Source organism: Brachyspira pilosicoli (assembly GCF_036997485.1).
GTDB lineage: Bacteria > Spirochaetota > Brachyspiria > Brachyspirales > Brachyspiraceae > Brachyspira > Brachyspira pilosicoli_C.
On record NZ_JAWLPU010000001.1, the window covers coordinates 749,730 to 865,072 of the forward strand.

Annotated in this window: 116 protein-coding genes and 2 tRNA genes (2 of these 118 cut by a window edge); 35 read left to right on the plus strand and 83 right to left on the minus strand. The window is 27.1% G+C overall.

Going from position 1 to position 115,343, the window contains the following annotated elements; all coding sequences use genetic code 11:
* From R4I97_RS03310 to R4I97_RS03420, 23 genes are all read right to left on the minus strand, one after another.
* A protein-coding gene (locus tag R4I97_RS03310) for a PTS sugar transporter subunit IIC (protein ID WP_335783675.1) crosses the window boundary here: on the minus strand, positions 1–393 show its 5' portion. It extends 387 nt beyond the left edge of the window; only the first 393 of its 780 coding nucleotides appear in the window; it begins with the start codon at positions 391–393; the stop codon falls past the left edge of the window.
* Between the two features lie 20 nt (positions 394–413).
* Entirely contained in the window at positions 414–1,145 is a 732-nt protein-coding gene (locus R4I97_RS03315; RefSeq protein ID WP_335783676.1) for a BtpA/SgcQ family protein, read from the minus strand.
* Between the two features lie 9 nt (positions 1,146–1,154).
* On the minus strand, positions 1,155–1,622 hold the full coding sequence (locus R4I97_RS03320) for a PTS sugar transporter subunit IIB (protein WP_335783677.1): 468 nt from the start codon (positions 1,620–1,622) through the stop codon (positions 1,155–1,157).
* Between the two features lie 8 nt (positions 1,623–1,630).
* Entirely contained in the window at positions 1,631–2,050 is a 420-nt protein-coding gene (locus tag R4I97_RS03325; RefSeq protein ID WP_335783678.1) for a hypothetical protein, read from the minus strand.
* 170 nt (positions 2,051–2,220) lie between these two features.
* Positions 2,221–3,597, minus strand: a complete 1,377-nt coding sequence (locus R4I97_RS03330; protein ID WP_335783679.1) for a phage tail protein — start codon at positions 3,595–3,597, stop codon at positions 2,221–2,223.
* A 33-nt stretch (positions 3,598–3,630) separates the two neighbouring features.
* Entirely contained in the window at positions 3,631–3,900 is a 270-nt protein-coding gene (locus R4I97_RS03335) for a hypothetical protein (protein ID WP_335783680.1), read from the minus strand.
* Complete coding sequence (locus R4I97_RS03340; RefSeq protein WP_014934138.1) at positions 3,878–4,441, minus strand: hypothetical protein; 564 nt, start codon at positions 4,439–4,441, stop codon at positions 3,878–3,880. The genes R4I97_RS03335 and R4I97_RS03340 overlap by 23 nt, the downstream gene beginning before the upstream one ends.
* Positions 4,442–4,502: 61 nt before the next feature.
* On the minus strand, positions 4,503–4,880 hold the full coding sequence (locus tag R4I97_RS03345; RefSeq protein ID WP_335783681.1) for a hypothetical protein: 378 nt from the start codon (positions 4,878–4,880) through the stop codon (positions 4,503–4,505).
* A gap of 296 nt (positions 4,881–5,176) precedes the next feature.
* Positions 5,177–5,476: a hypothetical protein gene (locus tag R4I97_RS03350; RefSeq protein ID WP_335783682.1), complete on the minus strand. Its 300-nt coding sequence runs from the start codon at positions 5,474–5,476 to the stop codon at positions 5,177–5,179.
* A gap of 84 nt (positions 5,477–5,560) precedes the next feature.
* The gene (locus R4I97_RS03355; RefSeq protein ID WP_335783683.1) at positions 5,561–6,610 is read right to left on the minus strand and encodes a phage capsid protein; all 1,050 of its coding nucleotides are present in this window, start codon (positions 6,608–6,610) and stop codon (positions 5,561–5,563) included.
* 22 nt (positions 6,611–6,632) lie between these two features.
* Positions 6,633–6,995: a phage capsid protein gene (locus R4I97_RS03360; protein ID WP_335783684.1), complete on the minus strand. Its 363-nt coding sequence runs from the start codon at positions 6,993–6,995 to the stop codon at positions 6,633–6,635.
* 263 nt (positions 6,996–7,258) lie between these two features.
* Complete coding sequence (locus R4I97_RS03365) at positions 7,259–8,149, minus strand: phage capsid protein (protein WP_335783685.1); 891 nt, start codon at positions 8,147–8,149, stop codon at positions 7,259–7,261.
* 171 nt (positions 8,150–8,320) lie between these two features.
* Positions 8,321–9,532 carry a phage capsid protein gene (locus R4I97_RS03370; RefSeq protein WP_335783686.1) on the minus strand — a complete coding sequence of 404 codons (1,212 nt, stop codon included), beginning with the start codon at positions 9,530–9,532 and terminating at the stop codon, positions 8,321–8,323.
* Positions 9,533–9,953: 421 nt separating this feature from the next.
* The gene (locus tag R4I97_RS03375; RefSeq protein ID WP_335783687.1) at positions 9,954–10,133 is read right to left on the minus strand and encodes a hypothetical protein; all 180 of its coding nucleotides are present in this window, start codon (positions 10,131–10,133) and stop codon (positions 9,954–9,956) included.
* A gap of 37 nt (positions 10,134–10,170) precedes the next feature.
* On the minus strand, positions 10,171–10,404 hold the full coding sequence (locus R4I97_RS03380) for a hypothetical protein (protein ID WP_335783688.1): 234 nt from the start codon (positions 10,402–10,404) through the stop codon (positions 10,171–10,173).
* Between the two features lie 64 nt (positions 10,405–10,468).
* Positions 10,469–10,747 carry a hypothetical protein gene (locus R4I97_RS03385; protein WP_335783689.1) on the minus strand — a complete coding sequence of 93 codons (279 nt, stop codon included), beginning with the start codon at positions 10,745–10,747 and terminating at the stop codon, positions 10,469–10,471.
* Between the two features lie 5 nt (positions 10,748–10,752).
* Complete coding sequence (locus tag R4I97_RS03390) at positions 10,753–11,217, minus strand: hypothetical protein (RefSeq protein ID WP_335783690.1); 465 nt, start codon at positions 11,215–11,217, stop codon at positions 10,753–10,755.
* A gap of 20 nt (positions 11,218–11,237) precedes the next feature.
* The gene (locus tag R4I97_RS03395) at positions 11,238–11,816 is read right to left on the minus strand and encodes a glycoside hydrolase family 19 protein (RefSeq protein ID WP_335783691.1); all 579 of its coding nucleotides are present in this window, start codon (positions 11,814–11,816) and stop codon (positions 11,238–11,240) included.
* A gap of 11 nt (positions 11,817–11,827) precedes the next feature.
* The gene (locus R4I97_RS03400; RefSeq protein ID WP_335783692.1) at positions 11,828–12,424 is read right to left on the minus strand and encodes a phage tail protein; all 597 of its coding nucleotides are present in this window, start codon (positions 12,422–12,424) and stop codon (positions 11,828–11,830) included.
* A 1-nt stretch (position 12,425) separates the two neighbouring features.
* The gene (locus tag R4I97_RS03405; protein WP_335783693.1) at positions 12,426–14,777 is read right to left on the minus strand and encodes a phage tail protein; all 2,352 of its coding nucleotides are present in this window, start codon (positions 14,775–14,777) and stop codon (positions 12,426–12,428) included.
* Positions 14,778–15,127: 350 nt separating this feature from the next.
* Entirely contained in the window at positions 15,128–16,006 is an 879-nt protein-coding gene (locus tag R4I97_RS03410; RefSeq protein ID WP_335783694.1) for a phage tail protein, read from the minus strand.
* A gap of 187 nt (positions 16,007–16,193) precedes the next feature.
* Positions 16,194–17,795 carry a hypothetical protein gene (locus R4I97_RS03415; protein WP_335783695.1) on the minus strand — a complete coding sequence of 534 codons (1,602 nt, stop codon included), beginning with the start codon at positions 17,793–17,795 and terminating at the stop codon, positions 16,194–16,196.
* Positions 17,792–18,592 carry a hypothetical protein gene (locus R4I97_RS03420; protein ID WP_335783696.1) on the minus strand — a complete coding sequence of 267 codons (801 nt, stop codon included), beginning with the start codon at positions 18,590–18,592 and terminating at the stop codon, positions 17,792–17,794. Before R4I97_RS03420 ends, R4I97_RS03415 begins: the two co-directional genes overlap by 4 nt.
* 545 nt (positions 18,593–19,137) lie before the next feature.
* Between R4I97_RS03420 and R4I97_RS03425 the strand changes: the two genes are divergently transcribed.
* Together R4I97_RS03425 and R4I97_RS03430 are read left to right on the plus strand one after the other, a co-directional pair.
* A complete protein-coding gene (locus R4I97_RS03425) occupies positions 19,138–19,884 on the plus strand; it encodes a histidine kinase (RefSeq protein WP_335783697.1) in 747 nt (248 codons plus the stop codon).
* Positions 19,881–20,849 carry a helix-turn-helix domain-containing protein gene (locus R4I97_RS03430; RefSeq protein WP_335783698.1) on the plus strand — a complete coding sequence of 323 codons (969 nt, stop codon included), beginning with the start codon at positions 19,881–19,883 and terminating at the stop codon, positions 20,847–20,849. The genes R4I97_RS03425 and R4I97_RS03430 overlap by 4 nt, the downstream gene beginning before the upstream one ends.
* Before the next feature lie 68 nt (positions 20,850–20,917).
* On the opposite strand, the gene R4I97_RS03435 is transcribed toward R4I97_RS03430, so the two are convergent.
* Both R4I97_RS03435 and rsmI read right to left on the minus strand, forming a co-directional pair.
* On the minus strand, positions 20,918–21,214 hold the full coding sequence (locus R4I97_RS03435; protein WP_335783699.1) for a flagellar biosynthesis anti-sigma factor FlgM: 297 nt from the start codon (positions 21,212–21,214) through the stop codon (positions 20,918–20,920).
* Positions 21,204–21,983 carry a 16S rRNA (cytidine(1402)-2'-O)-methyltransferase gene (gene rsmI, locus R4I97_RS03440; protein WP_335783700.1) on the minus strand — a complete coding sequence of 260 codons (780 nt, stop codon included), beginning with the start codon at positions 21,981–21,983 and terminating at the stop codon, positions 21,204–21,206. Before rsmI ends, R4I97_RS03435 begins: the two co-directional genes overlap by 11 nt.
* Before the next feature lie 238 nt (positions 21,984–22,221).
* On the opposite strand from rsmI, the gene R4I97_RS03445 reads away from it, so the two are divergent.
* Positions 22,222–22,548, plus strand: coding sequence for a cupin domain-containing protein (locus R4I97_RS03445; protein ID WP_335783701.1), 327 nt, complete (start codon positions 22,222–22,224; stop codon positions 22,546–22,548).
* On the opposite strand, the gene R4I97_RS03450 is transcribed toward R4I97_RS03445, so the two are convergent.
* The 3 genes from R4I97_RS03450 to R4I97_RS03460 all read right to left on the minus strand — a co-directional run bounded on the left by R4I97_RS03450 (position 22,545) and on the right by R4I97_RS03460 (position 24,948).
* Positions 22,545–23,348 (minus strand): PD-(D/E)XK nuclease family protein, encoded by an 804-nt coding sequence (locus R4I97_RS03450; protein ID WP_335783702.1) that lies wholly within the window; start codon positions 23,346–23,348, stop codon positions 22,545–22,547. The two genes, R4I97_RS03445 and R4I97_RS03450, sit on opposite strands and share 4 nt — an antisense overlap.
* Before the next feature lie 3 nt (positions 23,349–23,351).
* Positions 23,352–24,179, minus strand: coding sequence for an ankyrin repeat domain-containing protein (locus R4I97_RS03455; protein WP_335783703.1), 828 nt, complete (start codon positions 24,177–24,179; stop codon positions 23,352–23,354).
* Between the two features lie 172 nt (positions 24,180–24,351).
* Positions 24,352–24,948 carry a regulatory protein RecX gene (locus tag R4I97_RS03460; RefSeq protein WP_335784057.1) on the minus strand — a complete coding sequence of 199 codons (597 nt, stop codon included), beginning with the start codon at positions 24,946–24,948 and terminating at the stop codon, positions 24,352–24,354.
* Positions 24,949–25,525: 577 nt separating this feature from the next.
* On the opposite strand from R4I97_RS03460, the gene R4I97_RS03465 reads away from it, so the two are divergent.
* Positions 25,526–26,917, plus strand: a complete 1,392-nt coding sequence (locus tag R4I97_RS03465; RefSeq protein ID WP_335783704.1) for an L-cystine transporter — start codon at positions 25,526–25,528, stop codon at positions 26,915–26,917.
* An 88-nt stretch (positions 26,918–27,005) separates the two neighbouring features.
* Here the strand turns inward: R4I97_RS03465 and R4I97_RS03470 are convergent, their stop codons facing one another.
* Positions 27,006–27,611, minus strand: a complete 606-nt coding sequence (locus tag R4I97_RS03470) for a metal-sensing transcriptional repressor (protein WP_335783705.1) — start codon at positions 27,609–27,611, stop codon at positions 27,006–27,008.
* Between the two features lie 252 nt (positions 27,612–27,863).
* Here R4I97_RS03470 and alaS point away from each other — a divergent pair, with 252 nt between their 5' ends.
* From alaS to R4I97_RS03495, 5 genes are read left to right on the plus strand one after another with little or no spacing between them, the layout of a single operon-like run.
* A complete protein-coding gene (alaS, locus tag R4I97_RS03475; protein ID WP_335783706.1) occupies positions 27,864–30,458 on the plus strand; it encodes an alanine--tRNA ligase in 2,595 nt (864 codons plus the stop codon).
* Complete coding sequence (locus R4I97_RS03480) at positions 30,459–31,076, plus strand: HEAT repeat domain-containing protein (protein WP_335783707.1); 618 nt, start codon at positions 30,459–30,461, stop codon at positions 31,074–31,076.
* A gap of 9 nt (positions 31,077–31,085) precedes the next feature.
* Positions 31,086–31,883 (plus strand): hypothetical protein, encoded by a 798-nt coding sequence (locus R4I97_RS03485; RefSeq protein ID WP_335783708.1) that lies wholly within the window; start codon positions 31,086–31,088, stop codon positions 31,881–31,883.
* Positions 31,883–32,173, plus strand: a complete 291-nt coding sequence (locus tag R4I97_RS03490) for a hypothetical protein (protein WP_335763276.1) — start codon at positions 31,883–31,885, stop codon at positions 32,171–32,173. Before R4I97_RS03485 ends, R4I97_RS03490 begins: the two co-directional genes overlap by 1 nt.
* A 58-nt stretch (positions 32,174–32,231) precedes the next feature.
* A complete protein-coding gene (locus R4I97_RS03495) occupies positions 32,232–33,200 on the plus strand; it encodes a D-alanine--D-alanine ligase (protein ID WP_335783709.1) in 969 nt (322 codons plus the stop codon).
* Between the two features lie 75 nt (positions 33,201–33,275).
* Here R4I97_RS03495 and R4I97_RS03500 read toward each other — a convergent pair whose 3' ends face one another.
* The 5 genes from R4I97_RS03500 to R4I97_RS03520 all read right to left on the minus strand — a co-directional run bounded on the left by R4I97_RS03500 (position 33,276) and on the right by R4I97_RS03520 (position 39,261).
* A complete protein-coding gene (locus R4I97_RS03500; protein ID WP_335783710.1) occupies positions 33,276–34,265 on the minus strand; it encodes an ABC transporter permease in 990 nt (329 codons plus the stop codon).
* Positions 34,266–34,269: 4 nt separating this feature from the next.
* The gene (locus R4I97_RS03505; RefSeq protein ID WP_335783711.1) at positions 34,270–35,811 is read right to left on the minus strand and encodes a sugar ABC transporter ATP-binding protein; all 1,542 of its coding nucleotides are present in this window, start codon (positions 35,809–35,811) and stop codon (positions 34,270–34,272) included.
* Positions 35,808–37,070 carry an S-methyl-5-thioribose kinase gene (mtnK, locus tag R4I97_RS03510; RefSeq protein WP_335783712.1) on the minus strand — a complete coding sequence of 421 codons (1,263 nt, stop codon included), beginning with the start codon at positions 37,068–37,070 and terminating at the stop codon, positions 35,808–35,810. The genes R4I97_RS03505 and mtnK overlap by 4 nt, the downstream gene beginning before the upstream one ends.
* Positions 37,071–37,092: 22 nt before the next feature.
* Positions 37,093–38,139, minus strand: coding sequence for an S-methyl-5-thioribose-1-phosphate isomerase (gene mtnA, locus R4I97_RS03515; protein WP_335783713.1), 1,047 nt, complete (start codon positions 38,137–38,139; stop codon positions 37,093–37,095).
* A 75-nt stretch (positions 38,140–38,214) separates the two neighbouring features.
* On the minus strand, positions 38,215–39,261 hold the full coding sequence (locus R4I97_RS03520; RefSeq protein ID WP_335783714.1) for a sugar ABC transporter substrate-binding protein: 1,047 nt from the start codon (positions 39,259–39,261) through the stop codon (positions 38,215–38,217).
* Positions 39,262–39,497: 236 nt separating this feature from the next.
* Here R4I97_RS03520 and R4I97_RS03525 point away from each other — a divergent pair, with 236 nt between their 5' ends.
* The 3 genes from R4I97_RS03525 (at position 39,498) to R4I97_RS03535 (ending at position 42,171) form a co-directional block, all read left to right on the plus strand.
* Positions 39,498–40,523 carry a LacI family DNA-binding transcriptional regulator gene (locus R4I97_RS03525; RefSeq protein ID WP_335783715.1) on the plus strand — a complete coding sequence of 342 codons (1,026 nt, stop codon included), beginning with the start codon at positions 39,498–39,500 and terminating at the stop codon, positions 40,521–40,523.
* A gap of 188 nt (positions 40,524–40,711) precedes the next feature.
* The gene (locus tag R4I97_RS03530) at positions 40,712–41,098 is read left to right on the plus strand and encodes a transcriptional repressor (protein ID WP_335783716.1); all 387 of its coding nucleotides are present in this window, start codon (positions 40,712–40,714) and stop codon (positions 41,096–41,098) included.
* A gap of 227 nt (positions 41,099–41,325) precedes the next feature.
* Positions 41,326–42,171 carry a bifunctional 5,10-methylenetetrahydrofolate dehydrogenase/5,10-methenyltetrahydrofolate cyclohydrolase gene (locus R4I97_RS03535; protein WP_335783717.1) on the plus strand — a complete coding sequence of 282 codons (846 nt, stop codon included), beginning with the start codon at positions 41,326–41,328 and terminating at the stop codon, positions 42,169–42,171.
* Between the two features lie 280 nt (positions 42,172–42,451).
* On the opposite strand, the gene R4I97_RS03540 is transcribed toward R4I97_RS03535, so the two are convergent.
* The 5 genes from R4I97_RS03540 to R4I97_RS03560 form a co-directional block, all read right to left on the minus strand.
* Positions 42,452–43,159, minus strand: a complete 708-nt coding sequence (locus R4I97_RS03540) for an LrgB family protein (RefSeq protein WP_335783718.1) — start codon at positions 43,157–43,159, stop codon at positions 42,452–42,454.
* Positions 43,156–43,521: a CidA/LrgA family protein gene (locus R4I97_RS03545; RefSeq protein ID WP_335783719.1), complete on the minus strand. Its 366-nt coding sequence runs from the start codon at positions 43,519–43,521 to the stop codon at positions 43,156–43,158. The genes R4I97_RS03540 and R4I97_RS03545 overlap by 4 nt, the downstream gene beginning before the upstream one ends.
* Before the next feature lie 320 nt (positions 43,522–43,841).
* A complete protein-coding gene (locus R4I97_RS03550) occupies positions 43,842–44,933 on the minus strand; it encodes a DUF3810 domain-containing protein (RefSeq protein ID WP_335783720.1) in 1,092 nt (363 codons plus the stop codon).
* A 49-nt stretch (positions 44,934–44,982) separates the two neighbouring features.
* Positions 44,983–45,519 carry a 16S rRNA (guanine(966)-N(2))-methyltransferase RsmD gene (gene rsmD / locus R4I97_RS03555; RefSeq protein ID WP_335783721.1) on the minus strand — a complete coding sequence of 179 codons (537 nt, stop codon included), beginning with the start codon at positions 45,517–45,519 and terminating at the stop codon, positions 44,983–44,985.
* A gap of 21 nt (positions 45,520–45,540) precedes the next feature.
* On the minus strand, positions 45,541–46,215 hold the full coding sequence (locus tag R4I97_RS03560) for a hypothetical protein (protein WP_335783722.1): 675 nt from the start codon (positions 46,213–46,215) through the stop codon (positions 45,541–45,543).
* Between the two features lie 205 nt (positions 46,216–46,420).
* Here R4I97_RS03560 and R4I97_RS03565 point away from each other — a divergent pair, with 205 nt between their 5' ends.
* A complete protein-coding gene (locus tag R4I97_RS03565) occupies positions 46,421–47,611 on the plus strand; it encodes an MFS transporter (protein WP_335783723.1) in 1,191 nt (396 codons plus the stop codon).
* Here R4I97_RS03565 and R4I97_RS03570 read toward each other — a convergent pair.
* From R4I97_RS03570 to R4I97_RS03615, 10 genes are all read right to left on the minus strand, one after another.
* Positions 47,608–47,850 carry a (2Fe-2S)-binding protein gene (locus tag R4I97_RS03570; RefSeq protein WP_295295600.1) on the minus strand — a complete coding sequence of 81 codons (243 nt, stop codon included), beginning with the start codon at positions 47,848–47,850 and terminating at the stop codon, positions 47,608–47,610. The two genes, R4I97_RS03565 and R4I97_RS03570, sit on opposite strands and share 4 nt — an antisense overlap.
* 70 nt (positions 47,851–47,920) lie before the next feature.
* Entirely contained in the window at positions 47,921–48,859 is a 939-nt protein-coding gene (locus tag R4I97_RS03575; RefSeq protein ID WP_335783724.1) for a UDP-glucuronic acid decarboxylase family protein, read from the minus strand.
* A gap of 160 nt (positions 48,860–49,019) precedes the next feature.
* A complete protein-coding gene (locus tag R4I97_RS03580) occupies positions 49,020–50,960 on the minus strand; it encodes an ankyrin repeat domain-containing protein (protein WP_335783725.1) in 1,941 nt (646 codons plus the stop codon).
* An 83-nt stretch (positions 50,961–51,043) separates the two neighbouring features.
* Positions 51,044–51,256, minus strand: coding sequence for a hypothetical protein (locus tag R4I97_RS03585; protein WP_335783726.1), 213 nt, complete (start codon positions 51,254–51,256; stop codon positions 51,044–51,046).
* 47 nt (positions 51,257–51,303) lie between these two features.
* Positions 51,304–51,585, minus strand: coding sequence for a hypothetical protein (locus R4I97_RS03590; protein WP_335783727.1), 282 nt, complete (start codon positions 51,583–51,585; stop codon positions 51,304–51,306).
* Between the two features lie 20 nt (positions 51,586–51,605).
* Entirely contained in the window at positions 51,606–51,785 is a 180-nt protein-coding gene (locus tag R4I97_RS03595; RefSeq protein WP_219710458.1) for a hypothetical protein, read from the minus strand.
* Positions 51,786–51,953: 168 nt separating this feature from the next.
* Complete coding sequence (locus R4I97_RS03600) at positions 51,954–52,808, minus strand: DMT family transporter (RefSeq protein WP_335783728.1); 855 nt, start codon at positions 52,806–52,808, stop codon at positions 51,954–51,956.
* An 87-nt stretch (positions 52,809–52,895) separates the two neighbouring features.
* Positions 52,896–54,056 (minus strand): hypothetical protein, encoded by a 1,161-nt coding sequence (locus R4I97_RS03605; protein WP_335783729.1) that lies wholly within the window; start codon positions 54,054–54,056, stop codon positions 52,896–52,898.
* Positions 54,057–54,069: 13 nt separating this feature from the next.
* Complete coding sequence (locus R4I97_RS03610; protein WP_335783730.1) at positions 54,070–54,765, minus strand: phosphatase PAP2 family protein; 696 nt, start codon at positions 54,763–54,765, stop codon at positions 54,070–54,072.
* A 13-nt stretch (positions 54,766–54,778) separates the two neighbouring features.
* Positions 54,779–55,426: a redox-sensing transcriptional repressor Rex gene (locus R4I97_RS03615; protein WP_335783731.1), complete on the minus strand. Its 648-nt coding sequence runs from the start codon at positions 55,424–55,426 to the stop codon at positions 54,779–54,781.
* A gap of 274 nt (positions 55,427–55,700) precedes the next feature.
* On the opposite strand from R4I97_RS03615, the gene R4I97_RS03620 reads away from it, so the two are divergent.
* Positions 55,701–56,432 carry an NAD-dependent deacylase gene (locus R4I97_RS03620; RefSeq protein ID WP_335783732.1) on the plus strand — a complete coding sequence of 244 codons (732 nt, stop codon included), beginning with the start codon at positions 55,701–55,703 and terminating at the stop codon, positions 56,430–56,432.
* 419 nt (positions 56,433–56,851) lie between these two features.
* On the opposite strand, the gene R4I97_RS03625 is transcribed toward R4I97_RS03620, so the two are convergent.
* Positions 56,852–57,742 carry a nicotinamidase gene (locus R4I97_RS03625; RefSeq protein WP_335783733.1) on the minus strand — a complete coding sequence of 297 codons (891 nt, stop codon included), beginning with the start codon at positions 57,740–57,742 and terminating at the stop codon, positions 56,852–56,854.
* A gap of 512 nt (positions 57,743–58,254) precedes the next feature.
* On the opposite strand from R4I97_RS03625, the gene R4I97_RS03630 reads away from it, so the two are divergent.
* Positions 58,255–59,415, plus strand: a complete 1,161-nt coding sequence (locus R4I97_RS03630) for a peptidase M30, hyicolysin (protein WP_335783734.1) — start codon at positions 58,255–58,257, stop codon at positions 59,413–59,415.
* Between the two features lie 296 nt (positions 59,416–59,711).
* Here the strand turns inward: R4I97_RS03630 and R4I97_RS03635 are convergent, their stop codons facing one another.
* Entirely contained in the window at positions 59,712–61,382 is a 1,671-nt protein-coding gene (locus R4I97_RS03635; protein ID WP_335783735.1) for an SWIM zinc finger family protein, read from the minus strand.
* A gap of 101 nt (positions 61,383–61,483) precedes the next feature.
* Here R4I97_RS03635 and R4I97_RS03640 point away from each other — a divergent pair, with 101 nt between their 5' ends.
* Entirely contained in the window at positions 61,484–62,074 is a 591-nt protein-coding gene (locus R4I97_RS03640; RefSeq protein ID WP_335783736.1) for an MjaI family restriction endonuclease, read from the plus strand.
* Here R4I97_RS03640 and R4I97_RS03645 read toward each other — a convergent pair.
* Positions 62,071–63,339 (minus strand): DNA methyltransferase, encoded by a 1,269-nt coding sequence (locus tag R4I97_RS03645; RefSeq protein WP_335783737.1) that lies wholly within the window; start codon positions 63,337–63,339, stop codon positions 62,071–62,073. The two genes, R4I97_RS03640 and R4I97_RS03645, sit on opposite strands and share 4 nt — an antisense overlap.
* A 236-nt stretch (positions 63,340–63,575) precedes the next feature.
* Here R4I97_RS03645 and R4I97_RS03650 point away from each other — a divergent pair, with 236 nt between their 5' ends.
* From R4I97_RS03650 to flgN, 3 genes are all read left to right on the plus strand, one after another.
* Positions 63,576–64,808, plus strand: coding sequence for a peptidase U32 family protein (locus R4I97_RS03650; RefSeq protein WP_335783738.1), 1,233 nt, complete (start codon positions 63,576–63,578; stop codon positions 64,806–64,808).
* A gap of 35 nt (positions 64,809–64,843) precedes the next feature.
* Positions 64,844–65,254, plus strand: a complete 411-nt coding sequence (gene ruvX, locus R4I97_RS03655) for a Holliday junction resolvase RuvX (protein WP_335784058.1) — start codon at positions 64,844–64,846, stop codon at positions 65,252–65,254.
* A 152-nt stretch (positions 65,255–65,406) separates the two neighbouring features.
* The gene (gene flgN / locus R4I97_RS03660; protein ID WP_335783739.1) at positions 65,407–65,916 is read left to right on the plus strand and encodes a flagellar export chaperone FlgN; all 510 of its coding nucleotides are present in this window, start codon (positions 65,407–65,409) and stop codon (positions 65,914–65,916) included.
* Between the two features lie 82 nt (positions 65,917–65,998).
* On the opposite strand, the gene R4I97_RS03665 is transcribed toward flgN, so the two are convergent.
* From R4I97_RS03665 to xth, 5 genes are all read right to left on the minus strand, one after another.
* On the minus strand, positions 65,999–66,205 hold the full coding sequence (locus tag R4I97_RS03665) for a DUF1858 domain-containing protein (RefSeq protein WP_335783740.1): 207 nt from the start codon (positions 66,203–66,205) through the stop codon (positions 65,999–66,001).
* Positions 66,206–66,283: 78 nt separating this feature from the next.
* Positions 66,284–68,410 (minus strand): hypothetical protein, encoded by a 2,127-nt coding sequence (locus tag R4I97_RS03670; protein WP_335783741.1) that lies wholly within the window; start codon positions 68,408–68,410, stop codon positions 66,284–66,286.
* A 32-nt stretch (positions 68,411–68,442) separates the two neighbouring features.
* Positions 68,443–68,763, minus strand: coding sequence for a YggT family protein (locus tag R4I97_RS03675; protein WP_335783742.1), 321 nt, complete (start codon positions 68,761–68,763; stop codon positions 68,443–68,445).
* Positions 68,764–68,775: 12 nt separating this feature from the next.
* Entirely contained in the window at positions 68,776–69,108 is a 333-nt protein-coding gene (locus R4I97_RS03680; RefSeq protein ID WP_335783743.1) for an STAS domain-containing protein, read from the minus strand.
* Between the two features lie 85 nt (positions 69,109–69,193).
* Positions 69,194–69,976, minus strand: coding sequence for an exodeoxyribonuclease III (xth, locus tag R4I97_RS03685; RefSeq protein ID WP_335783744.1), 783 nt, complete (start codon positions 69,974–69,976; stop codon positions 69,194–69,196).
* A 328-nt stretch (positions 69,977–70,304) separates the two neighbouring features.
* Between xth and R4I97_RS03690 the strand changes: the two genes are divergently transcribed.
* The gene (locus tag R4I97_RS03690; RefSeq protein ID WP_278775509.1) at positions 70,305–71,141 is read left to right on the plus strand and encodes a flagellin; all 837 of its coding nucleotides are present in this window, start codon (positions 70,305–70,307) and stop codon (positions 71,139–71,141) included.
* 145 nt (positions 71,142–71,286) lie between these two features.
* Complete coding sequence (locus tag R4I97_RS03695; RefSeq protein ID WP_335783745.1) at positions 71,287–71,616, plus strand: hypothetical protein; 330 nt, start codon at positions 71,287–71,289, stop codon at positions 71,614–71,616.
* A gap of 8 nt (positions 71,617–71,624) precedes the next feature.
* Here R4I97_RS03695 and R4I97_RS03700 read toward each other — a convergent pair whose 3' ends face one another.
* A complete protein-coding gene (locus R4I97_RS03700; RefSeq protein WP_335783746.1) occupies positions 71,625–72,077 on the minus strand; it encodes a VOC family protein in 453 nt (150 codons plus the stop codon).
* 181 nt (positions 72,078–72,258) lie between these two features.
* Between R4I97_RS03700 and R4I97_RS03705 the strand changes: the two genes are divergently transcribed.
* Together R4I97_RS03705 and ruvC are read left to right on the plus strand one after the other, a co-directional pair.
* A complete protein-coding gene (locus R4I97_RS03705; RefSeq protein ID WP_335783747.1) occupies positions 72,259–73,005 on the plus strand; it encodes a YebC/PmpR family DNA-binding transcriptional regulator in 747 nt (248 codons plus the stop codon).
* A 9-nt stretch (positions 73,006–73,014) separates the two neighbouring features.
* Positions 73,015–73,488 (plus strand): crossover junction endodeoxyribonuclease RuvC, encoded by a 474-nt coding sequence (ruvC, locus tag R4I97_RS03710; protein ID WP_335783748.1) that lies wholly within the window; start codon positions 73,015–73,017, stop codon positions 73,486–73,488.
* A 24-nt stretch (positions 73,489–73,512) separates the two neighbouring features.
* Here ruvC and R4I97_RS03715 read toward each other — a convergent pair whose 3' ends face one another.
* The 5 genes from R4I97_RS03715 to R4I97_RS03735 all read right to left on the minus strand — a co-directional run bounded on the left by R4I97_RS03715 (position 73,513) and on the right by R4I97_RS03735 (position 78,644).
* Positions 73,513–74,373: an Rpn family recombination-promoting nuclease/putative transposase gene (locus tag R4I97_RS03715; protein WP_335783749.1), complete on the minus strand. Its 861-nt coding sequence runs from the start codon at positions 74,371–74,373 to the stop codon at positions 73,513–73,515.
* A 64-nt stretch (positions 74,374–74,437) separates the two neighbouring features.
* Positions 74,438–75,577 (minus strand): HD-GYP domain-containing protein, encoded by a 1,140-nt coding sequence (locus tag R4I97_RS03720; protein WP_335783750.1) that lies wholly within the window; start codon positions 75,575–75,577, stop codon positions 74,438–74,440.
* A gap of 59 nt (positions 75,578–75,636) precedes the next feature.
* A complete protein-coding gene (locus R4I97_RS03725; RefSeq protein WP_335783751.1) occupies positions 75,637–76,311 on the minus strand; it encodes an SAM-dependent methyltransferase in 675 nt (224 codons plus the stop codon).
* Positions 76,312–76,315: 4 nt separating this feature from the next.
* Complete coding sequence (locus R4I97_RS03730) at positions 76,316–77,359, minus strand: N-acetylmuramoyl-L-alanine amidase (protein WP_335783752.1); 1,044 nt, start codon at positions 77,357–77,359, stop codon at positions 76,316–76,318.
* Positions 77,352–78,644, minus strand: a complete 1,293-nt coding sequence (locus tag R4I97_RS03735) for a CHAT domain-containing protein (RefSeq protein ID WP_335783753.1) — start codon at positions 78,642–78,644, stop codon at positions 77,352–77,354. The genes R4I97_RS03730 and R4I97_RS03735 overlap by 8 nt, the downstream gene beginning before the upstream one ends.
* Before the next feature lie 654 nt (positions 78,645–79,298).
* On the opposite strand from R4I97_RS03735, the gene R4I97_RS03740 reads away from it, so the two are divergent.
* From R4I97_RS03740 to R4I97_RS03755, 4 genes are all read left to right on the plus strand, one after another.
* Positions 79,299–80,102 (plus strand): M55 family metallopeptidase, encoded by an 804-nt coding sequence (locus R4I97_RS03740; protein ID WP_335783754.1) that lies wholly within the window; start codon positions 79,299–79,301, stop codon positions 80,100–80,102.
* A gap of 113 nt (positions 80,103–80,215) precedes the next feature.
* Positions 80,216–81,316, plus strand: coding sequence for an aspartate-semialdehyde dehydrogenase (locus R4I97_RS03745; RefSeq protein ID WP_335783755.1), 1,101 nt, complete (start codon positions 80,216–80,218; stop codon positions 81,314–81,316).
* A gap of 412 nt (positions 81,317–81,728) precedes the next feature.
* Positions 81,729–82,688: a M28 family peptidase gene (locus R4I97_RS03750; RefSeq protein ID WP_335783756.1), complete on the plus strand. Its 960-nt coding sequence runs from the start codon at positions 81,729–81,731 to the stop codon at positions 82,686–82,688.
* Between the two features lie 119 nt (positions 82,689–82,807).
* Positions 82,808–83,065, plus strand: coding sequence for a hypothetical protein (locus R4I97_RS03755; RefSeq protein ID WP_335783757.1), 258 nt, complete (start codon positions 82,808–82,810; stop codon positions 83,063–83,065).
* A 15-nt stretch (positions 83,066–83,080) separates the two neighbouring features.
* Here the strand turns inward: R4I97_RS03755 and R4I97_RS03760 are convergent.
* Positions 83,081–83,161: transfer RNA gene (locus tag R4I97_RS03760), tRNA-Leu, on the minus strand.
* Positions 83,162–83,212: 51 nt separating this feature from the next.
* Here R4I97_RS03760 and R4I97_RS03765 point away from each other — a divergent pair.
* The gene (locus tag R4I97_RS03765; protein ID WP_335783758.1) at positions 83,213–84,832 is read left to right on the plus strand and encodes a YhjD/YihY/BrkB family envelope integrity protein; all 1,620 of its coding nucleotides are present in this window, start codon (positions 83,213–83,215) and stop codon (positions 84,830–84,832) included.
* Positions 84,833–85,103: 271 nt separating this feature from the next.
* Positions 85,104–86,429: an NfeD family protein gene (locus R4I97_RS03770; RefSeq protein WP_335783759.1), complete on the plus strand. Its 1,326-nt coding sequence runs from the start codon at positions 85,104–85,106 to the stop codon at positions 86,427–86,429.
* A gap of 43 nt (positions 86,430–86,472) precedes the next feature.
* Here the strand turns inward: R4I97_RS03770 and R4I97_RS03775 are convergent, their stop codons facing one another.
* A complete protein-coding gene (locus R4I97_RS03775) occupies positions 86,473–86,703 on the minus strand; it encodes a hypothetical protein (RefSeq protein ID WP_219709744.1) in 231 nt (76 codons plus the stop codon).
* A 286-nt stretch (positions 86,704–86,989) separates the two neighbouring features.
* On the opposite strand from R4I97_RS03775, the gene R4I97_RS03780 reads away from it, so the two are divergent.
* Positions 86,990–88,573 carry a peptide ABC transporter substrate-binding protein gene (locus R4I97_RS03780; protein ID WP_335783760.1) on the plus strand — a complete coding sequence of 528 codons (1,584 nt, stop codon included), beginning with the start codon at positions 86,990–86,992 and terminating at the stop codon, positions 88,571–88,573.
* 472 nt (positions 88,574–89,045) lie between these two features.
* Positions 89,046–89,741, plus strand: coding sequence for a tetratricopeptide repeat protein (locus R4I97_RS03785; RefSeq protein ID WP_335783761.1), 696 nt, complete (start codon positions 89,046–89,048; stop codon positions 89,739–89,741).
* Between the two features lie 71 nt (positions 89,742–89,812).
* On the opposite strand, the gene R4I97_RS03790 is transcribed toward R4I97_RS03785, so the two are convergent.
* The 10 genes from R4I97_RS03790 to R4I97_RS03835 form a co-directional block, all read right to left on the minus strand.
* The gene (locus R4I97_RS03790) at positions 89,813–90,334 is read right to left on the minus strand and encodes a shikimate kinase (protein WP_335783762.1); all 522 of its coding nucleotides are present in this window, start codon (positions 90,332–90,334) and stop codon (positions 89,813–89,815) included.
* Positions 90,327–91,442 carry a chorismate mutase gene (locus R4I97_RS03795; protein ID WP_335783763.1) on the minus strand — a complete coding sequence of 372 codons (1,116 nt, stop codon included), beginning with the start codon at positions 91,440–91,442 and terminating at the stop codon, positions 90,327–90,329. Before R4I97_RS03795 ends, R4I97_RS03790 begins: the two co-directional genes overlap by 8 nt.
* Before the next feature lie 242 nt (positions 91,443–91,684).
* Positions 91,685–92,044, minus strand: coding sequence for a hypothetical protein (locus R4I97_RS03800; RefSeq protein WP_335783764.1), 360 nt, complete (start codon positions 92,042–92,044; stop codon positions 91,685–91,687).
* A 41-nt stretch (positions 92,045–92,085) separates the two neighbouring features.
* Complete coding sequence (locus R4I97_RS03805) at positions 92,086–92,835, minus strand: zinc ribbon domain-containing protein (RefSeq protein ID WP_335783765.1); 750 nt, start codon at positions 92,833–92,835, stop codon at positions 92,086–92,088.
* 132 nt (positions 92,836–92,967) lie between these two features.
* The gene (locus R4I97_RS03810; protein ID WP_335783766.1) at positions 92,968–93,342 is read right to left on the minus strand and encodes a hypothetical protein; all 375 of its coding nucleotides are present in this window, start codon (positions 93,340–93,342) and stop codon (positions 92,968–92,970) included.
* 18 nt (positions 93,343–93,360) lie between these two features.
* Positions 93,361–94,455 (minus strand): zinc ribbon domain-containing protein, encoded by a 1,095-nt coding sequence (locus tag R4I97_RS03815; RefSeq protein WP_335783767.1) that lies wholly within the window; start codon positions 94,453–94,455, stop codon positions 93,361–93,363.
* 45 nt (positions 94,456–94,500) lie between these two features.
* Entirely contained in the window at positions 94,501–95,310 is an 810-nt protein-coding gene (locus R4I97_RS03820; RefSeq protein ID WP_335783768.1) for a PH domain-containing protein, read from the minus strand.
* Positions 95,311–95,332: 22 nt separating this feature from the next.
* The gene (locus tag R4I97_RS03825) at positions 95,333–96,046 is read right to left on the minus strand and encodes a DUF4234 domain-containing protein (protein ID WP_335783769.1); all 714 of its coding nucleotides are present in this window, start codon (positions 96,044–96,046) and stop codon (positions 95,333–95,335) included.
* 34 nt (positions 96,047–96,080) lie between these two features.
* Complete coding sequence (locus R4I97_RS03830) at positions 96,081–96,614, minus strand: hypothetical protein (protein ID WP_335783770.1); 534 nt, start codon at positions 96,612–96,614, stop codon at positions 96,081–96,083.
* Positions 96,615–97,002: 388 nt separating this feature from the next.
* On the minus strand, positions 97,003–98,607 hold the full coding sequence (locus R4I97_RS03835; RefSeq protein WP_335783771.1) for a peptide ABC transporter substrate-binding protein: 1,605 nt from the start codon (positions 98,605–98,607) through the stop codon (positions 97,003–97,005).
* Positions 98,608–98,754: 147 nt separating this feature from the next.
* On the opposite strand from R4I97_RS03835, the gene R4I97_RS03840 reads away from it, so the two are divergent.
* Complete coding sequence (locus tag R4I97_RS03840; protein WP_335783772.1) at positions 98,755–100,791, plus strand: DUF262 domain-containing HNH endonuclease family protein; 2,037 nt, start codon at positions 98,755–98,757, stop codon at positions 100,789–100,791.
* A gap of 21 nt (positions 100,792–100,812) precedes the next feature.
* Complete coding sequence (locus R4I97_RS03845) at positions 100,813–100,977, plus strand: zinc ribbon domain-containing protein (protein ID WP_335783773.1); 165 nt, start codon at positions 100,813–100,815, stop codon at positions 100,975–100,977.
* A gap of 172 nt (positions 100,978–101,149) precedes the next feature.
* Here the strand turns inward: R4I97_RS03845 and R4I97_RS03850 are convergent, their stop codons facing one another.
* Entirely contained in the window at positions 101,150–102,388 is a 1,239-nt protein-coding gene (locus R4I97_RS03850) for an ABC transporter substrate-binding protein (RefSeq protein WP_335783774.1), read from the minus strand.
* A gap of 418 nt (positions 102,389–102,806) precedes the next feature.
* Between R4I97_RS03850 and R4I97_RS03855 the strand changes: the two genes are divergently transcribed.
* Entirely contained in the window at positions 102,807–104,966 is a 2,160-nt protein-coding gene (locus R4I97_RS03855) for a U32 family peptidase (RefSeq protein WP_335783775.1), read from the plus strand.
* Positions 104,967–105,012: 46 nt separating this feature from the next.
* Here R4I97_RS03855 and celB read toward each other — a convergent pair whose 3' ends face one another.
* The 4 genes from celB to R4I97_RS03875 form a co-directional block, all read right to left on the minus strand.
* A complete protein-coding gene (gene celB / locus R4I97_RS03860; protein WP_335783776.1) occupies positions 105,013–106,356 on the minus strand; it encodes a PTS cellobiose transporter subunit IIC in 1,344 nt (447 codons plus the stop codon).
* A gap of 281 nt (positions 106,357–106,637) precedes the next feature.
* Positions 106,638–107,219, minus strand: a complete 582-nt coding sequence (gene clpP / locus R4I97_RS03865; protein ID WP_420535688.1) for an ATP-dependent Clp endopeptidase proteolytic subunit ClpP — start codon at positions 107,217–107,219, stop codon at positions 106,638–106,640.
* A gap of 82 nt (positions 107,220–107,301) precedes the next feature.
* Complete coding sequence (locus R4I97_RS03870; RefSeq protein WP_335783777.1) at positions 107,302–108,612, minus strand: trigger factor; 1,311 nt, start codon at positions 108,610–108,612, stop codon at positions 107,302–107,304.
* Between the two features lie 71 nt (positions 108,613–108,683).
* Positions 108,684–108,756, minus strand: a tRNA-Gly gene (locus R4I97_RS03875).
* Between the two features lie 190 nt (positions 108,757–108,946).
* Between R4I97_RS03875 and R4I97_RS03880 the strand changes: the two genes are divergently transcribed.
* Positions 108,947–109,717 carry a 4Fe-4S binding protein gene (locus tag R4I97_RS03880; RefSeq protein WP_335783778.1) on the plus strand — a complete coding sequence of 257 codons (771 nt, stop codon included), beginning with the start codon at positions 108,947–108,949 and terminating at the stop codon, positions 109,715–109,717.
* Positions 109,718–109,944: 227 nt separating this feature from the next.
* Here the strand turns inward: R4I97_RS03880 and R4I97_RS03885 are convergent, their stop codons facing one another.
* The 3 genes in view from R4I97_RS03885 to R4I97_RS03895 are tightly spaced (at most 38 nt apart) and all read right to left on the minus strand, a layout consistent with a single transcriptional unit that may run on beyond the window.
* On the minus strand, positions 109,945–113,085 hold the full coding sequence (locus tag R4I97_RS03885) for an efflux RND transporter permease subunit (protein ID WP_335783779.1): 3,141 nt from the start codon (positions 113,083–113,085) through the stop codon (positions 109,945–109,947).
* Between the two features lie 38 nt (positions 113,086–113,123).
* A complete protein-coding gene (locus R4I97_RS03890; RefSeq protein WP_335783780.1) occupies positions 113,124–114,455 on the minus strand; it encodes an efflux RND transporter periplasmic adaptor subunit in 1,332 nt (443 codons plus the stop codon).
* Positions 114,456–114,468: 13 nt separating this feature from the next.
* On the minus strand, positions 114,469–115,343 hold the 3' portion of the coding sequence (locus tag R4I97_RS03895; protein WP_335783781.1) for a TolC family protein. Its footprint extends 484 nt past the window's final position; the window shows 875 of its 1,359 coding nt (coding positions 485–1,359); its start codon lies beyond the right edge, outside the window — the gene reads right to left on this strand; it ends in the stop codon at positions 114,469–114,471.

Below are 115,343 nucleotides of genomic sequence, written 5' to 3' on the forward strand. Positions count from 1 at the left end.
CTCAGCATATTTATCTGCTAAATGTGCTGCATAAGTTAAAACGAACATCATCATTAAATTATCTAATAATAAAACTATTGTAGCAACTGGAATAGCTAATGCAACAGAAGCTCCTATTTCACTTCCTGTCAATATAACAAAAGAAGTACCAATTATAGCTCCAGAAGTTATATCCGGAGGATTACTTGCACCTATAGGAACTGCACCTAAAAATATTAACTCTAATAAAGCACCAGTTTTTATTCCTGTCTCCAAATCACCCAAAACAAGTCCTACAAGCGGAGCCATAATTATAGGTCTATTTATCATTGTAGAACCCATAAAAGAGTGCATATAACCTATAAAAGCAACTATGGTTATTAAAATAGCCTGCATAAGTAAATTATCATTCATATAACAACACCTTTATAATATTATCTTAACGTTGAAACAATATTTAATAATTGTTTTACATGTTCAATATCAACATCGCCGGAATCTTTATAAGTATCTTTAAAATAAGAACCAACTATTGCTGCATCAGCTATGCTAAGCTGTTCAACACAATTTTTATCTGTTAATCCTGCCCCAACTATAAGAGGGAAATCTTTTAATATATCTCTAAATTCTTTTATTTTATCAATAGAAGTTTCTTGACCTGTTGCATCTCCAGTAACAACTATGGCATCACAACGTTTTTGTGCTATTTCTAAATCTTCTTTCAAAGTTCTTTCAGAAAGATATGGCTGATATTTAAATCTTACGCCGCCAAATATAAAAGCATCACATTCCTTTCTATACATATCTATAAAAGCCTCATACGTATAATCATCTCTTGGAGTCAAATGCCCTGCTACAGAATCAAACTGTATAAAAGAGGCTTTATATTTATTTGCAAGATGAAAACCCATAGCATCGTTATTTAAACAGTTCACACCATATATAATATTAAATTTTGATAAAAGCAAATATTCAAGAACTTGTTCCATTTGATAGTAGTTGCCGTAATAATTTTCTACTGTCACAGCATCTATACCAGCTTGTAAATATATATCTATTTCTTTTTTAGCCCTATCTAATACATCTTTGTCATTTTCGCCTTTAAGATGAAGCATACCAATAATAGGTTTTTTATTCTTAAATAAATCTAAAACATTCTTTTTCATAAACAAAACTTATCCTTTATATAATACTTTACTATCTGTAGGAACTTGTCTTATTTCAACTTCAACCGAATCATTATTAATAAGATCTTTTAATAAATCTTCTTCCTGAGGTAATAAATTAACTGCTTTAGAAATATTTCTAGTACCTTCTCTTGTTTTAGTTCCGCCTAAATTAATACTTTTTATATAAGGAACATTTTTTACTATTTTATATGCATCTTCAACTGATTCTACAATAATCATTAACTTATACTTATCTGTAACATCTGAATTTAATGCTGCTATAGAATCGTCTATGTTTTTAATTACTAATTTTACACCTTGAGGTTTGGCCAACTTAATAGAAGTTTTTTTTAATTCATCAGAAGAAACTAAATCATTAGCAACCAATATACAATCTGAATTTAAATTGTTTACCCAAGTAAAAGCAACTTGACCATGGATTAATCTATGATCCACTCTTAATAAAAGAAACATATTACCTCCTAAAATTCATCATCTGATAATGTCTTATTAAACTCTTCATTACAATATTTAAAAGAATCTTTGCTATCATTAATAGAGTCAGTAATCAAACTTTTTATGTTAGAATAATTATCTTTTTCTAATAATAAAGCAAGCATCAAAGATAGATTCAATCCTGATATTAAATGCAAATTTGGATATTGATGAAGCTTTTCTAAAAAAGCATTATTTACGCTTCCGCCGTAAATATCTGTTATAACAATAACATCATCTTCTTTATATTTTGTTAATAATTCATCGATAGATTTATGAATATCAAAATTTTTATCCACATAGCAACAAAAAGATTCTAAACAATCAAAATTACCAGATATCATGTTGATTGATTCTTTTATACCAGAAGCAAAATTTCCATGACTAGCCATTATAAATCTAAACATATAAATACACCACAGTTTTTACATTAGTATAGATTAAATATATTTAATTGTCAACATATTATTTAAAATAAATTATAATAGTATTTATGTATATTATAGTTCTTATTTTTTATAATATTATGCATGAATATAGTTTTGAAAATTACGTATTTATATAGCTCTAAATCCATTTAAAATAAGTCTTCTCTGTCTGTGAAGGCTATCAAATAATTATTCTTCATTTCAATAGAATCTTCTGAAGCTTTAAAATTATTTAATGAAACAGAAATATCTTTAGCTTCAATAGTAGGAAAAGAAGGACTTCCATAAACATCTGCACTCACAAATATAAATGGATAATCCTTGCCTCTAAATTTTGTTTTGCTATATATTACAAATGACTGCCTATTGCCATTTAAAACACGATTATAAAAAAGCTCTTTTGATTGAGTATTAAAAACTGCATTACCTGAAAATGTTAAAGTAAATTTATTGTTTGGGAAATTATATCTCTTTGCTGATACATTAAATTTCTCTTCTTTAGTCCATTCAAAAGCAACAGCAATATCAGAAACAGAAGTAGCTTCTGTGCCGTTAATAAAAAGCTTTGTTGGATATTTTGAAGTTTGAGCCATTACAACATCTCTCTCTTCCGCTCTCTCTTCTTTAAGAATACTGTCTTTGTCTAAAGTATATTCATCAGATGCCCACAGTGAAGAAGTTATTTGCGTTAATGCTTTATTGGCAAAATTAAAACTTATAGATTTACTTTCACAGCCTATATACTGAATTCCTTCAATATTTTTTGATGAGTCAAATAATGCTAAATTATAATACTGCGTCTCTCCGAATCTTGGAGAAATTATATTTACAAATCTTGGATATAGTTTTTTTGCATCTTCGCTAAATACTCCGCTCTCTATAAATCCAACTCTCTTAAAGCTAATTAAATAATTATTTTCTTCCTCTTCGAACTCTCCTAAAAAGTTTGTAAAATCTACTTGGTCATTTTTATCGCCTGTAATTAGAAATGCTTTTATATTTTTTATGTTGTTTATAGCATCAATTAATTTCTGCTGAGTCATAGAGTCATATATGTCAATAAAATCACTATAAAAACCATTTTCATCTTCTCTAATAATCTCAAGCATAGTAATAGTGTTTTCATTTTTATGCATCTTAATAGAAAAATCGCTAAAACAATTAATGCAGATAATATTTCCTGTGTTTTCTTTTGTATGCACATTAGCCCATATCAAACTCATATAATAAGCATTAGAGTTTACAAAAGCACCAAAAGAAATATCCCCCGCATAAGTTGTAGCTCCTAAATAGGATTCTGATGAAGGAGAGCCTACATAATCTTTTGTTAAGCTCTCTGTAGCAGGAGTAAGTCCAACAGAAGAAGGATAAATTAAATATTTTCCTTTAACATCATCGCTTGTAAAATCTACTCTTTCATCTCTGTTGTTTGTTTTAGCAATTCTCACTTTATATGAAGAGCCGTTTATAATATTTAAACCCTCTTCATCTTTCATTAAATTTCCTTTTATATCAAATATACTCATATAATGAACCTTTAATAGTTTTAAAAAAAATTTTTATGCAGTTGCCTCAAGCACAACACTTTCTAAAATATCTCTGTCTTCAACTGTTATAGTGCCTTGCTTTGTGTTATATCCTTCTAAACTCACATCATATTGAAGAGTGTCGCCTGTTTTGTATGCATCAAAATATTTATCTTCTCCGTCTATTTTTATAACAGCATTTGAAGGAGCAGAAATAATCTTCACTTTATAAACATTGCCTCTTAAACTTAAATAATCTTTTACCTTTTGATTAACTCTTTCAATATTTCTGAAAAACTTCATCTTCATAACTCCCAGTCATTATTTTAAAATTTATATAAAGAGAAAAACTCACTCCCCTAATAGATGAGAAATCATTAAACTGTCTCTTACTGTTTTCCACATCAAAAGTAGGAGAGTCCCATTTAATAACAGGAGATAATGCAATTCTCTCACCTTCGTCATTAAGCTTTGACACCCAATAACGTGAAGCCTGATTCAAAGCAATAGGTATCATTGTATATGCCAAAAAAGATTCTCCAGCCTTAAGCTCCTTATAAACTTCTGCCTTTAAACATATATCATCAGTAAAACCTGCACTATCTCCTATATATGAGTTTCCTCCTTTGCTCTCACCCTCAGATATAGTAGCCCATAAAAAAGATTTGCTCATAGACTTAATATTGCCCAAACTAAAACAGTCAATTTTTAATTTGTCATCTAAAAGTTTATTAAGCTCCCCATCACCTTTAACTTTATTTCCAGCAAAATCTATATAATCATCTGCCATAAAGTTCATAAAATTATCTAAAACATATAAAATGCTATTTTTGAAATGTATCATATATATAAAACCCTATTTAAAAAATATTTAAATTTAAAAAATTTTTAAAAATAAAAAATAATTAAGGCTTTCTTATGTCCCCATCAAGCCTCACACTCTCATAAGATAAATCGCCAGAAATAAATACTGATAAATCTTTTATAGCAAGTTCTTTTAGCCTCAAGCTCTCATTTCTTATAAAGTTTATTAAATCGCTGTTTGATACAAAATTAACAGTGAGAAGCCTTGCCACCTCATAGCATATATAATTTTTTATAGCTATATATGGAAGTTTGTTTTCTTCTGTAGGTTCTGTATAGTTCATATTAAGAATTGTTTTTCTAAATTGTAGAGTATAATTTTTTAATTGGCTTTCAATAAAATCTAAATCCATATTATCATAGTCAAACATTGTAAATATGCTTTTAAAATAATTTAAATCTGGTTCATATATATACATTTATATTTCTTCCTTTTGTTATTATTTATATACTGAAAATTTTGCATTTTATTAAAAATTATTTTTTACTTTAATTGTTTGCGGGGACTAGCCCCCGCACCCCCAGTTCTTTTGTTGGCACAAAGAACCAAAAAGACTGCATTTTTAGCTAAAATAAAAATATTTGCATTTTTTGCAACTTTGACGAAGTCCACACAGCAACCGAAGGAAGTGCCTGTGGGTGCGAAGGCGGGAAAAAGTTGATAACACTTTTATAAAATATAAAAATTGACAAAACACAATCTTTTCAATATATACTAAGCCTCAAGCGACTTTATCTTTTCCTTTAAGTTTCTATTTTCTTCTTTCAAATAATTTATCACATCATTAGGCTTCATCTTCTCGCGTACAAGCTCCTCTGACTCTTCTTTGCTTATTATTACAAAAGAATCTGTAAGAGAAATATTTAAATCACTCTCTATTAAAACTTTGCACCTTCTCTCATGAACATCTCTAAAAAAATACCCAACCTTAGCAACAACATAATCATTAGCCTTAATATCTTTATGAACTATACTATCGTCTACAAAATGAAGTAAAGACTTTTTATTATTCATCATCTCTCCCAAAAAACATATATATAAAAAAACAAGAGAAGAAAAATAATTTTCCTCTCTTGAATAAAAAAATATTAAATATAATTAAGCATCTGCTAATTTTAAATCTATCTTACAGAAGCCGTAAGGGTTAGAAGCTACTGTGCATCTCTTTGTTCTGCTTCTCCACAAATTGTTGCCCAATATATCAACTTCTCTTATATCATGATTTAAATACACAACCTCTTTTATAGAAGCCATATCCAAAATATTAGATGAAGTTGTAAACATATAAATAGAAGAACCTGTCCATATATCAGTAAGGTTTTCTAATTGATACTTCTGTTCAATTTCATGGTCATCAGCAACTCTAAAAGCAGTACCTACAACTGTTATACCGCTTGTTACGGCATTAAATATATCTGGCTTAAATGCTTTATATTTGCCGTCATTAGAATTGCCTATCATAGACACATAATTAGAAAATAATCTAAATAATCCCTGAAGCTTCACATAAACATCTATAGGTATCACTATATAAAGTTTCTGCCCATTATTTTGCACTTCCATCTGGTCATTAAACAAATTGCCGCCTACAGCATAATTTAAATATTTTGCCAAATCTATAAAAGAACTAAAGAAATTATCAATATCAGTTTCTGTCCAAGAACTTATTGCTTTAGCAGTTAAATCAACTGTATTAGAACTCCCATACAAAGAAGCATCTGTAACTTTTGCAGCTAAATTTCTTTCTCTCAAAAGTCCAAGCCTAGACACTAACTTCTGTGCTATGTAATTTAATATCTCTTCTCCTGCTTTTTTCTCATCTTTAGAATAAAGTTCATTAATCTCCTCTATTCTGTTTATGTCTATGCCAATATAATATTCTTCAGGCTCCATCTTAAAAACTCTTGACTCATGTCTTGGATAATCATTAAATATATTAAGACCGCCCAAAGAAGTTCCGCCGTACATGTTTTTGAGATTAAAAGCAGTATTGTCTAAATCTCCGCCTATAGCACCTTGAGAGACTCCTACAAAAATCTCTGGTATATATTTACTTACAAAGTTTGTCTGCCCCATATATTTTGGAAGCTCTTGATTGATTATAGGAAAAAGTTTATTTTGTATACTTTGAAAATTTGGTACGCTCATTATTACTCCTTATAATAAATTATTAAATAGTTTTTAAAAGCACTTCTATATGAGAATTGGCATTGCCTCCGCGAATAACTATGCCAACCCCATTGCCGTCTAATGACTTTTTAAATCCATCAACAGAAGGCACAACTATATCGCCTGCAACTAAATTCTCTGCCGCAACACAATTAACATTCCCACTATAGCACACAGATATGCAATTAGACTTAAGTCCGAAATCCACATAACTATATGCATCTTCTAAGGCAACCCCAACAAAGGTAAACCCTTCTTCATATAAGGCATAAACTCCTTTTCCATCTTTATTTTTAATGGATACAGGAAAGCCTCTCTTTGGTAATTTATCTTCATCATTACCTATGCCAGATTTTATTATCATAGCGACTCCTAATATTATTTTATTTGTTTATATACACATAAATAACTATATTGTGTAATATAAGTTCTTTTATTCAACTTTTTCCCGCCGCAAAAAGTTGCAAAAAGTGCAAGTTCTTTAGCTTTATATATTTGGAATATGTATAAAATCTAAGGTAATACCTATTTTTGAGCTTGAAATGCAGCCTTTTTGATTTTTTGCTACAGGTAGTATGTACTCTCTTCTGTCATAAAAAGAAGTGGTGGCGTGGCAGCTAGACCATTTTATTTAAACATCCTTGAAATCTCTTCATACTTATTCTTACCCATAGCTGATAAACTAACTCTCTCATAACCTCCTACTCCTATAGGAACTAAATCATCTCTCACTATAGACATTATTTCTTCTTTGCTTAAACCAGCCTTAAAAAGTTTTTTAGCCTTCACATAAGTATCGCTCTCAGATTTTGAAGAGCATCTTACTGCATTCTGACTTTCTGCATATTCATTACACCAATCACCATAAGTAATGGCAGATAAATTTGATTTTTCTAAACTCTTTTCTGAAATCTTAAACTTCTCTAAAAGTAAATCTATTATCATATTTTGAAATACTTCATCATTTCTAAATATATTCAAAAACTCTTCTTTTGCTTTTTCTTTTGTTGCCTCATCATTAAGTTTATTTAAAATATTTTTTATGTTATTTATATACTCTTCATTAACTTCAATAACTCCGCTTGCACATAATAAATCAACACTTTTACTAGCAGGATATTCAACAGCAGCAATAGCCTTAATCTCACAATTCTCCCAATAAATAAACTCATCATCTTCTTTAACTTTTTTTCCAACCATCTCTATAGAAGGATAAAATGATTTTTTCTCTGTGATGCTTTCATCAAACCATTCTATAGTGGCATATATTCCAACAGCTTCATTATCTTTTTCTAACTTCAATACCTTACCAATAGCAGCTCTCTCTTCATCCTCTTTATGACCCATATAAACAAACACTTCAACATTTTTTTTCTCAAATGAAGATATAATCTCTTCTACATTCTTCTCAGTAATCTTATTAGTTTTAGTTTCTGAGAAAGTATTTTTGGAAACAGCTATATATTGTTTAAAACTATCTCCAAGAATTTTATATTTTTTTACTTTGTTTTCTTGCATATGGAATTCTCCTTTTTTATGTTTTATAATTTTGTAGTTTTGATAATTGTTATAGTTCTTATAATTTTTATAATTTTGATTCAAATTTATTTTTATAGAAAATAAAAAAGAGATTAAGCAAAAAACCTAATCTCTTTAATATATTTATAAAATATAGAGGATTATAAATTATCAATCTTTATCTATTGAATGCCTAATCCTAAAATAATCGCATTCTCCTAATAGCCTTAAACTCTTAAAATTCAAATCAAAGTATCTCTTCATAAAACTGTCATTTATATTATTGATGATGCCTTCAACAATATCACTTGCCATAAGTAAGGCGTTTGCTTGAGTGAGGTCAGCTAAATTTTTTGTTGCTCCTTTGTTCAACCCTAATGCTTTAATATCCACTCCCTTGTTTTTAAAAAGTGTTGAAAGCATGCTATCTCTAAAGCTATACCATTCATTAGCATCTATACTCTCAATTTTCTCTATCTTTCCGTATTTTGAAATAAATATTCCGCCGCCATTATTAACAAAATTTCTTATCTCCCTCTCAACCTCTTTTCTCTTACTGTCATTAAGCTCGCAATTTGACACAAAATTAAAACTATGCTCACCTATATTTTTTAAGTTCCTATTAAAACTATTGTCCATAGATTCCAGCACCTGCCAAAGCGAATAAGCACTATACAAAAAAGGCTTTCCTATTACATCGCCTGTAATATCTCCATAATTAGAATAACCTGCTATTGCCAAATCAAAATTTATATTTGTAATAGTAGAATTATTTTTATTTATTATGCTAATAGATTCAATCTCATCAATATCTTCTTTTGAAAAATTAAAGCTATTTATAGAAGAAACATCATAAAACTTAAAACCTCTTAAACCGTCAAGCTTACCCTTAAATCCATAATTCTTTGCAGACAAAACTTCTAATTTCGGAGTAAAAAAACAAAAGCCATAAACCAAAGAATTATAAGCAGCATTAACTATTAAACTCTTAAGCCCTCCAGCTCTTTTAAATTGTTTGTCTATAAAGTTGTAAGCATTTCTTACCTTTACACTCTCAAAATATTCATCTGTCTTTTCTAATTCATAATTAAAAGAATTAAAAATACCCCTATAAAATTGAAGTATTGGCTCTAAATAAATAGAGTTCTCCATTCTTTTACAAGTTAAAGCCCATTTGCTTGGAAAAGAAAAATCATCGCCAAAATCTCCTCTATTAGAATGCAAATCGGGCACTCCATTATAATAATTGTTTGTAGATATTTTATTTAACTCTTCATTTAGTTTTTCTATCTCTAAAGTCTTATCTTTTAATTTTGCATCATAGCTCTCTATTATTTTCTCTATTACGGTTTGATTGTTTTGAGTTTCATTATTCTCAAGCATTTTTATTCTCCGTTTTTTAATACTTTATAATATATATAAAAAATATAAGTGATTATAAGTAAATATTCACCGCACGTTAAACAAAATAAAAAATATTAATAAAACGAAAATTATAATTTTTATTATAAATATAAGTTTATTAACCGTGCGGAAAATGTATGCAAAGCAAATAAAAGCTTGGGTGGGTATTAACATTTCTAAACTAATACAAAGATAATTTAAACTACAATTTTAAAAATACACTATAAAAATAAAGGGCGGGGTATGTAAATAAAGTTTTAAAATTTAATTACACTTGCCCACCCTATATACTTTTTATACTATCTGTAACTTCTACAATATTTTTCTTTTTAGTTTTATACTGATATTTTTACTACCCACCCAAATTTTATATTAAATTTAGTCTTCATCTGCCGCCCAATTAGTTTGAATTGCTATAATAAAAATAATTGCTTCCCACTTGTACATTATACCAATTCTGCCAATGAGAAATTTTTATAGTGGCATCTTTATAGTTTTTTAATAAATCCTTTTTTGTTTTAACATCTCTTATAATATATATTGAAGGAGGAGGCGTTAAATCACAAACATTATTACTCACACTGCTGCAAGATAAAAAAAATAAATTAATCAATAAACTAATTAAAAGAACTATAAAAATCTTTCTTAATTGTATCAACAATATATTTAGTTTCATTATCCAAAACCTCATTAGTCATTTTATTAATAAGCATTGTACTGTTTGAAAAACTTTTTATTACATCAATTTGTTTTTCTTTAAATATTAAATCTTTATATAAAAAAGAATTACTGTTATTAAGATAATCTATTTCTATTTTTAAGTCATCTATCTTTTTATTTTTACTTTGCAAACTTAAATTTAAAAATAAAATATAAGAGCAAACAATTAATACAAATAAAATTATATAAGTATTTTTATTTGTGAGAATCTTTATTATTGCTATCACCTTTAATATTCCTTATTATCAAACTCAAATCAACCCCATACATCACAGAAGAACATCCAAGCATAAATATTATTATAGATATACTTGCTTCTTTGCTTGGTATTGTCTTATTAAAATAAACAACATAACAATATATTATTATACCGATTGTAAAAGTAATAAATTTTGTAATAAGGCTTAATTTTTTTCCTATGCCTTTTGAAGAAAATATTTCATCTATTTTTTTATTTAAACTTTTATTATTCATTACTATCACCCTAACTTATTTGCAAAAAACACTATGCTACCTATAATTGTGCTAAGTGCAACTATTACAGCACCAAGTCCTATGATTATATTTTTTATTTTTACTATGCTCTTTGTTGTAATACTATCTTGTAATGCAGATTTTATTTCTTTAATGTCAATTTTAGTTGAAGAGATTTCTTTTTCTATAAAACTTCTTGTATTTTGATGCTCTTTTAATATGTATTCTAATTCTCCTAATTTAAATTTTATATTATTAACATCTTTATGTATGTCTTTTAAGTTTTCTTTATTTTCACTCATGTCTTTGTTAAAACATTCAAGCATATTAATAATACCATTTCCATTTGGAGTACCATTATTATTTATACCCACTATTGTCTCTATTTGAGTTAATCTGTTTTCAAAATTATTTTTTTTATTATAGCTTTTATTATAATTAAATATTTTTTTGTCCAAATTATTAATCATAAAATACCTTAAATATCTTTTTATAGATTTTCTATTTTTTTATATCTTTTAATTCTATCTTCCAAACCATTGTATCCGCCGTTAATCTTTTTAGTTACCTTTCTTATATCATCAACACCTAAAAGACCTCTATTTATCCAATAACAGCAGGCAACATTAACAGCAATATTTCTCTCTAAAAGCCAATCAGGATTATTAACCAAATCAATATTAAGAAGTTTTCCATAATGTATATAATTGCTTTTTCCTGTAAGCTGTATTATTCCTCTTCCTCTATATTTATATCCCTCATCAAAATTATTGCCAAGCCTTCCTCCATATACTCTATTTGCAAGAGCTTCATCTCCTCTATATAAAATATTCTTTGCCTCTTCAAGAGTATTAAAATATTTTGGAAAGACTTTTATTAAAACTTCTGGTCTATATTTAAAACTCTCCTCAAGTCTTTTATAATTTAAACTCTCATGACTAGTTTGAGCCAAAAACATTTTTATATCTTTTTCTTTAGTAATGTTATAGGCAAGTAAATATTTTTTTAATATACTCTCCCAAGATAAATCTATATTAAGTGCAACTAAATATTTTTTTATGTCAATCATATATTAATACCTCATAATATTTTTTTGTACTGAGTTTTTATTTTAGCTCTAGTATCTTGTAAACTATTTAATACACTAATTTGACTTTCATTTAGCAAGCCTTTTTCTGCTAAACTATTAAGCACATCGTCTAAAAGCTCCGCTCTCATACCATCTATATTATTAATATATTGACTTTGCCTCTGATTGACTATATAAGCGTTATACTCTTCTTTAGTGATCAAACTATCGTTGTATTTCTCTTCAATAGACTTTTCTGTAATATACTTTTTATAGTTCTTTTCTACTATCTTTTTATTTTTATCTAACTCTTCTAAACCCTTCTCAATTAAAATAATATAATCATCTTCATAATTTTTATTTAATTCTCTTATAATTCCATTATCAATTATTTCATTATCTTTAAGAACAATAATTTTTTCTTTTAATTGCTGCTCTAAACTCTTTACTGTACCATCTTTATTATAAGCTCTTATATCCGTCTGACTTAAATCATTACTATTATGCTCTTTTATAGCTTCATTAGGCTTTAACTTAAAATCATCAATACTCTGTCCTTCAACAAAATAACATCTATAAGTATCTTTATTATATATAGCAAATATCATTTTAAACTCCTTCTATTATATCGCTCACTTTTTGACCGTTAATAGATAATAGTTTATATATTCTTTTTTGGTAGTTGTCTACTACTAAGTCGTTTGTATATTCTTTTATTTGTTTATTTGTGTTCATATTTATATAGAAATATCCTCCACCAGTTAAACTTCGACCATCAATATAATATTCATAGTTTTCTTGAAGTGAAAATACACCTGAAGCGCCAATAAAGGCTGCCACAGGTGAATATGGATTTTTAGAGGAAATAGCTCCTGATAAATTAGGCATACCATAAGGCTGTAATCCATTAATACGAGCAACACCTGACTTTGAACCTTCTGTCCTAAAAAATGCGCTTTTATCATTAAATATTATTTGCCAAGTAGTAGCAACGTTGTACATCTTCTTAAACCAAACAGATGGCTCTTCGTTATTGTTAAAATTACCATTTACATCTGGGTATTGTACATAATACGGAGCTATCATATATCTTAAAGCTAAGCTCTCTCCAAGTTCCTGAACATTTTCTACTGGTTTTAAAGCTTTATTTAAAATAAAATTTTTATCTGGAGTTAAATTAAAAGTTATTTTTTCACCTGCGCTTATAATATCATCATCTTCATATTGTAAAAATAATAAATATACATCCATATCATCTTTATTTGCTTTGCTTATAGTATATTTTATTAATTTGCCACTACTTGAAATTATACCTGTAGTATCTGAAAATTCAGTTTTTATGTTAAAATAATTTTCTACAATAGGATTATAAAAAATTATCTGAGCACCAGCACCTTCTTTTAAAGTATATGACCCTGATAATTTAACAGTATTATTATCTTGTACAAACTCTAAAATATAATTATCTATTATTGTTTGGCTTCCCATAAATGCTTCACTTAATCCAAATAAATATTTATCTTGATTTCTTAATTCTCTATTCTTTAATCTCAAAAAAATGTTAGACTCTAAAGGTACATTAATTATTTGAAGCAATATATTTGAAGAATTAAATACAAATTTGATTTTAGTATTTATATTTATTTCAATCTCTTCTAAATCATATAATTCATTAAAATTAAAAAACTGGTTTATAATAGAATAGTTTTTATAAATATTACTATCGCCATCTATAGATTTTATTATTAAATTAATATCGTTTTTATTTGTGTTTTCAATATTGCAGCTTAAAATATAACTTCCATCTTCTTGCTTTGTAATAGCTGCTATATAATTATTTGTACCGTCGTTAAGTAATAACTCAATATTTTCTGGTATATTATATTTAAATCTTGGAAAATCATATTCTTCTGTTTTATAAACTAAATTGGTTTTAGAATTATCATACAAAATATTGTTCGCTAAATTTGAACTTCCAGTTGGAATTTTATTTTCTATATCTTTTTTTAATTTTTCTATGGCAAGCTGAAGATTATTTGTATTATCTCCGAAAGAAGTGTTACTATCATCATAAAATATATTAGAAGCTTTTGACAATATTTCTATTTTTTTATCTCTTAGTAAATTATTCCATACAGGATTCTCTGCATAGTCCAAAACCAAATAAAAAATTCCATTCTTTATTATTATTTGATTTTTGTAAATACGTTTAATACCATCAAACCAATTTATTATTTCAATTAGAGGCTTAACAAAATCGTAAATATCATTTTCTTCTCTATAAACAAAATTTTCACTCACTGCAAAAAACTTATTTTTATATTCTAAAATATCCCCTGCATTATAATTAATCCCAATTTCTAAACTCTTGAAAGGTGTAAGTATAGAGCAATTAGATTCTAAATAATAATCAGAATCATCACTTAAAAAATCTTTATTTACCTTATACAAATAGCCATTGTGTTTTATAATATCATTTATTTTATAATTAGTTTTATTATAATAATTTTTTATAGGATAATCTGTATCAAGACTATTAATCTTTTTTGCTATATAATCAAACATCCAAGAGCTTAATGTTGTATTATAGGCTGTAATAGAATATTCAAATTTTTTATTTAAATGATTTATTGATAAAAAAATTATACTCTTAAAGTTAATATCATTTTTTATTAGGTATATTTTATTTTCTTCTACCTCTTCCAATTCTCTGATACAATTAATTTCATCTAATAAAACAGGATAAACTCTAACACCATCTAAAATAAACTCCATTTCCTCTAAAGCACCATTTATACCGTATCCTATATCAACACAAAATAATTTCTCACCTTCAAAAACTTTTATCTGACTGTTATCCTTACTTAGTTGCAATGAATTATTTATTTTTTCTAAATTAAAACTATTCTCGCTTATCTTGTATTGAAAAGGAGCTTGTAAATTATTTTCATTAAGAAACATATATATTTACTCCAAATTTTTTATTATGATTGTTTATTATTTACAGATTTGTTTCAAAACATATTGAAAAGAATTAATATAAAAAGCTAGTTCTTTGTGAATCATAGCCAAAATGCAAATATGACAACATATAATTGTTAAGTTGTATATTGAAAATTTTTAAGTTTGTAAAAATCAAATTTTTAATTTTAATTATTTGCAGGGCTTCGCCCCACACCCCAGTTCTTTTGCAGCCGCAAAGAACCAAAAAGGCTACATTTTTTATCTTCATGTTTTTTTAATATTAATCTATAACATTTGAACTTTTCATGAATCCTATACTACAAGGTTATAAACTTTTATAGAAACCTTTATTTGCTGCGTACCAAAAAATATAATGTAGCTCTTATACTATTATTGCCGTTATTTTTTAAAGCCAACACTGGTTTCTTATCTTCCAAAATAGGAAAGCTCATTAAATTTGGAAGCCCGCTAAAATTGCCTATTATGTTTTTTTGAAACTCGCCTCCAAAATATTTATAGCTTGCATAACTTCCAAAATAGCCTATCAAAGGGGCACTATCAGAAATATCACTAAAAAGTCCAAATGAAGATAAGCTTATAAGGGCATTAGTATCACCTTCTATTACTCCGCATACTTGTAAATACTCTAAATCTTCCCTCCAATTCAATACCCAATTTTGATTGCCTTCTCCTGTTTTTGTTATAACTTCTTTTAATACAAAAGTAGAATTATTTTTAATGCTTTCTATTTTGTTGTTTATATCTTCAATATATGAAGGCACTCCAATAGTTCTTTCAAACATATCATTAAGAACGGAACTTGTTATTGAAGTTGTTATATATCTTCCGCTTGCTATTCTAAATTTTTTGCCTGCATAGATTGAACTTAAAAAATAAGTACCTCTTAAACCTTCTTTGTTAAACCAAAAAACTTCATTTTCTTTGGGCATATATTTGTCATTTCCTATGTCTCCAATTATAGGATTTAAATCTGTTATTTTTTTATTTGTGCTTGGGTCTATTACTTGAAGTATGGAATCATTCAAAAAAGAAAGTGAAGTAGTTAAAAGGCCTGTGCTTACTGCAACATAATCAGCATTTTTAAATGGGCTTAAAAGAGGTATATCGAAATCTAAATTATGAACCTCTTGTAATGCATTCTCATCTGTAAATGGATTATAGGTGTTTGCAAGCCCGAAATAATTTAATATAGTTCCTGATGACATAAAATTTCCTTAAGATAAATTTTTTAAAATAATAGAATAATAGATATATTATTTATATACTTGCACTTTTTGGTTCTTTGACGAAGTCCGCACCGCGAAGGCGGGAAAAAGAACAACAAAAAAATTGACAAACTTAAAATTTTTACTATATATTGAGATTAAATTTGGTATTTTTATAGTTTATGAATTAGCTCTCAGAATAGGTTAAAAGAGTCTCCAACTTCTTCCTTCGCTCTTCTTGGTCATATAAATAATTAGTGCGTTTTACATTCATCTTTGATAATTCCGCATCAACTGTTAAATGATTATTTTCAAACTTATAATTAATGCTCCTCACATTCATCTCTACAGTCTTAGAACCACAGTCAAAAAAACATATAAACTTCTCATAAAGTATATTGCTTCTCTCTGATGTTATTATAATATTTCTTTTGTCATATCCAGAAACATCAAATAAAGCAAAACCATTTTTGCAATACTTTCTTTGCGTATGCTCTCCGTCTTCAACCTGAAACAATGCACTAACATTACTTTCTTTATCTTCTAAACCATCAGAAAAAAATATAGCTATCTTCGTAATATTATAAACATGATTACATACATCTTTATAATATTTATCTATATCAGAAAGTTTCACACTATTTTGTTGTTTGTAGTTTGGATATTTTCTTGTTTCTATTGCACTATCAATATCTATTATATCGCTTGAATAAACTTCATTTAAATGGCTTTCTATAATTGTAAATTCATTGAAATCTATTATTTTATAAAAATTGTTTGTGGGCTTTAATATGCACTCTACGCATTCATTTATATTAATATCTGTTAGGTTGTAATTTATGTTTTTTAGCTGAACGCTCTCTTTTTTCTCCTGATTAGTTAAAAACTGATAAGCATATTTATATGCAAGGTCATAATTTTCAAGCTTATAATTAAGTTCAAAAATATCTGTTTTTATGCCTATCTCTTTTTCTAATGGTATTGCAGGATATAGTTTATCTGCACCAACTATCTTTGGAAGAGCTCTATAAACTTCTTTAATTTCCCCATTTTCATCTGTAATGCTGTCTTTCATTTTTATTATATATCTGCTTACCAAATCTGAAGAATCCTCTGTATATTCACTCTCTGAAAAATGATTATTATGCCAATTAATTTTTTTAGTTGGAATGTTAGAAAACTCTTTAAAATAAAATGTATTATTAATATCAACACCCCAAGAGTAGCTTTTTGATATATTCTCTTCTACTTCATCGAGTATATCAGAAACATTCTTACCGCTAAAAGACATTGTTATTTGTTTATCGTTATTTAAATCAATGTTCTTCTCATCAAAAATTATTCCCATCTCTTCTATTTTTTCTCTAAGAGATAAAACTGTATCAAGAACACCTTTAGTAGATTCTAAAATTAAATCTCCTTGTATGTACTGATGAAGAAGCCTTCCCCATATAGGAATAACTGTAACATTTAAGCCAGAATTATCTATGCTTTCAATATAGCCTACAAATTTTTTATTGCCATTTAAAAAATATTCTACTTTATCGTTTATATTTATATTGTCTAATGTAATATTAAAACTTATTTTGCCAGAGCTTCCGCCTCTTTTATTTAAATTAAACTCATAGGTTTTGTAAAAGTTTTCTGTATATATTGTTTCTCTTTCTGTATAATATTTATTATTATAGTAGGGAATTATTTTTATATAGCTTCCTGTCTCTTCAAATTTTTTATATTCACTTGGAGGAAGTTTATATATACCGCTTAAAAAATGATAAGGCATAATCATATTAAAACACCCCTTCTATATCTTATATAGGCATTTGTGCAAGTTTGATTGGTGCCTAAATAAAATATATTATCTCCAACATTAAGCTCTGGTCTTATGCCTTTATAATCATATATAACGCCATTTATTTTTAAAGTTTCTCCATCAAAATTAACTATGCATCTTTCAGTGTTTATGTCATTTATGTTTGCCTCTATTCCAAAGTTTTGCTTGTTTGCAAATAAGAAATAAAGCTCATTTCCTATTATATTATCAAACTCTAAACTAAATGATACTGCAGTAGGAACTAAACTCAAAGATTTATAATATATATCTTGCTTACTTTCATTTGTAATGTTTAATTTATAAGTGTCTTCTTTTTGCCTTAAAAAAGTTTTATCTAAAGATTCAAGAGAAATATTTATAACGCCTAAATTGTTTATATATTTTACAGTATATCCCCCAACAGAAGTCATTATATATTCTGCCTCATAAATCTCATTTTCAAACTCTATTCTTATAAAATATCTATTTGAGTTATTTGAAAGAATCATAGTGGTGTATTTTGTATATTGAGATTCTATTTTTACCCATTTTCCTAAATTATTTTTATATTCGAAAATAGGTATTGCAAAATCAAGTTTTCTTCCTGATGATATGATTCCTATACCAGATTTTATTGATGTATATTTATTACCTTCTATTGTTTTTAAATCTACTTTTATATCTGATAATTTTATCTGAGAACTCAAATCTATTAAATCCAAAATCTCTTCATTATGCCCATTTCTAACAATTAACTTAAAATTATATGACATATTCTCTCCAGATATGTTATTTTTTATATAATCTATGTAAAAAATATAAGTGATTATAAGAAATGTTAATAAACTGTTAATAAGTGCATAATAATTATCAACTTGCTAACTAAATTTTAAAATAAATTTTTTATAAATTTTATTTTTGAATTTATGAAATTCATATAATTTGAGGTTTGTTTATATAAAATAACTTATCAACATCTTATAAAATAATTTTTTTATTTTCTTCTTATATATAAAAGTTATCAACATATTAACGTTATAATAATAACAATAAATTTTTAAAATTTAAAAATATATTATATTAATATATACAAGAGAATATAATAGTTTAAAAATTGAATTCAAATATAATAAATTATCTAATGAATTCAATAATTAAATATGTTGATAAGTTGTTTATAATGTTGATAAGTTTAAATAAATATTATGAATTTTTAAGTAAAATTTATATAGTAAATTTATAATATAAATTCATATTATAAATTCATTTTTTGAATTCAAAATTAGATTTTTTAAAATTTGTATGTTATAATAAAAACATGGGAAAAACTCTTTATACAAATAAAAAAATAAAGTTATTAATATCTAACATTATCTATGATATACAAAACTATAATTTCACAATATCCAAATATGTAGAAAACATAGATAAAACTGATGAAATAAATGAAGATAAAGATTCAATTATAAGACAATCTTTTCTCATAAATATAACAATGAAAGCACTTAATGATTTTAATGATATAACTTTGGGTAATTTATCATTAAATAAAAATATAGACAATATAAATATTCTTATGAATAATGTAATAGATAATTGCTATAATTTATTTATTTCAAAAAGGGTAAAAATAAAATTAGGAGAAGAAATAAACAATAATTTTAATGTATTGATAGATAAGAATAAGATATCTAATTCTATATATTACGTATTTTTATTTATTTATAATTCAATAAAATCTAATGGTTTTATCGATGTATCATATAATTTTGTTAATTATGATGATGAAAGATTTTTATTTTTTAATGAAAATAATAATCTATTAAATTTTAGTAAGGATAATATTCTTATAAGTATTAGTTTTGATTCTAATAATATACCTGAAGATATAAAAAGAAAACTTTTCAAAACACCATTAATAAGTTATAATGGCAGATACTTTAATAATATATTTTTATATACAGCTTACTATATGATTAATAAGCATTCTGGAAATATTTGGTTTGATAGTATAGGAAGTAAAAGAAGGATAAATATTATATTTCCTATAAAAAGTGGTTTATGAATTACGTATTTAATTATTTGCTTTTAATATTTTACTTATTATCTTTTGTAATAGGTTTTTCTACTATATTTTATTCTATTATTTATTATGTAATAGAGAGAGTTTTATGGCTTAAATATTATATAATATTTTTATTTACATTCAGCATATTAATTTTTATAAGGACTATAAGACTAATAACACTTTTAACTCTACCATCTTTTACTTCTAACAATATTTTTAATATGCTTTATTTCTTTATATTAACTTTGGCTATGGCATTAATGCTTTATTTTATACCTGCATTTTTATACAGGTTTTTAAAAATAAAATGGAGTTTGAAAACTAATATATCATATTTAATTTTATCTGTGTTTTATTTTGTATTAAGTATTGTAGGAATACTCACATCATTTAATATATATATTTTATCAAGTATGATATTTTATATATCTATATTTTACTTACTTATAAAAGGTTTTTTAAATTATAAAAATATAGAAGATAAAACAATTAAATTTATAGTGAAAGTTTTAGGTATAATAACTATACTAATTTATCCAGTTCTTATATATCAGCTAATTATTTATAGAAAAGATTTTATGAATACAAATTCTATAGATGTAACTTTAATGTTATTTTATACATGGTGGAATTTAGTGATGTTAGGATATTTATTATGGTATTTTATAAGTATGATAAAATCTAATAATATGAGGATATCTAATAGTTTATACAATAATAATAATGATGGGGAAAAAGATAATAATATTAAGTTGGAAGAAAAATCTGATTATAATGATTTTAATTTAACTAAAAGAGAGAAGCAAATATTGTCTTATTTATTATCTGGTAAAACGAATAAAGAAATATCCTTAATTTTTGATATATCATTAAATACTGTTAATAATCATGTAGCAAATATATATTATAAATCTGGTGTAAAAAATAGAGTTGAACTTGTAAATAAATTTTCTAAGTATTAATTAATTTTTAATAAAAAATAGCAAGTATTGTATAATACTTGCTATTTATAATTTTTAATTAATTAATTTTATTCATCTATAGGCATAGCATCTATAATAGAATTAGCCAAAGAATTTAATACTTCTTTTCTTAGAGCACCATCTTTCATGTACATTTCTAATCTTTTTTTAGCCTCAGCAACTTTTTCTTCTCTAATATCTGGAGATTGTTTAACTATGTCTATTAATTTTTTATTTTGCAAAGCTATTTTAGATTCATTAGATATTTCAATTTTATCTGAACCTAATTGAGATGGACCATCTGAATATTTTACTTTAGAATTAAATTGTATATTTTGTGTGCCGCCTATTTTATCAATTGTCATAATCTGACTCCTTACATAGTATATTTTCGGCATTAGCTTTGCATACTTTAGATTTTCTATTATCAATAATGATGCAAAATTCTCCTTTATCAAGTATACTATTATTGCTAAAAAAAGCAAGCATATTAGAAGCTTTGTCTCTTATGATTTGTTCAAATTTTTTAGTAAGCTCTCTTCCGATAACAATGTAAGTATTTTCTCCAAATATGTTAACAATATCTTCTATGCATGCTTTTATTCTATGCACAGATTCATATAATACTATGATATTTTTTTCGTTTATATATAATTCTTTTAATTGATTTTTTCTTTTACCAGATTTATTAGAGAGAAAACCTACAAATAAAGTATTGCCGGAGACACCAGAAGCAGATAGCAAAGTAGTAAAAGCAGATATACCTCCAACGGGAATAATTTTAATATTATTTTCTATAGCCTTAGTAATTATGCTCACACCTGGGTCGCTTATACAGGGAGTGCCTGCATCGCTTACAATAGCAACAGAATTTCCATTTAAAATATTGTTTATATATTCATTAATTTTTTTTTCTGTTGAGTGGCTATGATATGAGTATATAGGTTTTTTAATGTTGTATGCATTTAGAAGTTTAAGAGTTACTCTTGTATCTTCTGCGAGAATGAAGTCAACATTATTTAATATTTTCAAAGCTCTTATAGTAATATCTTCTATATTTCCTATAGGTGTAGCCACCACATATATAGCGGATTGTTCTATGTTTATGTTATCGTTTAAGTTAATATTTTCCATATTTTTATTTTAATTTATAAAATATAATTTGCAATAGTTTAAATGTTTCACATGAAACATTTTCAATATATTTGTAAAAAAGCTATTTAAATATATAAACAAACTATTACTAAAAAAATAAAAATTCTAATAAATTAAACATAAAAGCAAAAACAAAATGTTTCATGTGAAACATTTAAATTCAGCTGCTAATTTTTAAAATGTTTTAACCGAAATTTATGCATGCGAGGATGATAATATGACAGAGCAGAAATTTTATTATAAATCTAATACTTTAAAAGAATTTAATTGCCAAAATGATGATGAAAAACTAATAGATATATTAAGCAGTAAAGGTTATAATATCTACTCAATTAAACAGAAAACTAATCAGCTTATACCATATCATGAACACCCTTCCGAAGAAATGGTAATAGTTTTAAGCGGTAAAATTAGGTATGTTGTAGAGGAAGAAATAGTAGACCTTGAAGAAGGTGATGTTATTAAAGTGAAACCTCATTCTATACATTCTATGATTAGTATAGCAGAAGAAATTTATTCTAACCTATTATTAATATTTCTTTAATTATTAATTAATAGTTCATCTGTATTGTCTGCTATATTTTCTGTATAATCTCCATTGCAGATCTTATTAAAATCACAAAACTCGCAGTGTGTGCCTATCCTTTTATCAAATGCCCTATCATATCTTATATCGTTTATTATCTCGTCAAACCATTCGCCTATATATTTTATTGATTCCTTTGTAAAATCTATTGTATCAAATTTGTCTTCATCAAAATGGTAATATGAACCATTTGTTACATTGAAATTTAATGAGTCTAATATAAAAGCATAAAGTTTAAGCTGAAGAGTTTTTCTTTCTCTCTCTGTATTATCTTCGCCTAAATCATAATACTTATTTGTTTTATAATCCACTATCTGTAAGGAACCATCAGCAGATAAATCTATCCTATCTATACGTCCAAATAATATATAATCTCTTATCTTTGTTTCTTTATAGCTTTCTATTTGATAAGGTACTTTTTGTCCAAAAGAATTAAAGAAATTTGAAAGCATATATAACCCTTTCTCCCCAAGCTCCTTTTCTTCTTCTCTGCTATTAAAAAAAGACCTTATGCCGCTTCTCTTCCAAACCTCTCTAAATATATTGTGCAAACTCTCTAAATTTCTCTCTTCTGCACGTAGTTGATAAAATTCTTTGCAAGCTAAATGTATAGCATTACCAAAAATAAAATATACATTTACGCCTCTTTTATATTTTTTAAAAGGCTTCTCTATATAAGTGTATCTATACTTTCTCGGACAAAGTAAATATGTGGACATACTATACTCGCTAAATCTTTGAAGTTTTTTTGATTCCATATTTTATTTATTATTATTTGTATATTTATTTAATAGTTCAACTATATCAGTATCAGAGGTTAAATCAATAGCCTTATCATCATTTACATTTTCTAAATTTGCATTAGCATCATTTTTTAATAATATCTCTACTGCCTTATAGCTTTGTGAAGCAGCAGCAAAATGCAAAGCAGTCCATCCATCATAATCTTGTGCATTAATATTAGCACCATATTTTAATAAAGTATTTATTGCAGATATTTGATTATTCATAGATGCCCACATTAAAGGTGTTGTTCCTGTATCATCTTCTATATCTACAAGATTATTTATTTTCTTTGCAGAATAAGATTGCATTATTATATCTATTATATCTGAATATCCTTTCGATGCTGCTATATGTATTGCCATAGCAGAATCTATACTGTCTCTTGCCTCAAGATTAGCACCATAATTTAAAAGCGTTTCAACGATTTCACCGTATCCATAATAACAAGCAAGAAGAAGAGGAGTATCTCCATCTGCATACCATTTTTCATTATCATTAGTTATTATAGTATCTTTTGGAAGTTTAACTTCTATATCTATTTTTTTATTTTCTAATAATTCCTTTACTACTATTATGTTGTTATATTCAACAGCTCTATGTAACAAGCTCCAACCATACTCGTCCTTTATATTAACATCAGCTCCAAGTTTTATTATATTTACAGCAATATCTGTTTTACCGTCTTTTAAGGCATTAAATAATCCTTGGTTATTAGAATCATATTTTAGATTATTATTTTGAGCATAAATATTAGAAATTAATAAAATTTTAAATAATAATATAATTAATGCTATTTTTCTCATCAAGCCAGCCCCAAAGTTATGTTAATTATATTATAATACATTTTAACACAATTATCAATATATCACATAAAATATATCTTGAAATAATTTTACTATTTTTATAAAGCAGTTATATTTATAATATATAAGACTATGATTAGACTAAAACGATATAGTATAAATTTACAGTATATTAATTTTTATACGGCTTGTATTTATCTAATAACTTTTTTATAGAATCGTATTTAAAACCTTTTCTCATTAAGGTCCTTATAATATAATCATTTCTTTTATCTTTATTTTCATAGATTTTATAATATTTTCTAATAGCATTTTTTAATGATCTTACTTCATTTTTTTCTGTTATTAAATGAGAAACTCTCTCTATTGTTTTGTTTTTTAATTTAGCTTTTTTAAGAGCATCAAGAATATATCTTTTGCTTTTGCCTTTTAATTTTAGGCTATTAACAGTGATTTTAGCAAATCTTTTATCGTCTATAAGTTCATATTCTTTGCAATAAGCTATAGCATAATTAATAAATCTTTTTTTATGACCTTTTTTAAGCAGCTTATCTCTAAGCATACCCTCACTTAAAAAACCTCTTCTTAAAGCATTAACAGCAGATTTTTTAGCAGCAGCCTCATAAGCTCTCATTCTTATATGCGGTATTTCATCATATTCTAATTCCATACCTTCATAAATATCAAGTTCATAAGTTCCGTTTTTTGGTATTGTAAAATATTCGCCGCCGGATACTTTTATGTAGATTTTATCATTTTTTAATTTCATTTTAAGAATAGTCATAAATATAATATATATCAAAAATATCAGTTTTTCAATATTATAGTTTATATAACCGCACGGTAAACTAAACAAAAAATTAAAATAATCTTAGATTGCAGTTTTAATTATATTGTCAAATTTGTTTAACGTGCGTGAAATAAACAAAAAATTTAATAAAAGCTTGGGAGGGAGCTAACATTTCTAATTAAGCAAAAAAATAAATAAAGATTAATTTTTAAAATACAAACATCAAATTTAAAAGGGCGGGGAATTTAAGTAAATTTTAAAATTTAAATTACATACCCCACCCTTTAAATCTCTTTATTTCATCTCTTATTTTTGTTTAATTTTTCTTTTTTGTTTTTAAAAGTAATTCTTGCCCCCACCCTGGGATTTTTTAAATTTTTTGATTATACACCGCACGGTAAACTAAATAAAAAATATAAAATAATTTTTAATTACAGTTTTTATCATTTTTCTAAATCTATACACCGTGCGTTAAAAATTAATCTTAATTTTGACAAACTTAAAAATTTAAGTATAATCTACGCATTAATATAAAAATCATAAGGAGTCAATTTATATGTGGGTTTATACACTCATAAATATAATAGTTTTATTGTTAATAATATTTCTATTATATTTTATGGAAAAGAAACATTTAAATTTTACAGTTAGAGTATTAAGTGCATTGATATTAGGTTTACTATTAGGTTTTGTATTAAGAAATATATATGCACAAAATACAGATGTTATAACTAACACAATGATTTGGTATAATGTTGTTGGAAGCGGTTATGTAAGATTATTACAAATGTTAGTCATGCCTTTAATATTTATTTCTATCACTATGGCATTATTAAATATAAAAGGTGATTCTAATATAGCAAAGATGACTATGATAATAATAGCAATTTTAATGATAACAACAGCTATATCTGCTTTAGTTGGAATACTAATTTCTAAAGGATTTGGTTTAGATGCTTCAAAGATACAAGCTATAGTAGGGGATTATTCTCAAGGGGCGTTAAATTATGAAAACCGATTAGAGGCATTTAATTCTAAACCTGTACCTCAGCAATTACTTGAGATTATACCTACAAACCCATTTAGTGCTTTGGCAGGCGGCGGGGGCTCACCTACTTTATCTGTTGTATTTTTCTCTGCTTTTGTTGGAATGGCTGCTTTGGGTATTAAAAAGAAAAAACCTGAAATTTTTGATTTCTTTAGAAAGATAATGTTTTCTTTACATGAAATAGTAATGAGAATAGTTAGCATGGTAATGAAATTGACTCCTTATGGTGTATTAGCTTTAATGGCTAAGTTTATGGCTACTAGTGATTTAAAAGCCTTTGCACAATTAGGTCAATTCTTATTAGCTTCATATATAGCAATATTTATTATGCTTATAGTTCATAGTATTATACTTATGATATTTGGATATAACCCTGTTAAATACTATTCCAAAGCATTGCCTACATTAGCTTTTGCTTTTTCATCAAGAACTAGTGCTGGTACTTTGCCTATGACAGTAGATACTTTAAAAAACAAGATGGGTATATCTGAAGGAGTTTCTAACCTATCTGCTTCACTTGCTGTTACCATAGGACAAAATGGATGTGCTGGAATATATCCTGCTATGGTTGTTGCTATGATAGCACCTACTTTAGGAATAAATGTTTTTGAGCCTGTATTTTTAATAAAGGTTGTAATAATAATAGCTATAGGAAGTTTTGGAATAGCTGGAGTTGGAGGCGGTGCTACTAATGCTGCCCTTATTACACTTTCTGCTTTAAATTTCCCTGTTGAATTAGTTGCTATACTTTTAGGAATAGAACCATTAATTGATATGGGCAGAACTTTACTTAATGTTAATGACGGAATGATTACAGCTGCTGCTACTGGTAAGATTTGTAAAGAAGTGGATATGAGTAAGTTTAATTCAAGTATTGCAGCCAATACTGAAAATTCTTAAAGCGTAAAAAGTACAAAATAATATTAAAAAGCCCTCCTGATAAAAATGTCAGAAGGGTTTTTTATAATAAAAAAATTTATTTAAAAATTTACTTTATTAATTTTTTCATATATCTAAAGAAGTCTTCTTTTTCTTTTGGTGAAATCATACAAGTATTTAAAAACACTTCCATAATTTCTTGATTAACACTAGCCATAGCTGCCTTAACAGCCAAAGCTTGATTAAGTATATCTCCGCAATATTCTCCTTTAATGAGCATTTTTTTCATGCCGTTTATCTGACCTTCTATTCTATTTAATCTAATTATAAGTTTTTTTCTTTTTTCTACAATTTCTTCTCTGCTAAACTTAGAAACTTTAGTATCATCGCCGCAATACTTATTCCAAGCCTTAAGCCCGCCTTCAAGCACATACAAATTATTAAATCCTACGGTTTTCATATATGAAGCAGCATCAATTCCCAATTTCCCAACAGAACAATAAATTAAATAATTAATATTTTTATCAAGTTTTTCTATTTCTCTTTTAAATACCCTCGGTCTTAAAAAATCTACTAATAAAGAATTTTCTATCATTCCTTCATAATTATGCTCTAATTCAGTTCTCACATCCAAAATTATAAAATTATCTAATTCTTCCATTTTTTTTTCAAATTCTGAAGGTGTTAATACGGTAACTCCATTATCTAATGTCATATAAAATCCTTGAAGTTTTAAATAATATTTATCTATATTATATAACAAAAATAAGTTTTTACAAAATATTTTAAATTATTTTTATTTAAATAATGAACTGATTATTTAATTTATAAAATATCAAAATTATATTATTATATTTATTATTCATAGAAATTTATTTTATTGCTTGCAAAACGATGGATTTAATTATATTATTAAGCGATAATATTTTAAATTTTTTTATTAGGTTATGATATATTAGGAGATATTATGACGCATTTAGAGTTGAGAGAAAAGTTCAAAGAGTTTTTTAAAAGTAAAAAACATGCTATAGAAAAATCATCATCATTAATACCAATAGATGACCCAAGTTTATTATTTACAACAGCAGGTATGCTTCAATTTAAGCCTTACTATGCTGGAATAAAAAAAGCACCATATTCAAGAGTTGCAACTATACAGAAATGTTTTAGATTATCAGATTTAGAGAATATTGGTAAAACAGCAAGACACCATACATTTTTTGAGATGTTTGGTAATTTTTGTTTTATGGGGGATTATTTTAAAAAAGAGGCTATTGAGTTTGCTTGGGAGTTTTCTACACAGGTGATAAAGCTTCCTGTTGAGAGAATATATGTATCTATTTATGAGAAAGATGATGATGCATTTAAGATTTGGAATGAGCATATAGGAATACCAAAAGAGAAAATTGTGAGGCTTGGAAAGAAGGATAACTTTTGGGGACCTGCGGGAGATTCTGGAGCTTGCGGACCTTGCAGTGAACTTTATATTGACATGGGTGAGGAGAAAGGATGCGGTAAGCCTGACTGTTTTGTGGGTTGTGATTGTGAGAGGTATTTAGAGTTTTGGAATTTAGTATTTAATGAGTTTTTCCAGGACGTTGATGGCAATTTGACACCGCTTAAAAATGTTGGTATAGATACAGGAATGGGGCTTGAGAGACTTTGCTATATTATGCAGGGAGTTGAGAGCAATTATCAGACTGATGTAATGAAGCCTATAGTTGATGCTATTTTGAATAAGCTTAATGTTAAATATGAAGGAAATATTAAAACAAAGATAAATTTATTGGCTGACCATTTAAGGGCTTTGGTGTTTGTTTTGGCTGAAGGATGTAAACCGTCTAATGAGGGAAGAGGATATGTATTAAGAAGGCTTTTAAGAAGAGCTTTAAAAACTGCTAATGATTTAGGTCATAAAGGAGCTTTTTTAAACGAGCTTACTTCTGCTGTAATTAATGTTTATAAAGATATATATGATTATCTTCCAAAAGAAGAAGAGAATATTAAAAAGATATTGAAAGATGAAGAAAATAAATTCTTAAGTACAATATCTGCCGGCATGAATAAGCTTTACAGTGTAATGGAAGAAAACAAAGAAAGCAAAGTAATATCTGGTAAAGATGCTTTTATGCTTTTTGACACTTATGGACTTCCTTTTGACATTACAGAAGAAGAAGCCTCTGACCATGGTTTTACAGTTGATAAGAAAGGCTTTGAAGATGCAATGGAAGAACAGAAAAAGAGAAGCAGGGGAACAGGAGAAGATAAAAAATCTAAATTTGGTTTTGTTGATAATTATGAAACAAAATATGTTGGAGAAGATAGAGATAGTTTAATTAATGGAGTAAAATCAAAGATAGTAGCTCTATATGAGAATGGAGAGAAAAAAGAAAGTACATCATCTTCTAATGTAGCTGTAATTACAGAGTCATCACCTTTTTATGGAGAGATGGGAGGACAAGTTGGAGATAATGGTTTTATAGAAATTTCAAGCGGAGAAAAGTTAAAAGTATTAGATACGCAAAAAAAAGAAAACACAATTATACATATAGTTGATTGTGCTAACAAGACTTTAAAAGTTGGAGAAGAGATAAAACTTTTAGTTAATTTCGATAGAAGAAGTGCTATAAGAAAAAACCATACAGCCACACATATACTTCAAAAGGTTTTAGAGCTAACACTTGGTAATCATATTAATCAGGCAGGAAGTTTTGTTTGTGAAGATTATTTGAGATTTGACTTTACTCACCCAGATTCTATTAATGAAGAAACTCTAATAAACATAGAAAATCAAGTTAATGAAATAGTATTTAAATCAATGCCTGCAGTAATAAAATATATGCCGAAAGAAGAGGCTATAGCTTCCGGAGCTAAGGCATTGTTTGGAGAGAAATATCCAGATACTGTAAGAATACTTGATATTGGCGAAGGATTTTCTGTTGAGCTTTGCGGCGGTAGTCATTTGACAAATACATCTGAAGTTGGTTATTTTCATATAGTAAGTGAAGGTTCTGTTGCAAGCGGTGTGAGAAGAATAGAAGCTATTACAGGGCTCAATGCTGCTAAAGAAGCTACAAATTTATTTAATAAAGTAAAAAGTTTAAGCCATATACTTAATGCAAACAAAATAGACGAGCTTACAATTAGAGCAGAAAATTTACAAACAGAAATAAAAAAATTACAAAAAGAAAATAAACAATTAAAGAGTTCCGGCTCATCTTCTAAAGCGTTTATTGATAATTGTGAAGATTTAAATGGAATTAAGTTTTATAATTTGGAGTTTGATGAAGATATAAAAGATATAAGGCTTTATGCTGATACTATAAAAGAGAGAGTTAAAGATTCTATAGCCTTTATGATAAGTAAAACAAATAATTCTATAATAGTTCAAGTTACAGGAAAAGCTTTAAAAGAAAAAAACATATTGGCTAATTCTTTAATTAAAGATATAATAGCAGCTGCAGGCGGCAGAGGCGGAGGAAAAGATAGTTTTGCTCAAGGCTCTATAGAAAATATCGAAAAAGCAAAAGAGGCTATTAATAAAATAAAGAGTAGTTTATAAATGAAAAAAGTTTTAAGTATTATCATTATAATATTATTTTCTGTATCTTGTTCTCAGAAAGATTTAACTTTAAGAAGGCTCGATGATGTTAATAGAGCATCAAAGAAATTGCAAAATAATAAAGATGATGAGAAAGTTTTATTAGAAGTGCTTAATGCTGCACAAAATGGCGGAAGGGAAGTGAGAGCTGAAGCTATATGGGTGCTTGGAAATATTGAGGCTGAAATAGCTTATAGTGATTTTTTGAAGTCTAGTGTTGAGGACCCTGATTTTAATGTTCGCTGTTTATCCATACATGGACTTGGAAAATTAGACGCTAAAACTCCTGAGGCGATAGATAGTATAAAAAGAGCTATATCTGATACTGATTTGCAGGTACAAATAGAGGCTTTGAAAGTTGCCGGTAATTTAAAAGCTCCTGAACTTTTAAACTCTATACTTGGAAGTTTATCAAGTAAAAATAAATGGGTTAGAATGGCTGCTATTGAAGCTTTGAAAGATTATGAAGATAAAAGAGTTGACCGTTCTCTTAATTTGTTATCTTCTACAGATAATGATTATGCTGTGAAATCTACTATAGAACAGGTTTTAAAATATAGAAATGAAAAAGGAATGTAAAAATAATATATGTTTGTTAATAAAAAAATAATTTATTCATTAATAACTTTCTCTTTTATAAGTATTTTTATTTTCTCATGCAGAAGTATGGGAAATTCTGTTGTAGTAGTAGATGATATAATATCAACAAATAGAATAGTTGCAATTGCTTCTTTTACTTTCCCAAAAAGTATGACTAATGTAAATATAGATAGATTAAAGTATTTAAATACAGAGATATATACAGATGTTGTATTAAAAAGCTTTATAAGTAATTTTAATTCTCAAAGCGAGTTAATAAAACTTGTAACTTTAGAAGAGGCCTTAGGTACTTTGGCTTTTTCTAAACTTCCAAATCATTATATATTAGGTTCTGATTATGTGGCTGCTACTGGAACTATAGCTACAAATAAATTAGATGATGATACTATATCTTTACTTAGAGATAAAAATATATCAGGAGTGATGTATGCTGATTCTGAAATGTCTTTTTGGGCACAGAGTATTGATATAAACTTTAATATGTATGACTTAAATGGCAATAATTTATGGCTTGATACTTTAGAGGGATATTCTTATTATATCATAGGAGATACTGGTTCTCCTACTAAGCAGATGAACTATCAAATAGTAATAGCGGATGTTGTAAAGTTGCAGCAGAAGCATGCTGATGAATTATATATTATAATAGATGAAGCAGTATCTAATGGAGTATACACTTTAAAAAATAAAGTGCCGTATGCTTTTAGCACTAATGATATTTTGTTTACTCAAAAGACATTTAGTTTAACTAATGAAGAATATGCAAAAAAGGCAGGTATTAAATAATGGCAGAGAGACAAAAAATAGAATTAAGTTTTAGTGATATTGATGAGTTTAGATTTAAAAGACCTTTAAAAGGTTATATTACAAAACTTGATAATGATAGATATGTTATTAGTAATGATGATTTAGCTATTAGGGGTACTGGTAAAACTCCTAAAGAGGCTGCCGAGATGATTAAAGAACAGTTTATTAATTTGGCAAATGATGTTATGTATAAATCTAAATATGCTCCTTTAAGCGAGAGAGAGAGAAAAAAAGTAAGTATTATACAATCTATATGTGATATTATTTAATATTATATATAGATTTTTTATTATCAAAAAACTTCTATTAACTTTTTAGGAATTAAATATGCTATTAACTAATGAATTAAAAAATAAAACATTAAAAGAATTTGAAGGAAAAAAAATAGCTGTGCTTCATGGAGGCATAAGCGATGAGAGGGAAGTTTCTCTTAGAAGCGGGAAGAATGTTTTTGAAGCTTTAACTTCTTACAAGGAATTAAAAGATAATACAATATTGATAGATGTAAAAGACCATTATGAATTAGTAGAAACTTTAAAAAAAGAAAAAGTTGAATATTGTTATAATATATTGCATGGTACTTTTGGAGAAGACGGTACTATTCAAGGTCTTTTGGATTGTCTTAATATTAAATACACTGGAGAAAACACTTTGGTTAGCTCTCTTTGTATGAATAAGGTTTATACAAAGAGAATATGGCTTTCTTCTAATGTTTCTACTGTTGATTTTCAGCTTCTTGAAGATGCTATAAAAAACAATAATATGTCTTTTAATTTCCCTATAATATTGAAACCTATTTCAAGCGGTTCGAGTGTAGGGGTTTCTTTAATTAAAACTAAAGAAGAATTTGATAATATTGTTAAAGATATAAAAGATACTCATAATTATTTTTTAGAGCCTTACATTAAAGGCAAAGAAGTAACAGTTGGTCTTGTACGCGATAATGATGATATATATGTGTTTCCTATACTTGGCATTAATCCAAAAAATGAAATATATGATTATGATGCTAAATATACTCCTGGAAAAACAGAGATGGAGATACCTGCAAAATTAGATAAACAAATAGAAAAAAAATTAATAGAAAATTGTAAAAAGGCTTATGATGTTTTAGGCTGTGAGGGTCTTTGCAGAATAGATGCTATAATTTCTGATGATGGTTTTATTAATTTGATGGAAGTAAATACTCAAGGCGGAATGACAAATACTTCTGATATACCAGCTATGGCAAGAAATGTTAATATGCCTTTTGAAGATGTTGTTTTATATATTTTATCTTTGATTTTAAAAAATTAGTATATCTGCTATGTTATATAGTGCTGTTTCAATAACATAGCAGATATATTGTTAGTTTTCTATTATTAAAGTTCTTTATGCTTTTCTTTTTGATAGTCCGAATGTAAATGCTAAAGCAACTACAAGTACGCATCCTTTTATAAAGTCTTGAGTATAATAAGGAACGTTAAGCATTGTAAGACCATTTATAAGCATTCCTATAAATATAGCACCTACTATTGTTCCAAAAGGATTTGGTTTTTGTGCTCCTAATACAGCATATCCTATAAGAGCAGAGGCTATTGCATCCATAAGCAGTGTTCCGCCAGATGATACATCTCCTCTTCCTACTCTGGCTGCTAATACAATACCTGCAAAGCTAGCTACAAATCCAGATATAATGTATGATAATATTCTATATTTATAAATATTAACACCAACGAGCCTAGCAGCTTCACTATTTCCTCCAATAGCATAAAATATTCTTCCATATCTTGTTAAAGATAATACTATAAAAACTATTACTGCTATTATAAACATAAAAGCTACAGGTACTGGTATAACATCAAATAATCTACCTTGTCCTAAAAATTTGAATCCTTCATCAAATACTCCAGTAGCAGTTTTACCGTTAGCCAAAGTCATACCATTTCCTATAGATCTTCCAGCTGAAGGTATAAGCTGTAAACCTTGAACTAAGAACATCATACCCAAAGTAGTTAATAAATCAGGTATTTTTAATTTTACTATCAATAAGCCGTTAATTAATCCTATACAAGCACCTATAGATAGACATATAATTATAGCTTGATATCCTTGTAAACCTAAAACTATCATAGAATAAGAAGCTATCATTACAGATAAAGATGCTACAGCACCTATGGATAAATCCATTCCATTAACAATTAGAGGAAAAGTTTCTCCAAGAGCAAGTATAGCATATATTGTTATACCAAGAAGTATAGAGAAAAGATTAGAAGAAGTTAAAAATACTGGTCTAGTTATGGAGAAAAATATAAATAATAAAGCCATAATTATTAAGAAACCATATTTTATAGAAAAGTGTATTAGGATTTTTTTATTCATCATTTTACTCCTTTAAAGTAGAAACATTATTATTTAATTCTTCAGTACTGCAGCTTATATAATACAATAATTTATCTCTATCTATTTCATCGCCATATTGTTCAAAAACCATTTTTTTAGAATTGAATACTATTATTCTATCAGCGACTTCCATAGCTTCATCTAAATCTGCAACTAATATTAATGCTGTACTATCTTTAATGTTATTTCTTATATATTTACCTATATCAAACCTTGATGCTATATCAACACCTTGAAAAGGTTCATCCAATATAATTAGATTATAATTTTGGAATATCCATCTTGCTACTATAACTTTTTGCTGATTTCCTCCAGATAGGCTGTCCATCATATCTTCAATAGAACCGTATTTAAGCGATAATTTTGTAGCTATATCTAAAGAGGCCTTTTTTTCCAATTTTTTATTCATAATAAGTTTAGGGCTGAATTTTTTTAAGAAAGGAATAGTAATATTTTCTGCTATATCAAAATTTGGAAATACAGCATTATTGCTTCTATCTTCAGGTATTAAGTGTATTCCATTTTTTATAGCCGAACTAATATTTTTATTATTTAGTTTTTTACCGTTCATAAATATTTCGCCGCTAATTGGTTTTCTCATAGAAAATAAAGTCTCTCCAAATTCACTTTTACCTGCTCCTATTAGACCAACTATAGCTGTTATTTCTCCTTTATATAAAGTAAGATTAATAGGATCAGCACCTTTCATAAATACTAAATCTTTAGTTTCTAATAGAGGTTCCATTTTTCTTTCTTTATTAGAGGTAGCCTTTATAGTTTTAGGAACAGAACCAATCATAGCTGTAACAATTTTATTAACTTTTATAGGTTTTTCCATTATATCAGATACTTTACCGTCTCTAATAACTACAACACTGTCTGCCATTCTTTCTATTTCATGAAGTCTATGCGAAACATATAATATGGTTACATTTTTTTCTCTTAACCCTTTGAGTTTTTCAAACAATATTTCGGTTTCTTTTTCTGATATTGCTGCAGTAGGCTCATCTAAAATAAGAAGCTTTGGATTAGATTCTAAGGCTCTTGCTATTATTATAAGCTGTCTTTCACTTTGTGTAGTCCAAAAAACTTCTTTGTTTAATATACTATGGCTTATTCCCATTAGATCAGCTACTTTTTCAGCATGTTCCATATAATCTTTTTTCTTTATAAAAAAGTTTTTTCTATTGGTTAGAATATCTTTTAGCACTAAATTTTCTGCCACAGTCATATTTTGTATAACACCTTGATTTATAATCTGGTGTACTGTTTGTATACCTTTGGCATAAGCATCAAGCGGACTGTTAAATTTAACTAAATTTCCTTCTATAAATATATCACCTTCATATTTAGTATGATATCCGCATATTATTTTTATTAATGTTGATTTACCGGCACCATTTGCTCCAACTATAGCTGTAATATCTCCCCTTTTGAAATCAAAAGAGATAGATTCTAAAGCTCTAGTTGAACCAAATGATTTACCTATATTTTTTAAACTTATTATAGTGTCTTTATTACTCATAATTTATCTACCATAGAATATTTATTTACTATATTAGCAACTTTTTCTATAGAATCTATACTATCTTTATTTACTAAGAATTCTCTTCCTATGTTTAAACATATCCAATCGAGTCTTGCTCTTTCTACTAAATCTTCAATTGATGAAATATCTTTATTTTTTGCAAGTCCTAAAGTTCTTCTTATAAATACGCATCCTGCAAAACCTACAGAATCTTTAAATATTCTATTTAAGACTGTTTTAATATATTCATCTGAATCTTTTTTTCCTTCAGGATATTGCCAATATAAAGGTTTAGTTTCTTCTAAATGTTTTTTCCACAATTTTTCAAATTTATTTAGAGTTCCTTCAAGCATATATTTAGCAGTATCAAAAAGCCATTTTCTAAACTCTTTTGAATTTGTTCCTAATCTTTTTTGATGATACTCTTGAGAAATATAAGCAATAAAGAAATTAGCCATAGCTTTTCCTATATCAAAACCAATAGGACCGTAAAATGCAAACTCTGGGTCTATTACATAAGTTTCTTCTTCATTACCCATAAAGCTTCCCAAATGGAAATCACCATGTAATAATGCTTCAGCTTTAGTCATAAAAGCATATTTCATTTCAGCAGCTGCAATTTTTAGTTTGGCATCTCTTTGGAATTTTTTTATTTCATCTAAATTTAATTTTTCATGATAAATATTAGTTTCATTATCTTCAAATGGATGAGTAAATATAAAATCTTCAGTTAAATTACACAAATCTGCATTCATATATTCTACAACAAGGGCCTTTTTTGCCTTTCCATCTAAGTAATAATCTGATGTGTAAAATAATGTTTTAGAGAGAAAATCTGTTAAATCTTCTGCTGCTTTAGGGAATTTTTTACCTTCTATTATTTCACCTCTTAATACTTTATGCTTATTTAAATTTTGCATTATTACAACACACATTTCTTCTGAGAAATAATATACCTTAGGAACTAAATTCGGACATAATTCATATTCTTTTTTTAATGCTTTTATTTCTATTTTCATTCTGTCTTTTTCTAAAGGATAATTTTCTCCAACGCATCTTAAAAAAGGTACAGATTGTTTTAATATTACAGTTTCTTTATCATTTTTTTTATTTGTAATACTATAAACATAATTTAGATTTCCATCTCCGATTTCTTTTATTTCTAAATCATTAAAATCTGTAAATAAATTTTTAACCTCATCTATAGTTTGTAAATATTGAGGTATAGTATCAATTGTCAATTGTTTATAAGCCATAATGTTTTATCTCCCAATATTTTTAATAAAAAGCTTTTTTCAAATTTTCTATATATGGTGCCTCTATGATGCCTTTTTCTGTTATAAATCCTTTTATAAGTTCATGAGGTGTAACATCAAATGCTGGGTTTCTCACTTTCATATCTAATGGAGCAGTTTGTACCCCTGCAAAATTAATTACTTCTTTAGGGTCCCTTTCTTCTATAACAATGTCATTTCCTGTTTTTGTATTCAAATCAAATGTTGTTGAAGGGCATGCTATATAGAAAGGTATGTTGAAATGTTTGGCTAAAATGGCAACACCCATAGTACCTATTTTATTAGCAGCATCTCCATTTTCAGCAACTCTATCACAACCTACTATAACTAAGTCAATAAGTCCTTTTGACATTATGAAAGCAGCCATGTTATCGCATATTAATGTAACATCTATTCCAGCCTCATGAAGCTCAAAACTGGTTAATCTTGCTCCTTGAAGTAGTGGTCTTGTTTCGTCTGCATAAACTCTTATTTTTGTTCCTCTTTGATGTGCTACATACATTGGGGCAAGTGCTGTTCCTATTCCGCTTACTGCCAATCTACCTGCATTACAATGAGTTAATATACCAGTGTTTTCTTTTAGCAGTTCAGCACCATACTCCCCTATTTTTTGACATATATCAACATCTTCTGAGTGTATCTTTTTAGCTTCTGTTTCGAGTATATTATATAATTCTAATGATGTTTTGTCTTGTTTGTCTTTTATGGTATTAAGCATTCTATTCAAAGCATAGCTCAAATTTACAGCTGTTGGTCTTGAGGAGTTTAGGTATTTTGCTCTTTTATCAACAAACTTTATAAACTCATCAGAAGATAGTTTAGTTTGAGATTTTAAATCTATTAATAGAGAATATGCCGCAGCTACTCCAATAGCAGGAGCTCCTCTTACTTTTAACTCTTTTATTGCATTATATGCTTCTTCTTCAGTATTTAATTTTATTTCTTTAACAGTTACAGGTATCAAAGTTTGATCTAATATATATAACTCTTCTCCTGTCCATCTAACAGTAGGTATTTTTGAATTAATCATATTATTTATCTTCCTTAATTTTTATAACTGCAATATAGATACTATGGGTGTTATTGCAATATTTTTTATTATTTATTATTCAGCCATTGGTATCCAATCAGCTGTCATATTTGTAGTTTTATTAAACTCTGGGAATTTAGCTTGTAAATCTTCCATATTTTTTACATTTGCTTCTTTAAGCATATCTTGAGTAAATAGTGTAGGAGTTATTAAAATATCATCAGGTAAATCTTCTCCTGCTATTTTTAAAGCTAATGCTCTTACAGATAATGCACCAATAAGTCTTGGGCTTGTAGCTGCAGTTGCTGCCCAAGGGCTTCCTTCTTTAATCATTAATTCTATATCTTGTGTTGATATGTCAGCACTATATACTCTTATTTTGTCATTTAAACCTTCTTCATCTAATGCAAGCACAACACCTTTAGCAAATTCATCATAAGGAGCAAAATAAGCATTTATTTCTGGGTTAGATTTTAATACAGCTTTTACTTGTTCAGCATTTTTAACAGAAAAAGGTGATTCTACAGTACCAGTTCTAGCTATCTCTTTCATGTTAGGAAATTCTTTTTTAAAGTCTGTAAAAGCTCTATCCCTCTTATCTAAAGGAAGTATACCAGCAAAATACACATATCCTATATTAGCTTTTTGGTTATAATCTTTATTCATAGCATCTAAAGCCATTCTTCCTAAAGCATAATCATCTTGAGCTATTTGATTTATTTCTGGATTTTGAACATCAACATCGAATGCCACTACAGGTATTCCAGCAGCTACGGCATCAGCGGCAGGTTTAGCCAAAGTTTCTGTAAGACCATGGTCTAATATTATACCGTCTACTTTCATGTTGATAGCTTGATAAACAAAATCTGCTTGAGCTTGGTTATCCATATTTTTACCAAATACAGTTAATTGTATGCCCATTAGATCTGCTTGTTTTTGTGCGCCATCTTGCCACATTTGCATGAATTCACCTTCAACCATTTGTCTTATTAAAGCAAAATGTACTTTTTTGCTTCCATCAAAAGGTGCAGGTGCTCCTTCTAATTTAACAGAAGTATTAGAAGAATTACTTCCGCTACATCCTAAAACTAATAAAGAAAATATAATAAGGAAATATTTCATATATTAACTCCTATATGATGTTTTTATATTAAGTATAGTAAAAGACTATTGAGTTGTCAATTAAAAATTTAGTTAATTTTACTAAAATTTTATTAAAATTATATATTTAATAATAATTATAAATATCTTCAAATAATAGGTTTTTTCAATTTTTTAGTAAAATTTTTAGTAAAATTTTTATGCATTCTTTTAAAAAATTATTGTAAAATAAGGGTTTTTGATATATTATTAATGGCATGGGAAATAATAAAATTAATCTTATTGATATTGCAAAAGAGGCTGGAGTTTCTGTATCTACAGTATCATTAGTGCTAAATAATAAAAATGGGGTGAGCACAGAGATATCGAGAAAAATTAATAAAATAGCTATAGATATGGGCTATAAGCAAAATAAAAAAAATATTTCTACAAACAGAAGAATTGCATTTATAAAAATGGAAATACATGGACGTATAATAAATGAAACACATAATGTATTTTTGGCTGATTATATACAAGGTATTATAAATGCTACAAAAGCTTTAAATTATAAAGTAGAAATACTAAGTTATTCAAAAGAGCAAATTGATTTCATTAAAAATTACATAGAAAACGAAGAATATGCTGGAGTTATTATATTAGCAACAGAATTATACAAAGAAGATATTATTTTTTTATCTTCTGCTATAAATATTCCTATTGTTTTTTTGGATGCATATTATCCATATTTAAAATGTCATTTTGTAACTATGAATAATGAAAATTGTATATATCAATTAGTTGAGCATCTTGTAGAGCTTGGCCACAAAAGAATAGGTTTAGTTGACAGTAAATCTAATTCTTCTAATTTAATACTTAGGAGAGAAGCATTTTATAAAGTATTGGATTATTTTAATTTAGATTTTAATAAGAACGATTACTTTTTGGTGGATTCCGTATATGAAAAGACTGTAACTGATATGGAAGAACATTTAATAAACAGAAAAGATATGCCGACAGCCTTAGTATGTGTAAATGATACTATAGCAATTGGAATCATAAGAGCTTTAAAAAATAAAGGATATGCTATTCCTAAAGATATATCTATAGTAGCTCATGATAATTTACCTACAGGGCTTTTTATAGATCCAATTTTAACTACTATTGATGTGCCTAAAATTAAAATAGCACAAAGTGCTGTTGATATATTAGATAATTCTATTAGATATACCAATGATTATTTTTATAAAGTTTCTATGATAAATGGTTCACTAATTGTAAGAGAAAGCAGCGCTAAAATATAAATACTGTTATATAAAAAAACTATGATGTTTTTAATTTTATAAATAATTAATTTTAACTAAAAATATATATTACTCTTGAGCAGAGAGATATAATTTTTTCTATTGACAAACAGTTAAAATTAGTATATCATTCTAAATGAGATTAATTATTAATTATAAATAATTTCTTTATAAGAGGTTTGTAAAATATGAACAACACTAGAAACACAATACAAAAGCAGGTTATATTAAATGCTGTACGGGAATTAAAAAATCACCCTACATCAGAAGAGGTTTATAATTATATTAAACCAAACTTTCCTTCTATTAGTTTAGGAACAGTTTATAGAAATCTTAATTTGCTTTCTGAAAACAATGAGATACAAAAAATTTCTATAATAGACGATGCTGTGAGATTTGATCATATCACTAATGAACACTATCACTTTCAATGTGACAAATGCAAAAAGTTAATAGACATTAATTTGCCTTATAATAAAGATTTAGATGAAGCTGTTTCAAAAAAGTATAATGTAGAAATAGATAAACATGATATTGTATTTATAGGCATTTGCAACTCTTGCAAATCAGAATAATAATATATACAATAATTTTGCATTTTCCTAAAATTAATTATTATCAATTTTTTATTGTTTTATAGGCATTCTAATGCGCCTTAGAATAAGTACATTGGCTTTTGTTTATTACTAAAGGTATGCATAACTTTTGCAAAGCTTTAAATATAAAATAAACAAAATACTTGTTTTTTATCTTTAAAAAATATAGAATAAATTAATTATTTTCATTCAAAAGGAAACCCAATATGCCAGCTAATATACTTGATGTAAGAGAATTATCAAAAACAATAAGAGCAGAAATTAAAGAGAAGGTTGCTTTTTTAATTAAGAAGCCGCGCATTGATTTTGTTTATTTTGATGATGATAAATCTACAGAGTTATATTTTACTCATGCAAAGAAAATGGCCGAAAATGCTGGAATGATAGGCGAGCTTCATAAGTTAAATACAAACACAACAGAAAAAGATTTTATCACTCTAATAGAATATTTAAACGAAGAGAAAGATATTAGCGGTATAATGCTTCAAATGCCTTTGCCTAAGCATATAAGAAGAGAATTAGTTTACGAAACTATATCTACAAAAAAAGATATTGATGCAATAAGCAATTTAAATCTTGGTAGGATTTTAACTTCTAATGATGAATTAATTCCTTGCACTGTAAAGAGTGTGATGACAATACTTGAGCATTATAATGTTAAAATAGAAGGTGCTAATGCTGTAGTTGTTGGAAGGAGCGAGATAGTTGGAAAGCCTCTTGCTTTATCACTTTTAAATAAATCTGCTACTGTTACAATAGCTCATTCAAAAACTAAAGATTTAAAAAGTGTTTGTAAGAATGCTGATATATTATGCGTGTCTATTGGAAAGGCAGAGTTTATAGATGCTGAATATATAAAAGATAATGCTGTTGTTATAGATATAGGAATCAATGTTCTTGAAGATGGTTCTATTAAGGGAGATGTAAAGTTTGATGAGGCAGTTAATATTGCATCTATGATAACACCAGTACCTAATGGCGTTGGAAGTTTAACGACAACAATGCTTCTTTCAAACTTGCTTTATTTGCATACGAAGTATAATAATAATTAAATTTATTGAAAAATAAAGTTATATTTTTTTATATCTGGGGCTTTGCCCCCTGCGAAGCGTACCCGTAGGGTAAGACCCCACTTCTTTTGCGACCGAAGGAAGTGCCCTTGCGGCGTGCCACAAAGAAGCAAAAAGGCTATTTTTAGCTAAAAAAATATATATTTTATTATACGTTTAAAATATAAATAGGTGGAATTTAGTATTAATTTTTTATTTGCACTTTTTGGTTCTTTTTGCGTCGGGAAAAAGAACAAGAAAAAAATTACAAACTTAAAAATTTTTACCATATAGTAACAAGCAATTTATACAATATAGGAAGCAGTACAACCGTTAAAGCTCCAGCTATACCTATAGCAAGCCCAGACATAGCTCCTTCAGTCTCTCCCATCTCTATAGCCTTACTAGTTCCCACAGCATGCGATGCAGTGCCTATTGAAATGCCCTTAGCTAAAGGCGATTTTATTCTAAATATTTTGAATACTATAGGAGCAATTATAGCACCAGCCACACCAGATATTACAACAGCAAGCACAGTAATAGATTTTACACCGCCTATACTATCAGCCACATCAACAGCTATTGCAGTAGTTATTGATTTTGGAAGAAGTGATAAAAGTATATTTTCTGATACTCCCATAACTTTTGCAGTGAAATATATTCCAACTATTCCAATGGCACTTCCTATTGCAATGCTAAAAAGTATTACTAACAAATTCGCTTTTAATATTGGAAGGTTTCTATATATTGGGAGAGCTAATACAACAGTAGCAGGTCCCACCAATGCATTAATAAATTTCCCTCCGCTTTCATTGTAAACACTATAAGGAACTCCCATAAAATAAATAGATAAACCTACAAGTATTACACTCGTTACAAGAGGCGTTAATATTGGAAGTTTTGTTTTATTATAAATATAGTATGATATTATATATGCTATTAAAGTTATTACTATTGAAATTAGAGGGTTGTCTTGAAATAGTGCTGTCATTTTATTTTCCTTTTTTTATTAACTATGTTTTCAAAAAACTGTGCAGATAAACCAGTTGCAGCCATTATCACCACAACAAAAAATATGCATATTATGAGAAAAGGTATTATCTCATCTTTAATATATTTATATTCATCAACTATAGCTAAAGAGGCAGGTACAAATAACAAAGCCATGTTTTTTATTAATATATCGCTAGCCTCATCAATATCACTCTCTTTTACAATTCCAAAAACTAAAAGAAAGAATAGTAAAAACATTCCTATTACATTTCCCGGTATTGGAAGTTTTAGGGATTTACTTAAGATGTATGATATTGAATAAATAAAAAATATTATAGAGAATTGTTTAATCAACTTCATTGTAGTAGAATCCAATAAATTATTTTAAAAAATTATTGTGATAAATTATATACCTAAAAAAATGTTTTTCAATAGAGTATTTTTATGTACGAGCTGTACCACCTTTCCGCACGGTAATGTTTTACTTTAATCATAACTTTTCAGGTGTGCGGGGGAGTGCTTTTTAATGTACAATTAAATTATAAAATTTATAATAAAAATGCAGTTCTTTTGCTTCTTTTATACCAATAAAAGAAGTGGGGTGCGGGGCAAAGCCCTGCAAATATTTAAAATTTAAAAAATATAAATTTTGACAAACTTTTTTAGTATATAGTATCTTATCATTGTAAAAAACCCTTGCTCATCTTGTAATAGATTAAAAGTTTTACTACCCTTGAATAACTCTTTATGCCGTGTATTTGATTGTTTGCTTTTAAATATGTGTCATTTACTTTATGGCTTATATTAGATAACTGTCCTTTGTATTGATTCCAAAAGTCATAATTGTATCTTATCTCTTCTTTTGTTTTTTCATTGAGGTTTGAAATAAGCATAGCATAATTTTCATCTCTGTTAAGTTCGGATAACACATATAAAAGTGATTCAAAGGCTCCTGAGTATTGTATAAATAAATCACTATGTTTTGAGCAGGCTAAATATGCAATAAAATTAGCTTCATCTTCGTATGCTATACCTATTTTATGAGCCATTTCATGAGCTATAGTATAAGGCATAGATGTGTATGGTATAAGTGTATTAACATTTGCCTCTGAAGTAAATGGGGAGTATATTCCTGTTATTTGAAGTCTTAAAAAAAGTTGTGATATTTTTATTGGTTTGGTTCTTGAATAATACATTTCTAAATATGGAAACTCTTCAAAAACTTTATTATATTCGCTTTCAACCATTCTATTTAGAGCTTGATAATTTGTATTGATTGAGGTTTCATATTTCATTTTTGTTTGCAAATCATTTAAATCTTTTATTAATAGTTCTGCTAATGAATAGAGTTTATTATATGCTTCTTCATCTGTGATATTATTATTTTCAAAGAAGTAATTTTGATAATTATTGATAAGAGGAAATCTATAATAATTTAATCCCCATACAGACATAAATACTATATATATAATAATTGCAATGCACACTACCCCATATAAAAAGTTAAATATTAGTTTTAGCTTTTCTTGCCCAAATATTATTTTTTTTATAGAGAAAACAAAGAATAAAAGTATTAGTATTATAAAAATAAATAAAAGTATTTCACCAAGAGAAAAATTAAAGTTTGATGTTAATCTTCCAATATTTCCAGATATAACTTTATAAGCTTTTCTTGAATAAAAATTTTCTACAAACTTTGGCGATAATGTGAGGAGTTTTAATACTATAGCTATGAATATTATACATATTAGAAAGGTAATTTTATTTCTCATTTTTTTATTATAACTAAAATAATTTTATTTGTAAAGCTGTAAATATTGATTATGTATTTCTAAAAATTATTAAAACACTTTCACCATAAGTTTTTATTTCATAGTTATATTCTTTTACTTTCTCTAAAAAGCTTTTATAGTATTCAAGCCCCATCTCTACAAATAAATATCCATTATCATTTAATAATTTTCTTTCAAATATATTTAAAAATACTTCATAATAAATTTTTGAATGATAAGGCGGGTCAAAGAATATTATATCAAAAGTATCATTTGTTCTTTTAACATAGTCATCTGCTGATACTCTTTTTATTTTGTATTGATTTTCTTCAAATATATTTTTTGCATTTGTAAATATAGTTTTAACAGCCTCTCTATCTATTTCTATAAAAGCTGAAAACTTAGCTCCCCTGCTTAAAGCCTCAAACCCCACAGCACCGCTTCCAGCACAAAGGTCTAAAAAAGTTTTATCATTAGTATCTATTATATTAAATAAAGCCTCTCTCACCTTTCCCTGAGTAGGTCTAAAATCTCTCTTTGGTGTAATGATTTTTTTATTTTTTTTGTATCCAGATATTATATGCAATTTTGTATCCTTGTAAAAAGATTAAACATATAATACTCTAATCTGAGCAAAGGCGGCATTAACATTCAAATAAAGTATTTTGTCAGAAGTACCCATAACAAAGTTCATCTCCCCAAAACTTACACTATCCCCAGTAGGTATTGAAATGCTGCCGAATGCACTCGAAGCTTTTATATGTATTTGTATATTTTGATTGATTAAAACAACAGTATCAGCAAATGCGCAATTAACATTAACATTTTTATTTCTGTCAATTTGTATGTCTGATAAATCTATTGTAGAACTTCTAAAATTAATAGTATAATCTTCTGTTTTTTGTTTCGGCAATTTATCTCCAACATAATAAACGCCAACTATAATATATATTCCAAGAAATATAATAATCATTCCTATAATCATTCTAAATATAGGAGTGTATAATATAAAAGGCATATTTATATTAAGAGCATATCTTATTAAAATATAAAGTCCTGTAGTAATTATAGTGAGAGCTATTATAATTTTTGAGGCATAAAAACCTCTTCCAAGTATGATTGCTATGCCCCATACTATAATTAATATAGATACTATTATTGTAAATACAGGTACATACGCTAATGCTGGTATATATATATGAAACACATACTGAAGCAAAATATATGCTCCGATGATTAAAACTAAAATTCCTATTATAGTTCTTGAAAAAATAAATTTCATAATATATCTTATATACCTTTAAACAATTTGTATTAAATAATATTAAACAATATTTATTAAAAATCAAGTTATTTTTTGTAGTAATATTATTTTAATTCATTTATAAAAATTTTCATATTATGAAATAAAAATATTAATTTGCTATATCTTTTTTAAAAATAAAATATATTATTATTATTTATATAGTGTTATTGAGGAAAATAAAATGATATTATTGGTTTATTCAATGCCTTTTTTGGTTTATTTATGCTCTAGTATATTTTCTACTGTTTTGGTTATTAATTCATCAGAGGCAGGAGCTAATGCTTTTTTTATTTCTCTTTTAGCTGTTTTTTATGGAATGGGTATGATGGTTTCCGCAAGCACATTTTCAAAGTTTAAAATACCAAAGCGAATATATCCTAAATTACTATATATACAATCATGTATGCAGGCAATATTATGTATACTTTGTATAATATATTTAAATAATGAATTATCTCTTTTATATTCTTTTTTATACGGCTCGAATACTACTATATTTTTTGTTTGTTTTCAATCCTTACTTGACAGTGTATCTAAAGATTTACCTGTGAGAATAAGCAGCGGATTTTTTATATTTTCTTGGACTTTAGGATTATCTGTAGGTCCTATAGTTACAGGTTTTGTTTACAATTTTAATTCGAGTATTGGATTTTTCATTGTAATAGTTATGAGCGTGTTGATGTTTACATTATTCTATTTATCAAGACATTTGCATTTTAAATCTAAAAGACGTAAATGGGAAGAACCTTTTATGAGAGCTCCAAGATATAAGGTTTATATAGGATGGCTTATCATATTTGTGGGGGCTTTGGTGCTTCATACATTAAGGTTTATGTTTTTAGATTATGGTATAAAAGAGGTTGGTCTTTCTAACTCTAAGGCTACATTTTTGGTTGGTGTATTATCTGGGGTTATGTCTTTGGGGGCACTTTTTTCTGCATTCTATTTTAGACTATTAGAGAAAAAGAGAGTATTTACTGTTGTTGGTTTGCTTACACCCATTGCTTTAACCTTACTTTTAATTTCCAATAATTTTTGGGTATTTTTTGTATCGTTTATATTTTTAGGTTTTGTAAGCGGATTTGGTTATTTCTTTGGACTTTACTATGCATTGGCTGATCAGGAGAGAGATAGTGCTAATGTTGCTGTAAATGAGGCTTTGACAGGTGTTGCTGCTTTGGTAATACCTTTTATAGTTGGATATTTAGCTTCAAATTTTTCATACTTTATAGCTTTTTTATTTATGATGATAATATCTTTAATATGCTATAGTATTGCTATATATTTAATGTGGCAGAGAAAGAGAACTGCTCTCATAAAAGAAAAATTTAATAGATTAATAGAAGAGGCAGATAGAAAATATAAATCTTAAAAGTCTAAAGGAGCATATTCATTTTTTTTGGCATATTCTATTAGATGTGCTATTTTTTCTTTACAGCCACCGCATCCTGTACCTGCTTGGGTTTTTTCAGATACACTTTCTACAGAAGTAAGTTTATCTGCAGCTATTGCTGAATATGCTTGTCTATATGAAACATTTTTGCAATTGCATAACATTTTATCATAATTTATAGAGGTTTGACATTTTAAGTCTTCTATATTTAAATCCATAATAATTTATCCAAAACTTTTTTTTGTTATTTTAACATTTTTATAATAAAATTCAAGAATATATATGTAATTATTTATTTCTTAAATAATTATTAAAGTATTCAATAGTCTTTTTTAATCCTTCTTCGAGTTTATAATTAGGCTGCCAATTAAGTTTTTCTTTAGCTAAACTAATGTTCGGCTGTCTTTTTACGGGGTCATCTTTAGGGAGCTCTTTAAAAATTATTTTTGATTTTGAATTAGTCATTTCTATTATTTTTTTAGCAAATTCTAAAACAGTCATTTCATGAGGATTTCCTAAATTAACAGGGCCTATAAAGTTTTCACTATTCATCATTCTTACAGTACCATCAATCAAATCATCATAGTAGCAAAAGCTTCTAGTTTGGCTTCCATCTCCATAAACCGTGATATCTAAATTTTGTAATGCCTGTATAATGAAGTTTGAAACTACCCTTCCATCATTTTCATTCATTTTTGGTCCATAAGTATTAAATATTCTTATAATCTTTATATCAGTATTGTATTGTCTATGATAGTCCATCATCAAAGTTTCTGCGCTTCTTTTACCTTCATCATAACAACTCCTTATACCATTTGGATTAACATGCCCCCAATAATTTTCTTTTTGGGGATGTTCCAAAGGGTCTCCATAAACTTCGCTTGTTGAAGCTTGTAATATTCTTGCATTACAATTCCTCGCTAAATTAAGCATATTAAGTATACCAAGAACATTTGTTTTAAAAGTGGCAACAGGATTTTTTTGATAATGTATTGGTGAAGCAGGGCATGCAAAATTATATATTTCATCGCATTCTATATATATTGGCTCTGTTATATCATGTCTAATGCTTTCAAAGTTTTTATTGTCTAATAGATGTTTAATATTTTCTTTTGAACCTGTGAAGAAATTATCTATTGATATTACATAATTCCCTTCTTTTAATAATCTTTCGCATAAATGAGAACCTAAAAAACCAGCACCGCCTGTTACAACTATTCTTTTCATATCTTTATTTTCCTTAAGAAGTTTTTATATATAATACATAATATTTTTATATTTTTCAATAGAGTAAAAATAATATATTTTATTAAAAAATATATTAATAAAAAAAGAGGCTTAAAATATTTTTTAAACCTCTTTATTGTTTTATTTAATAATTATTATTTTACCACCACTTTTTAGATAAATCTATTTTCTTGTTATATTCTGGAAGCACAATATTTGGCTTAACATTTTCTGTATTATTTTGATTATTATAATTTACAGTGCCGCCTAAATATTCAACTATAGTATAATAAGAATTGTTAGCAGCTATATCTGAAGCAGTAAAATTATCATTGTTTACTATAGTTTTATCAGCATTAAACTCTTCAACCAATAATACAACAGCTTCCATGTTACCATAATTAGCAGCATAATGTAATGGAGTATATCCTAAAGAATCTTTTTTATTAACATCTATTTGACCATTATTGATTAATGATGATAATATATCATTATCGCTTACAATGATAGCATAATAAATAGGAGTGATTCCTTCATTGTTTTCTACGCTTGCTAAAGAAGAATCAGCCTCAAGCAAAACATTAACAGTATTAACATCGCCATACATAGCAGCATAATGTAAAACAGTATTTCCGTCAGAGTTTGTAAGTTTTGTATCTGCACCATTTGCAAGAAGAAGTGAGATAGTATCTGTTTGATTTTTTATAGAAGCCCAATGTAATGGTGTATCTTTCATGCTGTCTGCTTCGTTTATTAAAGTGTTATCTTTATTTAGAAGAATATTAATAACTTCATTGTTTCCATTTGCAGAAGCTATATGTATAGTAGTAGCACCATCTATATCATCTTTAGCTCTTATATCGCTTCCTGCCTCTATTAAAGCATTAACTATATCAGCATTTCCAGTGTATGAAGCAACAAGCAAAGGAGTAGCTCCTCCCAAATACCAATCATCAACACTTGCCTCATAAGGAAGTTTAATTTCTGTATCTATATCTTTGTAGCTAAGCAAAACATTAACTACATCTAAATTGTCATTTAATACAGCTCTGTGTAATGGAGAATAGCCTTCTTCATCTACGAAATTAGGATTAACATTTTCTTTTAATAAAGCATTAACAGCTATGATATCATTATTTTTTACAGCTATTAAAAGCTCTAATTGTTTAGGGTCTAAATCTACTGCAGCAGGAGCAACTATGCTTCCATTTTGAGTAGTATCTAACTCATTATTTAATTCATCTTCTGTAATAGTTTCAGAAGCTTCAGTAGTAGTTTCTTCTGTTTCTGTAGTTTCTTCTTCTACTACTTCTTCAGTATCTTCTCTGTCTATTTTACCGCCGGATAAATAAGTTTTTATAGTTTCATCTTTAGCATAATTAACAGGAATATTGCCGTCTTTTGTAAGGCTATTTTTATCAGCACCATTATCCACTAAAGCCTCAACTGTTTGAAGTGAAGCAAAAGCAGCAGCATAATGTAAAGCAGTCCAATTATCTACATCTTTAGCTTCTATATCAGCACCATTTTCTATAAGAAGTGAAACTGTATCAGCTCTGTCTTTCATAGAAGCCCAATGCAATGGAGTATTTCCCTTGTTATCCACATCATTTATATTTGAAGCATCTTTGTCTAATAAAATTTCAATAACTTCATTTTTTCCGTTTGCCGCAGCTAAATGTATAGCCATACAGCCATCAACATCATCTTTCGCTTTAATATCTACATCTTTCTCTATTAATGCATTTACAATATCAGTATATCCTAAATATGAAGCTAATATTAAAGGTGTAGCACCTCCTAAATACCAACCGTCTATTGAAACTTCTATTCCCAATTTTGAATTAACATCAATATTCTTATTCTTTAAAAGTTCCATCACAGTATTTAAATCATTATTAACAATAGCCCTGTGCAAAGATGTATATCCTTCCATATCAGAAGCATTAATGTCAATGTCTGGAGAACTATTTAATATTGTAGAAACATTTTGATAATCTTTTCTGTTTACAGCGTCAAATAAACTTTGCTCAGCTTCTGTTAAAGCAAACAATGAAAACTTAAAAACCAATAACAATAATAAATATTTAATATACTTCACCTTTATACTCCGAGAAAATATTATTATATAAGTATATTAAATAATTTATAAATAGCAAGCATAAAATATTTACAATCCTTAAATTATAGCTTATGCCAAATCTTTTTCAAAAATGCTACACCTATAACAGCGACTATACCTAAAACAATAATTTCAAATATACCTTCAACTATATCATCTAAATTGTCTAATAAATAATAATTGAAATATCCTGTGTTTCCTCTAAAAAGAAAAAACATTCCTACAATTATAAATATAAAAAATATTGATACTAAAGATATTACTAAATATTTCATACAATATTCCTCCTTTTTTTAAATTAACTTTAAAAATTAATACTTATTTAATTATCTTTATTGCTCTTTATATCATAAACCCTAGAGCTGTTTCTCTTTACTATATCAGTTCTGTTATTATCCTCTTCTTCTCTGTGGTAAGAAAATCTCTTAGAACTGTTTGAATCTTCCCTCAAAAATCTTTTAATAAAATACATAGCCACAAGTATCATAGCTATAATACCAAGTACCTGAGCAACATCTTCAAATATAAATTCAACGGTGTCTTCTATTAAATCAAAACCATAAACAAAATTATATGACATTATAAATATTATTATTTTTTTCATCATATCTCCAAAATGCTAAATCAATTAGACTTTCTTGAATACTTCCTTACAAAATAAAATATAACAGCTATTATCACTATTATACCAATCACCTTAGCCAAATCATCAAATATAAAGTCAAAAGTATCTTCTATTAAATCAAAACCATAAGCCTTTAATCCAACAACAAAACTCATAGCCAAAATTATTAAACTTCTCATAAATAATCTCCCTTTTTATATATTTAAGGAATTATTTAACCTTATATTATAATTATAGTATATTTTAATTGTTTTGTAAAGAAGTATAAATTAATTTTACAAAAAATATTGTATTGTAAATATAATGTAAACTATACTACACTACATTTTATACAAATTTCGAAAACCTTACTTAAACTTTAACTTGTAAAAATACACAATCAAAGCAGCAGAAATTGTTAGAAGCATTCCTATAATAGAATATACATCTATTAACTCATTAAAAAATAATACGCTTATCAAATAAGAAAATATAAGACCGGTATAATTGAATATACTTACAGTAGAAACAGGAGCTTCTTTATAAGATACTGTTAAAAAGAATTGACCAAAACCAGCAAACACGCCTATCAGAATAAGCATTAAAAACTCATACAAACTAGGCATTACAAAAGTTTTAGCAAATATTAAAGATAGAACAGATGATATAAAAGAGAAATAAAGTATTATAATAGAGTTTCTTTCTTTGCCTTTAAGATAACCTATCATAGTGTAAGCTAATCCTGCAAACATTGCTCCGGATAATGCTACTAAAGAAGGAAATATATTAGAATTAAAAGAAGGCTTAATAACAAACATCGCCCCAATTATAGCTATTATTAATGCGATCCATTGTATTTTAAAAATCTTTTCTCTTATTATAATAAATGCAAAAAATGTTGCCCAAAAAGGAGAAGTATTTTGAAGTATAGAAGCATCTGCTAAAATCATATTATTGAAAGCATAGAATGATGCCACTACTCCAAAAAAACCAAATAAAGACCTTAATATTAAAGGTATAATGCTTTCTTTGTTTGGCAAAAAACTCTCTTTATTTTTTAATAACACAATTATACTGATTATCATTATTATTAAATTGCGTGAGAAAACCTGCTGCATTACAGGAATGCTTTTGCCGGAAATCTTTACGCTCATCTGCATCAAGCTAAAAGATAAAGCAGAAAGTATCATTAAAAATATTGCCAATTTAGTTTTGTTTTTCATAAATCCCCATTCATTAAATTAATTAAAAATTTTAAATTTGTAAAATATTTTTATTTGTGATAGCTAATCAACGAGAATAAAATACAATCATTTCATTCTATCTTCTATAGACTTTATTTTTATTTGGGTTCTATTCTTTTTAGAGGTATATTTATCATAAAGTGAAGCATTAGGTTTCTCATTGTTTATAATATATAAATGATAATTTACAGCTTCCATAAGTTTATTATAATAAAGATAAGCATTATCATAGTCCCCAATAGATTCATAAAGTTTAGCAAGCTCCTCTATTGCCTCATCATCATTATTATCTATGCTAATTATTTTATTAAGATATTCTATTATTTTGTTTGCATTTTTGTTAAAATCTCTATTTAATATATTTAAAACTTCTTTTATTAAATCAGTGTTATTATCATTCAAAGCAATTGCATTCTCATAATATCTTAAAGCATTGTCATAATCATTCTTAAGCAAATAAGCCTTAGCGAGTTTCTCATTATACAAATAAGAATTAGCTTTTAATTTTATAGCCTCCTCATAATTTAAAATACTTTTTTCTATATCATCATACATAACATTTACTTTATAACTATTATAATATTTAATTCCAAGCACATAAAAATAATAATGATTCTTTTTATCAATGGTTTTTAATATATTAGAAATCAAATCATCTTCTTTTTCATTATTAAAAAATAAATACTCCAAATAATCCATATTAAAATAAATATTGTCTTTATGAAAACTATAAAACAAATTATAAATATTCTCATTAGATATAATATCAGAATAATACCCAATAAGAGAAATATACTCATCTTCTTTTATATAATTATCTTTAGAAATATTTACATTATTCATTTTATAAAAATCATCTAAAACTTTATTAATGGCATTAAACATATTAGTTTCTCTAAAATAATATTCATTTTCATACCATTTATTAGAATTATTATAAATAATGTAGTTAAGCAAAAAACCATCTTTGAAATTTTTTATTTTATACAAAATAGATATGTCTGAATTGTTTTTAACAGTTAATTCTTTTATTTTTGATTTAATTTGATTATAATTATTGTTTTCTTTTGTTTCTATAATTTTAAAATGAGAATAAAGAAAAATATTTTTAGTAACTAAATCATAAACAGCTCTATGCATATAATCGCTGTTATTTTGAAATACCATTACAGAGTTTTGTGCGAATGTTACAGTAGCTATTAACAAGAATATAAAAAATATTTTCATGCCCTATATTATATCAAAGATGCCCAATCATAGGAAGACCTGTTATATAATAAAAAAGTAAATTAGTACATGCCCCTATAATAGTGCCAGATATTATTCCAGAAATAACGTCAAAAGGGTAATGAAGCCCAACATAAACTCTGCTGAATGCTATTAAAAAAGCAATGCTGTAAAACAATAAAAATGAATATAAACTATAGCTTCCCATAGAAAAAGATATTGCAAAAGCTACCATAGTGTGTCCTGATGGAAAAGAATGCTTATCTGGAGGATACATTATAGGTATTTTTCCATGCTTTTTATACGGACGAATACGGCTGAAAAAATTCTTTGTGTATAAAAAAACAAATATACATATAATAGCGGCAGTTAAAGCTCTCGAAAAATATATTAAAGCATAATCTATCCTAAACATATAAAAAATAAGATAAATCCCCGCCCATACATAACCGTCTCCAAGCCTGCTCATAAACTTCATAAAACTCTTAAAATAGCCTTTTCTATTATCTTTAAAAATCTTTAAAAATAATTTGTCATCTATTTTGGATAATAGTTTTATTAATGGAAGACTGTTGATGTATGCTATTCTTTTTCTTTTTCTTCTACGCTTTAAGATTTTTTTTAATTTTTTTCTTTTAAGCCTTTTTTTACGCAACTCATCATTTTTTATATCTTCGTCTTGATTGTTTATATTATTTTGTTGTTCCATAATCTAAAAAAGCTTATTTTTTCTCTTTAGATTTCTTAGAAGATGGCAATTTAACATCATTGATAAAATAAAATAATGACTCTATTTCATCTGCTATATTCACATCATTAATAATACAATCTGGTCTTTCTAATAATTTTATAGGTGCAAAATTTAGTACACCCTTAATACCAGCATTACATATTACATCAAACATTCTCTGTGCTTCCAAATCTGGAACTGTTAATATTGCTATCTCTATTTTGTTGTTAATAATGAAATCTTTTAATTCATCTATAGGAAGTATTGGAGTAGGTGCATCTCTATCTATCTTTTCTGGATTATGATCGAAAGCTGCAATTATCTTTATAGACTCATTCTCAAATCCTCTATAGTTAACCAAAGCTTTACCTATTTTTCCATAACCTATTAATATTATATTATGTGATATTTGTTTACCTAATATATTATCTATTTGGTCTAACAAATCATCAATATTATAACCGCCTTTTTTGTTGCCTGATATGTTAAACAATGAAAAATCTTTTCTTACCTGAACAGAGGTTATTCCTATTGCATCACCCAAATTATTAGAATATGCTTTAATAAATCCAAAACTCTTCATTCTTCTTAATGCATTTTTATATTTTAATAGTCGCATTATTTGTGTTCTACTAATCATTTTAAAACCTCTATAGTGTTTTTTATTACATATACATATTAAATTATATCATAATAAAGTTTACTGTCAATAATTTTAGATTATTAACAATACAATAATATTATTTATATATATTTTATTTTGATACAATATATTATTATATGTATCTTTAAGTATATAAAATATAAACAAAAAGTAAAATATAAACGCACAATTTTTTTATTTTTTATTAAATATTAGAATTTATTAAAAAATTATTGTGGAAATAATATCTTTTTATTATATAATAATAAGTATGATAGATTATAAAGAGATAGCAGACAAAATAAAATCATCAAAATATGCCGTAGCATTCACTGGTGCAGGCATAAGTGTAGAAAGCGGAGTGCCTCCTTTTAGGGGAGAAAATGGGCTTTGGGAAAAACATGGAAGCCAATTCGCTGAAATTTCATACTTTACAAGACACCCTAAAGAATCTTGGCATTCATTGAAAAAAGTATTCTACGAACCTATAGATAATGTTAAGCCTAATAAAGCTCATTTAGTATTAGCAGAGTTAGAAAAAAGAGGCATAATGCGTTCTGTAATAACTCAAAATATAGATAATCTTCATCAAGAAGCAGGAAGTAAAATAGTATATGAACTTCACGGCACTGCACAATATGCTGTATGTATGAAATGCCATAATAAATATAAAATAGATAAAAAAATATTATCAATGGACCCTCCTACTTGCGAAAATTGTAATGCCATATTAAAGCCAAATTTTGTATTTTTTGGAGAGGCTTTACCTACTTACGATTTTCAAAGCTCTATAGAGGACGCTCAGAAATGTGATTTATTTATCATCATAGGCACAGGCGGAGAGGTCATGCCTGCTGCTCAGATTCCTCATATAGCAAAGAGAGCTGGTGCAACAATTATGGAGATTAATCCAGAGCCTTCTAATTTTACAAATTCAATAGTTGATATTTATGTTAAAGAGAAAGCAGGCGTTGCATTCACAGAAATAGAGAAATATTTATAATTTTTAATTAGCAAATGATAAGATTATTTCAAAATTTATTAATTAAAATTAAAAAATATAAATGCAGTCCTTTTGCTTCTTTGGGTCATACCCACAGGCACTTCCTACGGTCGCCAAAAGAAGTGGGGGTTCTACCCTACGGGTACGCTTCGCAGGGGGGCTAGTCCCCGAGAGAAGTAAAAACATAAAAAATAAATTTTTACAAACTTAAAATTTTTTTTAGTATATATTAAGACTATTATTTTCTATCAATTTTTTGTTGTTCTTTTTCCCGCAGCTCGCACCCATACCTAAAGGTACTTCCTACGGTCGCAGGCACTCCCTTCGGTCGCGGTGCGGACTTCGTCAAAAGAACCAAAAAGTGCAAATAATAATGCTAAATCAGTTAATGGCAAAGCAATGCAAAATTTAAAACAAAATTATATCTCTATCAAGTTGATGCCGTATTTCTTTGACAATTCTTTATACTTCAAATTGCATTTTATTTCATCGCCTATTGAACTGCAGCAATTCATCATCACATAAAGCTTACTTCTAACACTGCTGTCATACTCTTCGCATAATTGCTTAACAGTTTCATAAACGCAATAATCTTTTGCCTCTCCGCATATATATATTTTATCATAATCTTTCATTGTATAAATCCAAGTATGAGAATTATTAGAAGTATACTTACTTACAACTTCTTGTTTAATAGCTCCGTACATTTCGCTGAACTTATCTGTGCCTTTAACTATTCTATTAACTGTAGTATTTTTTGCTCTCTCATAAAAAAGAAGCATATTAGATAATTGTTTTTCTATAAGCCAGCCGTCTGTAGCATATATACAATGATAAGGCCAAACGATTAGGTTTTGACTGCCTTGCGATTTTAATGTTCTTACATAATCAATTTGAATATCTTCAAAAACAGGTATTACTTCTTTATTTTCTATTTTTTCTATTGTAATTTCTGTAAAAGGCTTAACATCATTACCTTCTTTATTTTTCCATAAACAAGGATGAAATATAGCATCATATCTATGAGTGTCTATTGTGGTGTATATTGCTGAAATTGAATTTATATTCTCAAAAATAAATTTAGTTATTCTTGAAATATCTTGTTTAGCACCGCGTACAGGTAATGCACCTTTTTCTGCGTCTACAAAATCTCTCTGTGCATCAACAATAAGCATTGCATAATTATTTTCTGATTTTTTATTATTGCTGCTACTTGCAAACTCTTCTGCTAATTTATATATATCGCTTTGTTTGATTGGGTTTTCTTCTTTAGCTATATAATCTTCGTTAACTATTTGTTTGTATTCCATAAATAAATCCCCTTATACAAGCTTATTCTATATACATGATAATATAATAATAATTTTTGTAAAGCATTTTTGTTTTATAATTAATTATTTTAGTATATGGCTAAGCTATAACTCTTATATGTAATTCTATATTGATTTATCAGAAATTAATTTTTATTTTTTTATTATTTATGGGGGCTTTGCCCCCATACCCCTAGTTCTTTTATTGGTATAAAAGAACCAAAAGAACTGCATTTTATAAAATCTACCTTTAGGTATATGTTAAATTTTAGATGTTATATTACATCTAAGATATATTGTAAAATATAAAGTTGTAGTATTTGCACTTTTTGCAACTTTTTGCTGCGGGAAAAAGTTGAATAAAAAATTTATACAAACAGTAAATTAAAATAATATAAATATTCATTAATTTAGTATTATAAAGAAATCTATTTTATATGCTTTGATAAAAATATTATTTGCCGAGAATTATAACAGAACTTTAATACTTGTTAAAAATACGAGGTGTTGTTATGATGAAAAAAATATTTGTATTAATCTTAATATCATTAAACACATTAATACTAAATGCAAACATCAATAGCATATTAAATCAAAATAAAACCTACGAAATATATAAAGCTGATTATAAAGAAAAAACATTTAATGCAGTAAGATATATCAATAACAATTATTCAAAAGAACAAATAAAAGCAAAAAATACATACTCAACTTCAAGCATAGATGTGTATTTAGAAAACGGACTTACAGTAGATGAAAAAATATTAAAAGAAATATTATCACAAACAATGAAAGCTTATGAATTAGAAAAATATTTATACGGAGATATAAAAACAAAATTAATACTTCTCATAATGGATATAAACGGCGGACACACAGGAGCTAAACCATATATGCAAGGCTACTCCATATTTGAAGGCAATTACAGCGAAATAGAAAACGAAAATAAGAATATAATATTTTTAGATTATATAAACGGCTGGGATAATGTTGATTCTGTATTAAACACAATAATTCATGAACTTCAGCATATAATTCATTACAGCAATTTGAGAGAAAGCAAAAAAACAGATTTTGATGTGTGGGTGGATGAAGCATTATCCGAAGCAGCAGTAATAGCATACAGAGGATACTTACCAGAAAATCGTCTTCAATACTATAACAGTGATTCTATGTATCTTATAACAAAAGGAGATTATTTTGTTAATTGGTCTAGCGGTTATACTGTGCATAAATATGCAACAGTTTCGCTTTTTATGTATTGGCTAGCTATACATTCAAAAAACGGCTTTGAAATATATAAAGACATAGCAAATGCACCAGAAGAATACAAACACACTTACAAAGCAATTCTATATGCTGCAAATAAAAACATAAAGCAGTTTAAAGATTGGAGCGAACTATATGCTACATGGCTTGAGGCTAATTATAAAAATGAAACAAGCGGTTTATATGGATATAAAGGAATAATAAACACAAAACCAAAAGTGATAACAGCATCTGCAAACTTCCCAATGTCTCCGGGTGCGGCAATATATGTACAGGGAGATTTTTTCTCTGATGACAAACTTCTTAGATATGTTGAGCTTGGCAACAATGTTTATGTAGTTTATAATCCAGATGTTAATGCTAAAGGCAAAGACAGATATTTGATACTAAACTCATATTATTGAGATAGATTTAGATAATTATATTTTATCATACAATTTTTTGTTTTTTATTCAACTTTTTCCCGCCTTCGCACCCACAGGCACTCCCTTCGGTCGCTGTGCGGACTTCGTCAAAGAACCAAAAAGTGCAATTGATTTTAATTATATATATGTTAAAAAAACATATATAAAACTATATCCATTTTTGCATATACCAAAATAATGTTATATTAAAATGCAGTCCTTTTGCTTCTTTGGGCCACCAAAAGAAGTGGGGGTGCGGGGGCTAGTCCCCGAAATACACAAAACTAATTTTTTAATTAAAAATATATATTTATAACTGCATTTATATTTATTATGCTAATTGGCTTTATTGCAAAATTGCTCTTTTTAAGAACTATAAATTTATCTTTGTCAATCTTTGAGTTCTTATAATTTTTTATAAACTTTACTCCATGCTTGTTTATATTATTATATTTTATACTAAGCGTTAGAGTTTCTCTTTTGCTGTTTAATATATCAAAATAAAATATCTGATTAATCTTATCAAATCTCATATTTTCAATTCTTTCAAACTCTGTGATAATTATTTTATAATTTTCTCTCTTGAAAAAATAACCATAATCAAAACTAATATTTTTTATATCCTCATAGCTTTCAAAAAAAATATCTTCTAAATCTTTTTTTATAGAATCAATAAACTTAAAATTAACACGTTCTTTTAATTGAAAATTAGTATTTTTGTTTAATGAAATTTTATTGTCATTATTGGTTCTAAAATTTTCAATACTGCTTTTATTTTTTGATAAATCCTCTATTGATAAATTATTAATATTTTTTTTTGTGTAATTTAATTTTATATTGTCATAAATACTAAAATTATTATTACTTTCATAAAAAGTAGGCATTATATTTGATATAGAATATATTTCTTTATTATTTAAATTATAAACATAAGAAGTAGAACCCATATATCCGCTTGAAAAAACAAATGGATAAGCACCTATTCCAATAAACTCAGAATATCTATTTTCTATATATTTGCTTTTTTTCTCTCCTATCAGTTTATTTAATGTTTCATTGTCAGATGCTTCTATATATCTTATTAAATTATAAATTTTGGCAAGCGTGTTAAACATCAATAATTTATTAAAATAAGCTTTTTTATTAATCATAGCATCAATTCCATTAGCAACACTTCTAAAAAGTTTTGAAAGTGATGGTATATCTTTTATTAATAATTGTGTGGCAATATATTCTGCCTTGTCAAAATCATTTTCATTGCAGGAGTATATTCCCTTTTTAAAAATATCTTCTATAAACATTTTTGAAAATGAAATTAAATTATAATCTATTTGTTTATATTCTTCTTTTATCTCTTCAAGATTATTATAAAACTCTTTGTATTTTAATATGGCTGCTATTTTATGATAGCATAAATTATTATCCTTACAGATAGAGCAGATTGATTTTTCTATGCGGCTATTTTTTTCAAAATAAATTACAGCTTCTTTTAATTTTATTTCTAATATGTTATCTTCTTTTATATTTATTTCTGGAGTATTTTTTAAAATATCCAATGCATATTCAAAGTTTTTTTTGCTTGATATTTTTTTTAATTCATCTACTGAAGTATTTATTATGTAGTTAAAATTATTTTTATTAAAAGACTCTTCTTCTTGAATATTATAATCTATTTTAGAGAGATAATCTCTTATATAAAGAATTGATATTATTATATGCTTACAAATAGTTTTTGATGGGCAAGAACATACTGAGCTTTTTATTTCATCGTTTTTAAATATTACTTCTACATCTTCAAAAGAGACTTTTATATTATCATCATCAAATTTTATATTTATAATATCTTTAATCTTTTCAAAATCTTTTAAAGCTCTGTTGTATATACCTTTATTTGTAAGAGATATAAGAAAGTCTTCTTTGCAATATCTTTCTAATTCTTTTAATTTTTGAAACAACTCATCATTCATACGAGTTCTATAATATAATAAAATAAAAATTTTTAAATATATTATTTAGATTAAAGCATATATAAATTATCCGATATGTAAATTAATAGGAGTTATAATATATGAAATTTGAATTAACAAAAGAAGAATTGAAAAAAATTAATACATCTATAAAAATAGAATTTCCAAAATACACAACACAATTAATGAATTTAGCGAACCAAAATGCTCAAGGTACACGCCCAAAAGTGGTAGGAACTTTGTCTGAAATATTTCAAGAGTATATTGATAATAATCAAAATATAAACATCGAGAATTGGAAAAAATGGTATTTAGAAAACTATCCAGATGCAATTGATAATGCAGCAGAAAAGATAATGGAAAATATAAAAAATCTTCAAGAAGCCATTAAGTTGATAACTAAAGAAATGATATATGAATGGGCAGAAGACTTAGTTATAAACAAAACTTTTAACGGATTATATATACAAAAAGCAATACTTCAAAAATTGGCGCAAATTAAAAAAGAAAATTACAGACTAGCTACAAAAGAAGAAGAATCTCATGGAATAGATGGATATGTTGGAAATACTGCATATTCTATTAAACCAATTACATATAAAACAAATAGATTAAATGAAAAAATAAATGTAAAAATGATTTATTATAATAAAATCTCTGAAGATAGCTTTGATATAGAAATCGAAGATTAATTTATATTTAATAAGCTCAAAAAACTTTTTTTATATATATAATCAGATTCTCTTTCCACATCAACATATCCTGTTTTTATTAAATGTCTGTTTATAAAAGTTTTATTTTTTAAATATATGTAGCAAAGCATATTATTATCATCATCATACTTAAGAGAATCATATTTTAAAAATATTTTTCTTTTTTTTAATTTACCTTCTAAAAATTCTATAGCTTCTTTCTCAAATTTTTTAATAGGTTTAATGCCAATGAGTTTAATTACAATATTGTTGTCAATTTCAATCTTATTAGGGCTTATTATCTTTTTTACTTGAAAGAATTTTTCTTCTTCTATTTTTTTATTATCTATCTTTGAACCAAATTGTATCTTTTTTATATCTATTTTTTTATCCATTTTATGCGGGTCTTGAAATATATATGGTAAATCTTTTTCAAAATTTTTTGAATCATTATCAACATCAAATATAAATTTATTATTTAAATCATTTTGTTCTACATTCAATTTATTTTTTATAATAGGAATAAAATCCTTATTAATTTCGTATCCTATAGAATTTCTTCCAAGATTTTTTGCAGCTAATAAAGTAGTACCGCTTCCAGCAAAAGGGTCAAATACTGTTTCATTAACAAAAGAAAACATCTTTATTAATCTCCTAGGAAGTTCTTCTGGAAACATAGCTATATGTTCATTTTGTTTGGCTCCACCAAAAGTCCAATGTGAAGCAAAATATGTATTCCATTCTTCTTTACTTAATACCGACTCTTCTTTTTGTTCTTTTGTAGGTTTTGGAGCATTACCTAACTTTTTAAATATTAAAATAAACTCATAATCTATTTTTAGTATTCCATTTCGAGGATAAGGAAAACTTCCCATTACAGAGCCTCCACCAGAAGTATTCATAGTAGTATTTTTTTGCCATATTATTGCACCCATATAATCCATACCTAAAGCCTCACAAAATCTTATAATTTCTGTTCTTATAGGTATTACTTTATATCTGCCGTAATATACGGATCTAGCAAATTGATCGCCTATGTTTATACACAATCTGCATCCGTCAGATAAAATTCTATAGCATTCTTTCCAAACTAAATTTAAATTATTAATGTATTCTTCATAACTATCATTAAACCCTATTTGATTTTCAGAACCATAATCTTTTAATTGCCAATATGGAGGAGAAGTAATGATTAATTGCACAGATTTATCTTTTATTTTGCTTAAATATCTGCTGTCGCCTAGTATTATTTTATGACTAATCATGAAATTATTTCCATTTTGAAAGATTAAATATGGTGTTTTATTATGTTATAATTTAACGATAATGTCAACATATTAATTTATAATATTTTTTATTGAAATATTTAACTTATTAAAATATACTGATATTTAACTTTTTTACTTAAATAACATTAGAACATAAAAAATTATTGACTTTGTAAAAATTGAGAATAATAAAACAATTAAAAGAACATAACAATAAATGGAGATAAATAAAAATGGAATTACTAGCACCAGCAGGCAATAAAGAAAAATTGGAAGTTGCATATCATTATGGAGCAGATGCAGCTTATATAGGAGGTGCTTTATTTAATTTAAGACATCAAAGCAAAAACACAACTATAGAAGAACTTGCTCAATGTTCAGATATTGCTAAAACCCTAAACAAAAAAATATATCTTACATTAAATGCATTTTTGCATGAATATGATAAAAATAATTTAAAAGACTATTTAAAAGAGATATCAAGTTTAAATATAGATGCTTTTATTGTATCAGATTTGGGAGTGTTAGCAGCAGTTAAAGAAACGATACCAGATGCAACTATTCATATAAGCACGCAAGCATCAGTTACAAATAGCTATTCTTGTAAAATATATGAAAGCCTCGGGGCAAGCAGAATAATATTAGCAAGAGAACTTTCATTAGACGAAATAAAAGAGATTAGAGATAATACTGATTTGGAATTAGAGAGTTTTGTACATGGGGCAGTATGCATGTCTTATTCTGGAAGATGCCTACTTTCAAACTTTTTAAATAATAGAGATGCAAACGGCGGAGAATGCTCTCAGGTTTGCAGGTGGAATTTCAAAACCTACATAGAAGAGAAAACAAGACCTGGCGAGTTTATGGAGATAGAAGAGGGAGATGACCATTCTACAATATTGAGCAGCAGAGATTTACAAATGGCAGAATATTTGCATTTACTTCAGAAGGCTGGAATTGATTCTATAAAAATTGAAGGCAGAATGAAGAGTGTTTATTATGTTGCTAATACTGTGAGAGTTTATAGAGTTTTATTGGATTTGCTTGAAAGAGTAGGTTATGAATCTTATCCAGAAGCTATCAAAAAAGAGCCTATTGCAAGTTATTTAAAAGAGTTAGACACAATAAGCAGAAGAGAAAGCGATACAGGTTTTTATTTTGGTCGTGATAATATAAAACCAACATTAAAAGGATATTTAAAAGGCAGAAGGCTTATGGGTATGATTGCAGATGACAGCGAAGAATATGCAAAAATAACAGTTTACAACACAATAAAAAATGGTGATGAATTAGTATATATAGGCAAAGATTTTCTAAAGCATAATGATAATAGATTTAAGCTTTTTATAAAGACAGAAGAAAATGAGTTTATAGAAGTTGATAATATTAGAAATGTAGATAATGCCTATATAAAATCAAGTGTTCACAATTTCAAGAAATACGACATTATCACTATAGAAGAATAATATAGGAATAAGAGAATAGAAAAAATAAATATATGATGATATTAGCTGTAGATTTCGGACGCAAAAAAACAGGCACTGCATTTATGGATATGAATATAAAAATTCCTTTTCCATGCAAACTCATAGAAGAAAGCAATGCAAGAAAAGTAAAACGTGCTTTAATGGACATAATAGAAGAGAAAAAAATTGATACAGTTGTTTTTGGGCTTCCTTTATCAGATGAAGGAAAAGAGAGCGAATGGTGTGCAGAGATAAGAAGATTTTCTGAATTTCTTTTGAAAAGCGTAAAAGTAAACATTGTATTTGTAGATGAATATGGTACTTCAAAAGAAGCTGATTTTATTTTGAGAGGCAAAAAGAAAAGTGTTAAAAAAAAAGCTAATGATTTAATTGCTGCTGTTTTAATATTAGAAAATTATCTTAGTATTTTAAATAAGAATACTTAAAAAATACATATATTATTACTATAAAAGAATATTAAATCACCTTATAACAAAATACATATTTCCATAAAAAATATAACTTTTATTTAAAAAATTATGTAAAGTAATTTTTTTAAATATCGATAATTATTATATAAATTAAGGGATGGTATTTTATGTTTAACTTATATGAAGAACTTACAAAAATTGAAATAATTCTTAATAAAGAAATAGAAGTCTACAAAGTTATATTGGAAGATGAAGAGAGAAAAGTAAACTCTATCATAGATACAAGACTTCAAGATGTGCATATGTACTGCGATCATCAAAATGAAAAAATGAAAGAGGCTAATGAATTAAGAAAGTTAAGAGAAAATATTACAGACTTAATAATATTAAATAAATTCCCTCATCTTTCTCAAACAGCTACTTTGTCTGATATAATAAGAAAAATACCTCTAAATAAAACAGCTAAAATATCCTCACTTCGTTTGGAGCTTGTAACTTTAATGGCTAGATTAAAACATCTAAATAAATTAGCACCAAAATTATTTGATGAGGCATTAGACTTTTTTACAGATATGAAAGAAGTATTAAATGAAAGTAAAAAAGTTGGCTACAACAACAAAGGAAAAGAACATTTACTTAATAGAAAATTATCTGTATTAATAAACAAGCAGGTATAATAATAATAAATAAAATAATAGCTTCATATTAATAAAATAATATGAAGCTTTTTTATTTTAAATATATTTTAATTAAAAAATATTAGTTTTTAGAACATCTTTCATTTATTTCTTTAACTAAATTATCTATTTTTTCATCGTCCATTCCATGACCTCTGCAGCCTTCTTCAAGACTTTCCCAGCTTGCAACATGACAACCTACACAATGAAGGCCATAGCTCATCATAATCTCTACTGAATCTGGAAATATCTGTATAATTTCCCCTATACTCATATTTTTATTTATCATAATTTTTCCTCTCTTATAATTTTTTAGTCTCTATATAATATATATAATATGATTTTTTGTCAAAAAGTAAAATGATAATTATCTATTAAATACTATTGGATAATATTCATTATAATTTTTTATATATTTTCTTAAATAATTTAAATTAAACTCTCCTGTGTTTTTTAGAGTTTCTTTTTCAATATTAGCAAGCTTTTTTACCATAGAGCTATTTCCGAGTTTTTTATAAACACGCTTAAAAGTCATAATGAAAGATAAACTATTATGATATGTAATATCCTCATCAAAAATAGAAGCAGCCTTCTCTAAACTAAAACCATCTTTGCAAGTAAGTGCAAAATAAGCATACAATAATAATACATAGTCATGACAATTTTCGCTATAATTATCTACAGCTTCTTTTATTAGTTTTAATGCCAAAGCTTCATTTTTGTTTACGCCTATTCCATTATAATAGCAATGTGAAAGCGCCGCTTTAGAACAAGATGAATGATAATTATTCATTTTTGCTATCTCATTTGCTTTATAATATATTTCAAAAGCTTTGTTTTCATTCTTCTCTATTCCTCTTCCTAATTCATAAGCTCTACCTAAGATAATATGAGATGGTTCGAATGTGCGGTATAAATCAATTGAAGTATTAGCCATTCCTATTGCTAACTCAGGAGAAGGGGTTAGAATGTTTCCATAAAATAGCTCTTTTGAATATATATAATATGCAAAAAAGTCATTCATATTTATTGCCATCTCTAAATACTTAATGCCATCATAATAATATTTTTGAGGTATATTGTATATCATCACTTTTGCTATTTTTCTATATATGATTGCTTTGTTTAGTTCACTGCTGTTTAACGATATTTTTAAGTTTTCTATTATAGTTTCATAATCATGAGATTTGGTTTCTATTAGAGAGAATGCATATATATACCTTAAATGATACATATCTTCATCGTTATTAAAATGTTCTATGTTATTATTTAAATTATCCAATATTTCTTTTGCAGCTAATACTGCTTCTTTATAGTTTTTTAATTTATAAAAAGAAAATGTTTTATATATTAAAGCTCTGATATCTTTTGATTTGTTTAAATGCTTAATAACCTTTTTATAGTCTTCATCTGTTTTGGCATTATAATAACAAAATTCTAATATATCATTATAAAACCATTCACTAAAGTCATCATTGTTTTTTAATATATCATCAAATTCATGTATAGCCTTATCAGTTTCTCCAATATAAGCATATAGATTAGCTTTATAGTATTTATATTGAATATATTTTTTATCTAAAGAGAAATTTTTTATTATTTTATCTAATATATAAAATGCTTCATTAAGATGTTTTTTTTCTGCATAGCATCCTCCGCTTACAATATAATCATGTAAAGCCTCAGCCTTGCCAAGCATAGCAGCCAATTTATATTTATTATCATTTTCAAGTAGTATGTCATAATTTTTTATGGCATTCAAATAATCTTTTTTACTAAAATACCATTCAGCCCTTTCATAAACAGCATTATAATTTTTATCATTAAGCTCTATAGCTCTGTTTAAAAAAAGCAAAGCATCATAATAAAACTCGCTATCTACCCCCTTTTTAGCTAATGCTATAGCCTTTAAAAAATAAGCATCATCATAAAAAGGAAAATCTTTTATAAGTTCATTAGCCTCATAATCTGCTTTAATTAATATATTTAAATTATAATAGCAAAGTCCCCTCTCAAACCTCGCAAGTTTAGACTCTTCAATATCAACCCTTTCAATAAAATCATCATAATACCCAATAGCCTGATGAAAGTCAGAAGCATTCTCTCCATTGTTTAAATAGCTATTACCAAGTATAAGTAGAGCATCATAAGCTTTTTTGTCTTTCTCAAATAAAACCTGTGCATATTCTCTTTCTTTATCTATATTTCCTATATCTCTATTTAAATACATTAATCCCCTATAGGCATCAATTATATTAGGGTCCATTTCTATAGAATGAAGAAGATCATACTCTATATTTGAATATATTAAAGAAAGATTTGCACTTGAATAATCATACTTATTTTTTTGTAAATCTATAAATCTAAACTTCCCTCTCATATAAAACGCTTTGGCATTATCAGGGTTTTTATATATTAATAGGTTTAATTCTTCTATGGCTCTTTTATAGTCACCATCATTAATATATCTATTAATATCTTCCAAAGAATCCATAAGAATAGTTCCAATTTTTTATAATATCAAAATTATAATATTAAACGAATTATAAATCTATAAAGCATAGTTATTAGAGGAGGTACTACCATTTGAAGTATAAGCAAAAATACAAGAGGAGATAAATCTATAACTCCTATTATAAGCTTATCTCTGAAATTTCCAAAAACTTTATCTATAACCCCATCGGTAATTCTATAAAAGAAATTAACTATAGGATTATAATAATCTAAATGTATAGCACCAAAAGCAGTAAGCCAGCTAATAATAATCCATATAAACCATATAAAAGAGTAAAGCCTTAAAGCCTGCATTATAAGAACATATATAAAATTAATAATCTGTATTAACATAAACCCTCATTGTTATTTGATATTGCTTAAAGCCTCATTAACATCTTTGGCAGTATTTACTATAGTGAGAAATCTTGTAGCTTCAAACAAACTTGTTAATTTGCTGCTCAAAGAACAAAAATAAACTTTTCCGCCATTTTCTCCAGATACTCTTAAAGTGGAAGCTATTAATCCCAAAGCAGAAGAACACATATAATCTATATTATGAAAATCAAACACAAAATTTAATATACCTGCATCTTTTATATAATTAAGTTTTTCTTCTAATATATCAACATTTTCAGATATGATATTTTTTTCTATATTAATAATAGCAGTCTTCCCATCTATAACAGTACTAACCATACTTATTACTCCTTATATACATTTTTTAATTTTATTATATATAATGAAAAAATCAATATTATAGTTTTATATAGTCTAAATAAAATTATTTATCCCATTCAATTAATATAGGGCAATGGTCGCTTCCAAGAACATCAGTTAAAATATCAGCTCTTTTAATATTATTTGATATTTCATTATTAACAAAGAAATAATCTATTCTCCAACCTACGTTTTTTTCTCTGGAACGAGTTTTCATATCCCACCAACTATAATGTCCGTTTTCTTTTACAAACATTCTAAAAGTATCAGTAAAACCGCTATTTAAAAATTTTGTTATACGTTCTCTTTCTACAGGTAAAAAACCAATACTCTTTTCATTTTCTTTAGGTCTAGCTAAATCTATAGCCTCATGAGCAATATTCATATCCCCGCATAATATTACATTAGTTTTCTCTTTTAATTTTATCATCTGCTTAGTCATTTCGTCATAAAAAGAAAGCTTATAATTAAAATGCTCCTCAGATTTGCCGCCATTAGGAAAATAAACATTAAATATAGTAAAATCATCAAACTCTAAAGCAAGTATTCTTCCTTCTCTGTCTGTGAATTTAGAACCAAATTTATTTTTTATTTCTTTATTAGGTTTTAATTTAGTATATATAGCAACTCCGCTATAGCCTTTTCTTATTTCTGGGTCAGCGGGGTTAATAAATAATTGATAGCCTTCTATATTTCTCAAATCTTCTGGAAGCTGTTCTTCAAAAGCCTTTGTTTCTTGCAGGCATACTATATCAGCATCCTCTTTTTTTATAAAATCTAATAAGCCTTTTTTATATGCAGCCCTTATGCCATTAACATTCCAAGAAATTATTTTTAGTGTACTCATACATTGCCTTTAATAAGTTATTTAGTATTATACTAATAATTTCATTATTTGTCAAAATTGGAAGTTCTATTTATAAGCAGTTGAGTTTTTTTATGAAAAAATATTAAGTTTTTAAAATATTATTAAAGAAAGAAATTGTTAATTTGAAGCTATATTCCCGCTATCGGCATTTTTTTTAAAAAAATTAGTATTTACTTTTTTTAAAAAAATATTATAATATGTTTATATATTATGTTATTATTTTGTAGGGGATGACTAAATAATATACAAAACATAATAAATTTGGAAATTATAATTTTTTAATGACTATTCATGGAGGGTAGTAACTATGATTATCAACAATAATGTTTCTGCATTAAATGCAAACAGGCAGTTAAACTTAACTGGCAATCAAATGACAAAAACAATTCAACAACTTTCAAGCGGTATGAGAATTAATACTGCAGGAGATGATGCTTCTGGTTTAGCAGTATCTGAAAAAATGCGCTCTCAATACCGTGGTTTACAACAAGCTACTAGAAATGCTCAAAACGGCATATCTTTCATTCAAACAACTGAAGGTTATTTAAATGAAACTACTAACATTATGCAAAGAATGAGAGAATTAGCTATTCAGTCTGCTAACGGTATATATTCTGACAGCGACAGAGCTTTAATTCAAGTAGAAGTTAATCAATTAGTAGCTGAAGTTGACAGAATCGCTTCTCAAGCTGAATTCAACAAAATGAATATGTTAACAGGTCGTTTTGCTGCTGACGGTCAAACTCCTATCACTTTCCACATTGGTGCTAATATGGATCAAAGAGTATCTGTTAATATAGGTGCTATGACTGCTGCTAACTTACAAGTTGGCGGTGATACTCCTCTTTCTATCTCTTCTGTTGAAACTGCTAACCAAGCTTTAGGAAGAATAGATGAAGGTATACAAATGGTTGTTGCTCAAAGAGCAGAATTAGGTGCTGTTCAAAACAGAATGGAATCTATGGTAAAAAGCTTAATGATAGCTACTGAAAACACTATCGCTTCTGAAAGTGTTATAAGAGATGCTGATATGGCTCAAGCTATGGTTGCTTATACTCGTGAACAAATCTTACAACAAACTGGTGCTGCTATGTTAGCTAATGCTAATATGAAAAATCAGTCTATAATGAGAATTATAGGATAATTTAGTCGTCTTATTACAAATATAGTAAAAAGCTCATTGGTATTTTTGTACTGATGAGCTTTTTTATAATGTGAAGAAAAAATATTTTATATTAATTATGCTATATTTTAGATTCTAAATTATAAATAATTTTAGGAGTTGTAATATGATTTTAAATACAATTGAAGATTTGCAAAAATATTTTAAAGGTGTTAAAGAAAGAGCAAATCATCATGCTGGAAATGTTAATAATATAATATATCCGTTATTAAGTTTTGTTATATTATATTCTTCTTATATAAATGCCAGAGAATATAAGGGCGAACTTGCTAATATCGTAAAAGTAAATATAAAAAAGAAAGACTTATGTATTATGTATGAACATGAAACAGGAAATATAATTATAAAAGAAAAAAATCATAAAGGAACACCTTTAAAAAGTTTTAATAATAAATCAACAATTGAAGATATTAAAGATTTTTTTAACAAAATTTAAAATAATTATTATAACGTTTCCATTAATTCTAATATAATTCCGTCAGGATCTTTAAAATATAATGCCTTACTTTTTGAAAATCCGTAAGAAGTAAAATCAAACTCTTGCGGCTCTGATAAACATTCTACGTTATTATCAATTAGATGTTTATATACTTTTTCTATATTATTTACTCTGAAGCAAATTTCTGATGTTGAAATTTTATTTAATTTAGGTTTATCTTTTATAGTTTCAGGACTTACAAACTGCAATAATTCTATAGGAGGAGCTATTATATTATCACTGCCGTTGAGATAAGCAATTTTTACTTTGCAATTATTCATAGCAAAAAGAGCATCGGTTTCTTTTCCTTCCATAACAGCCTCACCTATCAATTTTAATCCTAAAATATTTTTATAAAAATTAATGGAGTTTTCTATATTGCTTACTGTGATTCCTATATGCATTACTTCTTTTAACATATAATTTACACCCTTAATAAAACTTATTTTCTATATAATTTTAATAAATTAACATAAAAAATCAAATAAATAAAAATATTTTTTAACAATTTTTAAAAGTTGACAATAGTTGTTTTCTAATATATAATTACAACGAGTAAAATAATCTATAAATAAAAAATCTAATAAATAGAGGTGTAATATGTCAGGACACTCCAAGTGGGCTAGTATTAAACATAAAAAAGCCGCAAATGATTCAAAAAAAGGTAAGATTTGGTCAAAAATAGCAAAAGAGATAACAATAGCAGTAAAAGAAGGCGGAAGCCCAGACCCAGACCAAAATGCAAGATTAAGAATGGTAATATTAAAAGCTAAAGGCACTAACATGCCTAATGATAATATAGATAGAGCCATTAAAAGAGGTTCTGGTGCAGGTGAAGGTGCTAATATAGAAGAGATGTCTTATGAAGGTTATGCTCCAGGCGGAGTTGCAATCATAGTAGATGTTGCTACAGATAACAAAAACAGAACTGCTGCTGAAATAAGGTCAATATTTAGTAAAAATGGCGGAAACTTAGCAGAAAGCGGTGCTGTTTCTTGGCAGTTTAAGAAAAAAGCTGTTGTAATGGTTCCTGCTGCTGGAAATACTGAAGATGCTTTAATGGATATAGTACTCGATGCCGGTGCTGAAGATATTGAACAAGATGATGAAGTATTTACAGTTACTGGACCTATGGAGGCTTTATCTTCTATAGTTGATGCTTTAAAAGCTAAAGGTATAGAGCCTGAAAGTGCTGAGATTGTACGTATGGCTGATAATACTATGACTATAGCTGAAAATGATGCTAAAAAAGTTATGAAAATAATTTCACTTTTTGAAGACCATGATGATGTTTCAGCTGTAGCTACTAACTTAGAAATTACAGATAACTTAATAGAAGAAGAATAATATTATTTAATGATAACTTTAGGTATAGACCCGGGATTTGCTAGGTGCGGTTATGCTTTTATAGAGGCTAAAAACTCCGAGTACAAAATAGTAAATTCTGGGCTTATCGAAACCTTTTCAAACGAAGAATATAATCAAAGACTTTCATTTATATATACTCAATTAGATTCACTTATTAAACAATACAAGCCAGATAATGCTTCAATAGAAGAGCTTTTCTTTTCAAAAAATACAAAAACTGCAATAAAAGTTGCTGAGGCAAGAGGTGTTATAATATTAGCGCTTACTTTAAATAATATAGAGTTTAAGGAATACAAACCAAGAGAAATAAAATCGCAAATAACAGGAAACGGAAATGCTAATAAGGATGCTGTTATAAAAATGGTTAATCTTTTTACAGGTGCAAATATTAAGCAAGATGATACGGCTGATGCTGTAGCTATTGCTTTGGCACATGCTTCAAGAAACAGAATTTTAAAATAATTTTTTATAATTTGTATATTATTATTAAAGCTTTTCTATTTCTTCTATACTTAATCCTGTGTATTTTGATATCAAATTAAAATCTGCCCCATCTTCTTTCATAGATTTAGCTATTATTAATGTACTGTATTGTTTTCCTTTCTCTATGCCTTGTTCTATACCTTTCTCCAATTCTCTATGAAGTGTTTCTCTTTGAAAATATTCTTCTGCTTCCTTTATCTTATATACATCAAGTAAGGGATTTTCTGATATAAATGATTTGCATTTTTTATCTACTTCATCAAATATTGTGTTTTCTTTTATTAGGTTTGACATTCTCTCGCCTCCAATAAAAAATTTGTACCAACTATTTAAATCTTTATTTAGTTGTTTATCATAATTAAATTTCGGTAATTCTAAAAAATGAAATTGACAATGGTCTGTAAGTATTTTATTGTGTTTTAATTCTTTTAATATATAACAACTGTAGCAATCTTCTATGCCGTCAAATAAAACAAAATCTAAGATATTTATACTTATAACAGGTAGAAGTTTATTATAATCATCGCCTTTATTTAAGTTTAAACTATAATTGCTTGCCCAATAAAATAATGTTCTCTTAATAAAAGTTTCATTGCCTTGTAATTGTATCTCTATTATAACAACTTCTCCAGTATCGGCTGTGCATTTTATATCCACTACGCTTTCTTTTGAATTAAGATATTTCTGCAAATTAAATGGATTTAGTATCTCTAAAGTTTCAAAAGTTTTGAAATTCAAATTATCCATAACAGCATTAACAAAGTTTAATACTATTTTTTCATTTCCAAGATTTGAAAAAAGATACCTTATAAAACAATCATTCTTTTTGTTTAATGTATCTACAGTGATGCTAAACTCATTCATAAATATATTATAGCAAAATGGAAGATAAAAGTCAAAATATGGATTTTGTTAGTGTTTAAATATATTATACATAGTTTAATACTTCTTTTATAAATAGATTATTTGATTTAGAAAGGTCTACAACTTCAAGATAATTTGCATCTGTACCATCTTCATTTTTCATAATAGATAGTATTGGTCTTAAAGGCAAATTATTATTTTGCTGTATTACTCTTGCTGTTTGTCCATTTGATAATTTTACTTTTGTATTGTTCGGATAAAATCCTATAGCTTTTTGAAAATGTTTTACTATATCCATATCAAAATCTTTTTTAGAAAGCGATATAATAATTTTCATTGCCTTATCTGCAGTACAAATTAAACCGTCATTTCCATTAACAATGAGATTATTAAACTTATTTGCTATAGAAACTACTTTACTGTATAGTCCTATATCTCTATTTTCTTTTCCAAAAGGATAACCGCTGCCGTCATATTTTTCATGATGCTCTAATATTATATCTGCAATATTATCTTCCAAATTATCTCTCTTAGCAAGTTTATATCCATGCGTTGTATGCTTTTTTAACATATTGATTTCATCTGCAGTTAAATTTTTTTTGTTTAATAAATATTCTTGAACTAATACTTTTCCTATATCATGGAGCAAAGCCCCAAGCATAATATTGGATATATCAGCTTTTGTTAAATTCATTTCTATTGCTGTGATGGCAGATAATGCAGCAACGTCCACTGCATGTTTATATATAGATTCATCTTTTCTTTTTAATATAGCTAAATAAGAATGAGCTTCTCTATTTTCTAATATAGAATTAAGCATAATATCAACATCTTTTTTTAATTCTATAAAATCAACAGTACCATTATTTTTTGCTATATTATAAGCATTTTTAGTTTTTTCTATTGTGATATTATTAATATCTAAAGCTTTTTCGCTGTCAATTTTTAATATTTCTTTGCCGTTTTCTTCTATTATAACTCTTTTATTTAATTGGTTTTTAATGCTATTATCGAAATTGTTTTCATATTTATTTTCTATTAACTCTACAACAGATACGGTTTCAATGGAATTTTTTTTTAATAATTCTATAGTGCTTTTTGTTACAATAGAGCCCATGTCTATTATAATATTATCATTGCTGTCATATACATTAGAAGCTATTTTCATTCCTTCTTTAAGTTCTGTTATTTGTATATTAAACATATTCTCTCCGTTTTTAGCTATATATATTTCGGCATAAATTATAGTTTTTTATACAATTATCACTTTATTATTAATACAAACTCTCTTTTTTTGTTTTCAGCATATTTAGAACAAAGAACTCCAATTTCATCTATGATAATATCTTCTGTAGGCAGAGTTAAATCCATACATAAAGCAACTATTTTATTTTTTGAATATATTTTTTTAACAGCATTAAGCACTTTTGAAAGTCTATAAGGAGTATCCAATACTATAACAGGAACATTTAATTTTTTTAATTCTATTAGCTTTCTCTCTCTTTCTCTGTCATCTCTGGGCAAAAGTCCAGCATAATAAAACTCTCTAAAATTAAAAGGCAAACACATAATAGCCGCTGTAACACTGCTTACACCGGGTATGGGTTTTACTTTTATATTATAAGAATAACAATATTCAAGAAGCTCTCTTCCTGGGTCTTCCAAAGCCGGTGTTCCGCAGTCACTTATAAGAGAGACAGTCTTACAATTTAATATTTTTATCATTATATCATCAATGTCTTTGCCTTTTTTTGTATGCTCGCTGAACTCTATTAATTTTGATTTATCTATATTAAGGTTAAGGTTTTTAAAAAGTGTAGTAGCCTCTCTAAAACTTTCAACTAATATAATATCACTTTCTGTTAATATTTCTTTAAGCCTCTCGGTATTATCTTTATAATTACCGATATCTCTCGAAGCTATGTAAACTACAGGCATCAAATTATTGTCTCCTCATTATAATATTTTTATTAGTATGCATATAATCCCAATTATTATTTATTATATTATTGCTTATAAATATATTTGTAAAGAATGTATTTGTAAGGAAGTTGTTAGCTTTAGAACGTTCATAAGCTTCATTAAGTTTTTTTACTTTTAGGTTTAAAGCTCTTGCTATGCTGTATGTTTCTTTGTCTATGTTGCCGTCTATATCATTTGTCCTAAATCTGCATTGAAAAGCGTACAAAACTTTCCTTGATTCAAAGTCCCAAATATTATTAGTAGGCATACTTGTATAACCATATTTTATAAACTCATTTTTTATATCCATTACAGTAGCAGTTCTATAATCATTGCTCATCATAAAGTTACTGTAATCTTCTTCATCATACCATATACCCAAATCATATTCATCGTATAATCTTTTCCAAGGGAATTTTGGTCCTGGGTCTTTTTTTCTGTATGGTGCTATATCTGAATGACCTAATATATTATAAGGTCTTATTCCATATTTATCTACCAGCTCTCTAAGAAGATATGCTACTTTTTCTATTTGTGATTCTTCGTACTCTAAATACTCATCGTAAGGAGTAAAATATAAGTTTTCAAGCTGTCTTTTATTCATTCTTGCAAGCTGTTGCGGGGTGTTTGTTACTTTTTGTATATAGCCTAAATTTACAATTTCTATTCCAACTGAGCTATCATTAATGCTGTATCTATTTTGGTACATTGTAATTCCTGCATGCCAAGCTCTGTTTGTATCATCTACAAGTTTATATATAGGTTCATTTGCTCTTGTTGTTATCAAATAATGCGAAGATACTCCCGGGTCTGTCAATACTTTTAAAGACATATCATCATCTAATGCAGTGTAATGAAGTATTATATAATTAATTCTTAAATTGTATGAACCAGATTTATAAAGAGTTGATATTCTTGGTGCTTTTTTTCTTTTGTTTATGGCAGGTGCTGTAATTTCTTCTGTATTGTTTGAGCAAGAAACGATAGCACTTATAATAAATAATATAAAAATATGTTTAAACATAACAAGCTGCTCCATTAAATCTATAACGCATAAAACCATTATAATTGTCCTTTATATCTATATGTGCAAAATGAAAAGCCTGAGCTGTATTTATTCTTGAATGCTTATGAAGTAAATTTGAATAAAAACTCATAATAAAATCATTGTATGTATTATCGGATAAACTTCCAATTCCAGAAACTATAGTGTTTACACCGCATGATAAAAATGATTTTACTATATTGCTGTCATTCATATTGCATGCATTAATAAAAATCAATTTCGGAGGATTTTCTAATGCAGAAATATTATTCAACATATAATCTTTACTTAAAGATAAACCATTCGAATGCCCATGTGTAATAATATGCACTATGTCGTAATTTTCTAAGACTTTTACAAACTCAAAATAATTATGTTCTTTTTTATATATATCAATATTTAAATTGTTATTAACAGATAATTTCTTTAATAAATCAATTTCTTTGTCATCGTTTATGTCATTGTATGGTATTGATACTACAGCAATTTTTTTATTGTTTGTAATCTTTTTATGCATTACATTAACAGCACTAATATAAGAGAATATTATTTTTTCGGATAAAAATTTATTATTGTATGATAATATATCCCAAGGTATTGAAGAGGTTGTTTCATCAAGATTTAAATAAACTATTCTAAAGCCTTCAAACAAATGCTCTCTAAAATCTTTTTCTGGTATAAGCATATTCATTAAATAATTTCCGATTTCTAAATATTTGCTTATATTATCATTTTCGCTGTTTGATTTTTTTAATAATCTTAAATATTCTTTATATATGCTGTTGTATGCGTCAAAATCAAAAGTTTTTTTATATTCTGCAATATATAATGATGGATAAGTTTCTATTGCTTTATAATGAAATATATATTCTTTTTTATTTTGCTTTTCTACGGTGCAGCTTAAAAATGTTTGAGAGAGATTTTCGTTTAGCAAAATTAATCTTTCTTTTAGCTTTGAAAAAATATTTTCATCTATATTATAAATTGAAAAATCATTATATTTTTCTTCGAGGTTGTAATATATTCCTCTTCTTTTTTTGTAGGTGTCTGTTATGTTTAAATACAAAAGACTATCTTTTTCTGTTTTAGTATTTAAATCTATTTCGTATGTGCCGTATAATTTATTTTTTTCATTGTCGTACAAAAATATATTTATTTTTTCTTTTTTGTTTATTTTTTTCAATTGAGATTTTTTTATTTTTATACACTCAAAATTTGAAGAGTCAAAGAAGTTTTTATTTTGCGTTACAATATAATTACTCATAAATTATTATTTAATATTCATTCCTATAAAATATTTGTATTATACATTAAAGATATATAAAATTAAAGCTATGTAATTTTAATTTTTTAGAAAAATTACATTTTGTTTATTTTTGCATTATTTTCGGGGACTAGCACCCTGCGAAGCGTGCCCTTAGGGTACGAACCCCCATTTCTTTTACCGACGCTCTGCGTGCCTGCGGCAATGTACCTTTCGGTATTGGTATAAAAGAACCTTATATCTTTCGGATACGCTTCGCGAAGAACTGCATTTTTATTATAAATTTTATAATTTAATTGTACGTTAAAATGCACTCCTCCGCACGACTAAGAAGTTATAATTAAAGCATAGCATTACCGTGCGGAAAACTCATATGGCGAATACTTCAAAGAAAAAAATAATTGTGAATAAAAAAGCACTCCTCCGCACGACTAAGAAGTTATAATTGAAGCATAGCATTACCGTGCGGTAAGCCGCCGACCGTAGGGAGTGCACAGCTAGGCGAGTAGTGCGGCAAGGTGGTACAGCTCGTACGCGGGAAAAAGTTGAATAAAATAAAAAGATTATATAACAATAATTACATAAAAACATGTTGAATAAAATGAAAAATGTAATAGTATATTAGGCAAAATTATTTTTATTAAGGAAACAAAAATGAAAGTATTTATTAGTGCAGATATAGAAGGAGTAACAACTACTACACAATGGCCAGATACAGATATGGGCTCATTAACTTATAAAGAGCATGCATTACAAATGACTAAAGAGGTTAATGCTGCTTGTGAGGGAGCGATACTTGCTGGTGCTAAAGAGATATTTGTTAAAGATGCCCATGACTCTGCTATGAACATAGACCAGACTGCTTTGCCTGATATTGTAAAAGTGCATAGAAAATGGAGCGGGGATCCTTATTCTATGGTTGAGGGTATAGATGAGAGTTTTGATGCTGTAATGTTTATAGGATATCATAGTCCTGCTACAAGCGGAAACAATCCTCTATCACATACTATGAATAATGCAAGACTATTTAGCATAAAGTTAAATGATGCTGTAGCAAGCGAGTTTATGTTTTTTAGTTATGCTGCAGCTTATAGAAATGTACCTTCAGTATTTTTGTCTGGAGATAAAGGGCTTTGCGATGATGCTAACAATATGGACCCTAATCATCCTAGTTTAATAACACTTGCTGTAAAAGAGGGTGTTGGCTATTCTACTATTAACTATTCTCCTAATCTTATGATTAAAACTATTAAAGAAAAAACTGAAGAAGCTTTAAAACAAGATTTTAAATGTTTAAAACTTCCAAAGACTTTTAAGCTTGAAGTAACTTATAAAGAACATGGTTATGCTTATAAGATGTCATTTTATCCTAATGCTAAAAAAGTTAATGATAACACAATAGTTTATGAGAGTAATGATTATTACGAGATACTTAGAGCTATGAAGTTTATTTTATAATTTTTATTAATTTTATTAAATAAGTATTATTAATTAAATATAATAATATTGCTTTTAAAAAATTATATTATATAATATTACTACAAAAAATAATTTAATATATGGATTAATTTATGAAAAAAGTAAATGTTTGTTTATTGGGTGCTTCAGGTGCCGTTGGTAAAGAGATGCTTAAAATATTGCAAGAGAGAAAATTTCCTGTTAATGAATTAAGATTATTAGGTAATAAGACAGCAGGTCAGAAGGTTATTTTTAATAATAAAGAATATACCATAGAAAAACCTACTAAAGATTCTTTTAAAGATATGGATATTACTTTGGTTGCTGTTGGAAGCGATGAGAGTAAAAAGTTAAGTCCTTTGGCTGCAAAAGCTGGAAGCGTTGTTATTGATAACAGCAGTGCTTTTAGAATGGATAAAAATGTTCCTTTAGTAGTTCCAGAGGTTAATCCTGAAGATGTTAAGCTTCATAAAGGCATTATAGCTAATCCTAACTGCAGTACTATTATTGCTTTGGTGGCATTAGCTCCATTACATAAATTTGCTAAAATTAAAAGAATAATAGCTTCTACATATCAGGCAGTATCTGGTGCTGGTAAAGAGGGTATGGAAGAACTTCAGCAGCAAGTTTATGATTATGCAGAGCAAAAAAAGTTAAATATAAAAGCTTTCAAATATCAAATATTATTTAACTTAATTCCTCAAATAGATGCATTTGACAGTAAAACAGGCTACACTAAAGAAGAATTAAAAATGACTAATGAGGGCAGAAAAATATTACATGCTCCAGATTTACAAGTAAGCTGCACTTGTGTTAGAGTACCTGTTTTAAGAAGCCACAGTGAATCTATAACAATAGAAACAGAAAAGAAATTAACAGCTAAAAAAGCTAAAGAATTATTATCAAAAGCTAAAGGTGTAAAAGTGGTAGATAATCCTTCACAATTTAAATATCCTATGCCTTTAGATACAACAGACCAAGATAATATATTTGTTGGAAGAATAAGAGAAGACATCAGTGCTAAAAACTCTTTAACTTTCTGGTGTGCAGGCGACCAAATAAGAAAAGGTGCTGCTACAAATGCTGTGCAGATTGCTGAGTTGGTATTGCCTTTATTAGATAAGGAAAGCAAAAAAGAAGAAGCTCCAAAAAAGAGAGTTTGCAAGCCAAAAAAAGCAGCAGCAAAAAAAGAAGTAAAAAAGACTGATAAATAATAATATTATTTAGTAAAATGTTATAAGGCATTCAATTATATTGAGTGCCTTTTTTATTTATATTGTTTTAATATTTAGTATGTAAAATATAATTAGTATTATTTTATATAATTTCTTGATATAAAATTTAAATACTTGTGTTTTTTGCAACTTTTTGCCACGGGAAAAAGTTGAATAAAAGAAATACATATATAAATAAATAATTTGTTTAAATTAAAATATTTGCAGGGCTTTGCCCCGCACCCCAGTTCTTTTATTGGTATAAAAGAACCAAAAGAACTGCATTTAATAAATCTTATAAATTAAATATGTATATAACTAAAAAACATATTTCTTTTTATTGCTATTTCATTGACTTTTAATTTATTTATATTAGACTAAAATATATTAAAAAATTAAAAGTGATTGATTTATGATTAAAAATATTTTTGCCGTTTTTATTTGTATGTTTTTATTTTCTTGCAATAATGTTAATGCTTTAAATAACAGTTTGTCTTATAAAAATTCTAAATTATATTTTGATTCTAAAAAGGCCTATGATTATGTAAAGGCTCAAACAGATTTAGGTCCTCGCAGTTATGGAAGCGAAGCACATAAAAAGGTGAGAGAGTATTTTAAAAAAGAAATTTCTAATATGGGTTATGAAGTGTTTAGTCATAAATTTGAAGCTCCATATATTAAAGGAAGAGAAGGCGAGAACATATATGCATTTTTAAATGGTAAGACTGATAATTATATTTTAATAGCAAGCCATTATGACAGCAGAAGCGTTGCAGAAAAAGACCCTATGCCAGAAAACAGAAATAAACCAATAGACGGTGCTAATGATGGGGCAAGCAGTTCTGGGGTTTTGCTTGAGCTTATGAATGCTTTGAAAAATTATGAGCTTGATTATAGTATATGTTTTGTATTGTTTGACCTCGAAGATGACGGCAATTTATTTGATGTTGCAGGCACTTCACCTATTGAAACCGATTGGATACAGGGAAGCATTGCTTTTGTAAACGACAATGTAGTAGATAAAAATAAAATTAAGTTCGGTATACTTCTTGATATGGTTGGAAGCAGTGAGGCTTTGTTTAAATACGAAAACTTTGCTTATACTTATTATTCTGATATTTATAAAAATGTATGGTCTAATGCTAAATATTTAGGTTATGAAAAGTTTTTTGTGAATGACTTTTACGGCGGAATAATAGATGACCATACTCCTTTTATATTTAATAATATACCTTTTATAGATGTTATAGATATGAGCTATAAATATCATCATACTCAAAATGACACTATAGATAAAATAGATATTAATACTTTGGAAGCTGTTGGAAAAACTATAGAGTTTACTATAGCAAATATTAGTGAGACAAATTAGTATTTATTAAACTGATATTATTTATAAGATTATGCAATGATTGTTATAATGTATATATTCTAAAAATTATCCTTTCAAAAAAAAGTATTTTAGGTTATAATTAATAGAAAAGGATTATTGTGAGCATTATATTTATTATATTTATTATTATTATATTTGTAATATTTATTTCTATGTTTGGGATACTATTTTTTGTATCGGGTATTAGTAAAATAGTTGATGTTATATCTTCTATAGTATTTAGAAATCATGAAGATTGTCCTTTTTGTAATACTAAAAATTCTATGAGAGTAATAAAGACATATAATGGATATAAGAAGATATGTAATAAGTGCAAATTTTCTGTGGAAGTGAAAGACAAAGAAGATAGTAAATAGAGAGATATGTATATTTGCGAGGGGAGGGAATCGAACCCTCATGCCTAGGGCGCTAGATCCTAAGTCTAGTGCGTCTGCCAGTTCCGCCACCCTCGCTTTTGTATCATTTATTATACATTAAAAATATTTTTTTGCAAGAAGTGTTTTATGACTAAATTTAAATTTTTTACAAACAAAATTAAAACTTTTTTTCAAAAGGAAATTTATTCTATAGATACTGCTAATGTAAAACCTATTTATAGATTCTTAATTAATTTATACAGAGTAATAACATTTGCAATAACAGATTTTTTTAAAGATGATTGTACAATAAGAGCAGCATCATTAACATATCTTGTTACTCTTTCTTTTATACCTGCATTAATAGTTGGGTTGTTTGTACTTAGAATATTTAATATTTATCAAAACATATTTATTTTAATATTTGATTGGATGGAAAAAAATGCTCCTTTCTATGAACCTATGGTAAGGCAGATTTTAAATATCGCTGATAATACAGATTTAGCAAGTTTTGGTATTATAGGTGTTATATCTACTTTAATAAGTGCCAGCTTGATACTTCATAATATTCAAAAATCACTTATAAAGATTTGGCGTGTAAAAATTAGGACTTCTATACCAAGGGTTGCTGTAAACTATATAGCTCTTTTAATATTAATTCCTGTTTCTATTGGTATATCTTTTACTTTAATAACTTATTCTTCTATAGCTTTATATTCCTTGCCTGCTATTTTAAGAATATTAATATCTTGGGTTACTCCTGTTATTGCTATGAGTATGCTTGTATTGTTTTCTTATGTATTGGTACCGCAGACTAAAGTTAATTGGTCTAATGCTTTAATATCTTCTGTGCTTGTGGCTATTGCTATTATTACTTTATTTAGTGTATATTTCAAATTAAATATAAATGTAAAAAATTATAAACAAATATTTGATAGTGATAAGTATAAAACAGAATATATTGTGAGAGAAGTAAACCTGCTAAATAATAAAAATGAGTTAGTAGACATAAGATTAGATAGAATAAGTTATAGAATAATAGAAGATGAAGGCGCTGGAATATCGGCAGTTACTTATGAAAGAGAAATAATTTCAAGTAATAATTTATTTTTTACAAATTTTGCTCCTAACATATATGAGCAGGTGAGAAAATATAATTTCCAATTAGATGACATAGTAACAATTACAAGCGAAAACTCTATTTTAACAAGCATAGAACCTGTAGAATTATCATCAGCAAGTGCTTTTGCTCAGATACCAGTATTACTGCTTTTGCTTTATATTGTATGGATAATTATTTTATTTGGTGCAGAGTTAACATACTCGCTTCAATATTTTAGGTCTTATGGAGTAGATGTAACAAACATAAAATTATCTTTTGCAGAAAAAGAACTTATAGCTTTAGAGTTTATGCATACAATAGCATATAGGTTTATGAATAATAAAAAATGCATGTCTATGTATGATTTGGCAAGAGATTTGAAAGTAGCTCCTTCTGTGTTGAATGATATAGCAGATTCTTTAGAACAAGCTAAATATATAGTAAAAATAGTAGACGGCACAACAACTTCATATACATTAGCATGCCCTCCTGAGCATATAACTATAGGAGATATTTTATATAATTTAAAAATGACTGGCGGATTTAGAAGCAAACATTTTAACCGCAATGATAAATATAAAAATATTATATATCAAAACAAAGCAATAACCCCTAAAGATTATAACATGACACTTTTTAGCTCGGTTATGAATAAAAAGAAATAATTTTTAGGTTATTTTTTGGCGTTTTGCCGCAACCTCACTTCTTTTGCGACTGAAAGAAGTACATCTATATATTCCAAAGAAGCAAAAGAACTGCATTTTTATTATAAATTTTATAATTTAATTGTACATAAAAATGCACTCCCCCGCACGATTAAGAAGTTATAATTAAAGCATAGTATTACCGTGCGGTAAGGTGGTACAGCTCGTACATATTCTAAAAAATATTGTTTTAATATATAATATAACAAATAACATAAACGGACGAACAATTATGAAAAAAATTTTTTATATAGCTATTCTTTTTACTCTTATTTTCTCAAACATATATGCAAAAGATAAAGTATATGTTATAAAAAAATTAGAGTTTCAGGAGGTAAATAGATGGTACGCCTCATATATAAAAAATGGATTAGAAGAGGCTAAAGAAAATAATGCTTCTTTGATAATACTTGAGATTGATACACCGGGCGGACTTTTATCATCTGCATTAGAAATAAAAAACGCATTGATAGAAAGCGATATACCAGTGGTAGCATATATAAACAAAAATGCCTTATCTGCAGGGGCTTTGATATCTTTGAGCTGCTCAGAGATTTATATGTCTGACGGAAGTATTATAGGTGCTGCAACACCAATATATCTTCAAGGCGGAGAGCCAAAGAAGGCAAGTGAAAAAGAAGTCAGTGCTATGCGTGCTGCCATGAGGGCTTCTGCTGAGAACTCTAAAAAAAATGCAAAGGCTGCTGAGGCTATGGTTGATGAAACTATTGTATTAACTAAAAGAGATGACGGCATTGATTTGGACAATAAAACACTCCTTACATTGAGTGCTGATGAGGCTGTAAAAATAAATATTGCAAATAGTAAAGCAAACTCTGTAGAAGAAATCTTAAAAATCAAAAATATTAATGATGATTATGAGATAATAAATTTTGAAGAAGGGCAGTATGATTTTATTTTAAGATTTTTAAGTAATCCTGCAGTATTAAGCATATTAATATCAATTGCTATAGCTGGAATATATTTAGAGATAAAAACACCTGGTTTTGGTGTAGGCGGTGTGGTTGCTATAGTATGTTTCTTTTTGTTTTTTACGGCACAATTTTTTATTGGCGATAGCGGATTTATTTCGCCTGCTGTGTTTGTGCTTGGTATAGTTTTACTTGCTTTAGAGATTTTTGTTATACCAGGTTTTGGAGTTACAGGAATTGCTGGAATAATAGCTATATTTGCAAGCATATTTATGTCTTTTGGTATAGCTAATATATCTCAGGCTGTATTTGTAATTTTTGTTTCACTTATTATAGACATTATACTTATTATATTAATGGCAAGATTTATGACAAAATCTAAAGTGTTTAAAAGTAAAATGTTCTTAGAAACAGACACATCAGGATATCATTCAAGCGAGTCTTATGATGATTTACTTGGACTTGAAGGAATAGCTTATACACCTTTTAGACCGTCAGGAAATATTTTAATTGATGATAAAAAATATGATGCCATTAGTGAAGGCGAGTTTATACAAAAAGATGCCAAATTAAAAGTAATACTTGTCAATGGAAATAAGATAGTAGTAAAAGAGATAAAAGAATAATATACAGGAACTTAATGTATAATAAGCTCCTGTAATTATATTATTAAGCTAAAGTACTGAAAGCTCTTACTGAAGCTATATCTATTCTAAGTTGAAGTATATATCTTTTACCATCTCTTCCCATAGCATAAGTATATCTGCTAGAAAGAGGGGATAAACTTTGAGCCTGTTGATTAACATTAGTAGGTTTTACTTCTACTATATTTGGCTTAGTATTAATTGAAGTAGCACTCATTTGCATAACATTATTAGAAGATATACCGCTTATAGTCATATAATTTCTCCTTAAATTAATTAACTATAATAATTAACGGCAATCTATAAAAAAGTTTAGTATTTTATTTAATTATTTAACAAAAATATATACATTATTTTAATATGGTTTATAATTAAAGTACTGGATAATATATGGAACTTTTTAAAAACATATTTTTTTATTTTCAATTTTTTCAAAGGCATAAAATTCCGCCAGATATGTCAGTATAAAGTAGGCAGTTAGTCTATATAAAAAATAATCATTATAATAATTTTATTTCTAAAAATTAATTAAAGGACATAATATGAAAAAATATATTTTAATATTATTTTTTATAATAATATCTTGCAGTAAAAATAATACAGACAATTCACTAATAGTAAATATAGGTCCGGAACCAAAAACTCTTGATCCAACATATACAGAAACATACGATGGTTCAGCATATATAGCACATACATTTGAAGGATTAACTTCAAGAGATAAAGATGATAAATTAATTCCAGCAGTTGCTGAAAGTTGGGATATTAGCGAAGACTATTTAACATATACATTTCATTTAAGAACAAATGCTAAATGGTCTGATGGAAAAGAAGTTACAGCGAATGACTTTGTATATGCTTGGCAAAGAGCAGTTGACCCAAAAGCAGCAAGCTCTGTAAGCTATCAATTAAACCCAATAAAAAATGCATCAAAAATTATAAAAGGAGAATTACCAGTAACAGAACTTGGAGTAAAAGCTATTGATGATTACACGTTAGAAGTAAACTTAGAAAGTCCTACAACATATTTTTTGGATTTACTTTCTATTACAATATATAGCCCTCTTAGAAAAGATATAATAGATAAATATGGCGATGCTTGGACTCAAAAAGAATATATAGGCAATGGACCTTTTTTTGTTAAAGAACATATAAATAACGATAAAATAGTAATGGAAAAAAATACTAATTATTGGAACAAAGAAACAATAATACCTCAAACAATAACTTTTTCATTATTAGATAATCCAAATACAATAGTTGCATCTATACAAGACGGAACATTATTATTTGGAAGCAATCCCCCATTACAAGATATACCAAAATTAACTGAAGAGGGCTATATTGATTATGTACCTTTGCTTGGAATATATTTTCTCTCTATAAACACAACAAATGAAGTGTTAAAAAATAAGAATGTAAGAAAAGCTCTTTCTCTATCAATAGACAGAAATTATATAGTAGAAAAAGTTACAAAAGGAAATGAAATACCAGCTGCTGCATTAGTACCATATTCTGTATTTGATATAGATGGTTCTTTCAGAGAAAAGGGCGGAAATTATTTTAGCGTAGATGAGAATGATTATCAAAAAAACATAGAAGAAGCTAAAAGACTATTAGCAGAAGCAGGCTACAGCAATGGAAGCAATTTTCCTGTGTTGGAATATAGTGTAGAATCTCAAAGTTCATTAAATATATTTGAAGCTATTCAGCAGATGTGGAAAGAAAACCTTAATATAGATGCAAGGGCTAATCAGCTCGAATGGGGTGTTTTTATGCAAACAACAAGGGGAGATAAAAACTTTGAAATAGCACGCTCTGGTTGGATGGGCGATTATAATGACCCTATGACATTTTTAGATACATTTTTAAGCTATAGCCCTCAAAACACTGGAAGTTATTATAATAAAGAATATGAACAATTAATTCAATCTGCACTCACTAATGGTGATAAGATATCAAGAATGCAAACATTACATGAAGCAGAAGATGTATTAATGGAAGATATGCCTTTTATTCCTTTATATTTTTACAATAGAGTAATACTTGTTAGACCGGAATTAAAAGATGTCATGATAAGTAATGTAATACCTCCAAGATTTTTCTATGCTTATGTAGAGAAATAAATATATTTTTATAATAAAAAACAAGTGGGGATATAATTAAAATTTTAAAACTTAATTACACTCCCCACCCTCAATGCTTTTTATTTCATCTGTTAGTTTTAAATTATTTTTCTTTTTGTTTAACAGTGTTATTTTGTGCCCCACCCAAGCGTTTTTTTAATTTTAAATATTTGCAGGGGCTAGCCCCCGCACCCCCAGTTCTTTTTGTGGCCAAAAGAACCAAAAAGACTACATTTTATAAAGTCTAACTTTTTATGTATATACAAATATAGATATTATTTTATATATAACAAACAGAGTACGAACCATACGAAGTATGCCTCACGAAGTGTACCTACGGCAGACGAGAACCAAAAAGAGCAAGTGATTTGGTTTTATATCTTTGGAATATATTAATATAAAATAATAGCTCTATTATTAAATTATTTCTTATATTATAATGATTTCAATAAATTTATATTAGGAAATTTTTATGTCAGTTGATAATGATTCTGGTAGGGATTCAAAATATTATTTTGATAAGGCAAATATTTTTTCTCTTGAAGGAAAATATAAAGAAGCCATAGTATATTATAATAAATCTATAGAGTTAGACCCTAATAATAGTGCTGCTTATTATAACAGAGGAAGTGTTAAAGCTGATTTAGGTGAATATGAAGAAGCTATTAAAGATTATGATATGGCTATAGAGTTAGACCATAATTATACTTATGCTTATAATAACAGAGGGCTTGCTAAAGATGATTTAGGTGAATATGAAGAAGCTATTAAAGACTATGATAAAGCTATAGAGTTAGAACCTAATTATAGCGATGCTTATAATAACAGAGGACTTGCTAAATATTATTTAGATCAATATGAAGAAGCTATTAAAGATTTTAATAAAGTAATAGAATTAAACCCTAATGATAGTGATGCTTATTATAACAGAGGAAGTGTTAAAGATGTTTTAGGTAAATATGAAGAAGCTATTAAAGACTATGATAAGGCTATAGAGTTAAACCCTAATAATGGAGCTTTTTATAATAACAGAGGAGTATCTAAAGAAAATTTAGGGGAGTACAATGAAGCTTTAAAAGATTATAAAAAGGCTTTGGAATTAGACCCTAACTATGATATTGCTAGAGAAAATATAAAAGAGATTCAAGATAAATATGGCTTGAAATAAAATTAAGAATTTCATAAAAAGTTGATAATACATTTAAAAAATAAATGAATTGACAAAATATAATCCAAAAATCAAATATGTGAACTTACACATTCATAAAATTTTCTAAAAGTCTCTTTTATATCATTATCCCAAGTGTTATGATTAAAAATTACTGAAGCGCATTCTCTATATAGAGTATCTCTTTTTTTTGACAGCTCAATTAATTTATTTTTGTCTTGCACGAGTAATGGACGTTCGGATACATTTATATTTTTTACTATAAGTTCGGCGGGCCTGTCAATAAAAATAACTATGCCTCGCTCTCTCATCAAAGCCCTGTTTTTTTCTTTTAATACGCTTCCGCCGCCGGTAGATATAACAACATTTTTTATATTAGACAACTCCTCAAGTACATCGCTTTCTACTTCTCTAAAATATTCCTCTCCGCTGTCCTCAAATATTTTACTTATAGTTTTTTTCTCTCTACTTTCTATAACCTTATCCATATCAAAAAAAGTGTAATTAATATATTCTGCCAAAAGTTTTGATAAATCACTCTTTCCGCTTCCTGGAAGACCAATAACAAATATAGTGTTTTTTAAATTATTCATCATAAACCCCAAGCACTATAAAATTCTCTACGCTGTTTCTAAACTCTTCAAAAACTTTTTTAGCCTCATTACTTCCAAAATTTCCAACCATATCAATATAAAAATAATACTGCCACTTTCTCTCAACATGCGGGCGGCTTACTATGGATGTTAAATTAAATATCTTTAACTTATCTAAAACATTAGCAAGCGAACCATTCTCATGCGGAAGTAAAAATCTCATAGTCATTTTATTACCAGAGCTTAAAGCATTATCATAGTTGCTCACTATTATAAACCTTGTAGTATTTCCTTTAATGTTTTCAATGTTCTCTTTTAAGATGTTTAAATTATAAAGTTTATAAGCATTTTTATTGGATATAGAAGCTAAAGAATCATCATTGCTGTTTGATACAAAAAAAGCAGCCTCTGCAGTATTTGTAGAGAAAATCTCTTCATAATTATTCTCTTTTATAAAATTAGAACATTGCTTCAATGCCTGATGATGTGATATTACTTTTTTTATATTATTTATATTGGTATTCTTATTTGCCATAAGTGCATATTCTATTGTTAAATAAACTTCACCCACTATTTTGCAATTATAATCGGCAAGTATATCAAGCACCTCATTAACCATTCCTGTGGAAGAGTTTTCAAGCGGTAAAACCCCATAATAGCTCTCAGAGCTCCTTATACTCTCAAGCACATCTTCAAAACTATTTTTCTTTATCAATTTAGCATTATCTCCAAAAAACTTTTTAGCAGCTTCGTATCCATTTCCGCCTTCTCTTCCTTGATATGCTATAACAGAATCGTATTTTATTTTTTTATTACAGTTATTTTCTTTAGTGTTACTATTATCAATCAAATGCTTTTGAATCTGTTTTGATGTGTACATTATATCATTGTAAATGGTAGTGATTAAGTTTGATAATTCTTTGTTTTCAAGAAGATTTATTTTACTTGCTATAACTTCCTTTTCTCTTTTTGGGTCAAATATTGGAGCGTTATTTTTTTTCTTGATCTCCCCAACCCTTACACTAACTTTCATTCTCTCATCTATTAATCTTACAATATCTTTGTCTATCTCATCAATTTTTTTTCTTAAATCTTTTAACTCTTCCATTTTATTTTAACCTTAAAAAATAATAACCTTACTATTAGAAATAATTATACAAAAAGGATAAAAATTGTAAAGTATATACTAAAAATTTTACCTTATAAAATATTTTAATAGACTATATATTATTAAGTAAAATTATATAATAAATTTATTATTAGTTTAACATGTTGTAAATTAAATTTTGTTGAAATAAAAAAGCCTGCCATAAACTAATAAGACAGGCAATATTTTTCTATATGTTTAAATTATTCAATAGCCATTAAATATAAACTATATAAATCCTCAGCAACATTATCGGTAGTATCAGGTATACCATTAATTTCTAAAGCATAAACAACCCAAGATTCATCATTTAATATTTTAAATTGTATAGAAGCTATTTCTCCGTTTATAGTACCATGCATATTGACATAATTCTTACCATCATCAGCAACTATCTGCTCCCATTCAACTTCATCAAATATAGTATCTACCATCTCTCCTACTGTAACATCAGGATAAGCATTAAAAGTACCATGTTTAACCATATATATATATTCATCTTCTGATGAGCATGATATTATAAGAAAAAATATTGAAACTGTAAAAATAAATAATTTTTTCATTTTTATATCTTCCTTTAATTATAATTTTTATATATTAATTATTATTTTTCTTCATGTTTTTTTAAACATTCAAAATCTTTTTTAACTTCATTATCAATAGTAAATACAATGTCATTTCTATTTAAAATATTACACATATTTTTTAAAGCATCAATATATTCATTTACATTACCTTTTTTCACAAACTGTGTTGATAATATTCTTTCTCCTTTATCATTAATTAAAGATACATTATCAAATTTTCTGCTAGAAAGTAATAAATCAAAAATATTATATCCTAATATAAATGGTATACTATATTTTTCTATTTTTACTTCTTTAATTTCAGAAATATTAACCTTTTCTTTTAAAAAATTAAATTTCATATTTTTATTAGAAATAATTTGTTTATTTACTAAATCTATAAAAATCCCCTTAGGATTTAAAACAGTAATTATAATTAAAGCTGCTATCGACAATAGAATGAAAAATCCCCAATTTGCTTCCCCAAAAATAAATTCAATTATAAAAGCTAAAATAATAGGAACTATAAAAGAACCATATTGAAGCCAATTATAGGTTGAATCTAAACCAGATTTAAATCCTTTTATTTTAATATAAAAATTTTTTACATTTAAATTTAAATAATTTTGATTAGTATGATGAAATTGAGAATCATTATATGCATTATTATTTTGCATTCGTTCGTTATTCAGTGTATTAGTATTATTGTTAATAATGATACTATTTCCGCAATTAGTACAAAATTTTGCCCCATCGTTAATTTGTGTTCCGCATTTTTGACAAAACATGATTAGACTCCTTAAAATTTTTATTAATTTTTTATTTTTCAGTTATTTTGTTAAAGTTATATATATCATAAAATATTTATCTAATAATATTCATAAAGCAAATGCTTAGTATTAAAGTACCAATTATTAAAATTAATGATTCGCTATACTCTCATAAATTTGAACAATATCTTTTACAGACTGTTTTACGCTTAAAGACTCACCATCTAATTCAATGTAATACAAACTAAAACTATCATCTCCTGTTATCTTAAATTGCATTAGAACATCATACCATTCTTCCATATTTTCATCATAATACTGACCAACACATTCAACATATCTTTTATTATCTTCTTCAGCTATAAACGATTCCCATTCTATATTATCAAAAACCGTTTCAAGTAAAGTTTCTATATTAATGTTTGGATAAGAATTAAAAGCTCCGCTTTTAACAAGTTCTACATATTCATCGCTGCCGCATGATATTAGAATCATGGATAAAATAAAAATAAATAATTTTTTCATTTTAATTTATCTCCTATTTTACTGATTTTCTAAATATATAGAATATAATTCTTGGCTTAAATTACCGATTGGCATAGGTGTACCCTCAAATTCAACAGCATTAACTACCCATCCGTCTTCGTTTTTATTAATTCTAAATTGTATAAGTATATGAGTACCATATATATATCCTTCTACATTAACATAATCTCTTCCATCTTCAGCAACTATCTGTTCCCATTTAGGATTATCAATAGAACCATTTATCAATTCTTCAACAGTTATTTGAGGTAATTTATTAAATGTAGATTGTTTAACAAATTTAACATATTTACCATCAATAGAACCTGAAAATAAAGCTGCAGAAATAAAGAAAAATACTACAACTGCCGCAAAAGAAACAGCAGCTATTATTTTTTCTTTCTTTTTATCAACAGACTCACACATAGATTTAAACTTTTCTAATTTTGCATTATGATTAGGTTCATTTTCTACAAGCTTCATTCTCTTGCTGAACTCAATATGAAAAAATTTAGGCATTAAATAAAATACAATACACATAAACGGAAGCCATATAATCCAAATATCACCGGCAGGAGCTATCATAACAAGACTTATTATCAATGCTACAATTATGCCTGATATAATAGCAGATTTTTTAGCCCCTAACGAATATAAATATGCAAAAGGAATAAGAAATATACAGCTCAATATGGCTTTTATATCATGTATAGGTAAACTTTTATCTCCAAATCTTAAATCTAATAAGAATTTAAAAATATTAGGTTTGGAATCATAAAATTTAAAAGAATGTGAATACCCCTCTATAAATTTATTTTTTTTCTTGTCTAGACTTCCTGTGATGCCGAAAAATGCCGCAATAAACTGCTCATATTCTTCCAAATATTGAACATCGCTTTTTGCTTGATATGTACTTCTATCATTTTCTTTATTATTTTTTGATTCTTCTTCTTCCCTTTTATTATAATTAGCTTCATTATTTTGAATTTTTAGATCAGTATTGTTAGAAACGATTTCATTCTCTGTACTTTCAGATACTAATACCTTTTCACCGCAATTAGTACAAAATTTTGCACCATCGTTAATTTGTGTTCCGCATTTTTGACAAAACATAATCAAACTCCTTAAAAAATGTTTTTATATAAATTATTTATATCATCATTCTTTATAATCCTCTTCTATTTCAAATATTTCATCTGCAATAAAAGATATTAGTTTGTTATAATAAGATATTGCTTTACTCTCTTCATTATATTTTAGGCAATATACATTTTTTGAAGTCATTATTAGAATACTATTTTCTTCTTTTTTTATTTCTTGAATGCTATTACAATTAATATATGTATTTTTTAAAAATAAGTATTTATCTTTATTAGAATGTATGTTCAAATTATTATTTTCTTTTACTTCTTCAGTTTCATTTATTTGAATTTTATTTTGATTTTTAAATTTTTCTAATTCTTTGTTAATTTTATATTCAAATAATTTTCCGCTTTCTTTTCCTACATTTTTAATATATTCTGAATTGTTCAGATGTTCTATTGTAATCTCTACCCCCATTACACCTATAGAAGAAGAAATTTTATTTATATTTTCTAATAATATTGATTTTATTTCTTTAATATGAGTCAAAATTCCCCATTTTGCTATTATTATTCTTTTTGAAGTTAAAACTATAAGAAGAAAATCGTCTCCAAAAATTGCTGCCCCAGAAATAAAATATATTATGTTTTCATCATCATTAATTATACATGCAAGTTCATTTATATCTTTATCTGATAATGCTGTATCAGGCTGATCTTTTATAGAATCAATTTGATATTTGAGTTCTTTGAAATTATTATTCACGGCAATTTGAGCATTATTTTCATTATTAGTTACTGGTTGATTGTTATCAATTAAATTTCCGCAATTAGCACAAAATTTTACATTATCATCATTTTTTGAACCGCAATTTGGACAAAACATGATTAAACCCCTTAAGTGTTTATTAATTTTTTATTTTTTCAGTTATTTTATTAAAGTTATATATCATAAAATATTGACCTAATAATATTCCTAAACCAAATGTAAATATGGAAGCAATTATAGACCATACTAATACAAATACCCCATCTTGTTTTATATTCACCCCAAATTTTTCGCCGGCATTTTTTATTCTGTTTGAATGTTTATACATCCAATAGAAATAATATATTCCAAATGTTATAATAGAAAATATAAGCACCAATATTACATTAGGGCTATCTTCATCATCATCACATACCAAATTTAAATCTTTTATATATTTGTGCCAGAAAAATATTGAATATATACCGCTTGTTATAAAACTAAAAATTAAATATAGAATGAAACTTCTGCTTTCTTTTATATCTTCAAATTTGCTATTATCATATATTTCTATTGGTTTGTTTACTACATTATAATTTGCATTATTATATTGATTGCTACTATTAAATTGTGTAGCATTATTGGTGTTATATTGATTGGTACTTCTAAATGATTGATTATTATCTTTTTGTCTATTTGTATTTCTATTAGCTAATAAACCTCCTTGAAAATTATTTTTCTTCTCCTCAAATTCAGCATTATCTTTTTCCTCAATTATAACAGCTTCTAATGTACCGGCATCTATTTTATTACCGCAATTAATACAAAATTTAGCATTGTCATCAACTTGTTTTCCGCAATTAGTACAAAACATATTCAAACTCCTAATTTTATATTTTTAATTAAATTTAGTTATTTTCAAAATATTCAAAAGATTCTTCAAGTAATGTAACCATATTTTGATATGCATTATAATCTAATCCAAAATAATTCCTTGAAAAATTATAAGATTCATTAATCTCATCATCTGATAATTCAAATCCTTTTTTTATAAGGTAAGTCATAAATAATTTTCCTTCATCTAATTCTCCACAATCATTAGGCATGCATCCCAAAATACATGCACATACAAAAAATATTTTTAGCTTATTTCTGTCTATTCTTCCATTTAAAATATCTTCTATAACATCATCAGGATCATAACCATTATCACAAATATCTTGATATATCTTCTTTAGTTTTTTATTCATTTGAATAGGTATCATAGGTTCATTGAAAAATATTGTATTATAGAGTTCTGTTGCTAATTCAATGTCTATTTTTGAAGCAGTATCATTATTAGCATAAGTTAAAAGGCATGCTACTTTAAAAAAACTATCCTTATCATTACTATTAATAGCTGAATTAATAGCATCATTAATAAAATCCATAAAGCCAGACATATATATTTCTCCTTAATTTGTTTAATTGAATTTCTATAATGATTATATTTTTCAAAAAATATAATAGTATTAATGTTTTTATGTATATTTTAATTTTATTAGGAAAATAATTATTTGATTTTTTATGCAATACGAAAATAATGTTATGTAAAATTAAATGGTAATATTTTTTAATTGGGTGAAATGTATTTAAAATTATATTACTGTAGACTGTAGACTGTAGACTGTAGACTGTAGACTGTAGACTGTAGACTGTAGACTGTCTATAAACTTAATTAAGTAAATAGATTTCATACAAATTATTTTAACATAAATAATAATTATGTCAATTACATATAAAGTTTTATATAGTAATCTTTTAAAAATAATTAGTATTTATTCAAATAAATTATTTTTCCAAATATGCATAGTGAAATCTATATCTTCCAAGCGGATTAAATATTGCCCCCTTTAACTTTGGGTTAATCATAAATGGGTCCATTCTGTATATTATTGGTATTACAGGAATATAATCAAATATTAAATCTTCTGCTTTATGTAATGCTTTTGTTCTTTCATCAGTGTTCGTTGTGCTTGAAGCGAATTTTAATAAGTCATTAAACTCTTTGCTGCTAAATCCGCTATGATTAACAGCACTTACTTCCGAAAAGAAACTAATCATAGCCAAAGGGTCGCTATAGTCTGCAGTCCAACCGCTCCTTGCTAAATCATAATTTTTATCAACCATTGCCTGAAATGTTTCATTATATTCTTCAGATTTAATTGTAACATCTATTCCTAAATTCTCTTTATACATTTCCTGCATAGCTTCACATATTAAACTAAAATATCCGGGTGTAGTTCTGATTTCAAGTACAGGGAAGTTTTCGCCATTTGTGTAACCTGATAATTCCATGAGTCTTTTAGCTTCTTTTATGTTTTCGCTGTAGCTTCCAAGGTCAAGATAATTGCTTCCATTTGCTCTAAAGTCATTAGCGTTATTATCTTTCATTCCATAAGGCACAAATGCATAAGCTGGAGTTTGATTCATTTTTGTGATGTTTGATATTATATAGTTTCTGTCAAATGCCAATGCTAATGCTTTTCTTATATTTTTATTTGTAAGCACTCCTTTTTGTGAATTAATCTCTAAGAAATATATTCCATAGGCAGGTTCTTGTAATATGTAATTTTCTTTTATAAGAGAAGATATCTCTCCAAGAGGAGCTTCAATTACAGAAAATTGTATATCTCCTCTTTTTATAGCGGCAAGAGAAGTGTTTGAATCACTCATTATAATAACATTAATTTTTTTAGCAATAATGCTGTCTTTATCATAATAATTAGTATTTACTTCCATAACAATTTTTTCATCAGTTTTTCTATCTGTCATTACATAAGCACCGTTTACAATATATGTTTCTGGGTTTCTCGACCAATCATCGCCGTATTTTTCCACAATGTCTTTTCTCACAGGAAAGTACGCACTGCTGACAGATAAATATTCTAAGAAATATGGAGTAGGATTTTCTAATACAATTTCTAAAGTATTGTCATCAATTGTTCGCACTCCTAAAGCATCAACATTAGTTTTACCGCTTATCACTAAACTTCCATTCTTCACAACATTAAGCATATGTGAGTATGATGCTGCTGTTTTAGGGTCTGCTGCCCTCTTTAGAGCATATTCAAAATCTTGAGCTTTTACTTTTTCGCCGTCAGACCATTTAGCATCATCTCTTAAATAAAAAGTATATGTAAGACCATCTTGAGATATATCCCAGCTTTTGGCCATACCAGCTGTAACATTGTCATCTTTATCTTTTTTTGTAAGTCCTTCAAAGAAATGTATCATATATATTGAGCCGAAACTAAGTGAGTTTAACGTAGGGTCTAAAGTTTTAGGTTCTCCGCCAAGAGATATAGATATTTCATTGTTTGATGATGTTTTGTTGTTATTATTGCATGAGATTATTGATAATACTAAAAGAATGATATATATAACTTTTTTCATTTTCTTCTCTCTTTAAAATTATTAGAATGCGTAATTCTATTAATTAATGATTATAAAGTCAATAGTGATTTTTTAATAGTATGTAAAATTTATAGAGTTTTTATAGAAATAGTGTATTATTATTGTATAAAGTTTTAGGAGTAAATAATGAAAGCTAATGAATCTAATTTGAATAAATTTATTACAATGAGTAATGTGCAGTTTGTTATACCAATTTATCAAAGAAATTATGATTGGACTATAAAAGAATGTAAAGTTCTATTAAATGATATAAAAGAAGCAGGTAAATTAAATAGAGATCATTTTATAGGAAGTATAGTATATGTTAATGATAATAATACAGTAACAAGTGTACAGGAATTAATAATAGTAGATGGGCAGCAAAGATTAACTACAATAATATTGATTTATTTAAGAATATATAAATTAGCTGAAAAGTTAAAAGATGATGATTTAAAAAATGAGATATGTGATTTATATTTAGTGAATAAACATGCAAAAGTAGAGGATAAAATAAAATTAAAAACAACAGAAAATAATGATAAAGCATTAAAATCTATTTTTTCAAATACTATTTTTAAAGAAAAATCTAATATAATAGATAATTTTAATTTCTTTGAAAAATTTATAGATGAAAATAATTATTTAGATATTTTAAATGGATTAAAAAAATTAATATTTGTTGATATGTCTTTAGATAAAAGATATGATGATCCTCAACGTATATTTGAAAGTTTAAACTCTACAGGTTTAGCATTGTCTCAAGGTGATTTAATAAGAAACTATATTTTGATGAAATTAAATTCAAAAGAACAAAAATATATTTATGAAAATTATTGGCAATATATAGAAATAAATGCAAGAGATGAGACTCTTAATAAAAATATGGTATCAGATTTTATTAGAGATTTTATTACAAGTAAAGATAGTAAAATCCCAAATAAAAATAGGGTGTATGAAGAGTTTAAGTTAAAATACTCCGTTGATAATTTAGACAAGATAAAAAAATATTTGGAAGAATTAAAAGAATATTCAATTTATTATAATAAATTAATCAATCCTAAAAACGAAAGAGATAAAGATATAGCGTTAAAATTAGACGATATAAAATCTATAGAAGTAAATGTATCTTATCCATTCTTTTTAAATATATATAAGGATTATAGTGATAAAATTATAGATAAAAATACATTTATTGATATTATTAATTTAATAGAATCTTTTGTTTTTAGGAGATTTATATGTGACATAAAAACAAGCCAATTGAATAAAATTTTTGCAGCTTTATATAAACAAATAAAAAATGGAAAAAATTATCATAAAGCATTAGAAATACATTTATTAAAATTTAGGTTTCCAAATGATAATGAAATAAAGAATAATCTCAGAGATAAAAATATATATAGTGATAAAAATCAACAAAGAAAAATGTATTTGTTTCGTAAATTAGAAAGAGGAAATTCAAAAGAAATTGTAAGTTTCGATAATACAAATTTTACAATAGAACATATTTTTCCACAACAACCTATAGAAGAATGGAAGAGAGAACTATCTAAAGAAGATTATAAATATATGGAAAAAAAGTTACATACTATAGCTAATTTAACAATTTCTGCTAATAATGGAGAACTTGGAAATAAAACTTTTTTAGAAAAGAAAGAAATGAATAAAGATAATAAAGAACAAGGTTATAAATATAGTCATCTTTGGATTAATAAATATTTAAAAACTGTAAATGAATGGAATAGTCAAAGAATAGAAGAACGCTTTAATATTTTAAGTGAAAGGTTTATAAATACATGGAAATATCCTGATATTAAAGTTACTAATATGGTAAATTCTGAAATAGATATATTTGAAGCAGATGACCCTACAGGCAAAAAACTTGATTATATAATATTTAATGGAGATAAAATTGATATAACAGATGTATCAAAATTATTTAGCTATATATTAAAATATTATTATAATCAAAATTCTAATTTCTTTTTTACTGAAGAGATGCAAAATTTAATACAGATTACAAAAAATAAAGACGAACTTAGATCTGAATATCCAATAGATATAGATGATATATATTTTGCAGAAAATAATTACAGCAGTGAAAGAAAATTTTATTTAATTAAATATTTGATAGAAAAATTTGATATGGAAGATGAACTTTATATTAAGTATAAAGATTAATAATATATTAAGGAGTTTTTTATGCTGCCTTTTAATGGACCTTTCCTTTATAAATGTAATGATTGCGGTAAAATATTTGAAAAGCCTCACAAAATCAATATTGTGGATATAATACTTTCTAAGCATAAATGTCCTAAATGCGGAAGCAGAAATACAAAATCAATTGATTATATGATAAGAAAATAAAATTATAAACATATTCTTTTGCTATATTTTTGGCAGTTTTGATTTGATTGTTTTTTATATTATTATATTTATTATTGATTGTAATAAATACTTAATTTTACTATGAGGTAAAGCATATACTTTACCTCAATTTTTTATTTATATTTTTTAGAAGTTAAAAAATAAAATTGAATTAATAAGATTTTTTTCTATTTTTTTTAATAACTATAACAGCAATTAATATTAAAGCAATAACAGATATTATAATAATACTGCTATTTGATTTTGTAGTTTCTGTGGTAAGCATTTCTTTCCAAAGACTTTCCATAAGTAAACTATCTTTTCCATCAGGATTAGCTACATAATGAATCATATTTTCCATAGCCTTTTTATCTGGATATATTCTTCTATCATTTTTTACCTCATCAGGCATCATACTAACAGCTGTCATATTAGGAGAGGCGTATTCTATATAATTTGCATTTTCCAAAGCAACTTGAGGCTCGCATAAGAAATTAAGAAACATATGAGCTTCTTCAATATTTTTAGCATTTGCAGGTATAGCTATGCATTCAACAAAAGCATTTCCGCCTTCTATAGGAATTGCAAAATTAAGGTTAGTATTATTTGCTATAGCTCTTAAAGCATCTCCCCCATAAGTAATTCCTAAATAAGCGGATTCTGATTCCATTTTATCAAATATCTCGTCCATAACATAAGCCTGCACAATAGGTTTTTGTTTTTTTAAAGCCTCATAAGCGTTTCTTATTTCTGTTTCATTTGTACTATTTACATTATATCCTAAATATCCTTTGGCAGCAGCAAAAGAATCTCTAAGTCCATAAGCCATTAATATTTTGTCTTTATATTTTTCATCAAACAATAAAGACCAACTCACATCTTCAGGTTTAACATCAACTTTTTTAGTATTGTATATTATGCCGCTCATTCCCCAAGTATATGGAATAGTATATTCTCCGTTTTTATCATAAGCTAATGATAAGAAGAAAGGGTCTATATTAGTTCTTGCAGGAAGTAAATTTATATTCATTTTCTGCACTAAACCTTCTCTAATCATTCTTATAGTCATATAATCTGTAGGAAATATAATGTCATAATCAGTATTTCCTAATTTTAATTTTATATAAAGCTCTTCATTAGAATTGAAAGTGGTATAATTTACTTTTATGCCTGTAAGCTCTTCAAATTCTTTTACTATATCCATAGAATCATCGGAACCATCAGCTATATACTCGCCCCAATTGCATATATTTAATATTCTGTTTTCGCCTTTAAATTTTTCATAATAATTTAAATCTAATTTAGTTTTATCTAATTTTTGTCCAAAAAGAGTATTATTAGATAATGTTAAAAAAAAGCACATAATAAAAATTATGTGAAAAATAAAATCGTGAAATTTTAATTTTTTCATTTTTAATTTTTTCTCCTTTTTAATTATTATTAAAAAAATTAACTTCTAAAAAATAAAGATTGTATTTTATACGAAAAATTAATATTTTCAATGATATTTATGTTTTTTTATATATTTTGCATGCTACTATAACTTTTAATAAGTTAATATTTATAATATAAAATTTAATACTCAAAAAATTATTTAGCACTTGAATTCATTTACTTATATGCTATAGTTTAATAATATATACATAAAATACTATATTTTATAAATTTTTGTATATGTGACTTTTTAATACAATTAACTTGAATTAATTTAAATGTAGTCCTTTTGCTTCTTTGGGCCACGCCGCAGGCACTTCCTTCGGTCGCAAAAGAAGTAGGGGGTTGGGGACTAGTCCCCAAAATAATAAAAATTTAGTAAATTAGGAAAGAACTTGAATAATAAATCACAAAACAAAAAAATAGAACTGCTCGCACCTGTTGGAGATGAAAGAGGTTTGAAAGCCGCTGTTAATGCTGGAGCTGATGCTGTGTATTTCGGCACTAAAAGTTTTAATGCAAGAGTTGGTGCTGCAGAAAACTTCGATGAAAAGGCTCTCGAAGAAAATATAAAATTTGCAAAACTAAGAAATGTTAATGTTTATATTACAGTAAATACTTTAGTTTATAATGATGAAATTGATAAAGTGCTTCCTCTTATAAAAAGTGTTTATGATTTAGGAGCTGATGCTATTATAGTTCAAGATTTAGGAATAATTGATATTGTAAGAAATAATTTGAATATTGCCATGCATGCAAGCACACAAATGTCTTGTAATAATTTAGATAGTGTAAAATTTCTTAAAAGCATAGGAATTGACAGAGTGGTTTTAGCCAGAGAGATGAGTTTAGAGAATATAAAATATATTAGAGATAACACAGATATAGAACTTGAAACTTTTGTGCATGGGGCTTTATGTGTAAGTTTTTCTGGTCAATGTGCATATTCTTATTTGCATGGTGGGCGAAGCGCAAACCGCGGAGCCTGTGCACAGCCTTGCAGAATGGAATACACTGGAGGAAAAACTGATTATCCTTTAAGCACCAAAGATTTAATGACTATCGATATAATTCCAAACTTACTTGAAAGCGGTATAACTTCTTTTAAAATTGAGGGCAGAGCAAAAAGAAGCGAATATGCAGCAATCACAACTTCAATATACAGACATGCTATTGATTTGGCTTTGGAAAATAAGGACATACCTACCCAAAAATATAGAGAAAGTTTGATGAAGATTTTTAACAGAGGCGGTTTTTCTCAAGGTTATTATTATAATTCAAAGGATATTTTTGAAAATTATAAGCCAAGCCATGACGGAGAGTATATAGGAGAAGTTACAGCATACAAAAAAAATAAAATATATATAAAAGCAGAAAAAGAATTAAATGTTTATGATGGGCTTTCATTTGGAGATAGCGGACAGGTAGGAATGCAGATTTCTGATTTATATAAAGATAATCTAAGGGTAAAAAGAGCAAAAGGAAATTTAAGTTTTTCAGCTGTTATAAAAAATGTAAATATTGGTGATGAAGTTTATAGAACAACTGATAAACTTCAAATGGACGAGGCAGATAAAATAATTGAGAGCGATAATTTTAAGCATTTGCTTGATTTAAATTGTATTGTTGGTTTTAATAATGAAAAAATAAAATTATTAGTTACAAGTAAATATGATGAGAGACTAAACAACATAGAATATATTAGCGATTATGTAATTCAAGAAGCCAAAACTAAAGCAACAGCTAAAGAAGATATTTTTAATTCTCTTTCAAAGACAGGATGTACTGTATTTGAATTTGAAAATATTAATATTGAAGAGAATTTTAAAAATCCTTTTATACCTGTTAAAATTCTAAATGAAGCAAGAAGAAGTTTAATTGAAAAACTTGAAAATGTTTTAATGAGTTCTAAAAAAATTAATTATAATAAAAATATATACACAAATATTAATTACCCAAATACAAATATAAAAGTTTTAATTGCAGGCAATGAAGAGAAAATTAATTTATATTCTGATATTCATTATGATAAAAAAATATTATTTCCAAACGTTTATGATGAAAATATAATTAAGCTTTTTGAAAGTAAAAAAATAGACGGAATAATTCTTCCTCATGTAACATTTGATAAAGATATAGAAGTGATAAAAAAGATAGTAGAAAAAACAAGCGGTATGATTGTAATATGTAATAACTTGGGGCATCTTGAAGCATTAAAAGGTAAAGCTATATTATGGGCAGGAACTGGGCTTAATGCAATTAATAACTACAGTGTAGACTTTTTATACAAATTAGGCGTTGAGGTTGTTATATCGGCTATTGAGGCAGGTAAAAATTTAAAACACACATTATCTATAAAAGAAGGTTTAATTCCTGCTATGAACTTTGCCTTCTGCCCAAAGAGTATGTCTATTGGGTGCTCTAAATGCAAAGAAGAAGATATTATTGACCACAAAGGAAATGTTGTAATATTTGATTGTGTGAGAGTGCATAATAAAACAAGCTTCATCTTAGAGAATATAAAAAATAAAACTGGTGATATTTATATAAAATGATAAGAGGCAAGATTAATATCTCACCTCTTAAATAGTAAGTATATATTTATTGATTTGCAGCAGCACTTTCTTCTTTTTCTAATTCTTTTAAATACATATTTAGGAAAGGTTTATATATAAAATAGTCTATAATAATTAATACAATTACCAATAAAGGAGCTACAAAATTTAAATTGGTTGATATAAATGAACCTAATATAGAAGGAGTAGTCCAAGGAACCAATGCTACAACCCTACCTATTATATTAAACTTCATAAATAAATAAGTTACAATAGCATTAAATATAGGAGTAAAAATAAAAGGTATAACAAATATAGGATTCATTACTATAGGAGTACCAAACATTATAGGCTCATTAATATTAAAGAAACCAGGTACTATAGAAAGTTTTCCAATATACTTCATGTGAGCATTTTTAGTCATAATCATAGCTATACATAAACCTAAAGTAGCGCCAGAACCTCCAAGATATACAAAACAATTCATAAACTCTCCAGATAATACTTTTGGTATTTGTTCACCTGCAGCGAGAGCAGCCTGATTAAGGGCTAAATTTGTGAGAGTAATAGGCTGTAAAACTACATTAACCACATTAGCACCATGTATACCGCAGAACCATAATATATGTATCAATAACAATATAATTATTATTGATACTAAACCATCAGACATATTTAATAATGGCTGTAAAATTTTCATAATTAAATCTGGAACCATAATTTTCATATTATTTTGTATAAGCATATTTACAGTTTGGAACACAAAAGAAATAACAGCCACCGGAACTAATATTTCAAAAGATTTAGATATAGCAGGAGGAACAGATTCAGGAAGTTTAATCATGATTTTCTTTGTTACCAAAAATCTTGAAATCTCTACAGATAATAAAGCTGCAATAATAGCAACAAAAAGCCCTTTAGCATCTAAATATCTTGCATCCAAAACACCAACATTAATATTTTCTGCTACATGCAATAACTCAGCTGCAGCTCCTACTACAGTTACTGCTAAAGATTTTGCAGATAATAGTAAAAAAGCATACATAGATAATAAACCGTTTGTAATTTGGTCTTGTCCATAATGACCAGCCAAAGAATATCCTATACCAAAAGAAACAAATAATGACATTATTCCCATACTTACATTAAATATTTGTATATAATTTCCTGAAAATGCTTGTACAAAATTTTCATAAGGATGGAAATACATAAAATTAGTTTTATCATTTAAAGGTAAATTAAATAACAATAATACAAAAGAGCCTACAATAATAAATGGAGTTGCAAAAACAAAACCATCTTTTATGGCATTTAAATATCTGTTCATTGCTATTTTTGACATTATTGGAAGGAATTTGCTTTCCATAATAGCATTAAATTTTTCTTTCATAAGAGTACCTCTTAATAAAATTTATTGATTTATTTTAAAGTCTAATCAATAAAAATGAAAAGTCAATTAAACAAAATAAAAAATAGTGTTAAATTACTAATATAAAATATTTATTAGTTTTAGATTTTTTAAATATTTTTCATTTAGATAAATAATGTATTTTTATAAAATAAGTTTTTATTAGACAATCAAATATTACAAAATAAAAAAACTAATTCTTATATATAAGCTTTAATATAAGAATTAGTTTTAGTAAAATAATTTATTAAATAAAATATTTATTATTCTCTGCTTGAGAAAACTTTATCTATGATGCCGTATTCTTTAGCCTCTTCTGCACTCATAAAATAATCTCTATCCATATCATCTTCAAGTTTTTTAAGTTCTTGACCAGTATGTTTAACGAATATATCATTTAATATAGCTTTTAATCTAATAGTTTCTCTTAATTGTATTTCCATATCAGTAACCATACCTCTAGAACCGCCTGAAGGTTGGTGTATCATAATTCTTGAATTTACAGTAGCGAATCTTTTACCGCTTGCACCGCCTGCAAGAAGCAATGCCCCTGCAGAAGCAGCCTGACCAACACATAGAGTAGCGACATCAGGCTTTACATATTGCATAGTATCATACATACCTAAAGCAGCAGTAACAACGCCGCCGGGACTGTTTATGTATAAAGAAATATCTTTTTCAGGGTCAGCAGATTCTAAAAATAATAATTGTGCTATTACTACATTGGCAACATCATCATTAATCTCTCCGCCCAAGAATATAATTCTGTCTTTTAAAAGTCTTGAGTAAATGTCATAAGAACGTTCGCCTCTACTTGTCTGTTCTATAACATAAGGTATAGTCATATAACTTTTTTCTATATACTTTTTATCAACTCTGTCAAATTTGTACATCATAAACCCTTTATTACAATAAATTCACTATAAATTAATAACCAGCCCAAAGATCATTTTCATTAGCAACAAATCTTCCAGCATCTTTTTCTGTAATATTAATATGCTCTTTTATATAATCTAATATAGCCTCTGATACAGCTCTGTTTTCTGCCTCTTTCATTATATGATTGATAATGTCTTGCTGTTCTTCTTTAGGTCTCTTTGATAATCCTAAATAGCTTTGATATTGATAAAGTCTGTTAGCATATTCTTTAGCCTTATCTTCGTTTATATTAAGAGAATCTTTATAAACATCAGCAAGCTTAGCCATAATCAAATCAAAACTAATTTGTTTTTTAACATTCTCTTCATACTCTTTTTTAATATCATCTTCTTTTTTACCAACAGAAATTAAAAAGTCTGTTTTAGTCATTCCATTTCCAGAAACTTGTCTCTCAAAGTCTTCTAAAGCTCTATTTAATTCCATTTCATAATAGCCTTTAGGTATATCAACTTTAACAAGCTCTAACATTTTATTAAATATAGCGTCATTTATAAGTTCAGAATCTGCTCTAACTTCTGCTCTTTTAGCTAAATGTTCTTTTAAGCCCTCTTTTACTTTTTTTACTTCATCTTCTTTAGAATCATCTTTGATATTTGGTTTTTCTACTTTTAAAACTTCCATAATTAAAGTAGCTTCTCTTCCATTAATGTAAGTAGTTAAAAGTTTTTTATCGCCTTTTTTAACATCTACAGCATTTTTAGCAAATATAGTTTCATTTTCATTATCTGTAGCTATAAGAGTTAATTCTTTATTATATTTTTTGTTATCTTCATCATCAAACTCAATTTTTACATATACTTTATCACCGAGTTCAGATTTTAATTCGCTCTCTTCAAAAGGAGAAAATCTCTGTAAAGATAATTTATATGCTTTTTCAACAGCCTCATCATCAATATCATATTTATTTTTTTCGAGAGTAATAGATGAAAGTTCAGGCAAAGTAATATCAGGAAGCGGGTAATATTCATAAGTGAGATGAAGACCATCATCTTTATTTTCTAAATATGATAATTTAGGAGTAGCAATACATTTAGCATTTTTTTCATCGCTGTAAGTATTCCAAACATTTTCAATCATCACTTCATTAGTAGCTGATTCCAATCCGTCTTTATATCTTGAAAGTATAATATTGTTAGGAGCATGTCCAATTCTAAAACCTTTAATATTAACTTTAGGTTTATAATATTCAATTTGTTTTTCTAATTCTTTATTATAAGCATCTTTAGAAACAACAACCTTTAGAGTAACTAAATCCTTATCATCTGTAGAAGTTTCGAAGTTAAAATCTTTAATGTCCATTGATATACAACCTTTATATAAAAAATTAAAAAACCCTCAACAGAAATAATTCTATCGAGGGTTATCTGATGAGCGGGAAACGGGACTCGAACCCGCGACAGTCTGCATGGCAAGCAGAAACTCTACCAACTGAGTTATTCCCGCATTAGACTTGTAAAGTATTATACCATAAGCATATTTAAATGTCAACACTTTTTTTAAAGTTTATATAATTTATATTTAAATATTAATTCATACTAAAAATTTTTAAGGTTGCTAAAATTTAATTTTTAGCCATATTGATAAACTCAAAAACTTTAATATAATTAATAAAAATTATGTTTGGAGATTTTTTATGAATATATATAAAATTGTTTTCAGCCCAACAGGCGGCACTAAAAAAGTTGCAGATGCGGTTGCTTTAGAAATTAGCCAAAAAAATAATTCAGATATAGAAGAAATTGATTTAACTGATTATAGTTTGAATTTTCAAAGCTTAAAAATATCTCAAGATGATATGGCAATTATTGCAGTACCATCTTATGCAGGAAGAGTGCCAGAAGCAGCATCAAAACGCATATTGCAATTAAATGGCAATGGAGCTAATACTGTCATTGTATGTGTTTATGGTAATAGAGATTATGAAGATACTTTAATTGAACTTTATGATATAGCAAAAGAATCAAATTTTAAAGTTACTTCTGCTATAGCTGCAATTGCCAAACATTCTATAGCTTATAAATATGCTTCTAATAGACCAGATGAAAATGATATAAATAAACTTAAAGAATTTTCTGATAAAATAATAAATGCTTCTGAATATTTAGATGAACATAAATTAAAAGGAAAGCGTCCATATAAAAAGATAGGTAAAGTACCACTAACACCTAAAACTAAAAATAAATGCAACAATTGCAAATTATGTGCTAAGAAATGCCCTGTTCAGGCAATAGATATTAATAACCCTAAAATAATTGACAAAAGTAAATGCATATCATGTATGAGATGCGTTTCAATATGCAATTATTCGGCTAAATATATTAATAAGGCTAAGTTAGAATTAGTTCATTTAGCTTTAAAAAAATCCTGCTCCAAGGCAAAAGATTATGAATTTTATATTAATTAATTATAATAAAATAAATATATATTTGTTTTGAATATGTATTTATATTTAAAATTTTGTAGCTTCTAAATTTTATTTATTGTTTACTGTGTATTTATAGACTTAATAAATAGATAAAAGCAAAATTTACAAAATATAATTATTTTATTGAAAAAATAGCATTGAAAATATTATTAAAAAAGGCTTGAGTATCAAGCCCCAAGCCTTTTATTTATTCTATTAATTATTTATTATTTACCAGGAGTACTTAAAGCATCATCAACATTTGGATTAGTTTCAATACTTGCCAAGTCTTTAGCATCATAATCTTTAAGAGGTATTCTGTTTCTAATAGCAGCATAAACAGTAGGCACTATAACAAGAGTAAACAAAGTAGAAACACTTAATCCTCCAAGCACCGCCAAAGATAAAGGCTTATACATCTCATTACCTTCACCATTTGATAGAGCCATAGGAAGAAGTCCAAGTATTGTTGTAAGTGAAGTCATAAGTACAGGTCTTAATCTTCTAGGACCAGCAAGTAAAGCAGCTGCATCTCCATTAATTTTTTTCTCATGCATAAGCTGATTCATATAGTCAATAAGTACGATACCATTATTAACTACAATACCAATTAGTACTATAACACCAATTCCGCTGTATACACTTAAAGTCTGTCCTGTAATTAGAAGTAAGAAAAGCGAACCAGCAAAACCAAAAGGTATAGCAAGAGCAATAACGAAAGGAGCTATATAAGATTCAAACTGACTAGCCATAATGGCATAAACTAATACTAAAGCCAATATCAAAGCTTGTATAAGCTGTCCAAATGCCTCTTGCATATCCTCATAATCACCAGAATAAACAATACTAAAACCAGCAGGTATAAATACTTTTTCATTAATAGTTTTTTGTATATCGTTCATTATTTGGTTCATAGGTCTTCCATAACCTGCTGCGGTAATAGAAGTTATTCTGCTGTCATTTTTTCTCTCTATTTCTGTAGGAGCAAAATCTTTATTAACATTAGCAATTGCAGATACAGGCACCATTCCAGAAGCTGTAGGTATAAGCATTCTATTAACATCATCTATATTTATTCTGTCCCTTTCATTAAGCTGCACTATAACATCAATATCAGTAACTTCAGAGTTTTCAGGAGTCATTCTTGTAGCAGTAGTACCGCCGAAGCTTGTTTTTATAGAGTTAGCAACAGTGTTTATATTAAGTCCCATTTTTGAAGCTAAGTCCCTATTTATAGTTACATTAAGCTCAGGACTTGAATCACTTTTTTTCAAACGAACATCTCTAAGTCCTGGAACATCTTGTAAAGCCGCTATTATATTATTAGCTAATTCTCTTGCTCTTGTTAAATCTTCTCCAACTATATCAATATCTATACCGCTTGAAGTACTGCTTCCGCCTCCTCTCATACTGCTTACACTATCAACGTTAATTGTGGCAGGATATCCAGCTAATTTCTTTCTAACCATTTCAACATATTCTTCTGTCTCTACAGTTCTTCCTTCTGATTTATCTATTAATTTAGCTCTTATTTGTCCTTTATTAGCATCAGAACCTGATCTTGCCCTTGACTGTATTCTGCTTAAATCTTTTCCAATAACCTCTTCAACATCTTTTCTCATTCTGTCTATAAAAGAACCTGTTTGCTCTTTTCTTGTACCAATAGGCATTTGTATGCTTGCCATTAATTGACCTTCGTCAGATTGAGGGAAACCTTCTTTACCTATCAATATTAATCCTACTATTATAACAGCAAATACTACGCTTATTACAGGAATCAATATTCTATTTTTATGATGAACTGAGTAAGTTAATATTTTTTCGTATATATAATTAACTTTAGAGTGGAAATGCTTATCAAAAAATACTTCAAAACGATAGAAGAATTTAGATTTTTTTGTAGTTACTAATCTTGCACCAAGCATAGGTACTATAGTTAAAGCAACAGCTAAAGAAGCTATCATAGAAACTGTAACTGTAATACATAAATCTCTAAACATTTGACCAGTTTGACCTTCTACAAATAGGAAAGGCAAGAATACTGCTATTGTTGTGAGTGTAGAAGCAGATATTGCAAGTGCTACTGTAGAAGTACCGTCTATTGCAGATGAATATTTACCATAACCATTGTTTCGGTAATAGAATATATTTTCAAGTACAACAATGGAGTTATCTACCATCATACCAATACCAAGTACAAGTCCTGAAAGAGATATAATATTTAATGTTGTACCAAAGAAATACATCAAAGTAAATGTTACTATTATAGACATAGGAATTGATATTGCTATTATAAGTACAGTTCTAACATTCCATAAATATATCATAAGAATAATAACAGCAAATAAACCGCCCTGCCAAGCAGTATCAAGTACGCCTTTTATAGCATTATTAACGTTATCAGCACTGTTGAATAATACTTCATATTTTATGTCGCCAGGTAAGTTTAAGCTGTCTAATCTTTTTTTAATAGCATCAGAAACAGCAACTGTATTAGCACCAGATTCTTTGTTTATAGAAACGTTAACGGCAGGAGTACCATTAACTTTTATAACGTCTCCGTCTTCATCATAGCCCTCATAAACAGTAGCTAATTCTCTAAGTCTTATAGGAGTGTTATTGTCTTTTAATGCCACTACAACATTGCCAATATCATCAACTGTTTTAAACTCTCCTGTAGTTCTTAAAGTATATTTATAAACACCCTCATAAGTTTCACCACCTGATATGTTTTGGTTTTCCATAGCTAAAGTGCTTACTATAGAGTTAATATCAAGACCATAAGCCTGAAGCCTATTCATATCAACATCAACTTTAATTTGGCTTTTTAGTCCTCCTCTAATCTCAGCCATAGCAACACCGCCAACCTGCTCTATAGAAGTAAGTATTTGGTTATCAACTAAATTGTATAATGCAGATAGGTTGTCAGTACCGTAGAAAGATATTTCCATAACAGGAATATTATCAGTAGAAAATTTATAAACTGCAGGGCTTTCAGCATCATCAGGCAAAGATTTTCTTATTCTGTCTATTGCCTCTCTTATGTCTGCAGTAGCAGATGCTAAATCGCTTCCCCAGTTAAACTCTATAAATACATTAGAATCTTCTTCCTCTGAAGATGAACTTACTTCTTTAATATTGTTTACAGAAGAAACAGCAGATTCTATAAGTCTTGAAACAGATTTTTCTACTTCTTCGGGACCAGCATTATCATAAGTGGTTCTAATACTAATAAAAGGCAATTCCATGTCCGGCAAAAAGTCAACAGGAAGCCTAGATAAACTCACAACACCAAGTATAACAACCGCAACTATTCCCATAAAAACGGAAACAGGCCTTTTTACTATTAATTCAATAAAACTTCTCATAATTTAATAAACCTCTCTAAAAATACAAATAATAATTTTTAATTACCAACAGAGTAAATATCACTATTATTTGTTTGCTCAGTGTTTTTAATTACATCTTCATTATCAGCTGCATCTTTTTCTGCTGTATTTCTTACAGCATTGTTATTATTCTGCTGTTTTATAACTGTATTAGTTTGCGGTTTTGAAACAGTATTTTGCTGAGTAGTTTTAGCAGCATTCGTATTATTTGCTAATAATGATGATGTTTTTGGTTTTGTTTGATTTGTAGTAGTTTGTTTTACTACTGTTGTTTGTTTTTCTTGATTTACTGTTTGATTTCTTTGATTTGTTTGTTTTACAGTAGTTGTATTATTAGTATTATTTACTATCTCATTTGTATTAACATTTTGTGGTGTAATATATTCTAATATTGTAGGGTCATTTTCTATTCTATTTACTAAAGAACCATCTTTTAAAAACTCTCTGCCGAACATTACCACTTCTTCACCATCTTCAAGTCCACCGCTTAAAGCAACTTTATCTTTGGATCTGAATAATATATCTACTTCTCTAATATAAGCTCTATATTGTTTATTAGTGTTGTCTGTAGTTACATTTCCTTCAAGAGGAGGGTTTTGAGAATTATCTTCTTTTACAACATAAATATAATTTTTTCCTAAATCATCAGAGAATGTGGCACTATTTGGTATTACAAAAATATTATTAGCAGAGTTTAAGAGTATTGATACATCAGAGAACATACCGGGTAAAAATAATCTGTCTTTGTTGTCTATTAGAGCTTTTACCATTAGAGTACGAGTTGAAGGATTAACGGCATAATCTTTTTTTGTGATTGTAGCTTCTACTTCTTTATTTGGAGAAGAAGGAATTCTAATCAATACTTTTTGACCTAATTCAACACCTGTAATAGAACGCTCTGGTACTTGTATTTCTACTTCTAATTTACTAATATCAGCAACATTAGCTATTGGTGTAGCAGCTGCTATAGAAGCACCGACTGCCATATATGTAGTAGTTACATAACCAGAAATTGGTGTTCTTGCAGGAGCATAAGCATAATTAGCACCTATTACAAATCTGTCTATTAATGCTATAGTGTCTCCTTTGTTTACAAAACTGCCTTCATATTTTAATATATTTGCAATTTTACCAGGAACATCTGATGATATCTCTACTTCTTTTATTGCTTTAATTTCAGCAGAAAGCTCAAGATACTCTTCTAAAGACTGTCTTGCAGGTGCTGCTACAAGTACACTTATAGGATTTTCTTTCTTTTTTAAATCAACTTGCTTCTTACAAGAAATAGAAAATGTACCTATTATTAAAATTGTAGAAAGTATTAAAATAATTTTTCTATATAGTATCATAGTTGTTTTCTCCTTAAGCTCCTAAAAGCTTTAATACTTGTAATGTGCTTGAAAAATATTCATATATAGCTTGTAAATACGCAAGCTGTGCATTTAAATATGTAATCTCAGCATCACTTAATTCTAATGTAGATATTGTACCGCCTCTATACTGTCTTTGAGCCATTTGTAGAGCATAAGCGGCTGTTCTGGCATTTTCTGCTTGCGATTGTAATGTTAACTCTTGAGATTTTGCTGTAGATATGAGATTTCTGCTGTTTATTTCTATATTATCTCTTAATTGCTCATAGCTTATTTCCATTTGCTCTATACTTAATTTAATCTCTTCTGCCGATTTTGCTGTAGATGAGAATGGAAGTAATGAGTCAAGAGCATAATTTAGTGAAAATCCAACTCCCCAGCTAAACTCTCCGCTTCTGTCTTTATAAAAATCTTTATTATTATCTAATTTTAATTTATCTATAGTAGTAATCCCAACATTAGCATTTGCTGAAAGAGTAGGCCATAAATAACTTCTTGCAACTTTTCTATTGTATTCAAGCATTTCTATATTATTAGCCATATTATTAAGTTCTATATTGTTAGCCATTATTAAATCTAATATCACATTTATATCTAAATCTGGTAATGCTATTTTGGTGGCATCTAATATATTTCCAACTAATTCAACATCATCAGATACATTTGTTAAGCCTATTTGTCTTATGAATGTTAATTTTAAGCTTTCATAATTATTACTAAGTGCAACAAGCTGAGGCTTTGTACTTTCATATTGTACTTTTGCATTTAAATATTCATACTCTGAAACTTGTCCGTTTCTGTATTTTATGTAGGACTCTCTCATTCTATTGCTGTAATTAAGCTGCTGCTGATAGTATACTTTATAAT

What these genes read in the sequence shown, in the direction of transcription:
- R4I97_RS03635 (WP_335783735.1), bottom strand. Translation starts at nt 61,382, where the DNA reads ATGAATGATGAGTTGTTTCAAAAATTAAAAGAATTAGAAAGATATTGC.
- R4I97_RS03450 (WP_335783702.1), bottom strand. Translation starts at nt 23,348, where the DNA reads ATGGAATCAAAAAAACTTCAAAGATTTAGCGAGTATAGTATGTCCACA.
- R4I97_RS03360 (WP_335783684.1), bottom strand. Translation starts at nt 6,995, where the DNA reads ATGATAATAAAATCTGGCATAGGTAATGATGAAGATAAATTACCAAAG.
- R4I97_RS03320 (WP_335783677.1), bottom strand. Translation starts at nt 1,622, where the DNA reads ATGTTTCTTTTATTAAGAGTGGATCATAGATTAATCCATGGTCAAGTT.
- R4I97_RS03700 (WP_335783746.1), bottom strand. Translation starts at nt 72,077, where the DNA reads ATGTTAAAAGAAGTAATGCATATAGGAATCACAGTAAGCAATATAGAA.
- alaS (WP_335783706.1), top strand. Translation starts at nt 27,864, where the DNA reads ATGACGCATTTAGAGTTGAGAGAAAAGTTCAAAGAGTTTTTTAAAAGT.
- R4I97_RS03735 (WP_335783753.1), bottom strand. Translation starts at nt 78,644, where the DNA reads ATGAGTAATTATATTGTAACGCAAAATAAAAACTTCTTTGACTCTTCA.
- R4I97_RS03850 (WP_335783774.1), bottom strand. Translation starts at nt 102,388, where the DNA reads ATGAAAAAATTAAAATTTCACGATTTTATTTTTCACATAATTTTTATT.
- R4I97_RS03455 (WP_335783703.1), bottom strand. Translation starts at nt 24,179, where the DNA reads ATGAGAAAAATAGCATTAATTATATTATTATTTAAAATTTTATTAATT.
- R4I97_RS03550 (WP_335783720.1), bottom strand. Translation starts at nt 44,933, where the DNA reads ATGAGAAATAAAATTACCTTTCTAATATGTATAATATTCATAGCTATA.
- R4I97_RS03480 (WP_335783707.1), top strand. Translation starts at nt 30,459, where the DNA reads ATGAAAAAAGTTTTAAGTATTATCATTATAATATTATTTTCTGTATCT.
- R4I97_RS03615 (WP_335783731.1), bottom strand. Translation starts at nt 55,426, where the DNA reads ATGATTAGTAGAACACAAATAATGCGACTATTAAAATATAAAAATGCA.
- R4I97_RS03650 (WP_335783738.1), top strand. Translation starts at nt 63,576, where the DNA reads ATGGAATTACTAGCACCAGCAGGCAATAAAGAAAAATTGGAAGTTGCA.
- R4I97_RS03725 (WP_335783751.1), bottom strand. Translation starts at nt 76,311, where the DNA reads ATGCCTGTAGTTTACATAGCTTCGAGAGATATCGGTAATTATAAAGAT.
- R4I97_RS03470 (WP_335783705.1), bottom strand. Translation starts at nt 27,611, where the DNA reads ATGACATTAGATAATGGAGTTACCGTATTAACACCTTCAGAATTTGAA.
- celB (WP_335783776.1), bottom strand. Translation starts at nt 106,356, where the DNA reads ATGAAAGAAAAATTTAATGCTATTATGGAAAGCAAATTCCTTCCAATA.
- R4I97_RS03425 (WP_335783697.1), top strand. Translation starts at nt 19,138, where the DNA reads ATGGGAAAAACTCTTTATACAAATAAAAAAATAAAGTTATTAATATCT.
- R4I97_RS03365 (WP_335783685.1), bottom strand. Translation starts at nt 8,149, where the DNA reads ATGCAAGAAAACAAAGTAAAAAAATATAAAATTCTTGGAGATAGTTTT.
- R4I97_RS03570 (WP_295295600.1), bottom strand. Translation starts at nt 47,850, where the DNA reads ATGGATTTAAATATAGAAGACTTAAAATGTCAAACCTCTATAAATTAT.
- R4I97_RS03445 (WP_335783701.1), top strand. Translation starts at nt 22,222, where the DNA reads ATGACAGAGCAGAAATTTTATTATAAATCTAATACTTTAAAAGAATTT.
- R4I97_RS03620 (WP_335783732.1), top strand. Translation starts at nt 55,701, where the DNA reads ATGATAGATTATAAAGAGATAGCAGACAAAATAAAATCATCAAAATAT.
- R4I97_RS03745 (WP_335783755.1), top strand. Translation starts at nt 80,216, where the DNA reads ATGAAAAAAGTAAATGTTTGTTTATTGGGTGCTTCAGGTGCCGTTGGT.
- R4I97_RS03730 (WP_335783752.1), bottom strand. Translation starts at nt 77,359, where the DNA reads ATGTTTAAACATATTTTTATATTATTTATTATAAGTGCTATCGTTTCT.
- R4I97_RS03325 (WP_335783678.1), bottom strand. Translation starts at nt 2,050, where the DNA reads ATGTTTAGATTTATAATGGCTAGTCATGGAAATTTTGCTTCTGGTATA.
- R4I97_RS03335 (WP_335783680.1), bottom strand. Translation starts at nt 3,900, where the DNA reads ATGAAGTTTTTCAGAAATATTGAAAGAGTTAATCAAAAGGTAAAAGAT.
- R4I97_RS03460 (WP_335784057.1), bottom strand. Translation starts at nt 24,948, where the DNA reads ATGAAATTAAAAAATGATAAAATCTACATAAAAGTATCCGGCGGCGAA.
- R4I97_RS03805 (WP_335783765.1), bottom strand. Translation starts at nt 92,835, where the DNA reads ATGTTTTGTCAAAAATGCGGAACACAAATTAACGATGGGGCAAAATTT.
- R4I97_RS03890 (WP_335783780.1), bottom strand. Translation starts at nt 114,455, where the DNA reads ATGATACTATATAGAAAAATTATTTTAATACTTTCTACAATTTTAATA.
- R4I97_RS03565 (WP_335783723.1), top strand. Translation starts at nt 46,421, where the DNA reads ATGATATTATTGGTTTATTCAATGCCTTTTTTGGTTTATTTATGCTCT.
- R4I97_RS03390 (WP_335783690.1), bottom strand. Translation starts at nt 11,217, where the DNA reads ATGATTAATAATTTGGACAAAAAAATATTTAATTATAATAAAAGCTAT.
- R4I97_RS03800 (WP_335783764.1), bottom strand. Translation starts at nt 92,044, where the DNA reads ATGAAAAAATTATTTATTTTTACAGTTTCAATATTTTTTCTTATAATA.
- R4I97_RS03885 (WP_335783779.1), bottom strand. Translation starts at nt 113,085, where the DNA reads ATGAGAAGTTTTATTGAATTAATAGTAAAAAGGCCTGTTTCCGTTTTT.
- R4I97_RS03315 (WP_335783676.1), bottom strand. Translation starts at nt 1,145, where the DNA reads ATGAAAAAGAATGTTTTAGATTTATTTAAGAATAAAAAACCTATTATT.
- R4I97_RS03845 (WP_335783773.1), top strand. Translation starts at nt 100,813, where the DNA reads ATGCTGCCTTTTAATGGACCTTTCCTTTATAAATGTAATGATTGCGGT.
- R4I97_RS03790 (WP_335783762.1), bottom strand. Translation starts at nt 90,334, where the DNA reads ATGAATAATTTAAAAAACACTATATTTGTTATTGGTCTTCCAGGAAGC.
- ruvX (WP_335784058.1), top strand. Translation starts at nt 64,844, where the DNA reads ATGATATTAGCTGTAGATTTCGGACGCAAAAAAACAGGCACTGCATTT.
- clpP (WP_420535688.1), bottom strand. Translation starts at nt 107,219, where the DNA reads ATGACTATACCTTATGTTATAGAACAGACAAGTAGAGGCGAACGTTCT.
- R4I97_RS03545 (WP_335783719.1), bottom strand. Translation starts at nt 43,521, where the DNA reads ATGAAGTTGATTAAACAATTCTCTATAATATTTTTTATTTATTCAATA.
- R4I97_RS03820 (WP_335783768.1), bottom strand. Translation starts at nt 95,310, where the DNA reads ATGTTTTGTCCAAATTGCGGTTCAAAAAATGATGATAATGTAAAATTT.
- R4I97_RS03535 (WP_335783717.1), top strand. Translation starts at nt 41,326, where the DNA reads ATGCCAGCTAATATACTTGATGTAAGAGAATTATCAAAAACAATAAGA.
- R4I97_RS03575 (WP_335783724.1), bottom strand. Translation starts at nt 48,859, where the DNA reads ATGAAAAGAATAGTTGTAACAGGCGGTGCTGGTTTTTTAGGTTCTCAT.
- R4I97_RS03825 (WP_335783769.1), bottom strand. Translation starts at nt 96,046, where the DNA reads ATGTTTTGTACTAATTGCGGAAAACAAGTTGATGACAATGCTAAATTT.
- R4I97_RS03540 (WP_335783718.1), bottom strand. Translation starts at nt 43,159, where the DNA reads ATGACAGCACTATTTCAAGACAACCCTCTAATTTCAATAGTAATAACT.
- R4I97_RS03625 (WP_335783733.1), bottom strand. Translation starts at nt 57,742, where the DNA reads ATGGAATACAAACAAATAGTTAACGAAGATTATATAGCTAAAGAAGAA.
- R4I97_RS03495 (WP_335783709.1), top strand. Translation starts at nt 32,232, where the DNA reads ATGCTATTAACTAATGAATTAAAAAATAAAACATTAAAAGAATTTGAA.
- R4I97_RS03720 (WP_335783750.1), bottom strand. Translation starts at nt 75,577, where the DNA reads ATGTTTAATATACAAATAACAGAACTTAAAGAAGGAATGAAAATAGCT.
- R4I97_RS03525 (WP_335783715.1), top strand. Translation starts at nt 39,498, where the DNA reads ATGGGAAATAATAAAATTAATCTTATTGATATTGCAAAAGAGGCTGGA.
- R4I97_RS03435 (WP_335783699.1), bottom strand. Translation starts at nt 21,214, where the DNA reads ATGACAATTGATAAAATAGGCGGCACACAAAATATACAATTTAATTCT.
- R4I97_RS03355 (WP_335783683.1), bottom strand. Translation starts at nt 6,610, where the DNA reads ATGAGCGTACCAAATTTTCAAAGTATACAAAATAAACTTTTTCCTATA.
- R4I97_RS03500 (WP_335783710.1), bottom strand. Translation starts at nt 34,265, where the DNA reads ATGAATAAAAAAATCCTAATACACTTTTCTATAAAATATGGTTTCTTA.
- R4I97_RS03640 (WP_335783736.1), top strand. Translation starts at nt 61,484, where the DNA reads ATGAAATTTGAATTAACAAAAGAAGAATTGAAAAAAATTAATACATCT.
- R4I97_RS03750 (WP_335783756.1), top strand. Translation starts at nt 81,729, where the DNA reads ATGATTAAAAATATTTTTGCCGTTTTTATTTGTATGTTTTTATTTTCT.
- R4I97_RS03405 (WP_335783693.1), bottom strand. Translation starts at nt 14,777, where the DNA reads ATGTTTCTTAATGAAAATAATTTACAAGCTCCTTTTCAATACAAGATA.
- R4I97_RS03880 (WP_335783778.1), top strand. Translation starts at nt 108,947, where the DNA reads ATGAATATATATAAAATTGTTTTCAGCCCAACAGGCGGCACTAAAAAA.
- R4I97_RS03600 (WP_335783728.1), bottom strand. Translation starts at nt 52,808, where the DNA reads ATGAAAAACAAAACTAAATTGGCAATATTTTTAATGATACTTTCTGCT.
- R4I97_RS03420 (WP_335783696.1), bottom strand. Translation starts at nt 18,592, where the DNA reads ATGTCATATAATTTTAAGTTAATTGTTAGAAATGGGCATAATGAAGAG.
- R4I97_RS03605 (WP_335783729.1), bottom strand. Translation starts at nt 54,056, where the DNA reads ATGAAAATATTTTTTATATTCTTGTTAATAGCTACTGTAACATTCGCA.
- R4I97_RS03670 (WP_335783741.1), bottom strand. Translation starts at nt 68,410, where the DNA reads ATGGATTCTTTGGAAGATATTAATAGATATATTAATGATGGTGACTAT.
- R4I97_RS03840 (WP_335783772.1), top strand. Translation starts at nt 98,755, where the DNA reads ATGAAAGCTAATGAATCTAATTTGAATAAATTTATTACAATGAGTAAT.
- R4I97_RS03690 (WP_278775509.1), top strand. Translation starts at nt 70,305, where the DNA reads ATGATTATCAACAATAATGTTTCTGCATTAAATGCAAACAGGCAGTTA.
- R4I97_RS03665 (WP_335783740.1), bottom strand. Translation starts at nt 66,205, where the DNA reads ATGATAAATAAAAATATGAGTATAGGGGAAATTATACAGATATTTCCA.
- xth (WP_335783744.1), bottom strand. Translation starts at nt 69,976, where the DNA reads ATGAGTACACTAAAAATAATTTCTTGGAATGTTAATGGCATAAGGGCT.
- R4I97_RS03780 (WP_335783760.1), top strand. Translation starts at nt 86,990, where the DNA reads ATGAAAAAATATATTTTAATATTATTTTTTATAATAATATCTTGCAGT.
- R4I97_RS03830 (WP_335783770.1), bottom strand. Translation starts at nt 96,614, where the DNA reads ATGTCTGGCTTTATGGATTTTATTAATGATGCTATTAATTCAGCTATT.
- R4I97_RS03340 (WP_014934138.1), bottom strand. Translation starts at nt 4,441, where the DNA reads ATGATACATTTCAAAAATAGCATTTTATATGTTTTAGATAATTTTATG.
- R4I97_RS03740 (WP_335783754.1), top strand. Translation starts at nt 79,299, where the DNA reads ATGAAAGTATTTATTAGTGCAGATATAGAAGGAGTAACAACTACTACA.
- R4I97_RS03775 (WP_219709744.1), bottom strand. Translation starts at nt 86,703, where the DNA reads ATGACTATAAGCGGTATATCTTCTAATAATGTTATGCAAATGAGTGCT.
- R4I97_RS03785 (WP_335783761.1), top strand. Translation starts at nt 89,046, where the DNA reads ATGTCAGTTGATAATGATTCTGGTAGGGATTCAAAATATTATTTTGAT.
- R4I97_RS03345 (WP_335783681.1), bottom strand. Translation starts at nt 4,880, where the DNA reads ATGTATATATATGAACCAGATTTAAATTATTTTAAAAGCATATTTACA.
- R4I97_RS03590 (WP_335783727.1), bottom strand. Translation starts at nt 51,585, where the DNA reads ATGAAAAAAATAATAATATTTATAATGTCATATAATTTTGTTTATGGT.
- R4I97_RS03870 (WP_335783777.1), bottom strand. Translation starts at nt 108,612, where the DNA reads ATGGACATTAAAGATTTTAACTTCGAAACTTCTACAGATGATAAGGAT.
- R4I97_RS03430 (WP_335783698.1), top strand. Translation starts at nt 19,881, where the DNA reads ATGAATTACGTATTTAATTATTTGCTTTTAATATTTTACTTATTATCT.
- R4I97_RS03395 (WP_335783691.1), bottom strand. Translation starts at nt 11,816, where the DNA reads ATGATTGACATAAAAAAATATTTAGTTGCACTTAATATAGATTTATCT.
- R4I97_RS03490 (WP_335763276.1), top strand. Translation starts at nt 31,883, where the DNA reads ATGGCAGAGAGACAAAAAATAGAATTAAGTTTTAGTGATATTGATGAG.
- R4I97_RS03350 (WP_335783682.1), bottom strand. Translation starts at nt 5,476, where the DNA reads ATGAATAATAAAAAGTCTTTACTTCATTTTGTAGACGATAGTATAGTT.
- R4I97_RS03695 (WP_335783745.1), top strand. Translation starts at nt 71,287, where the DNA reads ATGATTTTAAATACAATTGAAGATTTGCAAAAATATTTTAAAGGTGTT.
- mtnA (WP_335783713.1), bottom strand. Translation starts at nt 38,139, where the DNA reads ATGATTAATTCAAAAATACCTACTGTTAGATGGACAGGAGAAGAGTTA.
- R4I97_RS03765 (WP_335783758.1), top strand. Translation starts at nt 83,213, where the DNA reads ATGACTAAATTTAAATTTTTTACAAACAAAATTAAAACTTTTTTTCAA.
- R4I97_RS03410 (WP_335783694.1), bottom strand. Translation starts at nt 16,006, where the DNA reads ATGTCATCAGGAACTATATTAAATTATTTCGGGCTTGCAAACACCTAT.
- ruvC (WP_335783748.1), top strand. Translation starts at nt 73,015, where the DNA reads ATGATAACTTTAGGTATAGACCCGGGATTTGCTAGGTGCGGTTATGCT.
- flgN (WP_335783739.1), top strand. Translation starts at nt 65,407, where the DNA reads ATGTTTAACTTATATGAAGAACTTACAAAAATTGAAATAATTCTTAAT.
- mtnK (WP_335783712.1), bottom strand. Translation starts at nt 37,070, where the DNA reads ATGGCTTATAAACAATTGACAATTGATACTATACCTCAATATTTACAA.
- R4I97_RS03835 (WP_335783771.1), bottom strand. Translation starts at nt 98,607, where the DNA reads ATGAAAAAAGTTATATATATCATTCTTTTAGTATTATCAATAATCTCA.
- R4I97_RS03715 (WP_335783749.1), bottom strand. Translation starts at nt 74,373, where the DNA reads ATGAATGAGTTTAGCATCACTGTAGATACATTAAACAAAAAGAATGAT.
- R4I97_RS03810 (WP_335783766.1), bottom strand. Translation starts at nt 93,342, where the DNA reads ATGAAAAAATTATTTATTTTTATTTTATCCATGATTCTAATATCATGC.
- R4I97_RS03610 (WP_335783730.1), bottom strand. Translation starts at nt 54,765, where the DNA reads ATGGAACAACAAAATAATATAAACAATCAAGACGAAGATATAAAAAAT.
- R4I97_RS03645 (WP_335783737.1), bottom strand. Translation starts at nt 63,339, where the DNA reads ATGATTAGTCATAAAATAATACTAGGCGACAGCAGATATTTAAGCAAA.
- R4I97_RS03400 (WP_335783692.1), bottom strand. Translation starts at nt 12,424, where the DNA reads ATGATATTTGCTATATATAATAAAGATACTTATAGATGTTATTTTGTT.
- R4I97_RS03530 (WP_335783716.1), top strand. Translation starts at nt 40,712, where the DNA reads ATGAACAACACTAGAAACACAATACAAAAGCAGGTTATATTAAATGCT.
- R4I97_RS03770 (WP_335783759.1), top strand. Translation starts at nt 85,104, where the DNA reads ATGAAAAAAATTTTTTATATAGCTATTCTTTTTACTCTTATTTTCTCA.
- R4I97_RS03385 (WP_335783689.1), bottom strand. Translation starts at nt 10,747, where the DNA reads ATGAATAATAAAAGTTTAAATAAAAAAATAGATGAAATATTTTCTTCA.
- R4I97_RS03795 (WP_335783763.1), bottom strand. Translation starts at nt 91,442, where the DNA reads ATGGAAGAGTTAAAAGATTTAAGAAAAAAAATTGATGAGATAGACAAA.
- R4I97_RS03705 (WP_335783747.1), top strand. Translation starts at nt 72,259, where the DNA reads ATGTCAGGACACTCCAAGTGGGCTAGTATTAAACATAAAAAAGCCGCA.
- R4I97_RS03595 (WP_219710458.1), bottom strand. Translation starts at nt 51,785, where the DNA reads ATGAGAAGTTTAATAATTTTGGCTATGAGTTTTGTTGTTGGATTAAAG.
- R4I97_RS03485 (WP_335783708.1), top strand. Translation starts at nt 31,086, where the DNA reads ATGTTTGTTAATAAAAAAATAATTTATTCATTAATAACTTTCTCTTTT.
- R4I97_RS03520 (WP_335783714.1), bottom strand. Translation starts at nt 39,261, where the DNA reads ATGAAATATTTCCTTATTATATTTTCTTTATTAGTTTTAGGATGTAGC.
- R4I97_RS03465 (WP_335783704.1), top strand. Translation starts at nt 25,526, where the DNA reads ATGTGGGTTTATACACTCATAAATATAATAGTTTTATTGTTAATAATA.
- rsmI (WP_335783700.1), bottom strand. Translation starts at nt 21,983, where the DNA reads ATGGAAAATATTAACTTAAACGATAACATAAACATAGAACAATCCGCT.
- R4I97_RS03630 (WP_335783734.1), top strand. Translation starts at nt 58,255, where the DNA reads ATGATGAAAAAAATATTTGTATTAATCTTAATATCATTAAACACATTA.
- R4I97_RS03675 (WP_335783742.1), bottom strand. Translation starts at nt 68,763, where the DNA reads ATGTTAATACAGATTATTAATTTTATATATGTTCTTATAATGCAGGCT.
- R4I97_RS03560 (WP_335783722.1), bottom strand. Translation starts at nt 46,215, where the DNA reads ATGAAATTTATTTTTTCAAGAACTATAATAGGAATTTTAGTTTTAATC.
- R4I97_RS03585 (WP_335783726.1), bottom strand. Translation starts at nt 51,256, where the DNA reads ATGAAATATTTAGTAATATCTTTAGTATCAATATTTTTTATATTTATA.
- R4I97_RS03370 (WP_335783686.1), bottom strand. Translation starts at nt 9,532, where the DNA reads ATGCTTGAGAATAATGAAACTCAAAACAATCAAACCGTAATAGAGAAA.
- R4I97_RS03330 (WP_335783679.1), bottom strand. Translation starts at nt 3,597, where the DNA reads ATGAGTATATTTGATATAAAAGGAAATTTAATGAAAGATGAAGAGGGT.
- R4I97_RS03415 (WP_335783695.1), bottom strand. Translation starts at nt 17,795, where the DNA reads ATGATTATGCCTTATCATTTTTTAAGCGGTATATATAAACTTCCTCCA.
- R4I97_RS03680 (WP_335783743.1), bottom strand. Translation starts at nt 69,108, where the DNA reads ATGGTTAGTACTGTTATAGATGGGAAGACTGCTATTATTAATATAGAA.
- R4I97_RS03815 (WP_335783767.1), bottom strand. Translation starts at nt 94,455, where the DNA reads ATGTTTTGTCAAAAATGCGGAACACAAATTAACGATGGTGCAAAATTT.
- R4I97_RS03505 (WP_335783711.1), bottom strand. Translation starts at nt 35,811, where the DNA reads ATGAGTAATAAAGACACTATAATAAGTTTAAAAAATATAGGTAAATCA.